This is a genomic window from Streptomyces sp. BK022, from assembly GCF_004217355.1.
GTDB classification, from domain to species: Bacteria; Actinomycetota; Actinomycetes; order Streptomycetales; family Streptomycetaceae; genus Streptomyces; species Streptomyces griseoluteus.
In genome coordinates, this window is record NZ_SHKU01000001.1 from 169,551 (window position 1) to 281,496 (window position 111,946).

Annotated in this window: 112 protein-coding genes, 2 tRNA genes and 2 pseudogenes (2 of these 116 only partly in view); 60 read left to right on the forward strand and 56 right to left on the reverse strand. The window is 71.6% G+C overall.

Going from position 1 to position 111,946, the window contains the following annotated elements; all coding sequences use genetic code 11:
* From EV284_RS00790 to EV284_RS00805, 4 genes are all read left to right on the forward strand, one after another.
* A protein-coding gene (locus tag EV284_RS00790; protein WP_130329238.1) for a thiolase family protein crosses the window boundary here: on the forward strand, window positions 1-729 show its 3' portion. The gene continues 459 nt to the left of window position 1, outside the view; the window shows 729 of its 1,188 coding nt (coding positions 460-1,188); its start codon lies off the left edge, out of view; the stop codon is at window positions 727-729.
* Window positions 730-803: 74 nt separating this feature from the next.
* Window positions 804-2,315 (forward strand): long-chain fatty acid--CoA ligase, encoded by a 1,512-nt coding sequence (locus EV284_RS00795; RefSeq protein ID WP_130329240.1) that lies wholly within the window; start codon window positions 804-806, stop codon window positions 2,313-2,315.
* A gap of 46 nt (window positions 2,316-2,361) precedes the next feature.
* Window positions 2,362-3,123 (forward strand): sulfite exporter TauE/SafE family protein, encoded by a 762-nt coding sequence (locus EV284_RS00800; protein WP_130329242.1) that lies wholly within the window; start codon window positions 2,362-2,364, stop codon window positions 3,121-3,123.
* A 21-nt stretch (window positions 3,124-3,144) separates the two neighbouring features.
* Window positions 3,145-3,918, forward strand: coding sequence for a cobalt-precorrin-6A reductase (locus tag EV284_RS00805; protein ID WP_130329244.1), 774 nt, complete (start codon window positions 3,145-3,147; stop codon window positions 3,916-3,918).
* Here the strand turns inward: EV284_RS00805 and cobF are convergent.
* Window positions 3,875-4,648 carry a precorrin-6A synthase (deacetylating) gene (cobF, locus tag EV284_RS00810; protein WP_130329246.1) on the reverse strand — a complete coding sequence of 258 codons (774 nt, stop codon included), beginning with the start codon at window positions 4,646-4,648 and terminating at the stop codon, window positions 3,875-3,877. The two genes, EV284_RS00805 and cobF, sit on opposite strands and share 44 nt — an antisense overlap.
* Window positions 4,649-4,789: 141 nt before the next feature.
* Here cobF and EV284_RS00815 point away from each other — a divergent pair, with 141 nt between their 5' ends.
* On the forward strand, window positions 4,790-5,365 hold the full coding sequence (locus tag EV284_RS00815) for an ALF repeat-containing protein (RefSeq protein ID WP_130329248.1): 576 nt from the start codon (window positions 4,790-4,792) through the stop codon (window positions 5,363-5,365).
* 94 nt (window positions 5,366-5,459) lie between these two features.
* Window positions 5,460-6,341: an SDR family oxidoreductase gene (locus EV284_RS00820; RefSeq protein WP_130329249.1), complete on the forward strand. Its 882-nt coding sequence runs from the start codon at window positions 5,460-5,462 to the stop codon at window positions 6,339-6,341.
* 61 nt (window positions 6,342-6,402) lie between these two features.
* Here EV284_RS00820 and EV284_RS00825 read toward each other — a convergent pair whose 3' ends face one another.
* The 3 genes from EV284_RS00825 to EV284_RS00835 form a co-directional block, all read right to left on the reverse strand.
* On the reverse strand, window positions 6,403-7,578 hold the full coding sequence (locus EV284_RS00825; RefSeq protein WP_130329251.1) for a glutathione-independent formaldehyde dehydrogenase: 1,176 nt from the start codon (window positions 7,576-7,578) through the stop codon (window positions 6,403-6,405).
* Window positions 7,579-7,804: 226 nt separating this feature from the next.
* The gene (locus EV284_RS00830; RefSeq protein WP_242625591.1) at window positions 7,805-8,938 is read right to left on the reverse strand and encodes a hypothetical protein; all 1,134 of its coding nucleotides are present in this window, start codon (window positions 8,936-8,938) and stop codon (window positions 7,805-7,807) included.
* A gap of 160 nt (window positions 8,939-9,098) precedes the next feature.
* Complete coding sequence (locus EV284_RS00835) at window positions 9,099-9,614, reverse strand: DUF309 domain-containing protein (RefSeq protein WP_130329255.1); 516 nt, start codon at window positions 9,612-9,614, stop codon at window positions 9,099-9,101.
* A gap of 106 nt (window positions 9,615-9,720) precedes the next feature.
* Here EV284_RS00835 and EV284_RS00840 point away from each other — a divergent pair.
* A tRNA-Pro gene (locus EV284_RS00840) sits at window positions 9,721-9,794 on the forward strand.
* 187 nt (window positions 9,795-9,981) lie between these two features.
* Here EV284_RS00840 and EV284_RS00845 read toward each other — a convergent pair.
* From EV284_RS00845 to EV284_RS00905, 12 genes are all read right to left on the reverse strand, one after another.
* Window positions 9,982-10,617, reverse strand: coding sequence for a 2OG-Fe(II) oxygenase (locus tag EV284_RS00845; RefSeq protein ID WP_130329257.1), 636 nt, complete (start codon window positions 10,615-10,617; stop codon window positions 9,982-9,984).
* A 1-nt stretch (window position 10,618) separates the two neighbouring features.
* A complete protein-coding gene (locus EV284_RS00850; protein ID WP_130329259.1) occupies window positions 10,619-11,803 on the reverse strand; it encodes a hypothetical protein in 1,185 nt (394 codons plus the stop codon).
* Window positions 11,796-12,980, reverse strand: coding sequence for an insulinase family protein (locus tag EV284_RS00855; protein WP_165425418.1), 1,185 nt, complete (start codon window positions 12,978-12,980; stop codon window positions 11,796-11,798). Before EV284_RS00855 ends, EV284_RS00850 begins: the two co-directional genes overlap by 8 nt.
* Entirely contained in the window at window positions 12,977-13,720 is a 744-nt protein-coding gene (locus EV284_RS00860) for a SagB/ThcOx family dehydrogenase (protein WP_130329263.1), read from the reverse strand. The genes EV284_RS00855 and EV284_RS00860 overlap by 4 nt, the downstream gene beginning before the upstream one ends.
* A gap of 14 nt (window positions 13,721-13,734) precedes the next feature.
* Window positions 13,735-15,144, reverse strand: coding sequence for a YcaO-like family protein (locus EV284_RS00865; RefSeq protein ID WP_130329265.1), 1,410 nt, complete (start codon window positions 15,142-15,144; stop codon window positions 13,735-13,737).
* A complete protein-coding gene (locus tag EV284_RS00870) occupies window positions 15,141-16,043 on the reverse strand; it encodes a TOMM precursor leader peptide-binding protein (protein ID WP_130329267.1) in 903 nt (300 codons plus the stop codon). Before EV284_RS00870 ends, EV284_RS00865 begins: the two co-directional genes overlap by 4 nt.
* Complete coding sequence (locus EV284_RS00875; protein ID WP_130329269.1) at window positions 16,040-17,368, reverse strand: MmgE/PrpD family protein; 1,329 nt, start codon at window positions 17,366-17,368, stop codon at window positions 16,040-16,042. The genes EV284_RS00870 and EV284_RS00875 overlap by 4 nt, the downstream gene beginning before the upstream one ends.
* Window positions 17,369-17,482: 114 nt before the next feature.
* A complete protein-coding gene (locus tag EV284_RS00880) occupies window positions 17,483-18,757 on the reverse strand; it encodes an MFS transporter (protein ID WP_130329271.1) in 1,275 nt (424 codons plus the stop codon).
* Between the two features lie 82 nt (window positions 18,758-18,839).
* Window positions 18,840-19,067, reverse strand: coding sequence for a hypothetical protein (locus tag EV284_RS00885; RefSeq protein WP_130329273.1), 228 nt, complete (start codon window positions 19,065-19,067; stop codon window positions 18,840-18,842).
* 815 nt (window positions 19,068-19,882) lie between these two features.
* Complete coding sequence (locus EV284_RS00895) at window positions 19,883-20,551, reverse strand: Type 1 glutamine amidotransferase-like domain-containing protein (RefSeq protein ID WP_130329275.1); 669 nt, start codon at window positions 20,549-20,551, stop codon at window positions 19,883-19,885.
* 108 nt (window positions 20,552-20,659) lie between these two features.
* Window positions 20,660-21,034, reverse strand: coding sequence for a VOC family protein (locus EV284_RS00900; RefSeq protein ID WP_130329277.1), 375 nt, complete (start codon window positions 21,032-21,034; stop codon window positions 20,660-20,662).
* Window positions 21,035-21,102: 68 nt separating this feature from the next.
* Window positions 21,103-21,390, reverse strand: coding sequence for a DUF4190 domain-containing protein (locus EV284_RS00905; protein ID WP_130329279.1), 288 nt, complete (start codon window positions 21,388-21,390; stop codon window positions 21,103-21,105).
* Window positions 21,391-21,731: 341 nt separating this feature from the next.
* Here EV284_RS00905 and EV284_RS00910 point away from each other — a divergent pair, with 341 nt between their 5' ends.
* On the forward strand, window positions 21,732-23,438 hold the full coding sequence (locus tag EV284_RS00910) for a RecQ family ATP-dependent DNA helicase (RefSeq protein WP_130330929.1): 1,707 nt from the start codon (window positions 21,732-21,734) through the stop codon (window positions 23,436-23,438).
* 126 nt (window positions 23,439-23,564) lie between these two features.
* Here EV284_RS00910 and EV284_RS00915 read toward each other — a convergent pair whose 3' ends face one another.
* Window positions 23,565-24,125, reverse strand: coding sequence for a phosphatase PAP2 family protein (locus tag EV284_RS00915; protein WP_130329281.1), 561 nt, complete (start codon window positions 24,123-24,125; stop codon window positions 23,565-23,567).
* Complete coding sequence (locus tag EV284_RS00920) at window positions 24,118-25,476, reverse strand: diacylglycerol kinase family protein (protein WP_130329283.1); 1,359 nt, start codon at window positions 25,474-25,476, stop codon at window positions 24,118-24,120. The genes EV284_RS00915 and EV284_RS00920 overlap by 8 nt, the downstream gene beginning before the upstream one ends.
* Before the next feature lie 240 nt (window positions 25,477-25,716).
* Here EV284_RS00920 and EV284_RS00925 point away from each other — a divergent pair, with 240 nt between their 5' ends.
* From EV284_RS00925 to EV284_RS00980, 13 genes are all read left to right on the forward strand, one after another.
* Window positions 25,717-26,499, forward strand: coding sequence for a hypothetical protein (locus tag EV284_RS00925; RefSeq protein ID WP_242625592.1), 783 nt, complete (start codon window positions 25,717-25,719; stop codon window positions 26,497-26,499).
* Entirely contained in the window at window positions 26,486-27,100 is a 615-nt protein-coding gene (locus EV284_RS00930) for a Fic family protein (RefSeq protein ID WP_130329285.1), read from the forward strand. Before EV284_RS00925 ends, EV284_RS00930 begins: the two co-directional genes overlap by 14 nt.
* Window positions 27,101-27,176: 76 nt before the next feature.
* Entirely contained in the window at window positions 27,177-27,710 is a 534-nt protein-coding gene (locus tag EV284_RS00935) for a DUF3291 domain-containing protein (protein WP_130329287.1), read from the forward strand.
* A 137-nt stretch (window positions 27,711-27,847) separates the two neighbouring features.
* A complete protein-coding gene (locus EV284_RS00940) occupies window positions 27,848-28,273 on the forward strand; it encodes a GntR family transcriptional regulator (protein ID WP_130329289.1) in 426 nt (141 codons plus the stop codon).
* On the forward strand, window positions 28,248-29,153 hold the full coding sequence (locus EV284_RS00945; protein ID WP_130329291.1) for an ABC transporter ATP-binding protein: 906 nt from the start codon (window positions 28,248-28,250) through the stop codon (window positions 29,151-29,153). Before EV284_RS00940 ends, EV284_RS00945 begins: the two co-directional genes overlap by 26 nt.
* Window positions 29,150-30,055, forward strand: coding sequence for a hypothetical protein (locus EV284_RS32525; RefSeq protein ID WP_165425419.1), 906 nt, complete (start codon window positions 29,150-29,152; stop codon window positions 30,053-30,055). The genes EV284_RS00945 and EV284_RS32525 overlap by 4 nt, the downstream gene beginning before the upstream one ends.
* A 146-nt stretch (window positions 30,056-30,201) precedes the next feature.
* Entirely contained in the window at window positions 30,202-32,274 is a 2,073-nt protein-coding gene (locus EV284_RS00950) for a SpoIIE family protein phosphatase (RefSeq protein ID WP_165425420.1), read from the forward strand.
* 275 nt (window positions 32,275-32,549) lie between these two features.
* On the forward strand, window positions 32,550-33,755 hold the full coding sequence (locus EV284_RS00955) for a cytochrome P450 (protein ID WP_130329295.1): 1,206 nt from the start codon (window positions 32,550-32,552) through the stop codon (window positions 33,753-33,755).
* Between the two features lie 55 nt (window positions 33,756-33,810).
* On the forward strand, window positions 33,811-34,065 hold the full coding sequence (locus EV284_RS00960) for a DUF6332 family protein (RefSeq protein ID WP_130329297.1): 255 nt from the start codon (window positions 33,811-33,813) through the stop codon (window positions 34,063-34,065).
* A 133-nt stretch (window positions 34,066-34,198) separates the two neighbouring features.
* Complete coding sequence (locus tag EV284_RS00965) at window positions 34,199-34,558, forward strand: PRC-barrel domain containing protein (protein WP_130329299.1); 360 nt, start codon at window positions 34,199-34,201, stop codon at window positions 34,556-34,558.
* A gap of 178 nt (window positions 34,559-34,736) precedes the next feature.
* The gene (locus tag EV284_RS00970) at window positions 34,737-34,943 is read left to right on the forward strand and encodes a twin-arginine translocase TatA/TatE family subunit (RefSeq protein ID WP_130329301.1); all 207 of its coding nucleotides are present in this window, start codon (window positions 34,737-34,739) and stop codon (window positions 34,941-34,943) included.
* A gap of 54 nt (window positions 34,944-34,997) precedes the next feature.
* Window positions 34,998-35,384, forward strand: a complete 387-nt coding sequence (locus EV284_RS00975) for a BlaI/MecI/CopY family transcriptional regulator (protein WP_130329303.1) — start codon at window positions 34,998-35,000, stop codon at window positions 35,382-35,384.
* Window positions 35,385-35,391: 7 nt separating this feature from the next.
* Window positions 35,392-36,318, forward strand: a complete 927-nt coding sequence (locus EV284_RS00980) for a M56 family metallopeptidase (protein WP_130329305.1) — start codon at window positions 35,392-35,394, stop codon at window positions 36,316-36,318.
* A gap of 30 nt (window positions 36,319-36,348) precedes the next feature.
* Here EV284_RS00980 and EV284_RS00985 read toward each other — a convergent pair whose 3' ends face one another.
* Both EV284_RS00985 and EV284_RS00990 read right to left on the reverse strand, forming a co-directional pair.
* Window positions 36,349-36,804, reverse strand: coding sequence for a TerB family tellurite resistance protein (locus EV284_RS00985; RefSeq protein ID WP_130329307.1), 456 nt, complete (start codon window positions 36,802-36,804; stop codon window positions 36,349-36,351).
* 77 nt (window positions 36,805-36,881) lie between these two features.
* Window positions 36,882-37,823, reverse strand: a complete 942-nt coding sequence (locus EV284_RS00990; protein ID WP_130329309.1) for a sporulation protein — start codon at window positions 37,821-37,823, stop codon at window positions 36,882-36,884.
* Window positions 37,824-37,905: 82 nt separating this feature from the next.
* Between EV284_RS00990 and EV284_RS32530 the strand changes: the two genes are divergently transcribed.
* The 7 genes from EV284_RS32530 to EV284_RS01020 all read left to right on the forward strand — a co-directional run bounded on the left by EV284_RS32530 (window position 37,906) and on the right by EV284_RS01020 (window position 45,522).
* Window positions 37,906-38,070, forward strand: a complete 165-nt coding sequence (locus EV284_RS32530) for a hypothetical protein (protein ID WP_165425421.1) — start codon at window positions 37,906-37,908, stop codon at window positions 38,068-38,070.
* A gap of 165 nt (window positions 38,071-38,235) precedes the next feature.
* Window positions 38,236-40,023 carry an FAD-binding dehydrogenase gene (locus EV284_RS00995; protein WP_130329311.1) on the forward strand — a complete coding sequence of 596 codons (1,788 nt, stop codon included), beginning with the start codon at window positions 38,236-38,238 and terminating at the stop codon, window positions 40,021-40,023.
* A 278-nt stretch (window positions 40,024-40,301) separates the two neighbouring features.
* Window positions 40,302-41,699 (forward strand): amino acid permease, encoded by a 1,398-nt coding sequence (locus tag EV284_RS01000; protein WP_130329313.1) that lies wholly within the window; start codon window positions 40,302-40,304, stop codon window positions 41,697-41,699.
* Between the two features lie 305 nt (window positions 41,700-42,004).
* Entirely contained in the window at window positions 42,005-43,024 is a 1,020-nt protein-coding gene (locus EV284_RS01005; protein ID WP_130329315.1) for a sugar ABC transporter substrate-binding protein, read from the forward strand.
* Window positions 43,024-44,088: an ABC transporter permease gene (locus EV284_RS01010; protein WP_130329317.1), complete on the forward strand. Its 1,065-nt coding sequence runs from the start codon at window positions 43,024-43,026 to the stop codon at window positions 44,086-44,088. The genes EV284_RS01005 and EV284_RS01010 overlap by 1 nt, the downstream gene beginning before the upstream one ends.
* 5 nt (window positions 44,089-44,093) lie before the next feature.
* A complete protein-coding gene (locus EV284_RS01015) occupies window positions 44,094-44,909 on the forward strand; it encodes an ATP-binding cassette domain-containing protein (RefSeq protein ID WP_242625486.1) in 816 nt (271 codons plus the stop codon).
* Between the two features lie 58 nt (window positions 44,910-44,967).
* Window positions 44,968-45,522 carry an AAA family ATPase gene (locus tag EV284_RS01020; RefSeq protein ID WP_130329322.1) on the forward strand — a complete coding sequence of 185 codons (555 nt, stop codon included), beginning with the start codon at window positions 44,968-44,970 and terminating at the stop codon, window positions 45,520-45,522.
* Window positions 45,523-45,527: 5 nt separating this feature from the next.
* On the opposite strand, the gene EV284_RS01025 is transcribed toward EV284_RS01020, so the two are convergent.
* On the reverse strand, window positions 45,528-46,532 hold the full coding sequence (locus EV284_RS01025; RefSeq protein ID WP_130329324.1) for a Gfo/Idh/MocA family oxidoreductase: 1,005 nt from the start codon (window positions 46,530-46,532) through the stop codon (window positions 45,528-45,530).
* 43 nt (window positions 46,533-46,575) lie between these two features.
* On the reverse strand, window positions 46,576-47,736 hold the full coding sequence (locus EV284_RS01030; protein WP_130330933.1) for a Gfo/Idh/MocA family oxidoreductase: 1,161 nt from the start codon (window positions 47,734-47,736) through the stop codon (window positions 46,576-46,578).
* A gap of 140 nt (window positions 47,737-47,876) precedes the next feature.
* Between EV284_RS01030 and EV284_RS01035 the strand changes: the two genes are divergently transcribed.
* Both EV284_RS01035 and EV284_RS01040 read left to right on the forward strand, forming a co-directional pair.
* Window positions 47,877-48,395 carry a hypothetical protein gene (locus EV284_RS01035; RefSeq protein WP_130329325.1) on the forward strand — a complete coding sequence of 173 codons (519 nt, stop codon included), beginning with the start codon at window positions 47,877-47,879 and terminating at the stop codon, window positions 48,393-48,395.
* Window positions 48,396-48,463: 68 nt separating this feature from the next.
* Window positions 48,464-48,537 (forward strand) — tRNA-Pro (locus EV284_RS01040).
* Between the two features lie 634 nt (window positions 48,538-49,171).
* Here EV284_RS01040 and EV284_RS01050 read toward each other — a convergent pair.
* Window positions 49,172-49,492 (reverse strand): hypothetical protein, encoded by a 321-nt coding sequence (locus EV284_RS01050; protein WP_130329327.1) that lies wholly within the window; start codon window positions 49,490-49,492, stop codon window positions 49,172-49,174.
* Window positions 49,493-49,633: 141 nt separating this feature from the next.
* On the reverse strand, window positions 49,634-50,005 hold the full coding sequence (locus EV284_RS32900; protein WP_207228882.1) for a hypothetical protein: 372 nt from the start codon (window positions 50,003-50,005) through the stop codon (window positions 49,634-49,636).
* 1,027 nt (window positions 50,006-51,032) lie between these two features.
* Here EV284_RS32900 and EV284_RS33630 point away from each other — a divergent pair.
* Window positions 51,033-51,629, forward strand: coding sequence for a hypothetical protein (locus tag EV284_RS33630; RefSeq protein ID WP_165425412.1), 597 nt, complete (start codon window positions 51,033-51,035; stop codon window positions 51,627-51,629).
* A 25-nt stretch (window positions 51,630-51,654) separates the two neighbouring features.
* Here EV284_RS33630 and EV284_RS33635 read toward each other — a convergent pair whose 3' ends face one another.
* From EV284_RS33635 to EV284_RS01080, 5 genes and pseudogenes are all read right to left on the reverse strand, one after another.
* Entirely contained in the window at window positions 51,655-52,014 is a 360-nt protein-coding gene (locus EV284_RS33635) for a hypothetical protein (protein ID WP_347402162.1), read from the reverse strand.
* Window positions 51,924-52,171 (reverse strand): annotated as a pseudogene (locus EV284_RS01065) (winged helix-turn-helix domain-containing protein); the annotation flags it as partial. The pseudogene EV284_RS01065 and the gene EV284_RS33635, both read right to left, overlap by 91 nt.
* A gap of 97 nt (window positions 52,172-52,268) precedes the next feature.
* Window positions 52,269-53,177, reverse strand: coding sequence for a haloalkane dehalogenase (locus tag EV284_RS01070; protein WP_278045809.1), 909 nt, complete (start codon window positions 53,175-53,177; stop codon window positions 52,269-52,271).
* The gene (locus EV284_RS01075; RefSeq protein ID WP_130329331.1) at window positions 53,174-53,578 is read right to left on the reverse strand and encodes a pyridoxamine 5'-phosphate oxidase family protein; all 405 of its coding nucleotides are present in this window, start codon (window positions 53,576-53,578) and stop codon (window positions 53,174-53,176) included. The genes EV284_RS01070 and EV284_RS01075 overlap by 4 nt, the downstream gene beginning before the upstream one ends.
* The gene (locus EV284_RS01080) at window positions 53,575-54,267 is read right to left on the reverse strand and encodes an NAD(P)H-binding protein (RefSeq protein WP_130329333.1); all 693 of its coding nucleotides are present in this window, start codon (window positions 54,265-54,267) and stop codon (window positions 53,575-53,577) included. The genes EV284_RS01075 and EV284_RS01080 overlap by 4 nt, the downstream gene beginning before the upstream one ends.
* Before the next feature lie 76 nt (window positions 54,268-54,343).
* On the opposite strand from EV284_RS01080, the gene EV284_RS01085 reads away from it, so the two are divergent.
* The 11 genes from EV284_RS01085 (at window position 54,344) to EV284_RS01135 (ending at window position 64,258) form a co-directional block, all read left to right on the forward strand.
* Complete coding sequence (locus EV284_RS01085; RefSeq protein ID WP_130329335.1) at window positions 54,344-55,078, forward strand: TetR/AcrR family transcriptional regulator; 735 nt, start codon at window positions 54,344-54,346, stop codon at window positions 55,076-55,078.
* 717 nt (window positions 55,079-55,795) lie between these two features.
* Entirely contained in the window at window positions 55,796-56,245 is a 450-nt protein-coding gene (locus EV284_RS01095) for a hypothetical protein (RefSeq protein WP_130329336.1), read from the forward strand.
* Window positions 56,246-56,305: 60 nt separating this feature from the next.
* A complete protein-coding gene (locus tag EV284_RS01100) occupies window positions 56,306-57,520 on the forward strand; it encodes a helix-turn-helix domain-containing protein (protein ID WP_130329338.1) in 1,215 nt (404 codons plus the stop codon).
* Window positions 57,521-57,645: 125 nt separating this feature from the next.
* Window positions 57,646-58,062 carry an ATP-binding protein gene (locus EV284_RS01105; RefSeq protein WP_130329340.1) on the forward strand — a complete coding sequence of 139 codons (417 nt, stop codon included), beginning with the start codon at window positions 57,646-57,648 and terminating at the stop codon, window positions 58,060-58,062.
* Window positions 58,063-58,064: 2 nt separating this feature from the next.
* Window positions 58,065-58,220 carry a hypothetical protein gene (locus EV284_RS32540; RefSeq protein ID WP_165425422.1) on the forward strand — a complete coding sequence of 52 codons (156 nt, stop codon included), beginning with the start codon at window positions 58,065-58,067 and terminating at the stop codon, window positions 58,218-58,220.
* 499 nt (window positions 58,221-58,719) lie between these two features.
* A complete protein-coding gene (locus EV284_RS01110; protein WP_130329342.1) occupies window positions 58,720-58,923 on the forward strand; it encodes a hypothetical protein in 204 nt (67 codons plus the stop codon).
* 10 nt (window positions 58,924-58,933) lie between these two features.
* Complete coding sequence (locus tag EV284_RS01115; RefSeq protein ID WP_130329344.1) at window positions 58,934-60,376, forward strand: family 2B encapsulin nanocompartment shell protein; 1,443 nt, start codon at window positions 58,934-58,936, stop codon at window positions 60,374-60,376.
* A gap of 16 nt (window positions 60,377-60,392) precedes the next feature.
* Window positions 60,393-61,445, forward strand: coding sequence for a family 2 encapsulin nanocompartment cargo protein terpene cyclase (locus EV284_RS01120; protein WP_130329346.1), 1,053 nt, complete (start codon window positions 60,393-60,395; stop codon window positions 61,443-61,445).
* Window positions 61,446-61,512: 67 nt separating this feature from the next.
* Entirely contained in the window at window positions 61,513-62,391 is an 879-nt protein-coding gene (locus tag EV284_RS01125) for a geranyl diphosphate 2-C-methyltransferase (RefSeq protein ID WP_242625487.1), read from the forward strand.
* A 167-nt stretch (window positions 62,392-62,558) separates the two neighbouring features.
* Window positions 62,559-63,215, forward strand: coding sequence for a HEAT repeat domain-containing protein (locus tag EV284_RS01130; RefSeq protein WP_130329350.1), 657 nt, complete (start codon window positions 62,559-62,561; stop codon window positions 63,213-63,215).
* 11 nt (window positions 63,216-63,226) lie between these two features.
* Window positions 63,227-64,258 (forward strand): MerR family transcriptional regulator, encoded by a 1,032-nt coding sequence (locus tag EV284_RS01135; protein WP_130329352.1) that lies wholly within the window; start codon window positions 63,227-63,229, stop codon window positions 64,256-64,258.
* 21 nt (window positions 64,259-64,279) lie between these two features.
* Here the strand turns inward: EV284_RS01135 and EV284_RS01140 are convergent, their stop codons facing one another.
* From EV284_RS01140 to EV284_RS01150, 3 genes are all read right to left on the reverse strand, one after another.
* Window positions 64,280-65,200 (reverse strand): CDP-diacylglycerol diphosphatase, encoded by a 921-nt coding sequence (locus EV284_RS01140; RefSeq protein WP_242625488.1) that lies wholly within the window; start codon window positions 65,198-65,200, stop codon window positions 64,280-64,282.
* 190 nt (window positions 65,201-65,390) lie between these two features.
* Window positions 65,391-66,863: an AMP-binding protein gene (locus tag EV284_RS01145; protein WP_130329354.1), complete on the reverse strand. Its 1,473-nt coding sequence runs from the start codon at window positions 66,861-66,863 to the stop codon at window positions 65,391-65,393.
* A gap of 35 nt (window positions 66,864-66,898) precedes the next feature.
* Window positions 66,899-68,284, reverse strand: coding sequence for an MFS transporter (locus tag EV284_RS01150; protein ID WP_130329356.1), 1,386 nt, complete (start codon window positions 68,282-68,284; stop codon window positions 66,899-66,901).
* Window positions 68,285-68,475: 191 nt separating this feature from the next.
* Here EV284_RS01150 and EV284_RS01155 point away from each other — a divergent pair, with 191 nt between their 5' ends.
* A complete protein-coding gene (locus EV284_RS01155) occupies window positions 68,476-70,284 on the forward strand; it encodes a GAF domain-containing protein (RefSeq protein ID WP_130329358.1) in 1,809 nt (602 codons plus the stop codon).
* Window position 70,285: 1 nt separating this feature from the next.
* On the opposite strand, the gene EV284_RS01160 is transcribed toward EV284_RS01155, so the two are convergent.
* Window positions 70,286-71,101, reverse strand: a complete 816-nt coding sequence (locus tag EV284_RS01160; protein WP_130329360.1) for a hypothetical protein — start codon at window positions 71,099-71,101, stop codon at window positions 70,286-70,288.
* Between the two features lie 197 nt (window positions 71,102-71,298).
* Between EV284_RS01160 and EV284_RS01165 the strand changes: the two genes are divergently transcribed.
* The gene (locus EV284_RS01165) at window positions 71,299-72,543 is read left to right on the forward strand and encodes an MFS transporter (RefSeq protein ID WP_130329362.1); all 1,245 of its coding nucleotides are present in this window, start codon (window positions 71,299-71,301) and stop codon (window positions 72,541-72,543) included.
* Between the two features lie 49 nt (window positions 72,544-72,592).
* Here EV284_RS01165 and EV284_RS32545 read toward each other — a convergent pair whose 3' ends face one another.
* The 9 genes from EV284_RS32545 to ltnD all read right to left on the reverse strand — a co-directional run bounded on the left by EV284_RS32545 (window position 72,593) and on the right by ltnD (window position 81,170).
* Window positions 72,593-72,736, reverse strand: a complete 144-nt coding sequence (locus tag EV284_RS32545) for a hypothetical protein (protein ID WP_165425423.1) — start codon at window positions 72,734-72,736, stop codon at window positions 72,593-72,595.
* Window positions 72,737-72,867: 131 nt separating this feature from the next.
* Window positions 72,868-74,190, reverse strand: coding sequence for an aldehyde dehydrogenase family protein (locus EV284_RS01170; protein WP_130329364.1), 1,323 nt, complete (start codon window positions 74,188-74,190; stop codon window positions 72,868-72,870).
* A gap of 159 nt (window positions 74,191-74,349) precedes the next feature.
* Window positions 74,350-75,102, reverse strand: coding sequence for a FadR/GntR family transcriptional regulator (locus EV284_RS01175; RefSeq protein WP_130329366.1), 753 nt, complete (start codon window positions 75,100-75,102; stop codon window positions 74,350-74,352).
* 10 nt (window positions 75,103-75,112) lie between these two features.
* Window positions 75,113-76,159 (reverse strand): D-erythronate dehydrogenase, encoded by a 1,047-nt coding sequence (gene denD, locus EV284_RS01180; protein WP_130329368.1) that lies wholly within the window; start codon window positions 76,157-76,159, stop codon window positions 75,113-75,115.
* On the reverse strand, window positions 76,156-76,938 hold the full coding sequence (gene otnI, locus EV284_RS01185) for a 2-oxo-tetronate isomerase (protein WP_130329370.1): 783 nt from the start codon (window positions 76,936-76,938) through the stop codon (window positions 76,156-76,158). The genes denD and otnI overlap by 4 nt, the downstream gene beginning before the upstream one ends.
* A 32-nt stretch (window positions 76,939-76,970) precedes the next feature.
* Window positions 76,971-78,275, reverse strand: coding sequence for an MFS transporter (locus EV284_RS01190; protein WP_130329372.1), 1,305 nt, complete (start codon window positions 78,273-78,275; stop codon window positions 76,971-76,973).
* 51 nt (window positions 78,276-78,326) lie between these two features.
* Window positions 78,327-78,989, reverse strand: coding sequence for an aldolase (locus tag EV284_RS01195; RefSeq protein WP_130329374.1), 663 nt, complete (start codon window positions 78,987-78,989; stop codon window positions 78,327-78,329).
* Window positions 78,986-80,263 carry a 3-oxo-tetronate kinase gene (gene otnK / locus EV284_RS01200; RefSeq protein WP_130329376.1) on the reverse strand — a complete coding sequence of 426 codons (1,278 nt, stop codon included), beginning with the start codon at window positions 80,261-80,263 and terminating at the stop codon, window positions 78,986-78,988. Before otnK ends, EV284_RS01195 begins: the two co-directional genes overlap by 4 nt.
* 1 nt (window position 80,264) lies before the next feature.
* The gene (ltnD, locus tag EV284_RS01205; RefSeq protein WP_130329378.1) at window positions 80,265-81,170 is read right to left on the reverse strand and encodes an L-threonate dehydrogenase; all 906 of its coding nucleotides are present in this window, start codon (window positions 81,168-81,170) and stop codon (window positions 80,265-80,267) included.
* A 239-nt stretch (window positions 81,171-81,409) separates the two neighbouring features.
* Between ltnD and EV284_RS01210 the strand changes: the two genes are divergently transcribed.
* Genes EV284_RS01210 through EV284_RS01220 form a run of 3 tightly spaced genes read left to right on the forward strand, consistent with a single transcriptional unit; the run spans window position 81,410 to window position 85,235 of the window.
* Window positions 81,410-82,603 (forward strand): phospholipase D-like domain-containing protein, encoded by a 1,194-nt coding sequence (locus tag EV284_RS01210; RefSeq protein ID WP_130330937.1) that lies wholly within the window; start codon window positions 81,410-81,412, stop codon window positions 82,601-82,603.
* Window positions 82,604-82,653: 50 nt separating this feature from the next.
* Window positions 82,654-83,040 (forward strand): STAS domain-containing protein, encoded by a 387-nt coding sequence (locus EV284_RS01215; protein WP_242625489.1) that lies wholly within the window; start codon window positions 82,654-82,656, stop codon window positions 83,038-83,040.
* A complete protein-coding gene (locus EV284_RS01220; protein ID WP_130329383.1) occupies window positions 83,037-85,235 on the forward strand; it encodes a SpoIIE family protein phosphatase in 2,199 nt (732 codons plus the stop codon). The genes EV284_RS01215 and EV284_RS01220 overlap by 4 nt, the downstream gene beginning before the upstream one ends.
* Here the strand turns inward: EV284_RS01220 and EV284_RS01225 are convergent, their stop codons facing one another.
* The 3 genes from EV284_RS01225 to EV284_RS01235 all read right to left on the reverse strand — a co-directional run bounded on the left by EV284_RS01225 (window position 85,236) and on the right by EV284_RS01235 (window position 88,746).
* Window positions 85,236-86,657, reverse strand: a complete 1,422-nt coding sequence (locus tag EV284_RS01225; RefSeq protein WP_242625490.1) for an MFS transporter — start codon at window positions 86,655-86,657, stop codon at window positions 85,236-85,238.
* Complete coding sequence (locus tag EV284_RS01230; RefSeq protein WP_130329385.1) at window positions 86,654-87,109, reverse strand: MarR family transcriptional regulator; 456 nt, start codon at window positions 87,107-87,109, stop codon at window positions 86,654-86,656. Before EV284_RS01230 ends, EV284_RS01225 begins: the two co-directional genes overlap by 4 nt.
* 98 nt (window positions 87,110-87,207) lie before the next feature.
* Window positions 87,208-88,746: an AMP-binding protein gene (locus EV284_RS01235; protein WP_130329387.1), complete on the reverse strand. Its 1,539-nt coding sequence runs from the start codon at window positions 88,744-88,746 to the stop codon at window positions 87,208-87,210.
* A gap of 536 nt (window positions 88,747-89,282) precedes the next feature.
* Here EV284_RS01235 and EV284_RS01245 point away from each other — a divergent pair.
* Window positions 89,283-89,822: pseudogene (locus EV284_RS01245) on the forward strand (YciI family protein); the annotation flags it as partial.
* 377 nt (window positions 89,823-90,199) lie between these two features.
* Here EV284_RS01245 and EV284_RS01250 read toward each other — a convergent pair.
* Together EV284_RS01250 and EV284_RS01255 are read right to left on the reverse strand one after the other, a co-directional pair.
* Window positions 90,200-90,886, reverse strand: coding sequence for a response regulator transcription factor (locus EV284_RS01250; RefSeq protein WP_130330941.1), 687 nt, complete (start codon window positions 90,884-90,886; stop codon window positions 90,200-90,202).
* Window positions 90,883-92,100 (reverse strand): sensor histidine kinase, encoded by a 1,218-nt coding sequence (locus EV284_RS01255; protein ID WP_130329389.1) that lies wholly within the window; start codon window positions 92,098-92,100, stop codon window positions 90,883-90,885. The genes EV284_RS01250 and EV284_RS01255 overlap by 4 nt, the downstream gene beginning before the upstream one ends.
* A 178-nt stretch (window positions 92,101-92,278) precedes the next feature.
* Between EV284_RS01255 and EV284_RS01260 the strand changes: the two genes are divergently transcribed.
* The gene (locus EV284_RS01260) at window positions 92,279-92,719 is read left to right on the forward strand and encodes a hypothetical protein (protein ID WP_242625491.1); all 441 of its coding nucleotides are present in this window, start codon (window positions 92,279-92,281) and stop codon (window positions 92,717-92,719) included.
* Here the strand turns inward: EV284_RS01260 and EV284_RS01265 are convergent.
* Window positions 92,643-93,158: a DinB family protein gene (locus EV284_RS01265; RefSeq protein ID WP_130329391.1), complete on the reverse strand. Its 516-nt coding sequence runs from the start codon at window positions 93,156-93,158 to the stop codon at window positions 92,643-92,645. The genes EV284_RS01260 and EV284_RS01265 overlap by 77 nt on opposite strands.
* 83 nt (window positions 93,159-93,241) lie before the next feature.
* On the opposite strand from EV284_RS01265, the gene EV284_RS01270 reads away from it, so the two are divergent.
* On the forward strand, window positions 93,242-93,922 hold the full coding sequence (locus tag EV284_RS01270; RefSeq protein WP_130329393.1) for a Clp protease N-terminal domain-containing protein: 681 nt from the start codon (window positions 93,242-93,244) through the stop codon (window positions 93,920-93,922).
* 3 nt (window positions 93,923-93,925) lie between these two features.
* Here the strand turns inward: EV284_RS01270 and EV284_RS01275 are convergent, their stop codons facing one another.
* Entirely contained in the window at window positions 93,926-94,759 is an 834-nt protein-coding gene (locus tag EV284_RS01275; RefSeq protein ID WP_130329395.1) for an alpha/beta hydrolase, read from the reverse strand.
* Between the two features lie 111 nt (window positions 94,760-94,870).
* On the opposite strand from EV284_RS01275, the gene EV284_RS33485 reads away from it, so the two are divergent.
* A complete protein-coding gene (locus tag EV284_RS33485) occupies window positions 94,871-94,993 on the forward strand; it encodes a putative leader peptide (RefSeq protein WP_278045800.1) in 123 nt (40 codons plus the stop codon).
* Window positions 94,994-95,107: 114 nt separating this feature from the next.
* Window positions 95,108-95,977 (forward strand): glutathione S-transferase C-terminal domain-containing protein, encoded by an 870-nt coding sequence (locus tag EV284_RS01280; protein WP_130329397.1) that lies wholly within the window; start codon window positions 95,108-95,110, stop codon window positions 95,975-95,977.
* 23 nt (window positions 95,978-96,000) lie between these two features.
* On the opposite strand, the gene EV284_RS01285 is transcribed toward EV284_RS01280, so the two are convergent.
* From EV284_RS01285 to EV284_RS01305, 5 genes are all read right to left on the reverse strand, one after another.
* Window positions 96,001-96,789: an N-formylglutamate amidohydrolase gene (locus EV284_RS01285; RefSeq protein ID WP_130329399.1), complete on the reverse strand. Its 789-nt coding sequence runs from the start codon at window positions 96,787-96,789 to the stop codon at window positions 96,001-96,003.
* A gap of 15 nt (window positions 96,790-96,804) precedes the next feature.
* A complete protein-coding gene (locus EV284_RS01290; protein ID WP_130329401.1) occupies window positions 96,805-97,944 on the reverse strand; it encodes a homoserine O-acetyltransferase in 1,140 nt (379 codons plus the stop codon).
* Between the two features lie 5 nt (window positions 97,945-97,949).
* Complete coding sequence (locus EV284_RS01295; protein ID WP_130329403.1) at window positions 97,950-99,314, reverse strand: bifunctional o-acetylhomoserine/o-acetylserine sulfhydrylase; 1,365 nt, start codon at window positions 99,312-99,314, stop codon at window positions 97,950-97,952.
* A 201-nt stretch (window positions 99,315-99,515) separates the two neighbouring features.
* Complete coding sequence (locus EV284_RS01300) at window positions 99,516-101,735, reverse strand: NADP-dependent isocitrate dehydrogenase (protein WP_130329405.1); 2,220 nt, start codon at window positions 101,733-101,735, stop codon at window positions 99,516-99,518.
* Between the two features lie 89 nt (window positions 101,736-101,824).
* Window positions 101,825-102,304, reverse strand: coding sequence for a DUF4186 domain-containing protein (locus EV284_RS01305; RefSeq protein WP_130329407.1), 480 nt, complete (start codon window positions 102,302-102,304; stop codon window positions 101,825-101,827).
* 75 nt (window positions 102,305-102,379) lie between these two features.
* Between EV284_RS01305 and EV284_RS01310 the strand changes: the two genes are divergently transcribed.
* Window positions 102,380-103,036 carry an HD domain-containing protein gene (locus EV284_RS01310; RefSeq protein ID WP_130329409.1) on the forward strand — a complete coding sequence of 219 codons (657 nt, stop codon included), beginning with the start codon at window positions 102,380-102,382 and terminating at the stop codon, window positions 103,034-103,036.
* 38 nt (window positions 103,037-103,074) lie between these two features.
* On the opposite strand, the gene EV284_RS01315 is transcribed toward EV284_RS01310, so the two are convergent.
* Window positions 103,075-104,172, reverse strand: a complete 1,098-nt coding sequence (locus tag EV284_RS01315) for a mechanosensitive ion channel family protein (protein ID WP_130329411.1) — start codon at window positions 104,170-104,172, stop codon at window positions 103,075-103,077.
* 255 nt (window positions 104,173-104,427) lie between these two features.
* On the opposite strand from EV284_RS01315, the gene EV284_RS32550 reads away from it, so the two are divergent.
* Window positions 104,428-104,751 (forward strand): hypothetical protein, encoded by a 324-nt coding sequence (locus EV284_RS32550; RefSeq protein ID WP_242625492.1) that lies wholly within the window; start codon window positions 104,428-104,430, stop codon window positions 104,749-104,751.
* 12 nt (window positions 104,752-104,763) lie between these two features.
* Complete coding sequence (locus EV284_RS32910; RefSeq protein WP_130329415.1) at window positions 104,764-105,105, forward strand: hypothetical protein; 342 nt, start codon at window positions 104,764-104,766, stop codon at window positions 105,103-105,105.
* 40 nt (window positions 105,106-105,145) lie between these two features.
* Here the strand turns inward: EV284_RS32910 and EV284_RS01330 are convergent, their stop codons facing one another.
* Window positions 105,146-105,910 (reverse strand): crotonase/enoyl-CoA hydratase family protein, encoded by a 765-nt coding sequence (locus tag EV284_RS01330; RefSeq protein WP_130329417.1) that lies wholly within the window; start codon window positions 105,908-105,910, stop codon window positions 105,146-105,148.
* A gap of 98 nt (window positions 105,911-106,008) precedes the next feature.
* Between EV284_RS01330 and EV284_RS01335 the strand changes: the two genes are divergently transcribed.
* From EV284_RS01335 to EV284_RS01355, 5 genes are all read left to right on the forward strand, one after another.
* On the forward strand, window positions 106,009-107,895 hold the full coding sequence (locus EV284_RS01335; protein ID WP_130329419.1) for an ABC transporter ATP-binding protein: 1,887 nt from the start codon (window positions 106,009-106,011) through the stop codon (window positions 107,893-107,895).
* Window positions 107,896-107,993: 98 nt separating this feature from the next.
* Window positions 107,994-108,815, forward strand: coding sequence for a LytTR family DNA-binding domain-containing protein (locus EV284_RS01340; RefSeq protein WP_207228886.1), 822 nt, complete (start codon window positions 107,994-107,996; stop codon window positions 108,813-108,815).
* 114 nt (window positions 108,816-108,929) lie between these two features.
* On the forward strand, window positions 108,930-109,262 hold the full coding sequence (locus EV284_RS01345; RefSeq protein ID WP_130329421.1) for a hypothetical protein: 333 nt from the start codon (window positions 108,930-108,932) through the stop codon (window positions 109,260-109,262).
* Window positions 109,259-110,947: a cation acetate symporter gene (locus EV284_RS01350; RefSeq protein ID WP_130329423.1), complete on the forward strand. Its 1,689-nt coding sequence runs from the start codon at window positions 109,259-109,261 to the stop codon at window positions 110,945-110,947. The genes EV284_RS01345 and EV284_RS01350 overlap by 4 nt, the downstream gene beginning before the upstream one ends.
* A gap of 10 nt (window positions 110,948-110,957) precedes the next feature.
* Window positions 110,958-111,946 carry the 5' portion of a histidine kinase gene (locus EV284_RS01355; protein ID WP_207228931.1) on the forward strand. It continues 208 nt past the right edge of the window, so only the first 989 of its 1,197 coding nucleotides appear in the window; it begins with the start codon at window positions 110,958-110,960; its stop codon lies off the right edge, out of view.

Sequence of the window (111,946 nt, forward strand, 5' to 3'; positions counted from 1 at the left end):
ATGAAGGACCTGCACGGCGTCCTGGCCATGGGCGAGACCGCCGAGGAGGTTGCCCAGCGGTACGGCATCTCCCGCGAACGACAGGACGAGTTCGCCCTGCGCAGCCACCAACTCGCGGCCACCGCACGGAAGAACGGCCACTTCGACGCCGAACTCCTGCCCGTGGAGCGCCCGGACGGAGTCACCGTCGACCGCGACGAATGCGTACGCGAGGACACCTCCCTGGAGAAGCTCGCCCGCCTCAAGCCGGTCTTCCGCGAGGACGGCACCGTCACCGCGGGCAACGCCTCCCCCATGAACGACGGCGCCGCCGGACTCCTCCTGGTCAGCGAGGACGCGCTCGAGGAGCTCGGTCTCGAATCCCTCGGCCGGTACGTCGCCGGCGCCTCCGCCGGCGTCCACCCCGACGTGATGGGCATCGGCCCGGTACCTGCCACCCGCAAGGCGCTCGCCCGCGTCGGCTGGAGCGTCGAGGACCTTCAAGAGGCCGAGTTCAACGAGGCGTTCGCCGCCCAGGCACTCGCCTCGGTCGACCAACTGGGCATCGATCCCGGCCTGGTGAACCCCACCGGCGGCGCCATCGCGCTGGGCCACCCCCTCGGCTGCTCCGGCGCCCGCATCCTCACCACCCTGCTGCACCGCATGCGCCGCACCGGCGCCGGACGCGGCCTCGCCACCATGTGCGTCGGCGTCGGGCAGGGCAGCGCGGTCCTGGTGGAGCGCCCCTGAACCACCCCGACGGACCTTCCCGGCAAGGGAGTTCCGCAGCACGAGTCGCACCGCAGGAAACGGAGCCGCACCTCATGGCAACCCTGTCCGTCGCCGCCATCCTGGCCGAGAACGCCCGACGCCGCCCCGACCGGACGGCCCTCGTCGAGGGCGACCTGCGCCTCACCTTCGCCGAAGCCTGGCGGCGCTCCCTCGCCCAGGCCGGCGCGCTCACCGGCCTCGGCGTACGGCCGGGTGACCGGGTCGCCCTGATGGCCCCCAACACCGCCGAGTTCCCGCTCGCCTACTACGCGGCCATGGCGGTGGGCGGTGTCGTCGTCCCCGTCCACCTGCTGCTCTCGGCCACCGAGGTCGAGCACGTCCTCAGGGACAGCGGTGCCACCCTGCTGCTCGCCCACCCCGCCCAGGAGACCACCGCACGCGCGGCCGCCGAGCCCCTCGGCATCCGCGTGGTCCTGCTCGGCGAGGAACTGGAGAAGCTCGCGGTCGACGCCGAGCCGCCGCACTCCTACGTCACCCGGTCCGCCGACGACCCGGCCGTCGTCTTCTACACCAGCGGTACCACGGGCGTCCCGAAGGGGGCCGTGCTCAGTCACTTCAACATCGTGATGAACGCGACCGTCAACGCCTTCGACGCCAACGACATCCGCCCCGACGACATCGCCCTCGGCGCGCTCCCGCTCTTCCACGCCTTCGGACAGACGGTCTCCCTCAACTCCACCTGGCGCGCGGGCGCGACGCTCGTCCTGCTGCCCCGCTTCGACGCCGCCCGCGCGATCGAGATCATGGTCGCCGAGCGCGTCAACACCTTCCACGGCGTCCCCACCATGTTCGTCTCCCTCGCCGCCGTCGCGGCCGACGCCGCCGCCCTGCCCGAGCTGCGGCTGTGCATCTCCGGCGGCGCCTCGCTGCCGGTGGCCGTGCTGGAGAGGTTCGAGTCGGCGTTCGGCGCCCGGATCTACGAGGGATACGGCCTCTCGGAGACCTCCCCGGCCGCCACCGTCAACCAGCCCGTCTTCGGCACCCGCGCCGGCACCATCGGCCACCCGCTGTGGGGCGTGGACGCCGAGATCGCCCGGGCGGACGTCGAGGACCGGGTCGAACTCCTCGGCCCCGGCGAGCTGGGCGAGGTCGTCATCCGGGGCCACAACGTCTTCTCCGGCTACCTCGGCCGCCCGGAGGCCACCGCCGAGGCGCTGGTCGACGGCTGGTTCCGCACCGGCGACCTCGGCACCAGGGACGAGGACGGGTTCCTGCGGATCGTCGACCGCAAGAAGGACGTCATCATCCGCGGCGGCTACAACGTCTACCCCCGCGAGGTCGAGGAGGTGCTCGCCCGGCACCCGGAGGTCGCCCAGGTCGCCGTCATCGGGCTCCCCGACGAACTGCACGGTGAGGAGATCTGCGCGGTCGTCGTCCCCGCGCCGGGCACCGCGCCCGACGCCGCGGCGATCACCGCGTGGTCCAGGGAGCGCCTCGGCAAGCACAAGTACCCCCGCCGGGTGGAGTTCACGGACGTCCTCCCGCTCGGCCCCAGCATGAAGGTGCTCAAGCGGGAACTGCGTACGCGGTACACCGCCCGCTGAGCCCCCGGCGCCCGGCCGGACACGTGCACATAGCATCGGTCTCCGCATGAACACGATGACGCTCTGGCACATATCCGGCTGGGAGTTCGCCGCCCTCGCCCTCGCCGCCCTCCTGGTCGGCTTCTCCAAGACCGCGGTCAGCGGGGCCAACACGGTCAGCCTCGCCGTCTTCGCGGCCGTCCTGCCCGCCCGCGCCTCCACCGGCGTCCTCCTCCCGCTCCTCATCGCGGGCGACACCCTCGCCGTCCTCACCTACCGGCGCCACGCCCACTGGCCGACCCTCTGGCGGCTGTTCCCCGCCGTCGCCGCGGGAGTGGTGGCGGGCACCCTGTTCCTCGCCCGCGTCGGCGACGGGACCGTACGGATCTCCATCGGCGCGATCCTGCTGATGATGACCGGCATCACCCTGTGGCGACGGCGTCAGGAGGCGACGGAGGACGTCAGCACCCGGACCGGCCGGGTGACGGCGGGGGCGTACGGCGTGACGGGCGGCTTCACCACGATGGTCGCCAACGCGGGCGGACCGGTGATGTCGATGTATCTCCTCTCCGCGGGCTTCCGCAAGATGGGCTTCCTCGGGACCTCCGCCTTCTTCTTCCTCATCGTCAACGTCGCCAAGATCCCCTTCAGTGCCGCCCTCGGCCTGATCGACGGCAACTCGCTGCTGCTGGACGCGGCCCTGCTGGTCTTCGTCGTGCCCGGCGCGTTCCTCGGGCGGTGGGCCGTCCACAAGATCAACCAGCGGCTCTTCGACCGCATCGTCATCGCGGCGACCGTCGTCGGGGCGGTCGAACTCCTGCTGACCTGACCGGATGCGTACGCTCACCCCATGCCCGCGCACGTCCTGATCCTCGGCGGCACCACCGAGTCCCGCCGCCTCGCCACCGCCCTCGCCGCCCGCCCCGGGCTCCGGGTCACCTCCTCGCTCGCCGGGCGCGTGAGCCGGCCGGGGGCGGTCGACGGCGAGGTGCGGGTCGGCGGGTTCGGGGGAGCGGCGGGGCTGGCCGACTGGCTGCGCGCCCACCGGGTGACCGCGCTGGTGGACGCCACCCATCCCTTCGCGGAGCGCATCACGGCGAACGCGGCGGAGGCGGCACGCGCGGCCGGAGTCCCGCACGCGGTCCTGCGCCGCCTCGGCTGGAACCTCGACGACGACTGGTTCCCGGTGGCGTCCCTGGAGGAGGCGGCGCGGCTCCTGCCCCGCCTGGGGCGACGGGTGTTCCTCAGCACGGGTCGGCTCGGACTGGCCGCGTTCGCGCACGTGACGGCTGTCCAGTTCGTGGTCCGCTCGGTGGAACCGCCGGAGCCGCCGCTGCCCCCGCAGTGCGAACTGGTCCTCGCCAAAGGCCCGTTCAGCCTCTCCGACGAGCTCGGCCTGCTCCGCGCGCACCGCATCGACGTCCTGGTGACGAAGGACAGCGGGGGAGCGGCGACGGCACCGAAACTGGCCGCCGCCCGCTCGCTCTCGCTGCCGGTGGTCGTCGTACGCCGGCCTGAACTCCCCTTCGGAGTACGGACGTTGCCGGACGTCGAGGATGTACTGGGGTGGCTGGCCGGGGTCATTCCCCCCGAGGGTGCCTGCGCAGCAGATACGTGTCCATGATCCAGCCCTTGCGCTCCCGCGCCTCCGCCCGCACCCGCTCGATCTCCGGACCGGCCTCCGCGAGCGGACCGGAGACCAGGATCTCGTCCGGGGTGCCGATGTACGCGCCCCAGTAGATGTCGATGTCCTCCCCGGTGTACTCCCGGAACGCCTGGTGGGCGTCGAGCATCACCACCACGTCGTCCACGCCCTCCGGGAGCCCCTCCGCCAGCCGCCTCCCGGTGGTGATCTGCACCGGCCGCGCCACCCGGTTCAGGCCGGTCCGGTGCCGGGCGACCAGCGCGGAGACACTGCTGATACCGGGCACCACGTCGTAGGTGAACTGCACCGCGCCCCCCGCCAGCACCTCCTGGAGGATGCCGAGCGTGCTGTCGTACAGCGAGGGGTCGCCCCACACCAGGAACGCGCCCGTGCCGTCCTCCGTGACCTCCTCCGCGATGAGCCGCTCGTAGATCCCCGCACGGGCGGTCCGCCAGTCCCCGACGGCCGGCGAGTAGGCCGCACCGCCGGCCTTCCGGTCCCGCTCCGGGTCCCTGGCCGCCACCACCCGGTACGACCCCTCGGGCAGATGCGCGTCCAGGATGTCCTGGCGCAGCCGCGTCAGATCACTCTTCACCTCGCCCTTGTCGAGCAGGAAGAACACGTCGGTGCCGCGCATCGCCTTGACCGCCTGCAACGTGAGCTGGTCGGGGTCGCCCGCACCGATACCGATGACATGAATCTTTCGCACCCGCCGAGTCTGCCGCACGGGGTAGAGGGGGCCGGATACGGGGGCGGCCGGCGACCGGAACCGGGAGGCCCACCCGGGCGTGGTAATGATCACGGCGGGATCGACAGCGAGCTACCGCCCACTTGATGACGGAGGCTCAGCATGACGAGAACGACCCGTGCGGCACTGCTCCTCGCGGCCACGGCCCTCACCCCGGCCCTCCTCCTCTCCACCCCCGCGTCCGCCGCCGTCGCGGCCACGACGGCCTCGGTCACGGCGTCCACGCCGGTGGACCAGATGTCCGACGACGACGTCCGGGTCGCCATCTCGCGCATACTCGCGGACCCGGCGAGCGGCGAGGCGGTCCTCCGCGAGGCCAACGAGGCGCTGGACGGCACGATCGCGGACCAGCGGGCGTTCCTGGAGACCGGTTACCGGCTGGCGCAGGCCGAGGACGACCGGGTGGCCATCACTCGCATCCTCGCGGACCCCACGAGCGGGAAGGCGGTGATCCGGGAGGCGAGCAAGGCGCTCGACGGGACGATGGACGACCAGCGGGCGTTCCTGGAGACCGGTTACCGGCTGGCGCAGGGCGAGGACGACCGGGTGGCCGCCCTCCGCATCCTCGCCGACCCCAAGTCCAGTCCGGCCCTCCGCGCCGCCGCTTCCGCCGCCCTGGACGGCACGCTGGAGGAGCTGCGGTACTTCATCGCCGTGGGGCAGTACCAGGTGCACTAGCGCCCCGGCAGGGAGTCGCTTCGTGTCGCAGGTGGGTACTCGGCCCTTCCGGTGAGCCCGGACGTGCCGGGTTCCGAGGACGGAGGCAGCCGCCATGTACGACAGCCCCCTCGCAGGCCGTACCGTCGTCGTGACCGGGGCCGCGCGCGGCCTGGGCGCGGCCCTGGCCCACGCGTTCGCCGAGCGCGGTGCGCGGCTCGCGCTGCTCGGTCTGGAGGGGCCGCGACTGGAGGGGGTGGCGGCATCCCTCCCACCGCCGGTGATCGCCGTGGAGGTCGACATCACCGACTTCGGTGCCCTGGAGCGCGCGGCGGCGGAGGTACGGGAGCGCCTGGGCCGTCCGTCCGTCGTCGTGGCCAACGCGGGGATCGCCGAGGGCGGCCCCTTCGCGGGGTCCACCCCCGAGTCCTGGCGGCGGGTGATCGACGTCAACCTGGTCGGCAGCGCCCTGACCGCGCGGGCGTTCCTCGCCGATCTGCTGGTCACCTCCGGCTACTTCCTCCAGGTGGCGTCGCTCGCCGCGTTCGGCACCTCGCCGATGATGAGCGCCTACTGCGCGTCCAAGGCGGGCGTCGAGTCGTTCGCCCGCTCCCTCCAGGCCGAGGTCGCCCACGAGTCCGTCGGCGTGGGCATCGCCTACATCAACTGGACCGACACCGACATGACCCGGGACGCCGACCACTACCCCGTCCTCCGCGAACTGCGCGCCCACATGCCGGCCCCGGCCCGCAGGGTGTACCCGGCGGAGGTGGTCGCGGAACGCCTGGTCAGCGCGGTGGAGCACCGGCGGACGTCGGTGTACGTACCGGCCTGGCTGCGGCTCGCCCAGTGGGGGCGCGCGGTCCTTCCGCCGGTCGTGCGGCACGTCTCCCGCCGGACGCTGCCCCGCTTGCAGGCCGAGCGGGCGCTGCCGCCCACGGGGTTGCTGGGGGCGGGGGGAGCGGCGGACGAGGAACGGCGGGAAGGACGGGCCTGAGGAGACGGGCCGCGGTCGGGAAGGCGGTCGTGTCCGCAGCCCGCCGCGGTCCGCGGGTCCCTCAGCCCCGGTGGCCGTTCCCCCGTCCGTCCGGATGCAGGACGACCTTGGTCCAGCCGTCGTCACGGGCGTCGAAGTGCTCGTAGCCCGTGGGGGCCTGGTCCAGGCCGAGTTCGTGGCTGACGACGAAGCTCGGCTTCGCCTTCCCGCCGGCGATCAGGTCGCGCAGCGCCCGGTTGTACCTCTTGACCGGCGCCTGCCCGGTGCCGACGTGCTGGCCCTTGAACCACATCATGCCGAAGTCGATCGGCACCTTGCCGTGCGCCTCCAGCTCGTTCTGGGCCTGCTCGCCGCCGGGGTCCTCGGGCAGGAACACGCCCACCACGCCGATGTCGCCCGTGAACCTGACCGAGTCGATCAGCCCGTTGAGCGTGAGGCTGGCGTCCTCGTGTCCCTGGGCGTCATGGGCCTGGTAGCCGACGCACTCACAGCCGTTGTCGGCGCCCAGACCGAGAGTGGCGTCCTTGACGACCTCCGCCGGGTCCTGCTCGGCGGTGTTGACCGGGATGGCCCCGATCTCCTCCGCCTTGTGCAGCCGGTCGGGCTGGTGGTCGACCACCCAGACGCGCCCGGCGCCCTTGAGGAGGGCGGAGTAGGCCGCCATCAGCCCGACGGGACCGGCCCCGAAGACGATGGTCTGGTCGCCCGGTTTGACGTGGGCCATCTCGGTGGCGTGATAGCCGGTGGGGAAGATGTCCGCGAGCATCACGTAGTCGGTCTGCCGCTCGGCCGCGTCCTCGCCGAGGCGCAGGGCGTTGAAGTCGCCGTAGGGCACGCGCAGCAGCTCCGCCTGGCCGCCCTGGTAGGGGCCCATGTCGGCGAATCCGTAGGCGGCTCCGGCGAGAGCCGGTTCCGGCTGCATGGTCAGGCAGTAGTTGGTGAGCCCGCGCTCGCACTGCTTGCAGAAGCCGCAGGCGATGTTGAAGGGCAGCACCACGTACTCGCCGACCTGGACCTTGCGCACCGCCGGGCCGACCTCCACGACCTGGCCCATGTTCTCGTGTCCGAAGGTGCGACCGGGCTCGAACGAGGTGCGGCCCTCGTACATGTGGAGGTCCGAACCGCAGATGTTGGTGGTGGTGATCTTGACGATGATGTCGCAGGGGTGTTCGATCTTCGCGTCCGGTACGTCCTTCACCGCTACCGTGCGCGGTCCTTCATATACCGCTGCTTTCATGATGACTTCTCTCGGCCGCGGCTCGGCCGCGGCACGTCGATGCCGGCCGTCCACCCGGATCGGGTGGAGCGGCGGTGCCGCCGCGGTGCCGTCGCAGGGGGCTTCGGCATCCCGGGCGGCGTGCCGTCCGGGTCCCCGTCGGCCTCCGGCGCGAAACAGCCACTCACCGCCCGATCAGCGAGACGTCCGGGCCTTCCGACCCGCCGGCCGCCGACGGATCTCCGCCTCAAGTCTCCGACCGGTCCCGGTCGTCGTCGTCCTCCTGGAGCATGTCCCGACGCTCCTGTTCGCGCTTGGAGAAGGCGGCTGCCCGGATCGCCTCGTCGCTCTCCAGGCCCGACCCCAGCGCGCCGCCCACCGTGGCGACCGAAGCGACGAACCAGGCCAACGTCCAGTAGTCGGTGGTGTGCAGCTGGTTCTGGGTCGTGGTGGCGAAGACCTTGTCGTTGAGGATGAACAGCGCCCAGACCAAGCTGACGGCCAGCAACCCGACATAACACACGATCACCCCGATGCCCACGGTCAAGACGGTCGAGGTGTTGTAGAGGCTCGTCCTCCTCTTCTCCTCCGGCAGCGCGTTCGCTGGTCGATGCCACAGCTGCGCGTCCACGATCAGCCAGCCGATCATGATGGCGACGGACCCGACCGTGGAGATCACGAGGCGGGGGGTGCTCAGGGCTTGCGACAGGCTCCAGACGGTGGAGTTCACGGTGGCCACGGCCCCGGTGGCGAGTGCGGCCGCCAGGGCCTTGGACAGACCCGGCACCAGGCGCCACGGCCGGTTGGCGCGGACCATGCCGACGAGCACTCTCAGGTAGCCGCGCGGCCCGCCGACGACGTACCGGAGATCCGCGGCCTCGTCCTCGTCGACCGGGCCGGGGTGGATGGGGGCGAAACGGCTGACGAAGTGTCCCAGCGGCCGGCTCTGCGGATGCCCATCGGTTCCGGGGGTCTGCGGGGCGGCCAGGGTGAGGACCACTTGTTCGACGGCCCGTGCCGCTCTGGTCTGCAGGCGCAGGCCGCCCAGCGTGGGCAGGGAGAGCAGCGCGAGGCCGTGTTCGTGGCTGAGTTCCACGACGAGTTTGCGCCCGTGGACGTGGAGCGGAAGGTCGGTGATGGCCACGACGATGTCCCAGTCCTCCGTCCTGGCACGGTCCATGATCCGGCGCACCAGGGTGGGCGGGTCCTCCGTCCCCGCGGTGAAGGGCTCGCTGACCACGCGGAACTCGAACCGCCGTCCGTCGCCCGCTTTTTTGGCGAGGGGGTCGGGGAGGGTCCGGGCCAGGCGCCGCGCGATCTCCGTCGGCGCGTCGGGGTCCGCCAGGAGAGCCACGACCGTAACGTCCTCGGACGACACCAGCGTGACTCCTTCTCAGTCGGCTGCCCCGCGATCGCGGGTGCCCCACAGCATGCCCCCGGGGCCACCTGGGCACCACGTGACACGCGGGCCCCGCCCGCGGCGCGCCGGGCGGCCGGGTCGCGAGGGCGCCGGGTGCTTCCCGCCGGGCCGGCCGCGCGCGTCAGCCCCGCCGCAGACGGGGTCCCTCGGCGCCGGCGTCGACGGGGGCGGAGGCCGCCTCCACCCGCCCGGCGAGGTCCACGGCCCAGGTCGCGAGGCCGGGCAGGTCGAGGTCGTAGGGGTGGGGCTGGTTCTGGCCGGACCAGGCCGTCACCGCCGCGGCGCCCCGGCGCAGGAGGCGGGGGCCGCCCGTGATGTTGCCGCGGGCGGAGTGGGTGAGGCCCACGGCGATCTGGGCGAGGCCGCGCCACAGCTCGCGCTCGGTGTCGGGGCCGGACTTCCAGGCGTCCTCGAACACCTCGTGCGCGTGGAACGGCTTCCCCTCGTCCAGCAGCGCCTGTGCCTCCGCGACCGTCTCGTCGGGGCTCCGTACGACCCCCTCGGGCTGCCGCTCGACCCCGGCGGACCCGTAGGGCAACGGCCGCCCCAGCCCGTCGCGGGGGCGGGCGTTCCGGGCCCGCCCGTCGGTGTCCCGGTCGCGTCCGCCGCTGTCTCCGCCCGTCTCCGCGTCTGTCATGCGGCCGATTCTGCCCCGTCCCACCGACAACCCGCTTCGGAGGAGTCCCGTACGTGGGGTAAAGTGCTGTTCGCGCGATCACGCGGGTCACCGCGAGTGAGCGCATCGGGACGTGGCGCAGCTTGGTAGCGCACTTGACTGGGGGTCAAGGGGTCGCAGGTTCAAATCCTGTCGTCCCGACTTTACGAAGTCGCAGGTGAGGGCCGGTTACGGAGAAATCCGCAACCGGCCCTCGATCGTTCTTGGGGACCAGTGGGGGACGAGTGCCCTTGACCGGGGTCAGCGGGTCACGACGATCGGGCCCGGCAGCGAGCGCGCGCACGGCGCCTCTCCGGCAACCGGCCCTGACCAGCCGCCATGGTCGGTGTCAGCGCAGTGAGCGCTGGTACTGAAGGTCCTCGGTGGTGAAGGAGAAGATCAGGCAGTAGCGCAGCCCGCCGCGGAGTGCTCCGACCGCGTGGAACGACGACTCGCTCATCGCCATGCCTGCGGCCGTGTTGTGCAACGGGGGGTACTGGACGGCCGGCGAGGTGGACTCCTGGCTGTCGAACAGGCCAAGGATGCCGCCGTCGGCCTCTTCCCAGGACCGGTTGAAGTACGCGATCAGACGATGCGTGAAGAAGTACTTGTGACCGGTGTCCGGATTGAAGTCGGAGTGCACGGCGGTACCGTCGCCCGGCACGTACCGGTTGGCGAGCAGGAAGTGGTCGGGGCGGAAGCGAACCTTGAAGGACGACTCCATCAGCTCGCGGACACGGGAGAGCTTGTCCTCGGTCAGGACGGCCGCCAGGTCCTCCGGGAGGCTGTCGGCGGCGAAGTGGTGGACGTCGGACTTGTAGTGCTGCTCGCTCTTGCTCGTCCAGCCGTCGAATCGTTCCAGCCACCCGAGCACGGCTTCGGCGTCTTCGGAGCCGAACAGGTCTGTGACGGTCAGGTGCGGGAACGGGGCGGTTCGTACGTCGATCTTCATGGTGTCCGTGAGCGGCGTGGCGGGGTTCGGCATGTCATCCTCCGTGGTGACTGAAGGCGTTCTCAAGCGCCTCGCTGGTGTTGTCGGGTCCCATGACGAGCACAGCGCGTCGGGCGAGCAGGCGTTCTGCCGCGGCGTCGACCTCGTGCGGAGACGTGTCCGCGACAGTCATGTAGTGGTCGCGCAAAGATTCCGGGCCGGATCCGTGGGGCGGGTGTCCGACGAGCAGGTTCGCCAGGGCGCGGGGTTCGCACAGGGCGCGTTCCAGCTTTCCGGCCAGGTGGCTCTTGGCCCGGTCGAGGCGGTCCTCGTCGCACCGGCGGGGGCGGCTGGTGGCGAGTGCGACTGTTCTGGTCAGGAGCCGGAAGTGCTGCGGAGCGACCGGCAGCCATGTCCACAGGTGTGGCAGTCCGGCGCGGCGGTGGACGACCATGTCGGGTGCGTAGGCTATGCCCAGCCGTTCCCTGAGGATTTCCACGAGGTCAGCCGCATGACTGCCGCCGACCACCGTGGCGGCCAGTTCCTCGGCCGCCGGTGCGCCGGAGAGTGGGCACACGATGCCCACCGCGGACACGTCGTGCGTATGCCGGCCCTCGTGAGGTCCGCTGGGCGAATCCGGAGCGTTCACGGCGGGGGAGACGGACGGGGTGTGGGAGGCCGCCCAGGTCGGTATGTCCGCGCGGTGGTCCACGGGACCGACGACCACCAGATGGGCACGCCCCCAGTCCGGACGGGTGTGGTCCTCAGCCGGCGTCCTGTCGGGTCCCGCCGGGAGGAGCCTCAGCGCCTGTCGACGAGCGACGTCCTCGATGGATTCGTCGGGAGACCCCGACGCGACCGGCTCTCCCGGTGGCAGTGGTACAGCCATGTCGGGCATCAGTTCCGGGAGGCGGGCCAGCGCCGTGAGAAAGGCCAGGGAACGCTCGGGTGCCACGTAGGCGCTGACGCTCAGGCCACCGATGGCATCCACCGCTTTCACGCGCGCACCGTGGCGGAAGGGAGCGGCCAGGAGTTCCCGCAGGCGTGCGTTCACGGGACGGGTGTGGCCGGCCGCGGGCCATGCGGGACGCGTCCAGGGCAGGAAGAGCCGGATCTCCACCGTTGTTCCGGACATCGGCACGACGTGGTTGCCCGGTGTGCGGCGGGTGTCGTGGCCGAGTTGTGCGGCCGTCCGATGTGCCGCGGCGCGCAGGGCGGCGGCACCGGGGGACTCACTCATGGGGGAGCACCACCCAGCCCGCTTCCAGGACGAGCGCGGCAGCCTCGGCCACGTCCGCGGCGCTGACCGATGTCAGTTCGTCGCAGCGTGCCTGGGTGAAGGCGGGGTCGTCGTGCAACAGGGTGTCCACAGCCCGCCGCACGGTGTACTCGACGGGGTCGGCCTCCGGCCTGCGCAGGGTGAGCAGTCTGCTCGCCGCCCAGCCTTCCACCGTCGCGGCGGCGGGCGGGGTCCGGACAAGGCCGGACAGCAGGTCCCGTACGGCTGTGCGCAGACGGTCAGGGCTGCCCGGTGCTTCCACCGTGACGTACCAGGGATCGGACATCTGGCAGGGCTCGTCGAACATGCCCCAGTAGGCGGTGGCTCCGAGAGTGGGGGCGAGGATGTCGTTCATGGCCTCGACCAGGACGAGCAGAGCGGTGAACTGCTTGTGGACCGAGGGACCGGACAACGCCCAGGCGAGGGCGCTGCCCGTCGGGTGTGAAGGCACGGCCGGAGACGGCATGCGGTGGGTCCTCGCCGCCCCCCGGCCGGGCCTCGCCTCCATCCGCGGGGGTGCGAAGGACTCCTCCACCACCGCTACGGCCTCACGCTCTTCGAAGGGACCGCGCAGCCACAGCACCGGACGTGCTTGCTCGTAGGCCGACCGGTAGAACGCGGCAACGGTCGCGGGTGTGGGCGCGGGTGCCAGGGCAGGCGCCGCGTATCCGTCGTGTGCGTGGGCCGGGTCGGTGAACAGGGCGCGGGGGACATCGACCCACGGATAGGTCCCGCGCGGGTTGCCGAGGAGCTTCTCCTGGACCTCTGCGGCCACCACGGCCTGCTGGTTGGCGATGACGTCGGCCGAGGCGAGGGTGCCGTGGAACCGGTCGCCCTCCAGACGGAGGATCTCCTGCCAGTGCGTGGCGCGGGCGCCGCCGAAGTGCACGGTGAAGTCCGGGCGCGTGCGGGCGTTCGCGATGCCGCCGGCCGCCTCCACGCGCCGGAAGTAGTCGAGTTTGGGATGGGCGTCGGTGCCCTGGAACAGCAGGTGCTCGCACAGATGCGCCAGCCCGTGCTCGCCGGGGCCCTCGCTACGGAACCCGACCGGCCAGGCAGAGGCCCAGGTGAACTGGGGGCCCGGGGCCCGTTCGACGTGGACGGACAGGCCCCAGGGCGCAGTTGGGGCAGGTATCACGAGACGACCGCGCTGTAGAGAACGTACTCCTCGGTGGGACCGAGCCCGAGGTACCGGTGCATGCGGTCGTCGGCGAACCCGCCTATGGGTGTCACCGCCGATCCGAGGTCGGTGCCCACCAGAAGCAGGTTGTGCATCAGGTGTCCGGCCTCGATCAGGGAGAAGCGGTAGGCGCGGTCGCCGTACTTGACGGCGGACCGGGACAGTTCGGCGCTGAGCAGAACGACGCAGCGGGCGTCGGCGATCCAGTCGTGCCCGAAGACCCGGCGCAGTCGGTCCCGCTGGGGGCCGGCGGCCAGCTGCTCCAGAGCGTGATCGAGGGGCCGGTAGTGGTAGAGCCCGCTGGCGACGCCCTCGCAGCGGCTGACGGCTACATACACTTCGACCGGGAAGCGGGCCCCCGCGGAGGGGTATACGCGGCGCGAGCCGTGGTCGACGGCGGTCGGCTTGATCCGGGTCGATTCGCGCAGCAGCACCGACAGTGTGTCCAGTGCGAGTGGTTCAGCGACATTGGCCCGGTCGGAGGAGCGCTGGACGAGAGCCTCGGACAGCGAGAGCTGGGATTCCCACGGCACGTCGGGCAAGGGCAGCAGCGGCATGCGGGGGTAGGTCTTGAACACGATGTCCAGCCAGGCGCGGGGCCAGTGCGCCACGGAGGTCCAGTTCTCGCTCTCCATGTACCGGCCCTCGGTGGAGCTGGCGGCGTGAAAGTCGGGATAGGCGAAGGAGTGTGTCGACACGGGGAACCTCACAACTACAGGAAGGGGTGCGGGACGTCGTTGAGTTCCGGTGTTTCCTGCCCGTGGCGGGCACCGAGGGAGAGCAGCCTGCGCGTGAAGATCCGCAGTGGTTCGGCCAGATGCATCGGTTGCAGTTCGGGTACGACGGCCTTCATCACCGAGACACCCAGTTCGCGCACGTCGTCCGTGGTCACGTCCACCAGCACGATGTCTCCGACACGGTCGAGCAACTCCTCGACCAGCCCGCGCATGGAACCGGCACGGTCGGCGAAGGCGCCCGGATCGGCCGGGGCGCCCGCGTCTTCCAGGTAGCTCAACCGGGACGACCGGCCCGGCTGCATCCAGTAGTAGGTGCGCTCCTCCAGACAGTTGATGTCGAAGCCGGTGTGCAGATGCTGTTCGGCGTACTGACGGGCGTGGTCCAGCCGGTCGCGCAGTCCGCGCCGGAAGCAGATCGCCTCGAGCACGGCGCCGACCATGGCGTCGGACAGGGACAAGGACGCCTTGGAACCGACTGTCATCTCCGGGCCCACTCCGGAGCGATCGAGGACCTGGGCGACCACGACATGCACGGGCAGGTCGGTGGGTACACGGAAGAGACGTATCTCCAGGTGGTGCCGGCGGGCGTCGCGGAGCAGCTCAAGCAGGCGGTCATCATTGACGGCGCCGGCGTCCAGGGCGTCGGGCACCAGGTTCAGATAGTGCATCAGCATGACGGCATCGCGTTCGACAGCTTCGAGCAGTCCGCGCCGTGCGGCCGCGGCCGGCGCGAGACCCGCGGCCGCCCCCGTGGTCAGCGGATCTCGCAGATAGCCTTCGTCCTCGGAGACGTAGTACGGCAGAAACACCGTCTGCGCCGGCACGAGGACGACGGCTCCGGTCGCCACGGACGTGCCCCGGACCCAGGCGCGCTCGGTGCCGTCGACCCGACGCCGCTCGTTCTCGGTCGCGGTCCGTGCGCACAGGAAGCGTGAGGGGGCGACGGCCTGCGCGCCCTGGGCGGTCAGCGCCTCATGGCTGCCGCGCAGGAGGTGCTCCTCGCGGTAGACGGACAGGCTGTACCGCTCGAACGCTTCGAACAGTGCGCCGACCGTGGTCGTACCGGCGTCGAAGCCGCGCCCGCCTTCGGCGGCGCGCTTGGTGTAGCCGCTGGAGGACAGACGATGGGTCGGCACGACCTCGGCGCGGTGGAGCAGGGTGGCCGGTTCGTCGTTGTAGTAGTCGCGCTCCTCGGCGAGGAGCCGCACGATGCCGACGTCAGAACTGACAGCGGTGGTGAAGCGGGGCAGCAGGGCGCGGGCGTCCGGCTCGCCGCCGTCGACGAGACGGTCGAAGCTGAGACGCGGTGCCGTGTCGTGGCGGGAGCCCGGCATCGTGCCGCGGGTGTCTTCGGGCGCCGCCCATCCGGGTGCGGAGAGTGTCATCGGCTGTGCGTACCTTCCCGGACGACTTCCTCGGTCAGCGCGCAGGCCCTGCAGGACGGCACCGGGAAGACAGCGTGGACGTCACCGGAGAAGGTGGCCTCGTCGAGCACCGAGACCTTGCTGACCAGAGCGGGCCCGAAGGCGCCGTGGCGCAGGCGGGAGATCTCACGGGCCAGCAGCGCGGTGGCCATGTGCAGTCCGGTGCTGTTCGCCCCGGGCTTACCGGCCGAGCCGGGGATACGGGGCCGCGACCGGGTGATCCATTGCGGGGTCGCGGCGTCGTCCTCCATGGTGCGCCGGGTCCAGTAGCACTCGAAGCAGGCCGAGCCGCCGGGAATCACGGTGGGGCCGAGGGTGACAGTTCCGGCGCCGAGCATCGCGGTGAGGAAGGGCGAGCCCGAGCGCAGGGCGTCCCGGTTCGCCTCCCGGAACAGTCCGATCTCGGTGGCGTCGGCGACAACGACCACGGCCCGGCTGCCGGGGGCCGCGACCTCACCGGGGACCCAGTCGACGATCTCGGGGGTGGGATCTTCCCCGTCGGCCTGCTCGGAGAGCAGACCGGTGAGGAGCGACGCCGCGCGCGGCAGTCCCGCCACGGAGATCCGCTCCAGCGGCCGGCTGAGCGGGGCGGGTTCGGCCGGGTCCGTGAACACGCCGCGTCGGGTCAGCTCGGCAAGGAAGTCCGTAGCCTCCTCACGGTCGACGCCGCGCTCGGCCAACAGGGCCACGAGTTCGCCGGAGTCGGCGCCACCGTCGATGACGCGGTGCCAGACCACGCCCAGAAGGTCACCCCACAGGCCGCGCAGGGCAAAGCCGGAGCGAGTGGTGCTGCGGTAGACGACGACCTCTTTCCCGTCGTCGAAGAGGGCCGCGTCCGCGGCGATTTCGAAGGTGCTCATCGGTTTTCCGCTCCCCACGCCAGGAGGCGGCCCAGACCAGGGCCGTCCAGTTGTCCGAACCCACGAAGTCCGGTGATGATGCCGTCGGCTGTGGCACTGTCCGCCCTGGGCAGGCTGCCCGCCAGTTTCGCCCGGGCCCGTGTCCAGTCCGTCGTCGGGGGCACCACCTCGTAGACGACGGTGAGGCTCTCCTCACTACCGTCGCGGCGCCTCACCCGCACGAAGCCGGGAAGGGTGTCCCCGAGCGGTCCGAGCTCACCGGGAACCTCCTCGACGGTCACGTCGTAGGCCTGGTGTGCCAGTACGGCGTCAGCCACAGCGGCCTCGGTGAAGAGAGCGGGTGTGACGGCGCCGCGTGTCAGCAGGCCGGCCACCGCGTACGGGAGGGAGAAACGGGCTTCCTCCACTGTGCGCGGCCGCTGGTACTTGCTCGCCGTGGCCACGTACTCGGGTACCCCCAGCGTCACGCCCAGCGCGTCACGCAAGAAGCCGTTCCCTCGGAGCGACTCCAGGTGGTCCAGGGGTGCGTCGAAGTAGCCACACAGCGGGTACTTCTTGTAATGGGTCGGCAGGACGTCCAGAGCCCAGGGATCGCCGAACCCATGGACAGGCAAGGAGAGCTTCTCCTGGAGCAGCGCTTCCAGCGGCGCGTACCAGGCGTCGACTCGTTCGCTCTCGCGCAGGGACGCCGCGCGCAGGCCCGCTTCCAAGCCTCCCCGGCTTGCGGCCGCGACCTGATGAGCCTTGCCGACCGTGCCGTGCGCGCACGCGTAGCCGGACTGCGAGGTGAGGGCCAGGAACATGGCCGTGCTCAGAGCCGGCGGGCCGAGGCCGAGAGAACCCGCGACCGCGGCGGCAGTGGCCGGCGCACCGAGGACCGGTGTCGCGTGGAAGCCACGCTTGCGCAGCTGATCACCCACGGACTCACCCAGGGTCACCATGGTCTCCAGGCCGGCCAGGTAACCCCTGATCACCTGCTGTGCGGTGACCAGTCCGCACTCCAGCAGCGCGAGGAGCGCGGGCAGCAGAACCGCTCCCGGGTGCCCGACGGCCATGTAGTGGATGCAGTCGAACTCGCTCGCGTGCGTGGCGTGGGCGTTGTCGTAACAGGCGGTGGAAGGGGAGAGGAGACCTCCCGTCGTCCAAGAAGTCGCCTGGTCTCCCTCACGGACGACCGGCCTCAGCGGGACGGCCGGCAAGGGCTGCGCGGACCAGGCACTCGCGAGGGTGTCGACCAGAGTGAAGGTGAACTCCTCCACATGACAGGGTGCCGGGGGCCGGGACATGGCGCCGGCCACGCCCTCGGGCAACTCGTTCCAGTTCATCTCAGGCTTTCTCCGCACGGACGGCGGACGAAGGCGGGCCACAGGGCCGCGAGGGACAACGGCGGTGGGCCGACAGCTGTCAGCAAGGCGGCGCTGGGGGCAGACGGTTCGGAATCAGCGCTTGATCGGTTCTGGAGAAGGCTGTTCTGTATGCGGACGGGGGCGGTCGCCGGCCGACGTAGTGGCCGTGACCACCAGAGATCCCCCGAGCAACAGCGACGTCAGCAGCACTCCGGTGGTGGGCGAGCAGAAGGAGACGGCGAATCCGGCAAGCGTCGGGCCCAGGGCCTGCCCGAGTTGCATGACCGTGTTGTTGAGCCCGAACACCGTGCCACGCGTCTCGGCCGACTCCCGCCGCGCCAGGGCGACCGTGAGCAAGGTGAAAACCTCGCACAACACCACGCAGTACAACGCGTATGCCGCGAGCACCGTCCACGTCGTGCGGGCGGCGAACAGCAGCACGCTGGCGGCCGCTCCACCCGTGAACACACCGAGAAGAAGGACACGCGTACCCAGCCGGTCCGTCAGCCGTCCCCAGCCGTAGGCGGTGAGGAGCGACGCCACACCCCCGACCGAGAAGGCCAGACCAGCCAGCCGACGTCCGGAGGCACCGCCGACCTCGGCGAGCTGGAGCGGCAGCAACACCTGCACAACGGCCGCGGCCATGCTGGTGAGCAGCACCACCGCCAGGACGGGGCGCAGACCCGACGTGCCGCGCGCACCGAGGCTGCGCAACGGTTGGAGCCACAGATGCCGGTCCCACAGCGGTGGTCGCTCCGCACCGGGCGCCCCGCGTTCACGGGGTACGAAGAGGGCGAGCAGGAAGCACAGCGCCATGAGCGCGGCGGCCACCGCATAGACCAGGACGAAGGAGTCGCCGGTCGTCAGCAAAGTACCGACGGCCGGACCGAGCAGGGCTCCCGCATTGCGGGCCACCGACAGCAGACTCATGGTGCGCCCGAGACGTTCCTCGGGGACATGACGGCTCAACAGGGCTGTCGCGGCGGGGATGAACCCGGAGGCGAGGCCCGCCAGGACGCGCAGCGCGAAGAGACTACTGGGTGTGACGGCCAGCGGGGTGAGTGCGTACACCACGGTCACCGCGGCCGCCGCGCGAAGCATCATCGCGCGCTGGCCGAACCGGTCCGCGAGCGCGCCCCAGAAGGGGTTGACGATCGCGCTGACCAGAAACGTCACGCCCACGATGGGCCCCAGCCAGGCTCCGACATGCCCGTGCCCCAGGTGCGCGACGTAGAGCGGCAGAATCGGGAAGTTCAGATAGAAGGCCGCCGAAGACAGGAAGGTGGCGAAGGTGACTGCCAGGACTGCCGGTCTGCTCCATGGCGTCGACCCGCCGGCACTGGGCTCTGTCACGTGATGCTCCTTCATGCTCCCCGGACGCGCGTACCCTGGTCAACGTGGTGGCGGCGCGATGCGAGCGCGCCGCCACCACATCTCAGGACCGCGAGGGTCAGAGGGCGGTACGGCCGTTGTCGGACGAGGCGTTGATGAGCGCGCGGCCGTTGTCGGACGAGGCGTTGATGAGCGCGCGGCCGTTGTCGGACGAGGCGTTGATGAGCGCGCGGCCGTTGTCGGACGAGGCGTTGATCAGGGCGCGGCCGTTGTCGGACGACGCGTTGATCAGCTCGGCGGTCTCAGCGGTGCGCTCGGTACCGAACTCGGCGAATTCGAAAGACATGTTCGATCCTCTCGTGGTGACTCTCTGTGCAGCCGAAGGTGGCTTGCGGCGTGATCGTGGCATCACGCCGACGAGGCGATCAATAGGGGAACGCTTTCCGGTCAGGCGTCCAAAATCCCTCCCTTGACACCCACGGGCCTGCTCGTTCAACAAGACGTTGATCCACGGGAAAGTAAAGAGCTCAGTATCGATGGGCCATACATTCAAGATCCCGCAAAAGCCCGACCTTGACCCTGAGGTAATGGAATGTCACTCCAGGTGATCTCGCTGGCGATCATTCACTCTCCGCCATCATCGCCCTGTGTTGTGACTTGAATCACTCGTGAAAATTGCTCGGGCGAATGACGATGCATGTCCGGAGCCGTCGCCCGGGCTCCCGGCTACCAGCCGATCGCCGGAAGCGGGTTGAGCGTGCGGGGCGGCCGGAGGCGCTCGAGCGGAACGCGGCAGTCGCGGGCCGGCGCGGCGTCGATCGCTGGGGCCTCGTCGAACGGCAGCGCCGTCCCCTGGCCGCTCACCGAGTACGGGTGAGGGCCGGTCGCGGAGGCAGGCCGAGGGCCTCTCGCCCAGGGTTCCCCGGTGCTGCGGACCTCGGGCAGGTCAGATCGGCGCGAGGGTGGACGGTCCGGTGGTTCGTTTGCAGGAGCTGACCGGCGAAGGGCACGTCTCGCTTCTCCGGGAATCGTCAGCCCAGGGCCAGTTCGCGCAGCGTGCGGACGCCCTGCTTCCCCCATCGGGCACGATCATCGTGGTCCGGTCGGTGTCCGCCGCCACCCGCGGGACATCACGTCGGACCTTCTGGGCCGGTGACCCGGTCACGGATGGAACCGCCACCGGCCCTCCGAGACGACGTCCACCTTGTCGCCGCGCACCCGGACCGCCGTGTCGTCGTCGATGAAGTGGATCGGGAAGTCCGCCCGCGCGACGATGCGATCGGCCCAGGCGTCGTCGCGTTCCGGGAAGTCCGGTGAGTACAGATGGGGCTTCAGGTACGAGTCGAGCAGGCCGAAGGGCGGGGTCACGGTGGACGCGCCGAGCAGGCGGAGGTCCGCCGTGTCCCCGATGACGTCGGCGGAGTGCTCGGTGAGATGCCGGCTGAGGATCATCGAGCCGGCGCTCAGCCCCACGTAGACCCGGTCGGCAAGGGCTTTCAGGAAGCCGTCGGCCAGGCCGTTGCCGGTGATGCTGCGGGCGAGGTGGTAGTGGTTGCCGCCGCCGACGTAGATGACGTCGGCGCGCAGCAGCCGGTCGAGCACCAGTTGCCGGGGCAGGCCGTTCAGCTCCAGGATGTCGAACTCCCGCCAGCCGAGACCGTGTACGCGGGTCATGTCGGCGAGGAGCCAGCCGTGGTCGCCGGACTCGGCCATGGACGCGGTGGGGACGTATACGAGGTTCGCCGAGCCGAACGGCCTGCCCAGCATGTCCCGCAGGGCGTCCTTCAGGGACTCGTTGCGCAGGCCGGCCGACGTCAGCAGAAGATTCATCGGCCGAGCCAATCACGGGTGCCGGCCGTGGGCAACGCCGTGCGGTACGGGTCGGCAGGCCCGGCGGAGTCCGGAGCCGACGGCGCGGGGACGAGTCGTGCGCGTCGCTCAGGCACCGGGGAGGAAGAGGCAGAACAGATGGCCGTGCGGATCGCGCAGCACGCGGACGTCGTTCTGCGGCTGGTGTTCCTCCACCGTCGCACCCAGGGCGCACGCACGCTCGGTCTCGGCGGCGAGATCGTCCACCTGGATGTCGAGGTGGGCCTGCATCTGCTGCTCGCCGGGGCCGGACGGCCAGGCCGGCGCGCGGTGGTCCTTCTCCAGCTGGAAGCTGAGACCGGGGCGTTCATGCTCCGGAGCCTTGAGCCGGACCCAGTCGGGCTCACGGTCGACCTCGTCCCAGCCCAACAGGGCGCGATAGAAATCGGCCAGCGCGGGGGGATCGGGGGTGCCGAGCACGAAGGCCGCGAGCAGTGTCGTCATGGTTCATCACTGCCCGCAGCCCATGGTCGTACGCGTCTGTCGTACGCGCCCGGAATTCGATTTCGGCGTCAGTTTCCGACGTACCAGTGGAATCCGCCGGTGTTCGCCGCCACGATCATGAGAATGGCGAAGACCACGAGGTCGACGATGCCGAGAACGACCGCCGCCTTCGCCATTCCCCGACCGCCCCGTGCGCCCGGCTGCCGTGTGGCGACCATGCCGAGGATGATCGCCAGGGGGCCGAGAACGACATTGAGGAAGAAAAAGCCGACAATGCCGCACACCAGGCCCGCGATAGCGAGACCGTTGGCCCGCGAACCGGATCGAGCGGTCGGCTGGCCACCGTAACTGGTCATGAGAACTCCCGTTCCATGAAAGGGGGAATGCCGTTACTTTGTGTCTCTGGGCTCCGGGTGCCCAGGGGGAGTTGCGGCATTCCCCAGGAATCCCGGGGTTAAGCGGAACCCCGGATTCACGACTCTCGTGCCGAAAGCGGGATCTTGGTCCCTTCCCTCGCTGCCCCGCGCCGAGCTTCGGAGGCACTCGCGTCGTTCCTCGTGCAACCTCGGGGTGTCGCGCCTGCCCGAGGTCCGATTCCGGGGCCAGGGCGCTACTCCGGCCACCCCGGGGTACCGGGTGCTCACCCAGGCGCCGATTCCGGTGATCTGAGCAAGGCCCGGAACACAGGGGGAGCATGATGACTACCGCCTCGGCGAAGCGGCTGCGGAAGAGCGCGGCGGACGTGTTCGGATGGGAGGAGCTGCGGCCGGAGCAACTCCTGGCGATGGAAGCGGTGATGGAGCGGCGGGACACGCTGGTCGTGATGCCCACGGGAGCCGGGAAGTCGGCCGTCTACCAGGTGCCGGGGCTGCTGCTGCCGGGGCCGACCGTCGTGGTGTCGCCGCTCGTCGCGCTCCAACGGGATCAGGTACGCGGGCTGCTGAACCGGGAGGGCGCGGAGGCGGCCGCCGTGAACTCCTCCCAGAGCGGCAGCGAGAACGCGGCGGTCTGGGACCGGATCAGCGAGGGTGACGTCGACTTCCTCTTCCTGGCGCCCGAGCAGCTCGCCAAGGACGAGGTGGTGGAGCAGCTCGCCGCCGCCGAGCCCGCGCTGTTCGTCGTGGACGAGGCCCAGTGCGTGTCGTCCTGGGGGCACGACTTCCGCCCCGACTACCTGCGGCTCGGCCAGGTCATCGACCGGCTCGGCCGGCCTCCCGTACTGGCCCTGACCGCGAGCGCCGCCGCACCCGTACGGGCCGACATCGTCAGTCAGCTCGGCATGCGGGACGTGCGCGAGGTGGTCACCGGCTTCGACCGGCCCAACATCCACCTGGAGGTCATCCCCTTCCAGGACGCCACCGCCAAGAAGCGAGCCGTCGTCGAACGCGCCGCCGCGGAGGCCAAGCCCGGCCTCGTGTACGCCGGTACGCGCCGGGAGGCCGAGGAGTACGCCGAGGAACTGAGCCTGCTCGGGCTGGACGCGGCCGCGTACCACGCGGGGCTGCCCGCGCGGGAGCGGGGCGAGGTGCACGACCGGTTCATGGCGGGCGAACTGGACGTGGTCGTGGCGACCTCCGCCTTCGGGATGGGCATCGACAAGCCCGACGTCCGTTTCGTGCTGCACGCCTCCGTCCCCGGCTCCCTGGACGCCTACTACCAGGAGATCGGCCGCGCCGGACGCGACGGCGAGAAGGCCCGCGCGATACTCGCGTACCGGCCCCAAGACCTCGGCATGCAGCGCTTCTTCGCAGCCGGGCGGCCGGACCCGGACACCGTCACCCAGGTCGTGAGCACGCTGGAGGAACACGACGGGCCCGTCCCGCCGACCGAGCTGCGCGAGCAGACCAACCTGACGTCGAGCCGCCTCACAGCCGTGGTCAACCTCCTGGAGCAGGTCGACGCCGTGCACACCACCGAGGACGGCGAACTGGAGGCGACCGGTACGGCCGGACCGGCCGACGCCGCCCAGCAGGCGATCGAACTGGGCGACGCCCATCAGCAGTTGGAGCGTTCCCGTGTCGACATGATGCGGGGCTACGCGGAGGCCACCGGCTGCCGGCGGCGCTTCTTGCTGGGCTACTTCGGACAGGGAGGCGAGCAGGACGAGTCCTGCGGCGCCTGTGACCGGTGTGAGGCGGCGGAACTGGCGGAGGAGGGCGGCGCGGAGTGCGGACCCGCCGTGCTCGCCGGCACGGGCGGGCCGATACCCGAGTCGACATCTCCGGCGCCCGCCGGGGACCCGCATCCCTTCCCGCCCGGCACTCTCGTACGGCACGAGCAGTGGGGGCAGGGGTCGGTCATGAGCGAGGAGAACGAGCGGCTGACGGTGCTGTTCGAGACGGTGGGGTACCGGACGTTGTCGCTCGAGGTGATCAACAGGAACCAGCTGCTGACCGTGTGCTGAGGGGGTGGGGGCGCACATGTGGGTTCCGGACATGTGCGTCCCCCACGTGTGGGCCCCGGACATGTGCCGTCCCCACACGTGGCTTCCCCACAGGTGGGAGGCGCACATGTGGGCCGACCCCGCCCCTCAGCCCAGCTTCCGCACCACGGCCAGTGACACCGCCGCCGCCGCGAACCCCAGCACCGCGCCCGCCGCGACATCCCCCGGATAGTGCACCCCGGTGTGGACGCGGGAGTACCCGACGGCGACCGCCAGGGACCCCAAGGGGACCGCGGCCGGAGGCAGGACGACGCCCACGGCAGTGGCGAAGGCGGTGGCCGAGGCCGTGTGCCCGGAGGGGAAGGACGCCGACTCGGGCATGCGCACGTGCCGGGCCACCGCCACCTGCGCCTGCTCCCGGTCGGGCCGGTGGCGGCGCACCATCCGCTTGCCGAGCAGGTTCGCCGCCGCCGATGCCAGCGTGACCGAAACGACCCCGGCCAGTGCCGCCCGGCGCGGCCGGCCCGGCAGCAGGGCGAGCCCCGCCGCGACGCCGAACGAGATCTTCGAGTGGTCGGCCGCGTGCGACAGCAGCCGCAGTGCCCGGTCCAGCGCGGGCGTCGGCGTGGCGGCCACGGCGGCGTACAGCGCGCCGTCGACCGCGCGGAGGTCACCGAGGACGGCGGAGGCGATGTCGCGGTCAGCCATGGTTCTCTCCTGGTGCCGTGCGCTCGGCGGGGCCGAACGCGAGGTCGAGCAGTTTCCGCCAGTCGACGGGCGGCGCGGGCGGCGGCACGCCGGGACGGTCGCGCGGCAGCAGCACCCGCAGGGCGCGTGGCCGTACCACGCAGGTGACGGGAGTGCGCAGCCACAGCGCCTCGCCGTCCACCGCCACCGGGATCTGCTCCTCCCCGGCCGTCACCTCGACCCGGTGCGCGGTCGTCACGGTGAGCCCCGGCGCCTGCGTACCCCGTACGGCCAGGTCCGCCGCCTGGGCCGCGTTCTCCACCCTGATCCCGATCACGCCCAGCTCACCGGTGTCGAGCCGCGGCCGGCGCCCGCCGCCGCTCAGCTCGTCGGGGGAGACGTACGGGTTGTTGCTGATCAGCAGCGCCTGCTGTTCGACGAGGCGGTCGCCGTCCACGTTCGCGGCGAGCCGTCGTACGCCTTCCCTGGCCAGCAGGTCCGGCATCAGGTTCAGGGCGGTGCCGGTCTTGTTGTCGCGGTACTCGGGGCTCTGCACGATGTCCGCGTAGACGCCGAAGGACACCGTGTTGACGAAGGGGCGGCCGGAGACGTCGCCGAGGTCGACACGGATCTCCTCACCGTCGGCCAGGGCGTCGAGGCAGCGGGCCGGGTCGGTGCGGTCGAGGCCGAGGTCCATCGCGAAGTGGTTGCGGGTGCCCGCGGAGATCACGAGGAACGGCAGGCGGTGCTCGGCGGCGACCGCCGCGACCAGCGCCTGCGTACCGTCGCCGCCCGCCACCCCCAGCAGATCGGCCCCCTTGGCCACGGCTTCCTCGGCCAGCTTGGTCACGTCGGCGGGTTGCGAGGGGTCCAGCAGGATCACTCGCGCGCCCAGATCCTCCGCCCGTCTCACCAGGTCGAAGCGGCCGACCTTGCCGTCGCCGGACTTCGGGTTCATGATCAGCACCGGATGTCTCGGCCGGCGCGCTCGGCTGGGCCGCTGGGTCCGGTGCGGTCGTGCCCTGCGCAGCGCCGCACGGCCGGTGAAGCCCGCGACCGACCAGCACGCGGCGGAGATGAGCGCGACCAGCCAGAGGCCGCTCCGCGTGATGAACACCAGGAAGCCGACCGGGGCGGCGACGGCGACGAGCGCGCCCAGCAGCCGCACCACGCCTCGCCGGGCCACGAACCACCAGACGCCGGCGGCGAAGAGCACCAGCCCGACCACCGCCGCGAGGGCCACGAACAGCCCGCCTCCGCCGACCGCGAGCAGCAGCACCACCACGCCGCCGATCGCAGTCACCACGGCGCACCGCGCGAGCAGCCGGGCGACCAGCCCCGCCCGGAACCGCACCGCTCGTGCCCCACCCATGACGTCCTCCCAGTGGATCTCGGCCCGCCCCGCACCCCCAGCCTGACGCAGCGCCGCGGCCGGGAGGTGCCCCGGTCGGCCGTATGGGCCCACGGGGTCATCCAAAGGTTGCCAAACACCGCGGTCGGGGATTCGAGAGGGGCATCAGCAAGGGGGCGACCCCGCCGCTCCCGGGCGCCTTTGTGCGGATAACTGTTCGCCATCTCGCCAGCCCTGACCGAGACTGGGGCGTTGACCACCGTGCGCAGAGAAAGCGGCCCGACGCTGACGTACAACCGGGACACCCTGCCCTTCCCCGACAACCTGGTACCGCGCCCCACGAGTATGCGGCACTGGGCCGACGTCGACCCGGCGCGCCATCCGTTCGCCTGGGACGGCGACGAGGAGGCGCGACTCCGCGCGCTGGTGATGGAGTGGGTGCCACCCGTGCTCTCCGGGATGGCGGGGCACTGGCAGGCGGAATACTGGTGCGCGGACCAGATCGACGCCATCGTCCGGGACCGCTACGGGAATTGGGCTCAGGGGTGGAACTGGTGCCATCGGCACGGCGGGCCCGTCGGCAGCTGGGTTTGCGGGACCAGCTCGGTGACGACCCCGGACGAGACCGCGACCGGTGTCGTGGGCGCGCTGCTGGAGTGGCGCCGCTGGCTGGAAGCGCTGGCCCGGCGGTTCGTGGAGCTGGCTCCGCCGCCGGACGCCTCGCCCGAGGAGAGCAGTTGGCACCTGGAGCGGGCGAGTGTCCGGCTGGTGACCATGGCACTGGACTCAGGCGCGGAGGGCGGTTGGCACGCGCTGGCCGCGCGAAGCCTGGGCTGGTTCCTCACCTCCACGGGCATGGACTGGGCCGAGGCCGACCAAGCGGTGGAACGGGCGATCGGGGGCCGGTTCGAGAGCTGGGTCGATCCCGGACGGGCGGTGATCGAATCCGTCGGCGAGGACCTGGCCGTCGACCTGACCGGCCATGCGCCCTATCGGGATCACCGGGAGCGGGAGGGGCTGGAGAACCTCCATGACCGGGGCTGACAGCCTGGCGGTGTGGCTGCGGGTGCGGGGGGAGGCGGCTTGGCATCGAGCGCCGCGCCTGGCGGCGCGGTCTCCCGTGGCCGACGGCTTCCGGGCGTGGTGTGAAGGCCCGGTCCGGCTGCGGGATTCCGGCCGGGCGGAGCGTCTGCTGGCCGCGTACGCCCTGGCGCGGGCCGATGCCGCGCGGGGTGCTCCGCTCGACTTCGGGCTGCTGTCGGGTTGGCAGCGTGCGGTTCTGGGCGGGGAGGCGCCGTTCCGCTCGGGGGACGCCTACGCGAAGGGCGGCCGTGAGCGTTACGCGCTGACCGTGCGCACCGAGGCCGATTTCGCCGCTTGCCTGCGCGAGGCGACCTCTTCGGATCTCCCGCTGTCGGGGCGTGCGGCTCGGGCCTACCTCGATGTGGCGTTCTTCCATCCCTTCGTGGACGGCAACGCCCGCGCGGCCCTGCTGGCCTTGGTGCACGTCCTGGCCCGCGAGGGTGTCGTCCTCCCGGAGGTGGGGCCGCTGCAGGTCACCCGGTACGCGGACGACGCCGAGGGGGCGGCGGATCTGGCGACGCTGGTCGGGGTGCTGAACCGGCGCCGTCAGGAAGCCACTTGAACAGGAGAAACGCAACTTCGACAGGGCTCGCGGCGGCCATTACCTTCACCCTGGTCCTCGGTCAAGGGAGACCCGCATGCCCCAGACAGCCCTGTACACGTTCGGCGTCCTGAAGGCGCCTCTCGCCGACGCCACCCCGCTCACGCGCGAGTTCTACGAGACAGGCGCGGCCGTGTACCGGGAGATCAGCCGGCGCCCCGGATACCTCGCGCATGCCGAACCGGCGGACGGTGAGCAGGGCGAGCTGTTCGGGGCCGACTGGGGCGCGTGGGGGGACTTCGCCGTCCCGGGCTGGTACGACAAGGGCCGTACGGCTGAGAGCACCGCCCTCGCTGCCACCCTCTCCCTCTGGACCGGCCTGCGCCCCGCCTTCGATGCCGTTTACACCGGTCTGCACCGCCAGGCGTTGGGCAGGCGTGACGACTGGTTCGACAGGTCAGGGCACCCCAATCACGTCCTCTGGTGGGTCTCCGACGGCGTGACACCCACCTGGCGGGACGGGGTCTCGCGACTGGAACACCTCCGGGACCACGGGCCCACGCCGCGCGCCTTCACCTTCTCTCGGGCGTTCACCCCGGACAAAGCCCCGGTCGTGGTGTCGCGACGGTGAGGTCCGGGTCCGGCGCGCCGAGGTGGCCGAACAGCTCGGGCGGCTCGCCGGTGATCCCCCACCGGGGGCGCCTTGACGTGTCCGGAACCCTCAATGCATCATTCCATTAGTTCATTGGTTGAAAGCGGGGTTCATTCGTGGCGTTCGCCTTCCGGATCGACCGGTCCAGTGGGGTACCCAGCTACGTCCAGATCGTCCAGCAGGTCCAACAGGCCCTTCGGCTGGGCCAGTTGGAACCCGGTGACCGTCTGCCGACCGCCCGTGCGGTCGTGGAGGCGACCGCGCTCAACCCCAACACCGTGCTCAAGGCGTACCGCGAGCTGGAGTCCCAGGGCCTGGTCGAGACCCGGCGCAGGCACGGGACGTTCATCACCGGCACGCTCGGCTCGTCCTCCGGCGACTCGCCCTGGCGGGCGGAACTGGCGGACGTGGCGGCGCGGGCCCGTACGGCGGGCCTGGAGCGCGAGGACCTCGCCGCGCTGTTCACCGCCGTCCTCGAAGACCTCTACCCGTCGAAGCACTCATCGAAGGAACCCGATGTCGTTCCCCACCAGCAGTCCTGAAGCGGCGCTCGCCGCGGACGGCGTCACCAGGAGATACCGGCGCAGCGGTCCGGACGCGCTCGGCGGCTGCACCTTCGCCGTCCCCGCCGGGGTCGTGTGCGCGCTCGTCGGACCGAACGGCGCCGGCAAGTCCACTTTGCTGGAGCTGGCTGCCGGGCTCCAGCGGCCCGCCTCCGGCACCCTGGAGGTCTTCGGCCGGCCCACGCGCGTCGGCAATCCGCGGGTCGCCTACCTGGCGCAGGACCGGCCCCTGTTCCCCCGGTTCACCGTCGCCGAGACGCTGCGCCTGGGCGCGCGGCTCAACGAGGGCCACTGGGACGCGGGGCTGGCCGGGCGGTTCGCCGACCCCTCCCGCTTCGGCAAGGGCGACCGTGTCGGCAGCCTGTCCGGCGGCGAGCGCACCCGGATCGCCCTGGCCCTCGCCCTCGGCAAGCGGGCCGATCTGCTGCTGCTCGACGAGCCCATGGCGGACCTGGACGTCCTCGCCCGCCAGGAACTGATGGGCCTGCTCATGGCGCACGTCGCCGACACCGGCGCGACGGTAGTCATGTCGTCGCACATCCTGTCCGAGCTGACCGACGTCTGCGATCATCTGCTGCTCCTCGACGCGGGTACCACCCGGCTGTGCGGCGACATGGACGAACTGACCGGCGCCCATGCCGTGGTGGCCTTCGCCGGGGGTGCCGAGCAGCTCGCCGGTCATGCCGTAGTCGAGTCCCGCCCCGCCGGGCGCGGCACCACCGCCCTGATCCGCCGCGCGGGTCCGCTCCCCGCCGACTGGGAGGTGCGGCCGCCCTCCGTGGAGGAGCTGGTGCTCGCGCACCTCACCGGATCGTCCCTTCCCGCCTCCATATCGCCTCGCAAGGACACCGCCGCATGAGCGCCGCCACAGCCGCCGCCCCGACGACTCCCCGGCCCGGCCGTCTCCGGCCCCTGGCGGGGATCGCCCTGCGCCAGTACTGGGTCCCCGGCGTGATCCTCCTGCTGCCGGCCCTGCTCATCGGCGTCCGGACCGTGTACCACTACTACGGCTGGGCCGACGCCGTCGCGCTGCGGAACCACGTCGGCAGCCAGGCGTACCACTTCGGGCGCTACGCGGCTGACGCCCATGTGATGACGGCGAAACTCATGGATGACGGCGCCATGCTCGCCTTCCAGCCGGCCCTGCTCGCCGCGCTGCTCACCGGTGTGCTGACCGCACGTGAATGGGAGAGCCGGCGTGTGGTCCTCGCCCTCACCCAGACGGTGACCCCCCGGCGCTGGTTCGGTGTCCGCTGGGCGACGCTGGCGGGGATCGTCGTGCTGCTGACCATCCCGCTGGTGGCGCTGTACCGGATGAGCGCCGTGCACGCCCTCGACCTCGACCTGCTCACCTACGGTGCCGAGCGGCAGAACGCGTACTACACGATCGGCCCGGTCACCGTCGCGTACGTCCTCCTCGGCGTCGCGGCCGGCGCGCTGACCGGCACGTACCTGCGCCGCGTGTGGCCGACCCTCATCGCCGCCCCGCTGCTGACCTGGCTGGTGGCCGCCGTGCTCGTCCGGTCCCGCGCGATGCTGCTGCTCGACCTCCCGGTCCTCTCCAAGGTGCACGGATTCCACCCCGGTGGCGTGTTCGGCCTGATGTTCTTCGACGCCCTGCCCCAGGACGCCTACCTCACCAACGCCCTCACCCCCGGCGACTACTGGCCGTACCAGCTCGCCTCCAGCGCCCTGGTCCTCGTGGCAGCGGCCCTGCTGACCCTGACCGCCTTCCGCGTCATCCGGCGCCGCACGGCCTGACCCCGACATGGTTCCGCCCCGGCGAAGGTAATCGCCGGGGCGGGGTGTCGAACCCACCCAGTGGCTCAGGCCGCGGCAGACCCGCTCTCCGCACCCCCCGGAATGCGTCCCGCCAGCGTGTTGCGCATGCTGGTTGGGGAGGTGCCATGGAAGGCGACGCCCGACGCGAGCGGACCCTTGAGACCTGCCCGCAGGCCATGCGCGTGGCCTGTGAGGCGCTGGCGGCCTCGCCGCTCGCGGTCCTCGTCCTCGACGACGAACTGCGGGTCACCGAGTGCAACGAGGCCGCGCACCACCTGCTGGCCGGCACCGACCCGACCGGCAAGGTGATCACCGACGTACTCCCGCTGCGCGATCCCGCGACCGAGACGGCCGACGCGCGCGACGTACGGACCAGCGGTGTGGCCTCGCTGAACCGGCTGATCCGCACCCGGAAGACTCCCCGGCAAGACCCCCGTACCCTCTGCCTCTCGCTCTTCCCGCTGCCGCCCGGAGAGGACGGTTCCGGGCTGCTCTGCACCATCGCGGACACCACCCCGGGGGAGGCGGACCCCGGCACCGACCCGCTGCGGCGGCTGGCGGCCATCCAGGGCGAGGTCGGAGAGACCCTCGACCACGACACCACCTGCGCCGAACTCGCCGAGGCGCTCGTTCCCGGCGCCGCCGACACCGTCGTCATCGCCCTCGCCGAGCACATGACCCAGGGCGAACCCCCGCCGCTGACCCGGGACCACCCCGAACCGCTGTGCCCGATCGCGTGCAGCGGTGCCCCCGAGGGCAGCCACGTGTGGCCCGCCGACCAGCGTCCCTTCGCCCCGCTCCTGGCCGCCCGCACTCCGCGCGCCGCCGACATCGAGGCCGACCCCGGCTGGCTGGACGCCGAACCCGCGCTGAAGCGCCTGCTGCGCGCGGCCGGGGCGCACGCGCTGCTCGCGGCACCGATCATGCGCGAGGGGACGGTGCTCGGTCTGCTTCTGCTCTACCGGGGCGAGACGCCGGCCCCGTTCTCCCGCGAGGACGTCGCCCTCGTGGAGAAGGTCTGCGCGCACACCGCGCGATGCCTGGACCACGCCAGCCGCTTCCACCGCGAGCACACCATCGCGCTCGCCATCCAGAACTCCCTGCTGCCGAGGCAGCCCCCGACCGGGGCCGCGCTCGACATCGCCGACCTGCGGCTGCCCGGCGAAGAGAGCGGGGGCGGCTGGTTCGACGTGATGCCGCTGTCGGGGGCGCGCACGGGGCTCGCCGTCGGCCAGGTCACCGGGTTCGGCGTACGGACCGCCACCACGATGGGCGAGCTGCGGACCGCCGGACGTTCCCTCGCCACGCTCGACCTCCAGCCGGGGGAGCTGCTGGCGCGGCTGAGCCGTACGACCGCCACGCTGGCCCGCGACCGGAGCGTGGCCCCGCTGGAGTCCGGGCGCCTGTGTGCCGGGTGCACCTACGCGGAGTGGGACCCGTTGTCGTGCGAGGTCACGGTCGCGCGGGCGGGCGGGCCCGAGGTCCTGCTCGTGCGTCCCGACGGCACGATCGACCCCATCACCACGCCCGAGGGGCCGTCCCTGGGCGGCCCGGCCGCGCCGATCCCGTCCGTCACAGCGGCCGTCCCGCCCGAGTCGCTGCTGATCCTGCACACCCCCGGCCTCACCGACGACCCGGCCGACGTACCCGGCCTCCTGCGCCGGGCCCTGGACCGGCTCCCCGACTCCGACGGCGTGGACCCGCGGGCTCTCTGCGACGAACTGTCCGACCTCCTCACCTCACGTCCGCGCGCGAGCGAGGCGCAGGTGCTCGTCTGCCGGGTCATGGCCTTCCCCCGTGACCGCGTCGCCACCCTCGCCCTGCCCGACGGCCCGCAGGCCGCGGAGGCGGCCCGCGCCTGCTGCGAGCAACACCTGCGGGAATGGGGGCTGGGCGAGGACATCCGCTTCAACGGCCAGCTGATCGTCAGTGAGTTCGCCGGCAACGCCGTCCGCCACGGCTCCCCGCCGGCCCGCCTCCGCCTCATCTTCGACCAGGCCCTGACGATCGAGGTCTCGGACACGGGCGGCAACGCGCCACTGCTGCGGCACGCGCAGGAAGGGGACGAGGGCGGGCGGGGGCTGTTCATCGTCTCGCAGCTCGCGGACCGGTGGGGGACCCGGTACGAGAGCGGGGGCGGGAAGACGATCTGGGCGGAGGTGGACACGCCGGAGAAGCGGGACGGGGGCGGGGGCTGACCCGCGGACACACCGGCATGCGGGCGGACACCGGCGCGAGCGGAGTCCCCGGGACCGAGAGGCCCCCCTCACGCACGGCGCGGGGCCGTCCGGCAGAACCTGGCACGTCAGCGTGGCGTGGCGGCTTCGGAGTTGCCCGGCACCCGGCCACACTCTGATCGCGCCTACTCTGCGTAATCAACGGTCCTCGGGTGACTGCGCGTGTCGCCCCTGGCCCCGTCACGCGGTGGGCGCCACCGTTTCCCCACCCGTTCCGAACTCGGAGGAGCCCCCTGGTGCCCAGCGACAATAGGGCCGTCGAGTGCCCGTTCGATTTCAGCGAGGCGCTTGAGTTCGACCCCGCGCTCGCCGACCTGATGCGGCGGGACACCCCTGCCCGCATCAGGCTTCCCTACGGCGACGCCGACGCCTGGCTCGTCACCGGGTTCGACGCCGTGAAGAGGGTGACCACGGACCCCCGGCTGAGCCGCGCGGGCATCATCCCCCACGACTACCCCCGGCTGACGCCGGAGCCCATCGTCTCGCCCGAGTCGATCAACGTCATGGACCCGCCGCACAGCAGCCGTGTCCGCCAACTGGCCTCGCAGGCGTTCACCCAGCAGCGCGCGGATGAGATGCGGCCCCGGATCGTCCGGCTCGCGGACAGCCTGCTGGACGCGATGGAGGAGCACGGGCCGCCGGCGGACGTGGTGGAGATGCTGGCCGACACGCTTCCCCAGCACACCGTCATGGACCTTCTCGGCGTCCCGCGCGAGGACTGGGCACCCCTGCAGGACACCGTGCGCCGGCTGCTGGCCGTCGGCGCCGGCACCAAGGAGGCCGCTGTGGCGGCCAAGGCCGACCTCACGTCGTACTTCGGTGAACTCGTCCAACAGCGGCGGAAGTCACCGGGCGAGGACCTCATCAGCCTGATGGCCGAGGCCCGGGACGGCGAGGACTGCCTCAGTGACCGGGAACTGGCGGTCACCGCCCTGACCCTGGCACTCAGCGGGCAGGACACGGCGACCTGCCAGATCAGCGACATCGTCTACCTGCTCCTCACCCGCCCCGAACTGGCCGACCACCTCAGGCACCGGCCCGGGGACCTGACCGACGTACTGAACGAGTTGCTGCGCTACATCCCGTTCCGCAACGGCGTCGGCATCCCCCGGCTGGCTCTCGAGGACCTGGAACTGGGCGGCGCCCAGATCCGGGCGGGCGACTTCGTCCACGTGTCGTACCTCGCGGCCAACCGCGATCCGGAGCGCTATCCGGACCCGGACGTCATCGACATCCACCGGCCCAGCCGTCCGCACATGACGTTCGGCTGGGGCGGACACCGCTGCATCGCCGTGCCCCTGGCGATGGCAGAACTCGAAGTGGCCATCGGGCGGCTCCTGGAGCGCTTCCCCGGACTGCGACTGGCCGTACCACCGGAGGAAGTGCGCTGGGACACCGAGACCATCCGGCGCTTTCCCCTGGAGCTGCCCGTGACCTGGTGAACCGGCCGTGGGCGGCGACCTTCGTCATGCGTGACCGTGATGCGACACTTCCGTCATGGACAAGGGGCGGGAGTCGCGGTGGGAGAAGGACGCGATGACGGTGGAGATCGGCTTTGCCGTGGTCTCTGCCGGTGTCCTTGCCGCGGTGGTCTTCGCCGCCGCTCTGGTCGTCACTCGCCTCTTCGGCCTCTCAGGCCAGGCGTCCGCGGGCGTGCTGACGGGAGGAGCCCTGGCCGGAGGGGCGGCCGGACTGTGGCGTCTGGTACATGTCCTGTACCGCTTCGACGTGGAGCGCCGTAGAGGCCGCTGACGCCGTGTTGCTCTCAGAGGCGGACCTCGGGTTTGTTCACCCTGAGGCCGGACATTCGCCCGTTGAGCCCCTGGTGGGAGAACGGATGTGGACCGCATCCACCTCCTGGGGCTGGAGTATGGAGGTGTCGTCTATGACCGCCGAGAACATCTGGAGCTACGGCCCGACCGCTGGGCACACGCCGGACGCCGATCTGAGCGGGTACAAGGTCGAGGCGCTCGACGGGCACATCGGCAAGGTGGACAAGCACTCGAACGACGTGGGGGAGCAGTACATCGTCGTGGACACCGGAGTGTGGATCTTCGGCAAGGAGGTGCTGCTCCCGGCCGGGACGATCACCGGGATCGACCACGAGGAGCGGACGCTGCACGTGGCGCGGACCAAGGAGCAGATCAAGGACGCGCCCGAGTTCGACAAGGACAAGCACCTCGGCGACCCGGCGTACCGGGACCAGATCAGCGGGCACTACGGCGGCCACGGCTCGGGGCACTGAGCGGGGCCTTCGTACGGAGGCGCGGGAGCAGGGCCCGGTGGTCCGGGGGAGCGGCCGCCGGGCCCTGGTGCCGTTCCCGGCGGGACACTGGACGAGACTTCTACAGCAATGTAGACAATGATGGTGAGCGGGACCGACCGGCCCCCGCCACCACCCCCGCTGGGAGGAACCGCCCCCGATGTTCGGCCTGAGTGAAGTCGCCCTGCTCCTCATCGTGTTGATCGTCCTCCTCGGCGTACGGAAGCTGCCCGGACTCGTCCGCTCGGCCGGCCAGGCCACCCGCATCTTCAAGAGCGAGGCCCGTGCCCTGCGCACCCAGGACGCCCCGCCCACCACGGGACCCGTCATCGAGGGCGCCGTCCTGCCCCGTGACGAACGGAGCTGAGGCGGCCCGGGGGCGGCCTACGATCTACCCGCGGCGGAAGGGGAAGGAGAGGGCGTGAACGACCAGCGGCGTACCCGGCGACGGGGACAGGGCGAGCTGGAGGGGCTGGTGCTCTCCGCCCTGCGCGAGGCCCGCGTGCCCGCGTCCGCCGGACGGGTGCAGGAGCACCTCGGCGGCGATCTCGCCTACACCACCGTCATCACCATCCTCACCCGCCTCCTGGCCAAGGGCGCCGTCACCCGGGAACGCGCGGGCCGCTCCTTCGTGTGGACCCCGGTCTCCGACCAGGCCGGCCTCGCCGCGCACCGGATGCGCAAGGTGCTGGACGGCGAGAGCGACCGCGAGGCGGTGCTGTCCCGCTTCGTCACCTCCCTCGAACCGGACGACGAGCGTCTCCTGCGGCACCTGCTGGGCGAGTCGGGCCCGGACGGAGAAGGCTGAGAGACCGATGGGCGTGTTCGTCCTGCTGCCGCTGGTGCTTCCCCTGACGGCGTGGCCGGTCGCCCGGCTTGCCGAACAGCGGCTGCACCCCCGCGCCGCGACATGGCTGCTGACCGTCACCGCCTGCGCGCTGGCCCTGTGCAGCACGCTCTGCCTGACCCTGCTCATGGTGGTCGGCACCGCCCAACTCCCCGGCAACCCGCTGCCGGACGCCTGGTCGGACGACGAGGTGCGGGAGGCCGTCCCGTACGACGAGGTGGCGGGCCAGGCCGCGATCCCCGCCCTGCTCGCCGTGCTCGCGGGCTGCTCGCGCGTGCTCTGGCGGCATCTGCGGGTACGGCGACGCGCCGAGCGGAGCCTCGCGGGTCTGCCCCGGCGCACGGTCGCCGTACTGCCCGACCCGGAGCCCTACGCGTACGCCCTGCCCGGCCGGGACGGGGGGCGGGTGGTGGTGTCGGCCGGCCTGCTGAACCGGCTGGCCGCCCGCGAGCGCCGGGCGCTGTTCGCGCACGAGAGAGCGCATCTCGCGGGCGCCCACCACCGGTTCCTGCTGCTGGTCCAACTGGCCGCGCGGGCCAATCCGTTCCTGCGTCCCCTGCGCACCGCCGTGTCGTACACCGTGGAGCGGTGGGCTGACGAGGAGGCGGCCGGGGTGGTGCGCAGCCGGCAGGCGGTGGCCCGCGCCATCGGCAGGGCGGCGCTGGTCTCGCGGCCGCACGCCGTCCTGGCCGGGTTCGCGGCGCCGGGACCCGTACCGCGCCGGGTGGCCGCGCTGTTGGGCCCCGCCCCCGTCGTACACGTCTGGCCCTCGCTGTTCACCGCCGTGGGAGTGGCCGCCTGGACAGCCGCGGCCGGGACGATGATCTCGGCGCTGTCCTCGGCCAATTCGGCGGTGACGCTCTTCCTCGTGCTGAAGGCGGCCACCCCGTTGTAGAGGTGGCCGCCCCGGAGCCCCGGACGCGTCTCAGAGGTCGAACTCGTGCGGCGGCAGGTCGAGGGCGAAGCACGCCTCGCGGACCACCGCCTGCTCGCCCTTGTCGAAGTCGCCGTCCGCGCCGCCGATCACGATGCCGATCTGGATGACGGCACGCGCCTCGGCGGGCTTCTTCTTCGCCTTGGCGATCTCCTGGAGGACGCTGACCTTGCCGAAGTCGTAGTCGGCGGTCAGCTTGCCGAGGTTGTCCTCGAACCGGCGCTGGAGGTCCATCGCGTCGAAGTTCTGCAGCACCTCGTTGCCGGCGATGAGTTGGGCGACCCGGCGCCGCTCGGACGGGTCCACCGTGCCGTCGGCCGCCGCCACCAGCGCGCACATCGCCATCGACGCGTCACGGAAGGCGCCGCTCTTGAGGTCGTTCTTCCGCGCCACCAACTGCGTCTGCATGGTGGCGGCGGAATCCTTGATGCGGTCCCACAGGGCCATGAGTACTCCAGATCTCGAATCGGAAGGAGCCGCGCCGCTGCCCGGCTCCCATGTGTCCTTCGCGGGGAAGGGGTTCCTCAGTCCTCTTCTTCGTCGTCCTCGAAGAAGTCACCCACCTCGTCCACGACTTCGGCCGCGACCATGCCGCCGACCACGCCGACGGCCAGCCCGGCCGCGCCCGCCGCGACGGCGGTGCCCATGCCCATGCCGGGACGTGAGCCGTGGTGCGGCTCGGCGTACACCGCTGCCGTACGACTTTCCAGCAGCTGCCGGAACCAGCCGTCGACCAGCGAGTTCCAGTCCACGCCGGTCACGTCGTGGGACACGGTGAACCGGCCGAGCGCGTCATGCCCGCCGCCCGGGAAAGCGCCCCGCTTGTCGGCCTCCACCACGACCTCCACGCCACCGGGGTGGGCGAGGAAGGTCAGCTCGAACTCGTTTGCCCCGTAGGCGTACTGCGGAGCCGGGGTCAGCTCGATCTCCTGGTAGAAGGGGAGTCGCTGACCCGTACCGCCGATACGCCCGTACTCCAGGTCGGCCGACCGGAAGCCGAAGCCCAGTTGGCCCAGCGCCTCCAGCACGGCCTCCTGAACCGGCAGCGGGCGTACGGCCAGGGGGTCGAGGTCGCCCTTGTCCCGCGACCCCGTGACGGCCAGCTCGGTCCGTACCCCCAGCACGATGCCGAGCGGCTGCCCGTACAGCTCGGTGACCGGGGTCTCCCACGGCAGTGGCACGTCGAACCGCACCGCGCGCTGTTCGCCCTCGCCGAGCCGGAACCCGCCGCCCACGGTGAAGCGTTCGAAGACGGCCGAGCCCTCGCTCTCCCCGTCCTCGTGCTCCGCCTCCACCCGGGCGACCAGCTCCAGCGTGATGTGGTCGACGTCGACCGCGGCGGAACCGCCCGCGAGGCGGACCTCTCCCGACAGCGTGCCGCCGGGCAGCGCGGCACCGGGGTCCAGGACGGTGTCCACCGTGGGCCCTCCCACACCGAGCGAGCCGAGCAGCCTCTTGAACACCATGCGGCGTCCACTCCCTTTCCTGCTTCTACACGTGTGTAGAAGCATAGGCGGGGTCGGAGCCCCGGTCCACCAACGAGCCGGAGTGGCGCCGACGTTCCAGCGATCCGGCGGATCAGGCCCGGCCTCGCCGACGATCCCCGGCGCCGCCGAGGGTGCGCTCGGCCGGGTGCCCGCCGGCGGACCGGGCGCCGCACCGCTGCCGGGCATCCACGATCTGTACGCCTCCGACCCGTCCATGAGGCTGTAACTCGCCTACGAGACAACAGAGTTGGAGCACAACTCTGGTCGCCCCGCACCCCCTGGGCTACCGTCGGTAACACCTGCCGACGGCGACCGTCAGCACATCCCCCCTGCCTCGGCAGCCTTCGTCCGTCACCCCGCACCGCCGGTACCCCTTTGACGAAAGGCAGCCATGGACCACCCCATCGCTCCCGCAGGGATCACCCGTCGCCGCGCCCTCACCGTCACCGGTGGGATGCTCGCCGGGGCGGCACTGGCCGGCCATGCCTTCCCGGCCTTCGCCGGGGAGTCGCAGGACGCGGACGCCATCGTCGTCGGGCACGGCCTCGCCGGGCTGGTCGCCACCGCCGAACTGGCCGCCGCCGGACGGAAGGTGCTGCTGCTGGACCAGGAACCGGAGGCGAGTCTCGGCGGGCAGGCGTTCTGGTCGTTCGGCGGCCTGTTCTTCGTCAACTCCGAGGAACAGCGGCTGATGGGCGTCAAGGACACCCATGACCTCGCCTGGCAGGACTGGCTGGGCAGCGCCGGGTTCGACCGGGGCGTGGCCGACCCGGCGGGTCAGGACCACTGGGCGTACAAGTGGGCCGAGGCGTACGTCGACTTCGCGTCCGGGGAGAAGCGGTCCTGGCTCGCCGGGCTGGGTGTGCAGTGGTTCCCGATCGTCGGCTGGGCCGAGCGCGGCGGGGGCCTCGCGGACGGGCACGGCAACTCGGTACCGCGCTTCCATGTCACCTGGGGCACCGGTCCGGCCGTGGTCGAGCCGTTCGAGAAGAAGGTGCGGGCGGCGGTGGCGGCCGGGAAGGCCGCCTTCAGATTCCGGCACCGCGTCGACGGCATCGTCACCACGGGCGGCGCCGTGACCGGCGTACGGGGTGCCGTCCTCGAACCCAGCACCGCCGCCCGCGGCAAGCCCAGCTCCCGTACGGTGATCGGCGAGTTCGAGCTGCGCGCGCCGGTCGTGGTCGTCACCTCCGGCGGCATCGGCGCCAACCACGACCTCGTACGCCAGAACTGGCCCGCGCGGCTCGGCACACCGCCCAAGAACATGGTCACCGGAGTGCCCGCGCACGTCGACGGACGCATGCTCGCCATCACCGAGCGGGCGGGCGGCCGCATCGTCAACCCGGACCGGATGTGGCACTACACCGAGGGCCTGCGCAACTACGACCCGATCTGGCCCGGCCATGGCATCCGCATCCTGCCCGGACCGTCCTCCATGTGGTTCGACGCCACCGGCAAACGCTTCGGTACCCCCGACATCCCCGGTTACGACACCCTGCACACCCTCGGCTCGATCACCGCGTCCGGCTACGACTACTCGTGGTTCGTGACCACACAGAAGATCATCGCCAAGGAGTTCGCGCTCTCCGGCTCGGAGCAGAACCCGGACCTCACCGACAAGAACGTCTGGCAGCTGCTGTCCCGGATCTGGCAGACGCCCGAGCCGATCGAGAAGTTCAAGAAGAACGGCGCCGACTTCGTGGTCGCCTCGTCGCTGTCCGAGCTGGTGGCCGGGATGAACAAGCTGACCGGCGACAACCTGATCGACCTGGCCCGGCTGAAGGGGCAGATCGAGGCACGCGACCGGGAGATGGACAACCCCTACACCAAGGACGCGCAGGTCATGGGCATTCGCAACGCCCTCTCCTACATCGGGGACTCGCTCAGCCGGACCGCCCCCGCGCACAAGATCCTCGACCCGTCGGCAGGCCCGCTGATCGCCGTACGGCTCAACGTGCTCACCCGCAAGACCCTCGGCGGGCTCCAGACGGACCTGACCGGGCGCGTGCTCGGCGCCTCCGGGGAACCGGTGCCGGGGCTGTACGCGGCCGGGGAGGTCGCGGGCTTCGGCGGCGGCGGAGTGCACGGTTACCGCTCGCTGGAGGGCACCTTCCTCGGCGGCTGCCTCTTCTCCGGACGCCAGGCGGGCCGGGCAGCGGCCGCGGCGACGGCGACCTGAGCAGGGGGTCGGGGCAGGCCTGCTGCGGGCTGCGGGGGTCACCGGTATGGGTGAACATCTGTCGGTGTCAAGCCCCCGTAAGCGCGGTTTTTTCGTGATCGCAGGGACGGGACGGGACAAGAAGCGGTGATTTGGCGGCGACTCGGGGCATCACCGACCATTGGGTCTGGCCCGGTGCCCCGGGAAGGCCGTTCACCTGGCCTTTTCTCGTGAGCCAGGTCACCGCCCGTCCCCCCTCTGTGCCGGTCACGGCCAGTTCCGCGAGAGGTGAACCCCCCATGCAGGTCACCGGGACCGCTCCGCCGCCGGCTCCGGCGACGGGCCCGCTCGGCGCCCCGGCCGAGGAACCGGGCGGCAGCGCGACCAAGCACGCCCGCCGCTTCGGGCTGCCCGTCGCGACCGCCCTGGTCATGGGCAACATCATCGGCGGAGGCATCTTCCTGCTCCCCGCCTCCGTCGCCCCCTACGGCACGGTCAGCCTGGTCGCCCTCGGCATCCTCACGGTCGGCGCCATCACGCTCGCCCTGGTCTTCGGCCGGCTCGCCCAGCGCGACCCGCGCACCGGCGGGCCGTACGTCTACGCACGCGAGGCGTTCGGTGACTTCGCCGGTTTCCTCGCGGCCTGGGCCTACTGGATCACCACCTGGGTGTCCAACGCCGCGCTCGCCGTCGCCGCCGTGGGCTACCTCGACGTACTGGTCCCGGTCAGCCACCACCGCTGGACCGCGTGCCTCGCGGCCCTGGTCATCCAGTGGCTCCCCGCCCTCGCCAACTTCGCCGGCACCCGCTGGGTGGGCGCGGTGCAGCTTGTCTCCACGGTGCTGAAGTTCGTACCGCTGCTGCTCGTGGCGGTCGGCGGGCTGTTCTTCTTCGACCCGGACAAGCTGGGCCCGTTCAACGCGGGCGGGGGCAGCCCGATCGGCGCGGTCTCCGCGTCCGCCGCCCTGCTGCTGTACTCCTACCTCGGCGTGGAGTCCGCCGCCGTCAGCGCGGGCGAGGTCCGCGACGCCCGTCGCAACGTCGGCCGGGCCACCGTGATCGGCACCGCGGGCGCCGCGCTCGTCTACCTGCTCGGCACGGTCTCCGTCTTCGGCACCGTCGCCCACGACAGCCTGGTCAAGTCGACCGCGCCCTTCTCCGACGCCGTGAACGCCATGTTCGGCGGCACCTGGGGCGGCTGGGCCGTGGCGCTGGCCGCGCTGGTCTCCATGACCGGCTGCCTCAACGGCTGGACCCTGCTCAGCGCCCAGACCCCGTACGCCGCCGCGCGCGACGGGCTCTTCCCGGCCGCCTTCACCCGGCGCCGGCGCGGGGTGCCGACCGTGGGCGTCGGCGTGACGGTCGTCCTCTCCTCGCTGCTGACCGTCTACAACTTCATGGCGGGCTCGGCCCACGTCTTCGAGGTCCTGGTGCTGGTCACCACCTTCACCGCGACCGTGCCGTACCTGCTGGCCACGGCCGCGCAGCTCCACCACCTCGCCTCCGGCCGCCGTGACGAGGTCGACGGCCGGCGGCTGGTGCGCGACGCGGTGATCGCCGCCGTCGCCGCGGGCTTCTCCATCTGGCTGGTCGCGGGCGCGGGATACGCGGCGGTCTACCAGGGGGTGCTGTTCCTCTTCGTGGGCATCCTGGTCTACGCCGTGATGGCCGGACGGCGGCGCCGCGCCGAAGGCTGATCCACCCCAGGCCCGGCGGCCACTCCCTCGAAGGGGGCCGCCGGGCCTCGGCGTACCCGCCACCCGCACCAGGCCGAGCGCAGGCGTCCGAAGTGGCCGCGGCCGGACCGGCACCGGCGGCCCGTGTCCCCGGTGAACTCGCCGCTCTCACCGGCTGACCGGGGAAATACCCCTTTGTGCCGACGCCCGGACCGGCCCCGGCCGTCATGTCTGGACAAACCATTGACACCGGGCCCGGCAGGGACTTGTATCCCGTCCCGACGCAACAGCGCTCACCCTCCCCAGCACAGTGAGGTGCAGGACAGATGGACCGCTCTTCTCGCTCGCGCTCGCGCCGACTGGCCCCCGTCGCCGCGGTGGCCGTCGCCGCGGCCCTCACCCTCGCCGGCTGCTCCAGCGACTCCGGCGGGAAGAAGGCGGCCGAGGGCGGGTCGGGCGCACCGGCCGGCAAGGCCGCCACTCCCCGGATGACGGTCGCCCTGGTCACCCACCAGGCGCCCGGCGACACCTTCTGGGACATCGTCCGCAAGGGCGCCGAGGCCGCCGCCGCCAAGGACAACATCAAGCTGATCTACTCCCACGACCCCAGTGCGGGCGTCCAGGCCAACCTGGTGCAGAACGCCGTCGACCAGAAAGTGGACGGCATCGCGCTCACCCTGGCCAAGCCCGGCGCGATGAAGGACGTCATCGCCAAGGCGAACCTGGCGAAGATACCCGTGGTCGGCCTCAACTCCGGGCTCAGCGACTGGAAGAAGCTCGGACTGCTCCAGTTCTTCGGGCAGGACGAGAGTGTCGCGGGCGAGGCGCTCGGCAAGAAGCTGAACGAGGTCGGCGCCAAGAGGATCGTCTGTGTGATCCACGAGCAGGGCAACGTCGGTCTCACCCAGCGCTGCGACGGGGTGAAGAAGACCTTCTCCGGCAAGACCGAGACGCTGTACGTCAACGGCACCGACCGGCCCTCCGTGCAGTCCACCATCACCGCCAAGCTGAAGCAGGACAGCTCCCTCGACCATGTCGTCACCCTCGGCGCCCCCTTCGCGCTGACCGCCGTGCAGTCCGTCGCCGACGCGGGCGGCAAGGCCAAGGTCGCCACCTTCGACCTCGACAAGAACCTCACCGGCGCCGTCAAGAAGGGCACCATCGAGTTCGCCGTCGACCAGCAGCCCTACCTCCAGGGCTACTTGGCTGTGGACTCGCTGTGGCTGTACAAGAACAACGGCAACTACAGCGGCGGCGGCGAGCAGCCGGTGCTCACCGGTCCGGCCTTCGTGGACAAGTCCAACGTGGACCGGGTCGCCGAGTTCGCGGCGAAGGGCACCCGCTGATGAGTACCGCCGAGCAGACGGCGCCGGCCTCCGGTCCGCCACAGGTGTCCGGCCCTCCGCCGAGCCCCGGGCGCCCGCTCGCGCTGCGTCTGCTGGCCCGGCCCGAAGTGGGCGTGTTCCTCGGCGCGTTGGCCGTCATGGTCTTCTTTCTCGTCGCGGCGCCCTCGCTGCGCCAGGGCGACTCCATGGCCACCGTGCTGTACCAGTGCTCCACCATCGGGCTGATGGCGCTGCCGGTCGCCCTGCTGATGATCGGCGGGGAGTTCGACCTGTCCTCCGGTGTCGCCGTCATCACCTCCGCGCTCACCGCGAGCATGCTCAGCTACCAGCTGACGGTGAACGTGTGGACCGGCGTCCTCGTCTCCCTCGTCCTCTGCCTGGCCGTCGGCGCGTTCAACGGCTGGATGGTGGTGCGCACCGGGCTGCCCAGCTTCCTGGTCACCCTCGGCACCTTCCTGATCCTCCAGGGCGTCAACCTCGCCGTCACCAAACTGGTCACCGGCAATGTCGCCACCGACGACATCAGCGACATGGACGGCTTCGGCGAGGCCAAGGCGGTCTTCGCGTCCTCGGTCGACATCGGGGGCGTCCAGGTGAAGATCACGGTCTTCTACTGGCTGGCCTTCGCCGCGCTCGCCACCTGGGTGCTGCTGCGCACCAGATACGGCAACTGGATCTTCGCCGTCGGCGGCAGCAAGGAGAGTGCCCGCGCGGTCGGTGTCCGGGTCGACTTCACCAAGATCACGCTGTTCATGCTGGTGAGCTTCGGTGCGTGGTTCGTCGGGATGCACAACCTGTTCGCGTTCAACACCGTGCAGTCCGGCGAGGGCGTGGGCCAGGAACTGATCTACATCGCGGCCGCGGTGATCGGTGGCTGCCTGCTCACCGGCGGCTCGGGCTCCGCGATCGGGCCCGTCTTCGGCGCCTTCATGTTCGGCATGGTCAACCAGGGCATCGTCTTCGCGGGCTGGAACCCCGACTGGTTCAAGGCGTTCCTCGGCGTGATGCTGCTCGGCGCCGTCCTGATCAATCTGTGGGTCCAGCGCACGGCGACCCGGAGGTGAGTGAGATGACCGACCAAAGCACCGACCCGCTGGTGGAGTTGCGTGACGCGGGCAAGTCGTACGGGAACGTACGCGCCCTGCACGGCGTCGACCTGACCGTGCACGCGGGCCGGGTCACCTGTGTGCTCGGCGACAACGGCGCGGGCAAGTCCACCCTGATCAAGATCATTTCGGGCCTGCACCGGCACACCGAGGGCGAGTTCCTGGTGGACGGCGAGCCGGTGCGCTTCGACAGTCCGCGCGACGCCCTCGCCAAGGGCATCGCCGCCGTCTACCAGGACCTCGCCACCATCCCGCTGATGCCGGTCTGGCGGAACTTCTTCCTCGGCTCCGAACTCACCAAGGGGCCGTGGCCGTTGCGCCGGCTGGACATCGCCCGGATGAAGGAGACCGCCGACCGCGAACTCCGGGAGATGGGCATCGCCCTGGACGACCTGGAACAGCCCATCGGCACCCTCTCCGGCGGTCAGCGGCAGTGCGTGGCCATCGCGCGCGCCGTCCACTTCGGCGCCCGCGTGCTGATCCTGGACGAGCCGACCGCCGCGCTCGGCGTCAAGCAGTCCGGGGTGGTCCTCAAGTACATCGCCGCCGCCCGCGACCGAGGTCTCGGCGTCATCTTCATCACCCACAACCCCCACCACGCCTACCTGGTCGGCGACCACTTCAGCGTCCTGCGCCTCGGCACGCTCGAACTCAGCGCGGCACGGGGGGACATCACACTGGAGGACCTCACCGACCACATGGCGGGCGGCGCGGAACTCGACGCGCTCAAACACGAGTTGGCGCAGGTGCGAGGGGTGGACGTGGCGGAGCTGCCGTGATGTCGGCCTACGGGCGGACGAGTGCGTCGCGTACCCGCCGCCGGGGCAGACTGAGGGCATGCCATCGACGAGCGTCGGCACCGAGGAGACCCGCCTCGTCGTGGTCCGGGGCAACAGCGCCTCGGGCAAGTCCTCGATCGCGGCCGGGCTCCGCGAGCGGTTCGGCCGCAACCTCGCCATCGTCGGCCAGGACACCCTCCGCCGCGACGTACTCCGCGAGCACGACCGCCCCGGCGCCGCCAACATCGGCCTGATCGGCGTGACGGCCCGCTACGCGCTGGACGCCGGGTTCCACACGGTCGTCGAGGGCATCATGTACGCCGACCGCTACGGCACCATGCTGGCGGACCTCGTACGCGACCACCGGGGCGTGTCCCGCTGCTACTACCTGGACGTCCCGCTGACCGAGACCTTCGCCCGGCACGCCACGAAGGGCGACGCGGCCCTGTTGTCCCAGGTCACCGACGATCACCTGCGCGACTGGTACCGGGAACGCGACCTGCTCCCCGGCGGACTGGAGAGCGTCGTCGACGCGACCAGCGCCCTGGCGGACACGGTGACGCGGATCATGCGGGAGTCCGGGCTGGACCGGGTACGGCCCGTCGACCGCTGAGCCGCTCAGCCGGCGCGGACCTCCGCCAGGGTCACCGGCCGGTGCTCGCGCAGCGAAAGCGTGCACGCCTCCGCGATCCAGCCCGCCTCCAGCGCCTCCTCGACCGTGCAGGGGGAGGGCCGGGTGCCGGCCACCACCTCGGTGAAGGCGGTGAGTTCGGCGCGGTAGGCGTCGGTGAAGCGGTCCATGAAGAAGTCGTGCGGGGTGCCCGAGGGGAAGGTGACGCCGGGCTCCGCCGAGCGGAGCGGCAGCCGGTCGTCCAGACCCACCGCGAGGGAGTCCGCGAACCCGAGCAGCTCCATCCGCACGTCGTGACCCCGCGCGTTGTGGCGGGAGTTGGAGACCACCGCGAGCGTGCCGTCGTCGAGTGTGAGGACCGCGCTCGTGGTGTCGGCGTCACCCGCCTCGCCGATGTACGCGGCCCCCCGGTTGCCGCCCACCGCGTACACCTCGGTCACCTCGCGGCCGGTCACCCAGCGGATCATGTCGAAGTCGTGCACGGAGCAGTCGCGGAAGATGCCGCCGGACGCGGCGACGTACGCGGCGGGCGGCGGCGCCGGGTCCAGCGTGGTGGAGCGCACCGTGTGCAGTGTGCCCAGCTCGCCGGAGCGGACGGCGGCACGGGCGGCCATGAAGCCGGCGTCGAAACGGCGGTTGAAGCCGATCTGGATCGGCACCCCGCTCTCCCGCACGGCGTCCAGCACCGCCACCCCCTCCGCGATGGTGCGGGCCACCGGCTTCTCGCAGAACACCGGCACCCCCGCCGCGACCCCGGCCCGGATCAGCGCCGGGTGGGCGTCGGTGGCCGCCGCGATCACCAGGCCGTCCACCCCGGCCGCGAGCAGCGCCTCGGGGGAGTCCGCGACCTGGGCCCCGTACCGTTCGGCGGCCGCCTTCGCCGCGCCCGCGACCGGGTCGGCGACGACGAGGGAGGTGACGGCGTCCAGCGCGGACAGGGTCTCGGCGTGGAAGGCGCCGATGCGGCCGAGGCCGAGAATTCCGATACGCATGTGCTCGAGTGCTCCTCGCGTGTGCTGGGACAGGGGCCGCGCTTCAGCTCACCGGCAGGTCGACCCACCCCCGGCTCTCGGCGGACACCGCCATCGCGTCCAGCACACCGGCCGCGCGCACCGCGTCCGCGAGCGTGGCGCCGTACGGCTTGTCCTCCGCGACCGAGCGGAGGAAGCGGTACGCCTCGACGACCTTGAGGTCGTCGTACCCCATCGCGTTGGCCGCGCCGGGCTGGAACGCGGCGAACTCGCCGTCGCCCGGGCCGACGTACACCGTGCTCACCGGCTGGTCCTGGTACGACCCGCCCCGGCCGACGCGGAGTTCGTTCATCCGGCGGAAGTCCCAGGACACCGCGCCCTCGGTGCCGTGCACCTCGAAGCCGTAGTTGTTCTGCTCGCCGACCGACACCCGGCACGCCTCCAGCACGCCACGGGCGCCCGAGGCGAAGCGCAGCAGACAGCTCACGTAGTCCTCGTTCTCCACCGGGCCCCGCTCGCCCCCCGCCGCGAGGGTGTGCCCGGCGGTCGCGCCGGTGGGCCGCGAGCGCTCCGGGACGAACACCGCCGTGTCGGCGGCCAGCGACGCGATGTCCCCGAGCAGGAAGTACGCGAGGTCGGCCCCGTGCGAGGCCAGGTCGCCCAGCACTCCGCTGCCGCCCCGACTCCGCTCGTACCGCCAGGTCAGGGCGCCGTCAGGGTGCGCGGCGTAGTCGCTGAGCAGCCGGACGCGGGCGTGGGTGATCCGGCCGAGCCCGCCGGAGGCGATCAGCTCGCGGGCGGACTCCACGGCGGGCGCGTTGCGGTAGTTGAACCCGACCGCGGCCTGGACACCGGCCGCGGCGACCGCGTCCGCGACCGCGCGGGCGTCCGCGCCGCTCAGCCCGACCGGCTTCTCGATCCAGAGGTGCTTGCCCGCCTCCGCCATCGTGACGCCGATCTCGCGGTGCAGGAAGTTGGGCGCCGTGACGCTGACGGCGCGCACGCGGGGGTCGGCGGCGACCTCGCGCCAGTCGCGGGTGGCGGTGGCGAAGCCGTACTGCGCGGCCGCCTCCTGCGCGAGACCCGGCACCTCCTCCGCGACCGTCACCAGCTCGGGGCGCAGGGGGAGGCGGGGGTAGTGGTGCGGGAGGCGGGCGTACGCCCGGGTGTGCACCCGGCCCATCCAGCCGAAACCGACTACGGCGACACCCAGCGCATCCACGATGACAGCCCTTCCCGGGACCGGACCCACATCTGCCGGGCCCACCTTTGTGCGGACAAATACCGGGTGTCAACCCCGGTGCGTGGCCCCGACCGGTGCACACCGGCGTGCGGGGGAGCGGGGAGCGGGTGATCGTGGGAGGCATGGCTGCTGACCCGACGGCCGAGACCGGCGCACCACGGCCGCGGCGCGACACCCGCGAGTCCGTCCTGTTCGGCGGGGTGTACGGCGCCGTCCTGGCCAGCTCTCTGGTCGCCGCGCTCACCCAGCACGGGCACAGCTCGGCTGCCAGCCGGCGCTACGACGCGCTGTGGGTGCTGGTCACCGCGTTCGCCTCCGCCTTCGCCCACGGATACGCCCACCACATCGCCGAACGCGGCCCCCGGCGCCGGGGCGAGGTGCTGCGCGCCCTCCGCGACGAGTGGCCGCTCGTCGCGGCCGTCCTGCCGACCGTGTTCCTGCTGGCCGGGGCGGGGTGGGGGTGGTGGCCGCCCGGGGAGGTGGAGTACCCCGCCCTCTACCTGAACATCGGCATCCTCTTCACCCTCGGCGTCCTCACCGCCCGCTGGGCCTCCCGCCGCTGGCCCTCCGCCCTCCTCATCGGCCTCGCCGACGCCCTCCTCGGCTTTGTCGTGGTCATCGCCAACGCCCTCATCAAGTGACCGGGCACCGGTGCGGGTGCGGTAGGGTTGACCTGCGTGATCACGCGGAACACTCCGCCGGATCACCTCGGGACGTGGCGCAGCTTGGTAGCGCACTTGACTGGGGGTCAAGGGGTCGCAGGTTCAAATCCTGTCGTCCCGACTGGAGACAGTCGCAGATCAGGGGCTGGTTTCGGAGAAATCCGAAATCGGCCCCTGATCCTTTTTGGGGACCGGTTGGGGACCAACTGGAGGTCCGACATCCTTGACCGTGTCAACGGGTCATGACGACGGGGCCCGGCAGCGCGCGTGGTGCGCGCAGCGCGCTGAAGTGGGCGGAGAGCGCCGCCCCGGCCGCCGTGATCTTGCGGACGTCCAGATGTTCGTAGCCGAGCTTGGTGACCGGGTGTGGTCTGACGGCGCACGGTCCAGATCCACTGGGCGGCGTCGACGCCTCCGACGCGGCAGCCGGAGATCTCGCCGATCCACGCGGCGGTGGACGCCGCGAGGATGACCACGTCTCCCCCGTCGCGGTACTCGTCGTGGGAGGCGGCCACGAGGACCGACGCGCAGACGCCGGTCGCCGCCGCGAGGTACTGACGCAGAGGGACGGCCGCCCCGAAGCCCGCGTTGGGCCGCGACCTCTTCAATGGGTTCCCTATAAGAACGGGCCCCTCAGTCGGCCTCCCACCACCATCACCCTGACGGGCCGAAGTCGGTATGGCAATCATTGAGCGGAGGAATTGCCAACCTTCCGTCGCGAGCTGTGAGCCTGTCGCCGGCCATCGCCCTGTCAATCAATCGAGGCATTCGGCGCTCAGGAGTTCGAGGTATTCCGAACTTTCCAGCTTCGATAACGTGTGATCGGCCGGAGAGGTGACATACACGAGTGTCGAACAGTCCGGGAAGTCGGGTTCAGCGAGGTAACCCTCGTCGTCTCGCCAGTTGGCTTCGACGGTGATCTTCTCGAACCCTGAGGCCCGCGCGATGTAGTACCTACCCCCCTTAAAGTCGCTCTGACGGGCTTCAAAGGAGACTTCCAAGGAAAGCGACAGGGCATCGCATGTCTCTCGTAGCCCCATTTGGCCAGAACCGAACAGATAGTAGCGATGCCCCACGGCTCTTCTCCGTTACTTTCTAGGTACGATCATGCTCGGCGCGCGACCGACTGCGCTTTCTATGGAATCGTAGACCATGAAGTGAACGTCTCGGCCGGCTTTTTGCGAAAGCTTTTCAGCGAGTCCAGCCAGGCGCATTTTTTAGAAGGCTTCCACCAGCGGGGAGGTCGTTCCCTGCGGGCTGGATGATCCGTCAGAGCTGTTCAGGAAGATCCACGCGTAGTACTTCTTGCCGTCCTGGAGAGGGCCGCCCAGAGCGTTGCTGGCCCACCAGAAGCACTCGTCGGTGGGGTAGGAGTTGCTCGACCACCAGTCGTAGCACCACACCCCGGTAGGCGACGTGTCGCCGACGGGGTCGCCCGTCGACTTCTTGATCTCCTGCTGGATGACGAAGTTGCCCGCCTCGTCCAGGACGTAGAACCACATCCCGCTGTAGGTCGAGCCACGCTTGGGCAGCTTCACATGCCCGCCGATGGACAGCAGACCCGGAGAGGCCGTTGCCCAGGACGACACCCAGGTCGGGTTCTCCGGCGCGGCCGCTACGCCGGGACGAACGGCACTGGGTGACTGAGCGGCGGGACCGCGTGTGGCCTCGTGGCCATTGGGTCGGACTGGCTTGCCGGTCGGCTTCCTGCCCGGTGCCTTCATGTAGTCACTGGCGGCCGATGTGCCTAGCCGGTCTCTGGTGATCTGTTTGCGTCGTTCGGCCAGTGTCATGGCCTTGGGAGGCGTGGGTATGTCTCCAGCGGTACGAGCCCTGGGCTGAGGCACAGTCGTCGAGGACCGAGAGAGGGGACGATCCGGGAGCGCAGCCCAGGACGGGGTGACACCTGCCGCTGCCAATAAGGCCAGGGCCAGGACAGCTATGACAAATCTTCGCGCGTGTGCGCGCATGATGATCACCTGATGTGCCGGAGTGAAGAATGGACTCCGTGATGCTTGATCAATGCGGCCTGGGGATCAATGGGACGTGGAAAACAAGACCGAAACGCGCGGGGTTCGAAGGCCTCCTCGCCGCTCTTTACCTGGTCGCCCACTCGCAATGATCGCGGCGTCCATTCAGCTTGGCGTGATAGCACCCTCACGGCGCAGGGGGCTTCATTGAACGCTTTCTATACGACGAGTGAATGACGAGTAGCGCCCTTATGGCATGAGTGGACCGGGCGGCGGTGGACCGATTCCGCGGCTACTGAGCTTGAACTCGTGATGTCGGCCGGGGCATCGGGTGGATTGCTCGTCGTCTGTTGGAGGTGATCGGTAACCTCCCGACAGGACTTCACACAGACCGAGGACGGGGAGCATGGGAGCGAAGACCGCAGTGCTGGCCTATGCAGACGATGCGATTGCCAACCTGCTCCAAGACGTATCAACGAGTGAGATCGACGGGGCTATGGCACTGGTTGCTCGGGTTCGCCCCGGTCACCGCGTAGACGCGGACGACGAAGAGGCTTAGGAACTGGCGGACGCGCTCTACCCGCCCGAGGGGACCGTCTGTGCGCTGTCGGCGTCGGGCCTTGACCTGGTCTGCGACCAGGAGGTCATGCCCGACCGGCCCTCGGAACTTCCGCAGCACCTGGTCGCGGCCAGCCGGGGCCGACGCCTCTATCTCCACGCTATGCACAGCGTCGTCGACTGGCTGGCCTTCGCAGTCTGGGACGACGGCAAACTCGTACGCTCACTGAGCCTGTCCCCGGACAGTGGCGTCATCGAGGACATCGGCGAACGGCTCCCGTTCGAGCTGCCGTACTGGGAGGGCCGGCACCCGGTGGAGCCCTTTCCGCCCTTCGAGGACGAGGAGCCATACCCGCTGCCGTTCCATCCGCTGGAGCTGGGCGAGCGAGCGCTGCTGGAGTTCTTCGGCTTCTACGTCGAAGGCTTCTCGGACGAGGAGGACGCCCCCGAGCCGGTGGTGGACATCTGGAGCGTTGAGCTGCATGGCCTTCCGCGTGACGACGACGTCGCAGGACGAGGCCGCGGACTGAGCAAGGCACTCCTGGAAGCTCAACCCAGTGGCGCCCCGACGGCCGTCAGCCACCGTCAGCCGGTACTGGAGCGTCTTCAGTCGGCGCTTCACCGCCCGGGTGATCTCCGCGAGGTTGGCCGCGGCGAGGTTGCCGATGTCGCGCTTGACCAGTGACCAGATCCCTTCGGTGGGATTGAGATCATGGGGCATAGGCAGGCAACTGGAACACCGTGAGCCACTCGGAGTTCGCTTCGATGAGCTCGCGTAGGGGTTTCGTCAGGTGCAGCCGGACGTTGTCCCAGATCAGCACACTTGGCCCACCGAGCTGGATGCGGGCCCGGATGATCAAGTCCCGGAGGTCGCGCCAGCCGAAGCCCTTCGGCTGGTCTTTGCGCCAGGACCCCCGGCCGCGCACCTTCACGACCGGCGTGCAGCCCCGACGCCCCCAGGTCCTCGCTCGCGGCGGAGTCAGCGACTGCCCGGCCTCGTCTTCGAAGACCAGCCAAGCCTCGCGCTCAGCCGCGATGGTCTTACCCGCGGCCAGGTCTCCTTCTTCCACACCTCCACAGCCGCATCATCGCGCTCGACCGCCCGCCCGCAGGCTGCTGCCAGCTCCAACCGTGCCGCTTCAGCAGCCGCCAGGTGCCCTCGACCGTGTAGGAGACACGGAACAGCCGGCCGATCAGAGTCTTGATCCGTGCCAGCGTCCACCGCTGGTGCACACCGAAGGGGTTGTGGCGCACGTAGCGGGTTGCCGGGGTCGGGCAGGCGGTCGCGGGCGGCACGGATCCGCACCGCCGTGATCGAGGACGCCTACGGGCGTGCCACCCCGTGACGGTCGGCCCAGTCGTTGATCGCCGAGGCCAGCTCCTCGGGGCGGTCCTCCGAGGAGTGGTGGCCGGCCAGGCCGTGGCGGGAGACCTCCAGGCACGCGATGTTCTCCTCGCACCAGGCCACGGTCCGCTGGTCGGTCATCGAGCCCGGTCCCGGCTCGAACGCGGCGAGCAGTTTGGGGACCTCGGGGCTGGCGGCCAGCCAGGCGTCGTACCGCTCGATGCGGGCCACGACGTCGGCGGGCTCGGCGTCCAGCGGCATCATGCGCGTCCACGCCAGTACCGGGCGGCGGCTGTGCGGGGTCGGGAAGGGGTGGCGGTAGACCTCCATGTCGGCAGGGTCGAGCGGGGTGGCGAGTGTGTCCGGGAGCCCCTCGATGAACAGCGACTTCTCCAGGATCATCTCCTCGCCCACCCCGGGGGTGCGCAGGAGAGCAAACAACTTCCGCCCGGCTTCCGGGAATTCGTCACCGACCAGCGGCTTGATGATGGTCTCCGTGAAGGCGAGGCCGCGGACGGTGCCCGGGAGGCGGGCGGCGCGGTCGAAGGCGAGCGCGCCGCCCCAGTCATGGCCGACGAGGACGGCGTCGGTGAGGCCGAGGGCGTCGAACCACGCGTCGAGGTAACGGGCGTGGTCGTCGAAGGCGTAGGCGAGGTCGGGCTTGCCGGAGTCACCCATGCCGATGAGGTCGGGGGCCAGAAGGCGGCGGCCGGGCGCGGCCACCCCAGGCAGGACGTTCCGCCACAGGTGGGAGGAGGTGGGGTTGCCGTGAAGGAAGACGAAGGGCAGCCCGTCCGGGTCGCCGGACTCGCGGTACTGGAGGGTGGAATCGAGGACGGGGAGGGTGGGCATGGCGGTGTCACTCCGCTTTCGATACCGGTGATTCAGAGGTTGAGGTCCAGGACGCGGTCGACGGCGATCTCGACGACGACCAGGTCCCGCGGGGCGGGCGGCTCCGCGCGGTAGCGGACGGTATAGCGGCGGACCGCCTCGGCCAGGTGAGCTGGGGCGTGGGTGACGGCGGGCCGGCCCTCGAGCGTGATCCAGCGGAAGCCGTCCGCCTGGCAGAGCGCTGCACGGGCCGCCGGCCCGGCCGCCTCCACGTTCCGGGTCTTGCGGGCCCCCGCCCGGGTGGTCACCCGGACCAGGCCGGCGGCCGCGTCGAAGGTGAAGCGGACGGGGGTGACGTGCGGAGTGCCGTCGGGACGGAGGGTGGTGAGGGTGGCCGTGTGCGGGAGAGTGAGGAACGCTCGTGCGCCGGGCGAAAGTTGGAACGTGGGGCGGCTCACTTCTTCTTCACGCCCTCGTTCCAGATCAGCTTGGCGATGTTCGGCTTCACGGCCGTGGTGACGACGCCCATGGCCGTACGGACGTACCGCCGCTCCGTCATTTCGCGCAGCATGCTCGCGGCGAGGTCGGCACGGGCGGTGAAGACGCCGTCGGCGCTGGTCTCGGCGGTGTGGTAGTCCGTGACGACGGGGTGCTCGAACAGGCCCGAAGGCCGGACCAAGGTCCAGTCGAGGCCCGTCCGACGGATCACGGCCTCCATACGACGCATGTCCTCGTGGAGGGTACGGCCGAGACGTCGGTTCACCAGTGGGTCGAGCACATGGTTGAAGAAATGCGCGCCGGTAGGGCGCCAGTTCGGGTCGGCGATGCTGGAGCTGACGGCGAGCAGCCGCTTGATGCCGTGGCGGGCCATGGCCCCGGTGATGACGGTGGCGCTCGCGGAGTACGTGGTGACGGTCCCCTTGCTGAAGCGCGCGCCCAGCGCGGAGAGGACGGCGTCCGTGCCGTCGATCGCGGCGTCGACAGCCGCCGGGTCGGTGGCGTCGGCGACGGCCACGGAAAGGCCGGCCCGCGCGGACAGGGAGCCGGGTCTGCGGGTCACGGCGACGACCTCGTGGCCGGCGGCCAGGGCCTGTTCGATGAGGCGGCGGCCGGTCGGTCCGTTGGCGCCGAAGACTGCGATACGCACGGTGTCGGGTCATCCCTTCGTGTGGTGGCGGGAACGCCCTTGACTGTGCTGCTCACTCCACGCAGGCTCAACGCTGATGAATAACGCCGTCCCTGCCCCCGCCCGCACCCGGGGCCGCCCCCGCGGCAACCCGCCGACCCGTGAGTCGATCGTCTCGGCGGCCCGTTCGCTGTTCCTGGAGCACGGCTACCGGAGCACCACCCTGCGTGCGGTGGCGGGGGCCGTCGGAGTCGACCCGGCGCTGATCGTGTACCACTTCGGCTCGAAAAAGGGCCTGTTCGCGGACGTGATGCAGTTCCAGTGCGCCAATGCGCTGGCGAGGGACGAGGTCCTCGGCGGCGATCCGGCCACCCTCCCCGACCGCCTGATCGACGCGGTGACCGACCTCTGGGAGGACGCCGACTTCCAGCAGCTCACCATCCAGGGCGACGAAGCCACCGAGGTGATCCGCGAATACCTGGAACGCGAGCTGCTGGCCCGGCTTGTTGAATTTCTCGGCGGCCGGGACGCCACCGCCCGCGCCACGGCCGTGGTGACGATCCTCGGCGGCCTCATCTACACCCGCTACCTCAACCCCCTCCCCACCCCCGCCGCCCTCACCCCGTCCGAGATCCGTCACAGCCTGACCCCGGCGCTGCGCGCGGTACTGGCCCCGAGGCTACGCGCCGCGGCGCCCGCCACTGCCGGCCGACGGGGCAGGCCGACCCCGGGCGGAGGCGCCGTCCACCGGGGCGGCTTCACAGGCCGAAACAGCTATGTCACCGCCGAGAAGCAACAGGCCAACAAGGAAGCAGGGGCAGAGAACCACTGAGCCAGGCTCTGGTCACCGCCCTCTCCCAGAGCAGATCCGGCGAGTTGGCCCAGCCCGGCAGGCACGGATCTTCCGCTGCGGTGGTCAGCGAATTCGGCACTCGGTGATCACCGGGAGCCGTGCCTGCGCGGCTATCTGCCGATCCATCACCATGGCGACCGAGTTGGCATATCAGGCCCATGTCGCCGTCTGGCGGCGGACCTATGACCGCGAGTGGGGACCAGTTGGGGATCGCACGGAGAGGCCCTTCGGGTCCTCTCTTGATCGTTTCCAGAGGCGCCGTCTCACGATTTCTCCCAAACGCTATTGATCAAGGTCAGCCGAGCAGTTCGGCCAGCTGCTCCGAGCCCGAGACTGCGGGTCGCGGTGCACGTAGGTCCGCTTCGTGAATCCGAGATCCGAGTGACCGGCCCGAGCGGAGACCAGCGTGTCCGGCACTCCGTTGTTCGCCATCCACGACAGGCAGGCGTGACGCGCGTCGTACCACCGCACCTTCCGTACGCCCGTGGTGGCCGTCAGCTTGTGCGCCTCGCACCGGAGGTGATGGCCGGTCCCCTACGGGGCATGGCCGCCGAGGGGCGGCCGGAACTTCCGGCGGCCTGAATACCAGGAAGTCGCAGCCCGTGTGAGCTGCGGTTTCCTGTCGTGTAGACGGTCAGCCGGCCTGCTACCACCAATCCACAGTCCAACGTCGCGCGCCCTGGTTACCATCCCCCGATGGAATGGTGGAAAACGATCGCGCCACTGGTCGGTGTTGTCCTGGGAATTCTCGGCACGCTGGTCGGGCAGAAGTTGTCCGACTCACGCACCCTCCGGCGTGACCGGCTGCTCGCACAGGAAGAAGCGAAGATCCGTCTGGCCGCAGAGCGGGCGACTCTCCAGCGGGAAGCGATCATGGAGATACAGCACGCGCTCGAAGGCAGCATGGCCGCCAACCAGCTGCCGCCCGGGGCCAGGATGAGTGAGCAGTTCCGGACAGCGGCTACGGAATCCGCGCTGCATCTCCGTGCCCACATCGCCCGGCTTGAAGACCGCGAGCTTGCCGCCAGTGTGCTGGAGTGGCTGGAGCCGCACCGGAATGCGGCGGCAGCACGGGCGGCGCTCGATGCACTTCAGGACCGGCTGAGCCGCCATCTCCGAGGGCTCTACGCGGACGGCCCTGCTTAGCGCGCGAACGGTGGCATCATCAGCGCCCTGTCCCGCGCACGGCGGGCGTACCGTGGCAGCGTGGCAAACGAAGACCTGGGGAAGACTCTGCGCCGCCTGCGCCGTCTGGCCTCCCTCACACAAGAAGAGCTGGCCGAGCGCTCCGGCGTATCCGTTGACGTGATCCGTCAGCTCGAACAGGGACGGAAGCATTCGGCGCGTCTGCCCACGCTGCACGCCCTGGCGAATGGTCTCGGTGTGGAGTTGACCACGCTTCTCGGGGACCCGCCTGCCGTGTCCACTTCCGGGGAGAACGACGGTCCCCGCTTCGTGGCGGTGCGCCGTGCCATCATGCCCGCGCTCTGGGGACCGGCGCCCGAGCCGCCTGGGCCCGACTTCTCCATGAACAGCCTGCGTGAGGCGATCGCGGACGGCTGGACGCACTACCACTCTGCCGATTTCGACACGGTGATGAAGGCGCTGCCAGACCTGATCTCGGATGCGCGCTCCGCCACCGCATCCGGCAGCGACGCCGCGCGCAAGACCGGTTTCGCCGCTCTGGGGAAGGCACTTCAGCTCGCCGGGCACGTAGCCGTTCGGATGGGTAAGACGGACCTCGCTCTGATCAGCCTCGAACGCGCCATAGACGCTGCCGGACAGTCTTCCGATCCGCTGCTACTGCCAATGATCGTCAACTCCACAGCGTGGACGTACCAGCGGCAAGGCCGTCTGGAAGACGCGTTGGGCATCGCCCTACGGGCCGCCGACGACATGGCGAACGCGGGTCATACGGATACGGCCGACGGCCTGAAGGTATGGGGTGCGCTGACCATGAGCGCCGCCACATCCGCCGCGCGCAGCGGCGACTACGAGCGCGCTGCCGCGATGATGGAGACGGCCGAGAAGGAAGCCGCCCGCGTCGCGAAGTTGCCGGACGGCGGAGACAACCGCATGGTCAGCGTCTTCAGTCCGTCGTCGGTCCGCATCGAACGCGTCCGGCTCGCAGTGCAGTACGGGCACCCGCAAGACGCCCTGGCTATGGCAAAGGGAATGCGGCTCAGCAAGGACACGCCTCCGTCGTGGCGTACCTGGCTGCTGCTGGACGTGGCCCGAGCGCACACGGACACTGGGGATGCGGCCGGAGCGGTGAAGACCCTGGAGTCCCTGCGTCGTGTGGCGCCGACGTGGATGCAGCACCACACCTTGGCCGTGGCGATCGTGCGCGACCTGTGGGCGCTCCCCAATCACCCTCCCGGCCTGCGATCCTTGGCGGAGTTCCTGGGGATCTGCGAATAGCGTGGCGAAAGTGGGACGTTGCGCCCCTGTCAGCGTTCCAGGCATGTCGCTTGCATGAGCGGACAGCGCCCCGGCGGCCGTGTGACCGGCCCCGGGGCTGGCCGATCTGAAGGAAGCAGACCGACATGCCGCAACCTACAACCCGGGCCCGCCACACCGGCCACCCCGGGTACAGCGAGACCCTGCCGAGGCAGCCCGAGAGCGCAGCCACCGCGCGGCGCCTGCTTCGTGCCGCGTGTGCCGTCTGGGGGCTGGAGGCATTGGTCGAGGACGGGGTGCTGATCGTCTCCGAGTTGGTGGCCAACGCCGTGCAGCACGCCAGGCGGGAGTCCATCCGGGTTGTCATCGACCGCCCCGACGCCGCGTGGGTGCGTGTCGGCGTCGCGGATCTCTCCCGGGCGCGGCCGGTGCGGCAAGAAGCCGACGACAACAACGAGGGCGGGCGTGGTCTGCGTCTCGTGGCGGCGCTGGCCGCCGACTGGGGCACCGACGAGCGGCGCTGGGGCAAGATCGTGTGGGCAGACCTGAAGGGGCGCGGGTGATCATGGGAGAGGCCCCCGGCCGCAGCGTGGCGCGCGCCCATCTGTCGCAGTTGATCGAGCTGTTCGGTACGGACGGATGCCTGCGGATCAGTACCGCCCCTGCTGAACCCGGGCCGCCCGCCGTCGGCGGAGAGGCCGAAGACCACGAGCAGAACTGACCGCCCCAAGGCGCGGCGAAGCCCCGGCTCGGTGAACTTCACCGAGCCGGGGCTGCGTCGTCTCACAGAGGTCTCACGAACTGAACCGACTAACCTGGAATTTGTGGCGCCGACCTGGACGTTTCCGCCCTTCCTGGATCTCACGGACCCCCCTGGACTGTGTTTCGTTCACTGGGGGTCTGGGGGTCTGGGGGTCTGGGGGGGTGCAGGTTCAAATCCTGTCGTCCCGACTTTACGAAGTCGCTGGTGAGGGCCGGTTACGGAGAAATCCGCAACCGGCCCCCGGCCGCTGTCGGCGGACCAGTTGGGGACCGAGTCTTGACCCGGCTCAGCGGGTCGTGACGCTCGGGCCGGCAGGGAGCAGACGCAGTGTCGCCGGCGAGCCCGCGCGCTCGCCCTTGCCGATGGAGGTCCCCCGCCAGGATGCCCCCTGCGCGCTCCGAGGCGGAGGACCGGCGCGTGATCACCAGCGCTCCCCCGAGTGCTTCCATCAGCAGGTTTGCGCAACGCGAAGATCGAATCCGCCCCCTTCGCGCTGTATCCGTGGATCACGCGCGCTGGTTCGCTTGGCGCAGCACACCGGTATCCGGAGGTGTCCGGAGCACCACCGGCCGATCCGTTCACCGTCGCCGCAGCGTTCTCCGGCGCCGCCGTCCGCAACCGTCCGCCACTGCCGTTCGCCGCCACCTGCTCACCTCTGTGATGGGAGGACAGTGTCCACACCGGACATCGCCACCGCTTCCGCCGTCGACGGGCCCGAACCCGGCCCCCCGGCCGACAGGCCGGCCACCAGCCTGGGCACCCGGGCGGCCCGCCAGCTCGCCACCACCACCAAGTCGCGGCCGCAGATGCAGGGCATCTCCTCCCGGTGGCTGCTGAGGTCGCTGCCGTGGGTGGACGTGCGAGGCGGTACCTACCGGGTCAACCGGCGCCTCCAACTGCGCACCGGCCGAGGGCGCGTGCACTTCGAGCAGAACGGCGCGGACGACATCCGGGTCGTCCCGCAGACGCTGACCGAGCTGCCGGTCCTGCGCGGTTACCCGGACCTCGACGTACTGCGGGAGCTGGCCTCCCGATTCCGGCCGCAGGAGGTCCGGCCCGGGCAGGTGCTGTTCGAGGCCGGGCAGCCGGTCACCGAGGCGTACCTGGTGGTGCACGGCCGCTTCACGCGGTACACGGCGGGCAGGTACGGGGAGGAGGAGATCCTCGGGGTCGTCACCGACGGCGGGCAGCTGGGGGACGAGGCGGTCGGGCAGTCCGAACCGCTGTGGCCGGCCTCGGTCCGGGCGGAGACCGCCGGCGTCGTCCTGGTGCTGCCCTGGGCGGCCGTGCGGGAGCTGACCGACCGGGTGCCGTCCCTCGACACCCATCTGCGGGAGTACGCCGAGCGCCAGGCCAGGCCCATGAACCGCAAGGGCGAGGCCGAAGTACCCCTTCAGGCGGGCCACGTGGGCGAGGAGACGCTGCGAGGCGGCTTCGTGGACTACGAACTCGCGCCCCGTGAATACGAGTTGTCGCTCACCCAGACCGTACTGCGGGTCCACACCCGCGTCGCCGACCTCTACAACGAGCCGATGGACCAGACCGCGGAGCAGTTGCGGCTGACCGTGGAGGAGATCCGCGAACGGCAGGAGTGGGAGCTGGTCAACAACCGTGAGTTCGGGCTGCTCCACAACATCGACTACGGCCAGCGGATCAGCACCCACAGTGGTGCGCCGACGCCGGACGACCTGGACGAGCTGCTGACGATGCGCCGCAGCACCAAGGTGTTCCTCGCGCATCCGAAGGCGATCGCGGCGTTCTTCCGGCAGTGCAACCGGCGCGGCCTGGTGCCGGGCACCGCGAACATCGACGGGCGCGAGGTGCCGGCCTGGCGCGGTGTGCCCCTCCTCCCGTGCGGCAAGATCCCCGTCACCGAGGACCACACCAGCAGCATCATCGCGCTGCGCACCGGCGAGGCCAGTCAAGGGGTCATCGGCCTGTACCAGACCGGCATCCCCGAGGAGTACCAGCCGGGTCTGAACGTGCGCTTCATGGGGATCGACCGCGCCGCGATCGTCAACTACCTCGTCACGGCCTACTACTCGCTGGCCATCCTGGTCCCCGACGCGGCGGGAGTCCTGGAGAACGTACAGATCGGCCGGACGGCCGAGTGACGGTCTGGAGCACGCCATGAGCACATCCACCGACTCCTACGCGCTGCCCGGCCCGCCCGACATCGCCCGGAGCCTGCGCCGGGAGCGGCGCACAGGGGTGATCCCCGGACTGCACCACCGCCCGGCCGCACCCGCCGACCCGGCCAAGGCGGCCGAGATCGACCGCCGGCTGGAGACCTGGGCACGCGGCCTGGACCTGTTCCCCGAAGCCTGGCAGGGAGACTTCTCGGGCTTCCAGTTCGGGCGGGCCGTCGCGCTCCAGCATCCGGGCGCCCTGGACCTGGAACGGCTGACGGTCGCGGGGAAGCTACTGCTCGCGGAGAACGTCGTCGACTCCTGCTACTGCGAGGAGGACGAGGGGCGCGGCGGCGCGCGGCGCGGGCTCGGAGCCCGGCTGATCATGGCCCAGTCGGCGATCGACCCCTACCACGGCGTCCCGGAACTGGAGGAGGAGTGGCGCGCGGGCATGCGGGCCGACGGCCCCCTGCGCTCGTACCACTTCGCCCTCGCCGACTACGCCGGCTTCGCCACCCCCAGCCAGACGGGCCGGTTCGTGCACGACATCGCCCGGCTGCACATGGGCTATCTGGCGGAGGCCGCCTGGGCCGAGACCCGGTACGTGCCACGGGTCTGGGAGTACCTCGTGATGCGGCAGTTCAACAACTTCCGCCCCTGTCTGTCGATCGTCGACGCGGTGGACGGCTACGAACTGCCCGAGCAGGTATACGCCCGTCCCGAGATCCAGCGGGTCACCGCCCTGGCCTGCAACGCCACGACGATCGTCAACGACCTGTACTCCTTCACCAAGGAGCTGGCCAGCGACCCCGACCACCTCAACCTGCCGCAGGTGGTCGCGGCCAACGACCGGCGCGGACTGAAGGCCGCCTATCTGAGGTCCGTCGAGATCCACAACCGGATCATGGCGGCCTTCGAGGAGGAGTCCGCGCTCCTCTCCGCCGGCTCGCCCCTCGTGGAGCGCTACCTCCAGGGGCTCGCCGCCTGGGTGTCCGGCAACCACGAGTGGCATGCCACCAACACCCATCGCTACCACCTGCCGGACTACTGGTGACGGCCCCTCACGGGCAACCGTCACCGCTGTCCCTGAACACCGTCACCCGTGCCACAAGGAGTCACCCTTGACGACCGTCCCCGCCCCGACCGCACCGGCCGTCGCCGTGCCGACGCAGTCCACGTACCAGCACCGCGTCGCGGAGTACTGGAACGCCGAGGAGAACCCGGTCAACCTCGAACTCGGAAAGGTGGACGACCTCTACCACCACCACTACGGCATCGGTGCCGCCGACCGGTCGGTCCTGGACGAGCCCGACCCGGGCCGGCGCAGGGAGCGGATCACCGCCGAACTGCACCGCCTGGAGCACGCCCAGGCCGAGCTGCTCGCCGCGCACCTCGGGCCGCTCTCCCCGGCCGACCGGGTCTTCGACGCGGGCTGCGGGCGCGGCGGCGGCAGCGTCACGGCGCATCTGCGCTACGGCTGCCACGCCGACGGCGTCACCATCTCCGCCAAGCAGTGCGACTTCGCCAACGAGCAGGCCCGCGCCCGGGGCATCGACGACACGGTGCGCTACCACCACCGCAACATGCTCGACACCGGCTTCGAGACGGGCGCCTACGCGGCGTCGTGGAACAACGAGTCCACGATGTACGTCGAGCTGGACCTGCTCTTCGCCGAGCACGCCCGGCTGCTGCGCCGCGGCGGACGGTACGTGACGATCACCGGCTGCTACAACAACGCCTACGGGCAGGCCTCGCGGGAGGTGTCGCTGATCAACGCGCACTACATCTGCGACATCCATCCGCGCTCGGAGTACTTCAAGGCGATGGCCCGCAACCGCCTCGTGCCGGTCCACGTCGAGGACCTCACCGCGGCGACCGTCCCCTACTGGGAACTGCGCAAGGAGGCGGACCACCTGGTCACGGGGATCGAGGACGCCTTCCTGGACGCCTACCGCAACGGCAGCTTCCAGTACCTGCTCATCGTGGCCGACCGGGTCTGACCCGGACGGTCCGGCACGGGGGCGGCGACCAGCGGGGCGCCGCCCCCCGCCGTCGTGCGGCTCCAGCTCCGCGTGTGCCGAGCCGTGCGCTGCCCGGAGCGCGCCCGACTTGACCCTGACACAGTGGCAAGGTTTCCACTGGGGTGCTGGAGGTGGTCCCCATCGACATGACCGCTCAGCACACTCGTTTGGGCAAGGCCATGGGTGCCGAAGACACTTCGGTTCGGCTTCAGGCAGCCATGGCGGTCGGTTCGCGCGCCGATCCCGTCTTCCTGGACGCTCTCGTCGAGCGCTGCGCCGTCGAGCCCGACTTCTTCGTGCGGGACATGCTGTCCTGGGCCCTGACGCGTCTTCCCCCGGACGTCACCCTGCCCCGGCTCCGCGAGGAGCTGGGCTCCTGGTGCGGGCAGGCCCGTAGCCAGGCGTTGCACACGCTCTCCAAGATCGACGACAAGAGCACATGGGGCTGGATCACCCGTGACCTCCTGCGTGACGACGACGAGGTCGCGCGGACCGCGTGGCGTGCGGCCGTCGTGCTCGTGCCCGAGGGGGAGGAGCGGGGCTTGGCCGACGAGCTGGTCCGGCAGCTCGGGCGCGGTGACCGGGACGTGCGGTTGAGCCTGAGCCGGGCCCTGGTCGACCTCGGCGAGGAGAGCCGGCCCGCGCTGGAGCGGGCCGCCCGGCATCCCGAACCCGGGGTGGCGGCGCACGCGCGGGCCACCGAGTTGTTGCGGCGGGACCCGGAGGCCGGTTTCGACGCGGCGGTCGAGGAGGCGAGGCGTACGGTCGTGCTCGGTCCGAAGCACGGGGCGGCTCAGGCATAGGAGGGCGTACGTTGCTCATCGGAGAGGTGGCCCGGCGGTCCGGGGTGAGTGCGCGGATGCTGCGGCACTACGACGACCTGGGGCTGGTGCGGCCGACCGGGCGGACCGTCGGCGGGTATCGCGCGTACTCGGCCGACGACGTCCGCAGGATCTTCCATGTCGAGAGCCTGCGCTCCCTCGGGCTGTCGCTCAAGCAGATCAGGCGCGCGCTGGAGGACCCGGCGTTCACACCGTCCGCCCTGGTCGGCGACCTCATCCGGTGGGCGGAGGACCGCCTGGCGCGCGAGCGGGAGCTGCTCGAACGGCTTCGGGTGATCGACGCCTCGGCCCCCGCGGGCTGGCAGGACGTCTTCCGCGTCGTCGAACTCATGCGGGAACTCGACTCCTCCAGTGCCGCCCGCAGACAGCAGGCCGTCCTCACCCGGCCGGAGGGCGTGCCGGTGCCGGCGGAGCTACTGGCCGGGGCCGTGCTGACCGAGTCGGACCCGCATGTCGCGGGCGCGCTGCGCTGGGCCCTGGCCCGGACCGGAGACGACGGCGTGACGGCGCTGGCGGCCGCAGCGCGTTCCGGGGACGTGGAGGTCCGGCGGCGCGCGGTACTGGCGATCGCGGGGATGGCGGAGGTGCCGGAGGCGATCCCGGTGCTCACGGACCGGCTGGAGGACCCCGACGCCCACGTCCGCGGACAGGCCGCCCTCGCGCTCGGCACACAGGGAGTGGCGGCGGCCGTACCCGCGCTCGTCCGCATGGTGGTGGACGGCACCAACGACGTGGACGCGGCCGAGGCGCTGGGAATCCTCTCCCGGGACCCCGCCTCCGCGACCCGGATCACCACGCTCCTGGCCGACCGGCTGGCCGACCCCACCGCCGGCCCCGCGACCCGAATCCGTCTGATCCAGGCGCTCGTCGAGCTGGAGGGAACCGCCCCCCTGGAGATCCTGCGCCGGCTCGCCCGCGACGAGGACCGCACAGTCGCCCTCGTCGCGTCGGCCCTGGCGGGCGTCGTGGAGGAGCGGGCCCGCGAGGTGCTGGACGACCCGTGATGGTCGCCCAGCACATGTGTGTCAGCTATACACGAGCAGGTAGTCGCATGTGCTCGTGCCGTCATGGATCGACGTGTCGCTGTTGAGGACGTAGAAGGCACCGGCGAACCCGGTGGCGGTGATCTTCGGGACCACGATGATCGTCTGGTCGGCCATGTTCAGCGAGCCGGGGCGGACGACGTTGGTGTAGAGCAGGTTGAAGAGGTTGTCCCGGAGGTTGGGAAGCCGGAGGACGCGGTACACGCGGTCGCCCGCCGAGCCCGTGACGGCGGCCTGGTTGGCCGGGTTCGCCCACTGCGCGGGGGATGTGGCCATACGGCCCTGTGACTCGAGTTCCTGCAGGCGCCGCTGCGTGCTCGCCCGGACGCCGGCCATGTGGATGTGGAGCTGGTCGAAGCGCCGGGCGTTCTGCGAGTTGATGCCCAGGCCGATGTTCGGGTACTGCACGGGGACATCGCCGCCGCTGCGGGCGTTCTCCCACGCCTCGTGCCAGTAGTTGGGCGGGCCGCTGGTCACGAGGAACGGGCATTCGATGCCCGTGACACGGCACGTCGGCAGCAGGAGGTAGTTGTGCGTGGTCTCCGGCTTTCCGTGCAGCACGACGTAGTTCGCGGTCATCTTCAGGCAGTCCGGCTTGGTCTGCGGCGGCGGGGGGACGATCCCGCTGGTGCAGTACTGGACGTCGTGCCACAGCGGGTCGTTGTCCGTGGGCCGGCCGCAGACGCTCTGGAGGCTGGCGGGCGGGCACGAGCCGGTGCCGCCCGGGGGAGGCGTGGTGGGGCACGAGTCGGGGCCCGGACCAGCGTCGGCACCGCTCGCCGCCGCGGCGGTACCGCCGCCCATCGCGACCGCGCCCGTCAGGACCGTCGCGGCGCCCAGCGCACCGGAGAGCGCCACGAATTGACGCCGCGGGACTTCCTTCGCGTTCTGCTGGTCATTCATCTCTGATCTCCGATGGAAGCACCGACGGGGTTCTCCGCAGAGTAAGTGCCGGAAATCGATCTGCGGTGATTCCACCCGTCGGCCGAATGAGTGAGCGTCCGCAACGACCACCGGGCGCGGCACCCGGAGCGCCCCGGCCAGCCGCGGGACCTGGACGCCGGCCCGGTTTCGCCCACTCCCACCGCTTCGACTACTCCAGACGCTCCGCACGCAAGGCCGAGCGCCTGAGTTTGCCGGCCGCGCTGCGCAGCGGTTCCGTCACCAACTCGACCGACCTGGGCCGCTTGTGGGGCGACAGCCGGGTGGCCAGGAAGTCGTTGATCTCCTCGGGGGTGGTGGTACGCCCCTCCTCGATCTGCACGATGGCGTGGACGCGGTTGCCCCGGTCCGGGTCCGGCAGGCCGATGACCGCGCTGGACAGGACGTGCGGGTGCTCGGTGAGAGCGCCCTCGATCTCGGCGGGGTAGACGTTCACCCCGCCGACCAGGAGCATGTCGGACCGGCGGTCGTGGAGGTACAGATAGCCGTCCGCGTCGAATTCGCCGATGTCGCCGAGGGTCGACCAGCCGTGGGTCTCCTGGACCTCGGCTCCCAGGTATCGGAAGGCGGGCGGCTTGCCGTCCGCGACCCGCATGAAGATCTCACCGGCAACTCCGGGCTCGGTGACCGGTGTGCCGTCCAGCCCCACGATCTTGATCTCGCCCCAGGCGGGACGGCCCACCGAGCCCCGGTGCGCCAGCCACTCCGTGCCGGAGATCGTGCAGCCGGCCTGGGCCTCGGTGCCCGCGTACAGCTCCCAGATCCGGTCCGCGCCCAGCCAGTCGATCCACGCCTGCTTGGTCGCGGGCGGGCAGGGTTCGGCGCAGTGCCAGACCGAGACGAGGGAGGACAGGTCGTAGCGGGCGCGGACCGGTTCAGGGAGGGCCAGGATGCGGCGCATCATGGTCGGCACCAGATACACCCACGTGATCGCGTGCCGTTCGACCTCGGACAGCACCCGCTCGGCGTCGAACCGCTCCAGGAGCGTGACCGTGCCGCCGTTGAACAGCGTCGTCATGGCCGTGGAGAAGGGGGCGTTGTGGTGGACGGGGGCGGTGACGAGGGACCGCTCGCCGGGACGCAGTCCCCAGGCCTCCATGTCGAAGGGGTTGAACGCCCCCTCCGCCCCCGACAGGATGATCTTCGGCCGGCCGGTCGATCCGCCCGAGGTGGGCGCCTTCCACGACGGGCCGATCACGGTGGTCAGCTCGGTGGCCGGCTCGCCCTCACCGGCGCCCAGCCGGCGCAACTCGGCCACGGTTGTGGACCGGCCGGACGCACCCTCCTGGAGACCGATCACGACCGGCGGCTCGGACAGGGCGAGGATCGCCCGCTCCTCGGCCGGTGCCAGCCTGGTCGACAACGGCTGGGGCACCGCGCCTATTCTCAGGCAGGCGAAGGCCGCCACGACGACGTCCAGGCCGTTCGGCAGCATGAGGGGGACGATGTGTCCGGGTGTGACGCCGGAGAGTCTCAGGCCGCGCGCGACGGCGTCGCTCGCCCGGTACAGCTCCTCCCAGGTCAGTTCCGCGTCGCCGGCGCGGACCGCTGCGGAGTCGCGGCGTTCGGCCGCGTAGGCGGCGGGGATGTCGCCGAGCGGGAACCCCGGTTGGGGGGTGAACATGGCTCTTACTCCTCGTCGTTGGGGAATCCGGCCGGTCAGGAGTAGAGCTGCGATCCGGGCAGCGCCTCGGGGTCGCGGCGCACCTCGGCCGGGTTCGTCTCGGGCAGGAACCACGCGGCGGCGAAGGTGATCAGGCCCATCAGGGCGATGTACACGGCGACCAGCGTGGTCGACCCGGTCTTCGCGATGACGGTGGTCATCAGGATCGGCGTGCCGCCGCTGACCACGATCGCGGAGAGCTGGTAGGCCAGAGAGGCGCTGGAGTAGCGGACGTGGGGCGCGAACAGCTCGCCGAGGAAGGCCGCCATCGGGCCGTACGTGAGTCCCTGGAAGAGGAAGCCGACCGTGATCGCGACGAACACCAGCGGCGCCGAGGCCGTATTCACCAGGGCGAAGTAGGGGAACGCCCATGCGGCCACGCCGAGTCCGCCGACCAGGATCAGCCTGCGGCGGCCGAAGCGGTCGGAGAGGTGGCCCGCGCAGGGGAGTATCCCGGCCATCAGGGCCGAGCTGAACAGGGTGACCGTGAGCAGGGAGTCGCGGTCCATGTGCAGGGTCGTCGTGCCGTAACTGAGCAGGCCGGTGATGCTCACGTAGAAGAGGCTGTTGGTGGCGGACAGGGTGCCGCAACCGAGCAGGATCGTGCGCCAGTTGCGGCGTACGGCCTCGGTCAGCGGGGCCCGGACCACGCTCGCCTCCGGCCTGCGGGCGGCGGCCTCCTTGAGTTCGCGGAAGTCCGGGGTGTCCTCGACCTTGTTCTGGATGTGCAGGACGACCGGGAACATCACCGCGCTGAGCAGGAACGGGATGCGCCAGCCCCAGTCGAGGAACGCGTCGCCCGAGACGAGCGAGCCGGTCGTGGTGAAGACGAGGTTCACGATGATGACCGCGACCGGGACGCTCGTCTGGCCGAACGTACCGGCGAAACCACGCCGTTTGGGGTGCGCCGACTCCGTGAGCAGCAGCGCGATGCCGCCCCACTGGCCGCCCGCCGCCGCGCCCTGGACGAAGCGGAGCAGCACCAGCAGCACTGGTGCGAGCGCCCCCACGCTCGCCGCGCTCGGCAGACAGCCGATGAGGAACGTCGCGGTGGCCATGCCGATCAGACACGCCACGACCGTGGGCTTGCGGCCGTGCTTGTCACCGAAGTGACCGGCGAGCAGCCCGCCCAGCGGCCGGGCCACGAACCCCGCCCAGAAGGTGCTGAAGGAGAGCAGCGTGCCCATGAACGCGGACGAGTGCGGGAAGAACACGTGCGGGAAGACCAGTGCCGCCGCCGTGCCGTAGAGGAAGAAGTCGTACCACTCGATCGAGCTGCCGGTCAGCCCGGCCGCCAGCAGCCTCCAGTTGGCACGGCGTACGGGCGCGGTGACGGGATCGGAGCCGTTGCCCTGGACGTGGGCCTGCGCGGATGAGGCCATGGGAGGCATCCCTCCGGTTCTGGTCAGGGGTATGTGCGGGGACGCCCGCCGGCCGGTCGGGACATGTGCCACAGCTCTGTGTGGGGTGAGAGTAGAGCTGAGCAAGCGCTTTGGGAGATGGGGAGTCGCTACACTCCTCGCACCTCAGAGGTGGGCGAATCCACCACCTAGCGTCTCGGTGAAGGCGAGCGATGGCACACAGCGATTCCGAGCCGGCGGGCGCGGGCGGTCAGGGTGAACTCGCCGCCTACCGGCTGCGCCGCGAACGCGAGTTGAGCAGCCTGTACGCGACGGTCCGCTCGCTGACCGTGCTGGGCGAGGTGGACCAGGTGCTGCTGTCGATCGTCCGGGAGGCCCACGAACTGATCGGCAGCGACTTCGTCTACCTCTCGCTCCGCGACACGGCCGGCGCTCTCGTCCTCAGCGCGTCGGCCGGCACCATCTCGTCCGAGTTCTCCTCCGCGCGCATGCCCGCCGGGGCCGGGCTCGGCGGCTGGGTGATCGAGACCAGGGCCCCCGTCTGGGTCAGCGACTACCGCCACGCCGACGGCTTCCACCGCGATCCCGTGTTCGACCGCCTCGTCTCCGACGAGGGGCTGGTGGCACTGCTCGGCGTCCCCCTCCTGGTCGGCGAGCGTGTGATCGGCGTCCTCTTCGCCGCCGACCGCACCGAGCGCCCCTACGAGAAGGACGAGGTCGCCCTCCTCAGCGCCTTCGCCGATCATGCCGCGACAGCGCTCAACAACGCCCGGCTGTACGACGAGAGCCGAGTGGCGCTCCAGCGGCTCCAGGACGCCTACCGCGTCATCGAGGGCCAGGTCGCCACGATGGAGCGGGCCGCCGCCGTGCACGAGGCGCTGACCCACGTGGTGCTGACCGGGGGCGGACCGGGTGACATCGCGCAGTCGCTGGTCGACCACCTGGAGGGCGTGATCACCATCCGGGACCGGGACGACGAGGTGGTGGCCACGCGCTCTCCCGGGGTGGTGACCGCGGGGGAGGACCCCGGCCTGGAAGCGGAGTTGCTGGCGCGGGCGCGCCGGACCGGCCGGTGCGTCCACGGCGAGGGAAGCGACGGTACGGTCCTCAGCGTGGCCGCCATCCAGGCCGGGGGCAGCCACCTCGGCTCGCTGTCGCTGAGACGGCGCGCGGCCACCGAGTCGGCGGACGTCCGGATGCTGGAGCGCTCGGCCCAGATCACCGGCCTGCTCGCGCTCCTGCGGGACGCCCGCGTGGAGGCCGAGGAGCGGGTACGGGGCGAACTGCTCATGGAGTTGCTGTCCCACCCGCCGCTTCAGCCCGTCCATCCGGCGCTGCGCGACCGCGCGCTCGCCCGGGGCGTCGACGTCGACCGGCTGGACACCCTGGTCGCGGCCGACTGCCACGACCGGTCCACCGCCGACGTCGTGCGCGAACTGCACGCCCTCTCAGCGGAGTTCTCCGGCCTCGCGGGTGAATTCCTGGGCCGCGCGACGATGCTGCTCCGCGCCGAAGACGCGGAGACTGCGGTACGGACGCTGCACCAACGGCTGCGCCGCAGGCTCGGTACCCCGGTGCTCGTGGTCGCCGACCGGATCACCGGGCACGACCGCGCGCACTCCTACACGCTGGCCGTCCGCTGCCTCGACGTCATGCGCAGCCTCGGTGAGACCGACCGGGGAGCCACGACACGGCGGTACGCGATGTACGGGCTCGTCTTCGACCCGCGGCGCGCACAGGAGCTGGAGGGATTCGTCACCGACTCCCTCGGCCCCCTCCTCGACTACGACCGGCGCCGCGCGACCGACCTCGTCAGCACGGTCGCCGCCTACTTCGCCCACTCCGGAAACCTCAGCCGGACCGCCCACGCCCTCCATGTGCACACCAACACCCTCCTGAAGCGCCTGGACCGCATCGCGGCTCTCCTCGGTGACGACTGGCGCTCGGCGGACTCCGCGCTGAGACTCCACCTCGCGGTACGGCTGCACCAGTTGCGGGCGGTACTGGACGGGCCGGGGTAGGTCAGGGCGTCGCGGTTCCGTCGCGGTCGCGCAGGGCCAGCAGGGTCCAGCCGTGGCCGGACGGGTCGAGCGGCCTGGTCGCGGCGGTGAAGAGTTCCGCCGCCCGGCGGTAGGAGAGACGGCCACGTCCGGTCACCGGGCAGCGGTCGGCCGGGGGTGTGGTCGCGGGAGCCCGGCGGGCGGTGACGAAGACCGGGCCCGCCGTGCGGCCGGCGAGGAGGAGGGGGAGCAGCCGGGCTGTGCCCTCGCCCCAGGCAAGGCGGGCCGACGCGCCGGGTCTGGTACGGCGGGCCGGGAGGTCCAGGTGGTCGATGTCGAGGGCGAGCACGTGCTCCACGGGAGCTCCTGACTCATGCAGGAAGTACCAGAAGGCCAGCTCTCTGAGGGGTGCGCGCAGGGCCAGTGCGGCTCGGGCGCGGTCCGGGGGCCGGGGCGAGGCCGCCGGAAGTGGCTGGGCCAGGTCGCGGGCCGGGTCCGTGGTGATCCAGCTCTGGGCCAGCCACCAGGCGATGGCTGCGCGGAAGCAGGCCAACTCGCGGACGAGAGTGGTCGGGCGTGCCGTGGTGGAGCGGTCCGCAAGTGCTCGGCGCAGGCGTTCCTGAGTCCCCGGGTCGTCGAGCACCGAGAGGGGGACGGACGGGGGATGGGCACCTCTGCGGGCGCGGCCGGTGGGGGTGCGCCGCCCCACCAGGGGCCAGGCCCAGCCGAGCAGGGAGATGCGGTAGACGCGGCGGGACGCGGGGCCGAGGCCCGCTTTCGCCAGGTAGCGGTCGACGGCGGCGCTGTACTCGACCGGGGTCGCCTGGTCCTCGCTCATGGTGCCCCCCGCAGTAAATGAGATTTCCGGACGCATTCCTGGGTTTCGGGGGCTGACCTTACCATCAGGCGTGTTGCAGTAAACCTGCTCCATTTACTGCGCCGAATTGCTTCAATGAGAGCCGTTTATAAAAGGACGGTGTTTATTCGAGGAAAACCCTTGCGGTGAATTGCTCGGCGCAGGCAGGGTGCGGATTCATGACACTCGGTACTCACCGGCTGCGTGTGCTGCGGCATGCCCGGTTCCGGCGCTTTCTGCTGGGGCAGACCACGTCGCTCCTCGGCTCGGGCATGAACACGATCGCCACGACTTTCGCCGTGCTGCGGCTTCCCGGCGGTGGGGTCGACGCCGTCGGCGGGGTGATGGCGGCCCGGATTCTCGCCGTGCTGGTCGTGCTCCTGCTCGGCGGCGTGTTCACCGACCGGTGGGGAGCCCGTACGGTCATGCTGGCCGCGGATGCGCTCCGGTTCGGCTCGCAGGCCGCGCTGGCACTGCTCTTGCTCACCGGCGGCGCGCGCGTCTGGGAGGTCGTCGTGCTGGCGGTGCTCCTCGGGATGGGCGAGGGAGGGTTCATGCCGGGGCTGTCGGCACTGGTTCCCGGTCTTGTCCCACCGGAGGAACTCGCATCTGCCAACGCCCTGTTGGGGATGGCTCGACCGGTGACCTCGATCCTGGGACCGGGGCTCGCCGGGCTGCTCGTCGCCGCCTTCGACCCGGGAACAGTGGTGGCGCTCGACGCGGTGAGTTACGGCATGAGTGTCGTGGCGCTGGCGGGGTTGCCGGTGACGCGGGTTCCGGGTTCCGGGCGTGGTGTGCTGAGTGAACTCGGTCGCGGTTGGCGCGAGTTCACCTCACGTACCTGGCTGTGGGTCACGACTCTCCACATCGGCCTCTTCAACTTCTTTCTCTGGGCGCCGTTCCTGGTGCTCGGGCCGTCCATCGCCGAGCAGCGGCTCGGCGGGGCGCGGGCGTGGGGACTGGTGCTGGCGTCGGAGGGCATCGGGGCGATCCTCGGCGGGTTGCTGCTGCTCGGCCGGAACCCCCGGCGGGGGCTGACCTGGTCCGTGGCGGCGTCCGTCGGGTGGGCCGCCCCTGTGGCCGCGTTGGCCATGAGGTTGCCGCTCGCCTGTGTGGCGGTCGCCGCCTTCGTCGCGGGGATCGGCGCGGCCGTCTGCACCACCCTCGCCGCCACCGTCATTCAGCGGGATGTTCCGGCGGAGGTGCGGGGGCGTATCGGCGCGTTCGACAGTCTGGGTGCCTTCGCCCTGGGACCGCTCGGGCTGGCGCTCGCCGGGCCGGTGTCGGGAGTCGTGGGCGCGGAGCGGCTGCTGGCGTTCGGGGTGTTGTGGCAGGTGACGGCGGTGGGGGCGGTGCTGGCGGTGCCGTCGGTGCACAGGCACGAGGCAACTCCGCTGGAGGACAAGCGCGTCGCTGTCCACTGACCGCCGCCGGCCGCCCGCCGACGGCGTGCCTGCATACCGGACCGCACGGTCACGGGCAGGAGCTGGAGCTCTGGCCGACGACGTGGGCGTCCGCGTCGTCCGACGCCTTCACACCGGCGGCCGACGTGCCCCGGCGGTCGTAGGTCTCGTGGCATTCACGGGCGGTGTCGGCGTGATCGCGGCTCTGTGACATTGCCGTCCGGCGGCGTGAGGGAGGGAATTTGTCGGCCAACGGGGGTGCGTGACATGGCCGCCGCCGCACCCCGCCGCCCTCGCCCGCAACAGCGGGGGCGAGGACGGCGTGGAGGCGGGGCGGCGGTGGCGCTAGGCCAGCGGCTTGCTCAGTACCGCCTTGCGGTGGCTGAAGGTGTCCAGGGAGTAGCGGCCGTGGTAGCTGCCCATGCCGCTCTCGCCGACGCCGCCGAAGGGGAGGTCGGAGACGGTGAGGTGGGCCAGGGGGAGGCCGTGGCCGAGGCCGCCGGAGGAGGTCTCCGCGGCGATGCGCTCGCGGGTGGTGTCGGAGTCGGTGAAGACGTAGAGCGCGAGGGGCTTGTCGCGGTCGTTGATGAAGTCCACCGCCGCGTCCAGGTCCGGCACGGTGACGATCGGGAGGATGGGCCCGAAGATCTCCTCCCGCATCACCGGTGCGTCCGGCGCCACATCGGCCAGCACGGTCGGCGCGATGTACTTGTCCGTACGGTCGCTGTCCCCGCCGACCGCCACCCGGCCGGAGTCGAGCAGGCCGGAAAGCCGGTCGAAGTGGCGCTCGTTGACGATGCGGCCGTACTCCGGGGAGGCCGCCGGGTCGGCGCCGTAGATGCCCTCGACCGCGCGGACGAGCGCCGCCTCCAGGGCGGGGGCGGTCTCCGGGTCGGTGAGGACGTAGTCGGGGGCGACGCAGGTCTGCCCGGCGTTGAGGAACTTGCCGCGCGCCAGCCGGTCGGCGACCACGTCGAGGTCGGTGTCCCGGTCGACGAACGCCGGTGACTTGCCGCCGAGTTCGAGGGTGACCGGGGTGAGGTGCTCGGCCGCCGCCCGCATGACGACACGGCCCACCGTGCCGTTGCCGGTGTAGAAGATGTGGTCGAAGCGCTGGGCCAGCAGGGCCGTCGTCTCCGGGATGCCGCCCTCGACCACGGCCACCGCGTCGGTGTCGAGGTAGGCCGGGATCAGCTCGGCCAGCGCCGCCGAGGTCGCCGGGGCCAGCTCGCTCGGCTTCGCCACGACCGCGTTGCCCGACGCCAGGGCGCCGACCACGGGGGCGAGGAGGAGCTGGGCCGGGTAGTTCCAGGGAGCGATGACGAGGACGACACCGAGCGGGTCGTACTGCGTCCACGCCGTCGCGTCGTCACCGAGGTAGGCGGGGACCGGCGCCGGCTCGGGGCGCAGCCACTCCGCCAGGTGCTCCAGGGTGTGGTCGATCTCGCGGACCGTGAAGTCGATCTCCGTGCGGTAGGCCTCGGTGGTGCTCTTGCCCAGGTCCGCGTGGAGGGCGGCGGCGAGGTCGTCCCCGTGCTCGGTCAGCATCGCGCGCAGCCGGCGCAGCTGCTCCGTACGCCACTCGACGGACTTGGTCCGCCCGGTACGGAACGTGTCGCGCAGCCGGGCCACGGTGTCGGCGGCCTGCTCGGTGGGGGAGTGGTTCACGGGTGCCTCGCATCCTCGACGATCAGATGTAAACACCAACCTTTCAGAGGCTGGAGTAAATTCCATGGATTGCCCGGAATGACGTAGATCACGGCGCGCCCGGGTCGGTCGAGTCCGAGCGCTCGCTCCGCACAGGCCGCTGCCTTCCGGCCCTGGCTGTCAGGTGTCCGTGCCCAGCCGCACGTCCAGCCCGTCGGTCGCCGTCCAGAAGTGTTCGTCCGCGTCCTGGAGGCGGGACGCGGCGTGGCGGAGGTGGAGGCGGGCGGCGGCCTGGGCGGCCTCCGGGTCGTGGGACTCGATGGCGGCCAGGATGGCGTGGTGCTCCAGGCGGACCGCCTCGATGAAGTCGGTGCGGCGGGCCTCGTTGGCGCGGGTGACGCGGATACCGTCGCGGGCGACCTCGCCGAGGTAGCGGACCGTCTGGACGAGGACCGGGTTGCCGGTGGACTCGGCGATGGTGCGGTGGAAGGCGAGGTCCTCGTCCACGCCGTCGCCGTCGGCGGCGACCGCCGTGTCCAGCGCGGCCAGCGCGAGGCGCATCCGGGCGATGTCGTCCGGCGTGGCACGGGTCGCGGCCAGGGCCGCCGCCTCGCCCTCCAGGGCCGCGCGGACCTCGACGATCTGGAGCACCTTCGACTTGGTGCCCGGGGACTCGCCCTCCAGGTCGAGCGGCCGGGTGCGCCGGGGCAGGACGAAGACTCCGAGGCCCTGGCGCGGCTCGACCAGGCCCGCGTTGCGCAGCCGGGACACCGCCTCGCGGACGACCGTACGGCTCACGCCGAGCTGCTTCACCAGCGCGACCTCGGTCGGCAGTTTGTCGCCCTCGGCGAGCCGCCCGGACTCGATCTCCTCCGCGAGGATCGCGGCGACCCGGTCCGCGAGCCGTATCGGACCGCTCACCTTGGAAAACATGCTTTTCAGTCTATCGACCGGCGCTCCGCGGCCCCGCCCCCAGCGCGGTGACGGCGGTCACCGCGTCGGCGTGGTCGGCCAGGTACTCCCGGACGACCGACTCGAAGTCCGGGTCGGCGGCCAGCCCGAGCGTGGCGGCGCGGGCGTTGTCGAAGTCGGCCGGCCAGGACCCCACGATGGCCTCCACGGCGGGCTCGGGCGCGACGGTCACCAGGTCCGCCACGGCGTCTCCGGCCACCCGGCGAAGAGTCCGGAGCATGTCCGAGACCGAGACCGTCAGCGCGGGCAGGTTGACCGGGAGCCGGCCGTCGAGCTGACCGGGGCCCTCGCCGCGCTCCAGCTCGGCGATCCGGAGGATGCCCGTGACCGTGCGCCGGGGCGAGGCCAGTGCCACCCGCAGACCGGGGTCGACGGGACAGACGGCCGGCAGCCCGGCCAGCGGCTCCCGGACGACCCCGGACAGGAACCCGGAGGCGGCGGCGTTCGGCTTGCCCGGCCGCACCGACACGGTCATCAGCCGGGCCACCCGCCCGTCCACGAACCCCCGGCGCGTGTACTCCGCGACGAGCTGCTCGCAGACGAACTTCTGCGCCCCGTAGCTGGACCGGGGTGTCGGGAGCGTGGCCTCGCTGACCACCTCCGGCAGCGGCAGCGCCGGGTCCGAGCCGTACACCGCGACACTGCTGGAGAAGAGCAGCCGTACGACCGGGCCCCCGGCGGCCGCCTGGGCGCGGGCGGCTTCGAGCAGGGCGCGGGTGGTGTCCACGTTGGCGGCCATGCCGAGGTCGAAGTCGGCCTCGCACTCGGCCGACACGGCGGACGCCAGATGGATCACCGCGTCCACCGGCTCGGCGAACAACTCGCCCAGCCGGGCGGTGAGATCACCCCGGACGACCTCCACCAGCGGGTCGGTGGCGAGCGGGGAGGCGTCCGGTACGAACAGGTCGGCCAGCACCAGCCGTTCCACGGGCGCACCGGCGAACGTCTGTGTCTCCAGAAGCCGTTCGGCCACCTGGCGGCCCAGGAAGCCGAAGCCACCGGTGATGACGATCCTCATGCGTGTGCTCCTCGGTAGTCGCGCAGCCAGCCGAGCCCCTCGCTCGTCCCGGCACGGGGGCGGTACTCGCAGCCGGTCCACCCCTCGAAGGCCAACTCGTCGATCACATCGAAGAGATGGCCGATGTTCAGTTCGCCGGCGTCGGGCTCCCGCCGGTCGGGCACGCCCGCGATCTGGAGGTGCCCGACCCGGCCGGTCGGCAGGTCCCGGCGCAGGACCGTGGTGAGGTCGCCCTCGGTGATCTGGCAGTGATAGAGGTCCAGCTGGACCTTGACGTTGTCGACGCCCAACTCCCGTATGACAGCGTGCGCTTCGGCCTGCCGGTTCAGGAAGTAGCCCGGCATGTCGCGGTGGTTGATCGGCTCGATCAGGAGGTCCACCCCCGACGCTGCCGCGCGCTCGGCGGCCCAGGCGAGGTTGCCGAGGTAGGTGTCGCGTGCCGCCCCGGACGGCATCAGGCCGGCCATCACATGCACCCGCGGACAGTCCAGCGCCGCCGCGTACCGAAGCGCCCGCTCGATCCCGGCCCGTGTCTCCGCCGCCCTGCCGGGCAGCGCGGCCGTACCGCGCTCACCCGCGTCCCAGTCGCCGGGCGGTGCGTTGAACAGCACCTGCCGCAGGCCGTGTTCGTCCAGCAGGCGGCGAAGCTCGGCGGGGTCGTACGCGTAGGGGAAGAGGTACTCGACGGCCTCGAAGCCGTCCGCGGCGGCCGCGGCGAAGCGGGCCGGGAAGGGGTGCTCGGTGTACATCATGGACAGGTTCGCTGCGAACCTCGGCATGGTCACTCCCATGACGCCGGTGGAGGCGCCGGTCAGCGGTTGACGACGTCCTTCTTGGTGGTGAGTACGGCGGCGGCGCCCACGACGAGACTGAACGCCAGCACGTACATCGGTATGGCCGCCGAACCGGTGCCGTCCTTCAGCGCGCCGATCATGTACGGGCTGACGAAACCGGCCAGATTGCCGACCGAGTTGATCAGGGCGAGCCCGGCCGCGGCCGCCGTACCGCCCAGGAAGGCGGTGGGCAGCGACCAGAACAGCGGGGCGCAGGTCAGCACGCCGGCCGCCGCGAAGGACAGCGCGATCAGGGACAGCGCGGTGGAGCCCGACCAGGAGGCGGCCAGGGTGAAGCCGACCGCGCCCATGAGGCTCGGGACCACCAGGTGCCAGCGGCGCTCCCGGCGCCGGTCGGCCGAGCGGCCGAACAGGTTCATCGCGACCAGCGCGGCCAGGAATGGCACCGAACTGAGCACGCCGATCGCCAGGTTGCCCTTGATGCCGGTCGACTCCACGAAGGTCGGCATCCAGAACGTCAGCGCGTACTGGCCCATCACGAAGCAGAAGTAGATCAGGCTCATCAGCCACACCTTGGGGTCGCGGAAGCCGTCCCACACCTTGCCGTGGACGGTCCGGTGCGCGGCGTCCTCGGTGAGCGCCCGCTCCACGACGGCCTTCTCCTCGTCGCTGAGCCACTTGGCGTCCCGTACCCCGTTGTCCAGGTAGAAGAGCGTGGCCACACCGACCGCGAGGGCCGGCAGCGCCTCCAGCGCGAACATCCACTGCCATCCCTGCCAACCGCCCGTGCCGTGGAAGGTGTCCAGAATCCAGCCGGAGAGCGGGTTGCCGAAGATGCCCGCCACCGGGATCGCCGACATGAACATCGCGATGACACGGGCCCGGCGGTGGGACGGGAACCAGTAGGTGCAGTACAGGATGACACCGGGGTAGAACCCGGCCTCGGCCGCGCCGAGGAGGAAGCGGAGCACATAGAACGTCGCCTCGTCGGTGACGAGGACGAACGCCGCCGAGACCACGCCCCAACTGATCATGATCCGGGCTATCCAGGTGCGGGCGCCGACCCGCTGGAGCAGCAGGTTCGACGGCACCTCGAAGAGGAAGTACCCGATGAAGAACAGCCCGGCGCCCAGGCCGTACGACGCCTCGCTGAATCCGAGGTCGGCGGACATCTGGAGCTTGGCGAAGCCCACGTTGACGCGGTCGAGGTAGGAGACGACGTAAGCGAGGACGAGGAAGGGGACGATGCGCCGGACGACCTTGCGGAAGACGGCGTTCTCGCGGTTGAGGCCGGCTTCGGCGGCGACCGTGGGGAGGGACATGGCGAATCCTTTGAGCGGCTCAGGGGGATTCTCGGGACGGGGGACAGCGGTTCACCAACGGGCGCCGAACACGGCGCGTAGTTCGGCGAGTTCGGGCTCGTCAAGCGGTGCGGGCCTGCGCTCGGTGAGCAGCCACAGGCGTGCCGTCTCCTCGAGTTCCTCGAGGACGGCCAGTGCGGAGGCCGCGTCGGGCCCCCAGACGACCGGGCCCAGCCGGTCGAGCAGCACGGCCCGGATCGGCGTACCGCGCGCGGCGCGTTCGGCGATGCGGGCGGTCACCAGGTCGGCCACGCGCGGGTCGCCCGGCCGGTGGTAGGGGACGAGCGGGACGTGCCCGACCTTCATCACGTAGTACGGGGTGATCGGCGGGAGCACGTCGTCCGGGCGCCACACCCCGGCCAGGGTCAGCCCGACCAGGTGCGTGGAGTGGGTGTGGACGATGAAGCGGGCGGTGGGATCGGCGGCGTGGATGCGGCGGTGCAGAGTGAGGGTCTTGCTGGCACGGTCGCCCGCGAGCTGCTCGCCGTCGGCGTCGACGAGGGCCAGCCGGCCGGGGTCGAGGAAGCCCAGGGCCGCGTCGGTCGGGGTGATCAGGTGGGAGTCGCCGACCCGGGCGCTGATGTTGCCCGCGCTGGCGTGGGCGTAACCCCGCGCGAACAGGCTCGTGCCCACCCGGACGATCTCGCGCCGGGCCTCCTCCACCGGGTCGGTCATGCCGGCCCCAGCAGGTCGAAGGCGGTGGTGAAGAAGTCGGGGCCGCCGAAGTTGCCTGATTTCAGGGCGAGATGGAGTGGCGTCCCGTCTGGCGCAGTCGCCGCGCACCACGGCACGCCGGGGTCGATCTGCGGACCGATGCGGAGCCCGGTGACGCCGAGGGCCCGCACGACCGCCCCCGAGGTCTCGCCCCCGGCGACGACGAGTTGCCGCACCCCGCGCGCCACGAGCCCCCGCGCGACCTCGGCCAGGGTCCGCTCCACCAGCTCCCCGGCCTGGGCGGCACCGAGCCTGCTCTGCACCCCGCGCACGGCTTCGGGGGCCTCGGTGGAGTAGACCAGCACGGGTCCGTCGGCGAGGTGCGCCTCGGCGAAGGCCAGCGCCGACCCGGTCACGTCCTCACCCGCCGCGACACGGAGGGGGTCGACGCTGAAGGCGGGGCGTCCGGTGTCGAGGAAGGCGCGGACCTGGCCGTTGGTGGCCGTGGAGACCGAGCCGGAGACGATGGCCCGGTGACCGGAGGCGGGGGGCAGCAGGGCCGTCTCCGTGGAGGGCCGCAGGCCCCAGTTGGCCGGCAGCCCGATGGCCAGCCCCGAGCCGGCCGTCACCAGCGGCAGATCCCGCACGGCCTCGCCCAGCCGCACCAGGTCGTCGTTGGACACCGCGTCCACGACCGCGAACGCGAAGCCCCGCGCGCGGAGTTCGGCGATGCGGGCCCGCACGGCGTCCGCGCCGCCGGCGAGGACCGTGTGGTCGATGAGCCCGACAGGCCGCGTGGTCTGCGCGCCCAGCACCTCGACCAGGTTGGAGTCGGTCATCGGCGTCAGCGGATGGTCCCGCATGCCGCTCTCGCTCAACAGCACGTCACCGACGAAGAGATGGCCCTTGAAGACGGTGCGCCCGTTGTCCGGGAACGCCGGGGTGGCCACCGTGAAGTCCGTGTCCAGCGCGTCCATCAGCGCCTCGGCGACCGGCCCGATGTTCCCGGCCGGGGTGGAGTCGAAGGTCGAGCAGTACTTGAAGTAGACCTGCTCGGCCCCCGCCTCCCGCAGCCACGCCAGCGCGCGCAGCGAGGCGTCCACGGCCTCCGCGACGGGCGTGGTACGGGACTTGAGCGCGATCACCACAGCGTCCGCTTCTCCGGCGAGGCCGTGCGCGCCGTCCTCGGGGACGTCGATGAGCTGGACCACGCGCATCCCCGCGCGCACCAGGTTGTTCGCCAGGTCCGTGGCACCGGTGAAGTCGTCGGCGATGGCGCCGAGCCGGATTCCCATGTCAGCCATCCTCCGGCTTCGGCAGGTCGATCCCGGGGAAGATCTTGATCACCGCGCTGTCGTCCTCGCCGCCCAGGCCCGAGGCGGCCGCCTGGAGGAACATCTGGTGGGCCGTGGCGGCCAGGGGCAGCGGGAAGCGCTCCGGGCGGGCGGAGTCGAGCACGATCCCGAGGTCCTTGACGAAGATGTCGACGGCCGACAGGGGCGCGTAGTCACCGGCCAGCACATGGGCCATGCGGTTCTCGAACATCCAGGAATTGCCCGCGCTGTGGGTGATCACCTCGTACAGCGTCCCGGCCGGGACGCCGGCCTTGATGCCCAGCGCCATCGCCTCTGCGGCAGCGGCGATGTGGACACCCGCGAGCAACTGGTTGACCACCTTGACCTTGGAGGCGAGCCCGGCCTCGTCACCCAGCCGGTGCACGGTCGCGCTCATCGCCTCCAGCACCGGCCCGGCGAGCGCGTAGGCCTCCGGCGCGCCCGAGGTGATCATGGTCAGCTCACCGGCCGCCGCGCGCACGGCACCGCCGGAGACCGGGGCGTCCAGATACAGGAGGCCCGACTCGGCCAGGCGGGAGCCCAGTTCGGCGGACCAGGCGGGGTCGACCGTGGAGCACATCACGAACACGGCCCCCCGTCGCAACCGTCCGGCGGCACCCTCCGCGGCGAACAGCACCTGCTCGGTCTGGGCGGAGTCGACGACCACGCCGACCAGGACGTCCACGGTGGCGGCGAGTTCACCGGGGGAGGGGAAGGCGGTGCCGCCCTCGCGGGCGAAGTCGGCGGCCACTTCGGGCCGCAGGTCGTGGACCCCGACGTCGTAGCCCGCCGTCCGCAGGCTGCGGGCCATCCCGAGGCCCATGGCCCCGAGCCCCACCACGCCCACACGGGGCCTCTGGTCCTTCACGCGCAACATCCTTGTCTCGCAGTGGCCGCCCGAACGTCTTCAGCGGCGTCGGTGGACAGGTCATATGATGACCTGATGATGCCGATCAACGCACTGTGATGCCGGTCACATGTGGGGTGGTTCACCGGCGCGGATGATGGGCCGAGTGCCGGGCATGAGGGTCCTCGGGGGTCCATCGGCCGCCCCGACCCGATCCGCCCCCGGCAACAACTGGAGAACTCGCTGTGACCCTCGACGGCATTCCGGTAGCTCTCGCACCCGGCGAGGCCCTCGACGCCGACGCCCGCAAGCAGCGCCTGCGCCGCCGCCTGGAGCGGCTGATAGGCGTGGCCGCCACAGAGGGAAACGAGCTGCTCCCGCTGCGCAACGGCAGTGCCATCTTCCCCGCCATGCTCGAGGCCATCGGCTCGGCCAGGCACACGATCGACATGATGACCTTCGTGTACTGGCGCGGCCAGATCGCCCACGACTTCGCCGCCGCACTCGCCGACCGGGCGCGTGCGGGCGTGCGGGTGCGGCTGCTGCTCGACGGGTTCGGCGCCAAGCGGATAGAGAGGGGGCTGCTGGACCTCATGGACGAGGCCGGGGTCCAGGTCGCCTGGTTCCGCAAGCCCGTCTGGCTCTCGCCCTTCAAGCAGAACCACCGCTGCCACCGCAAGGCCCTGATCGTGGACGAGCACACCGCCTTCACCGGCGGCGTCGGCATCGCGGAGGAGTGGTGCGGCGACGCCCGCAACCCCGGCGAGTGGCGCGACACCCACGTCCAGGTGCGCGGTCCGGCGGTCGACGGGATCGCCGCCGCCTTCGCCCAGAACTGGGCCGAGTGCCACGACGAACTCTTCGACGACCGCGACCGCTTCACCGGGCACAAGCAGATCGGCAGCTCGATCGTCCAGGTCGTGCGCGGCTCGGCCAGTATCGGCTGGCAGGACATGCAGACCCTGATCCGGGTCATGCTCACCTCGGCGGAGGAACGCTTCCGCCTGGCCACGGCCTACTTCGCCCCCGACGACTACTTCATCGACCTGCTGTGCCGCACCGCCCGCCGGGGCGTCAAGGTGGAGATCCTGCTGCCCGGTCCGTACACCGACCAACGGGCCTGCCAGCTCGCCGGCCAGCACCACTACACCAAGCTGCTGCGGGCGGGCGTCGACATCCGCCAGTACCAGCCGACGATGATGCACGCCAAGATCATCACCGTGGACTCGGTGGCGGCCCTGATCGGCTCCACCAACTTCAACCGCCGCTCCATGGACCACGACGAGGAGGTCATGCTCGCCGTGCTGGACGAGGAGTTCACCGCGTCCCTCGACCGCGACTACGACGCCGACCTCGAGCAGAGCGTCGCCATCGACCTGTCCAGATGGCGGCGAAGAGCCGCTTACCAGCGGCTGAAGGAAGCCGCGGTCACACCCGTGAGACGCTTTTTGTGACGAAAGGCAGGCGGCGGTAGCCGAGTGGAAGGCAGCTGAGGGTGTTCTCGGTGGATGTGAGGCAGCACGCGCTGGGCGTGCTGTTCGTGCTGTGCGGTGAACTGGACTTCGACAGCGTGGTGCAGCTGCACGAGGCTGCCGACGGCGAACTGGACGGATCGACGGGGACGCTGCCGGTCGTGGTCGACTGCGCCGCCCTGACCTTCTGCGACTCCTCCGGGATCAGCGCCCTGCTGCGGCTCTACCAGCGGCTCACCGCGGAGCAGCGGGCCCTGCGGCTGGCGGCCGTACCCGCCTCGGTGTCACGTCTGTTCAGCCTGACAGGTTTGGACCAGCTCTTCTCCGTGCACAAGGACGCTGCCGAGGCGCTTGCCGCGGGCTCGGGCGGACGTGGCGTCGTCTCGGCGGTCCAACAGAACGAGGAGCGGAGCGCATGACGCGCGTACCAGGGCTGGACCAGCCCGAGACCGGCCGGCCGGGAGGCGGGCTGGACGACGATCTGCGCGCGCTCTTCGGGCAGTCGTCGGCCGTCTTCGCCTCACTCGCGGGACCGGCCCACATGCTGGAGTCCGCGAATCCGGCGTTCTTCGCCGCGATCGGCGGCGCCGAGCGCGCCCGCACCGGCCTGCCGCTCGCGGAACTGATGCCGGAACTCGTCGAACAGGGCTTCATCGGCCTGCTGGACCGGGTCTACCGCACCGGCCGGTCCGTCACGGGCCGCGACCGCCGGATCGTGCTCGGCTCCGGCGCCGACGCCCGCGAGACCTTCTTCGACTTCACCTACGAGCCCCGGCTCGACGCAGGCGGCAACGTCACCGGCGTCCGCGTGATCGGCGTCGAGACCACGCAGGTCAGACAGGCCCAGCGGCTCACGGCCGAGCAAGCCGCCCTGCTGGAGCAGATCGCCCGTCAGGCCCCGCTGGCCGACGTGCTGCACGGCATGGCGCGGGTCATCGAGGACCTGGCGCCCGAGGAGGTGCTGGTGTCGGTGCTGCTCGCCGACGCCGACGGCCGCCACCTGCGCCACGGCGCCGCGCCCAGCCTGCCGGACTTCTACAACCAGGCCATCGACGGCATCGCCGCCGGTGAGGGCGTGGGCTCCTGCGGTACCGCCGCCCACCGCCGGCAGAGCGTGATCGTCTCCGACATCGCCACGCACGCGTACTGGGACGACTTCCGGGACCTGGCCGAGAAGGCCGGGCTCGCCTCCTGCTGGTCCACCCCGGTGCTGGCCCGCGACGGATCGCTGCTCGGCACCTTCGCCATGTACCACCGCACGCCCCGCTCGCCGCATGACTACGACCTCGCCCTCGCCCGGATCTTCGCGGGCACCGCGGCCCTGGCCATCGAACGCCACCAGGCCGAGCAGGCCCGGCAGGCCGCCGAGGCCCGCGAGCGGGCCGCCCGTGCCGACCTCGCCTTCCTGCTGGACGCCAGCACCTCGCTCGCCGCCGATCTGGACGCCACCCAGACCCTCCAGCGCCTCGCCGAGGCATGCGTCCCGACCCTGGCCCCGCTCTGCGCGGTCGACATCGTGGAGTCCGGCCGCGTACGCCGCATCGCGACCGCCGCGCCGGACACCGAGCGCGCGGCCCTGCTGGCCTCCCACATCCCGGTCTACGACGCCGCCGACGACGCGGTGGCCCGGGTCCTGGCCTCCGGGGTCAGCGAGGTCGCCCGCCGCACGCCCACCGGGCCCGGCCCCTGGCACGACCTGGGCGTCACCGGCTACCTGTGCGTCCCGCTGCTCGACCGGGGCCACGCCTTCGGCACCATGACCCTGCTCAGCTTCGGTGACCACACCTTCGACGGGCACACCGTCGCGCTGGCCGAGGAACTCGCCCGCCGGGCCTCCTTGGCCGCCCGCAACGCCCGCCAGTACAGCCACCGGGTCACCCTCGCCCGCGACCTCCAGGCCGGACTGCTGCTGCCCGGCGTCCCGGACGTGCCCGGCGCCGACGTGGCCACGTACTACCACCCCGCCGGCGAGGGACTCGACATCGGCGGCGACTTCTACGACGTCTTCCCGCTGCGGGACGGCCGGTGGGCCTTCATGCTCGGTGACGTGTGCGGCCGCGGTGCCACCGCCGCGACCACCACCGCGCTGGTACGGCACACCGCCCGCGCCGTCGCCCCGCTGCTGCCCGGCCCCCAGGCCGTGGTCGAGGCGGTCAACCGCGCCCTGTGCGACCGTCCCGGCAGCCACGGCACCGGCTTCGTCACGCTCGTCTACGGGCAGTTCACCCCGACCCCGGCGGGTCTGGACATCGAGCTGATCCGGGCCGGGCACACCGCGCCCCTCGTCATCGACGCGGGGCACACCGTGCGCGCCGTGGACGCCTCGGGGCTCCTCCTGGGCGTCGCCCCCGACCCGCACGTCAGTCCGCGTCGGCTGCTGCTGCGCCCGCACGAGAGCCTGTTGCTCTACACCGACGGCCTCACCGAGGCCCGCGCCCTTGACGGTGAGCAGTTCGGCGACGTACGCGTGGCCCAGGCCCTCGCCGGCTCGCCCCGCCCACCCGCCGCCGGCCGTCTGATCGACTCGCTGACCGACGCCGTACGCGTCTTCACCGGCGGCCACGACATCGACGACGACCAGGCGGTGCTCGTCCTCACCGCCACCGGCGAGTAGTCAGGACAGGCGGGCGATCTCGCCCCGGCCGGCCCCGAGTCCGCGCAGGGAGCGGTCGGCGACGGTCACGGCGAGGAAGAGCGCGCTGACGGCGAGCACCAGCCAGGAGAGGTGGTGCAGTCCGCCGGTGTCGGCCCGCTGCCCGAAGAGGGCACCGCTCGCGGCGGAGGCGACGATCGCGCCGAGGTAGCCGAAGGTGCGCAGCAGCCCGGCGGAGGAGCCCATGCGCTCGGGGTCGGCCTGGTGGAAGACGGAGTTCTGCAGGGCCAGGCTGTTCAGGCCCTGCGGCACACCGAGCACGAACACGACGGCCAGCAGCATCCAGACCGGGCTCGCGTCGGTCAGCGTCAGCAGCAGCGCGCAGGCGGCGAGTTGCCCGGCCGCGCCCACCAGGAGCTTGGCCCGGATCGCCGGCCTGCGCCCGGTGAGCGTCGAGACGATCAACGCGGTGACGAACAGCGGAAGTTGGACCAGTCCCGCCTGCGAGGCCGACAGCCCCCGGCCTTCCTGAAGCCACTGGGTGTACCCGTACAGGAAGGCGTAGCTGACGATGTACGCGAGCAGGGCGCGGGCGTAGGTGGCCAGCAGGGGGAGGTTGCCGCTCAGGACGCGCAGGTCGATGAAGGGCTGCGCGGTCCGCAGCTCCCGCCGGGCGAAGGCCGCCGCCGCGACCGCGGTCAGCACCGGCAGGTACCAGTGGGCGGTGCCGGGCTCCATGAGGAAGAGGAGCAGGCAGACCAGGGCCGCGGCGAAGAGGCCCATCCCGGGCAGGTCCAGCGCGGCCAGCGGGTGCCGGTCCCCGGGGCGGGGCGCGGGCGGGGTGACGGGGAGGCGGCGTGCGCCGAGGTACAGGCCGGCCAGGGCGAGCGGGATGTTGACGGCGAGGGTGGTGCGCCAGCCCCCGACACCGATCAGCAGTCCGCCGAGGCTGGGGCCGATCACGGCGACGGTCTGGGTGGTGACGGCGAGCGCGGTGAGCACGCCGGTCGGACTCTCCTGGCCGGTGCGCCGGGCCTCACTGCGGATCAGGTACATGGCGGCCGGATAGCCGGAACAGGTGCCGAAGCCGAGCAGCACGCGGGCGGCGATGAGCACCCCGAGGTTCGGGGCGAGCATCCCCACGACACCCGCGACACCGGTGAGCGCGGTGCCCGCCAGGAACAGACGGCGCGGCCCGAACAGGTCGATCAGCCGTCCCACCACCGGCTGGCCGATGGAGGTGGCCAGGTACAGGGCGGAGACCAGCCACGCGGTCTGCGCGGGAGGCGCCCCGAAGGCGGCGCCGATCGGCACCAGGGAGACCGACAGGACGGAGGAGTTGACCGGGTTGAGTACGGAGCCCAGCATCATCGGGGCCAGCAGGCGCCGGTCGAAGCCGTCGCTCCGCTTCGCCCGGCCGGGCAGCAGTGAGCGCAGGATCACGAGCGGACGACCCGGTCCAGTATGGCCGCCGCCTCCAGCAGGGTCCGGCGCTCGGACTCCGTGCACTGGTCCTCCAGAGCCCGGGTCAGCCAGCCCTCCCCGGCCCGCCTGCGGTCCTCCAGGAAGGCGTGCCCGCCGTCGGTGACGAACACCAGCTGGCGCCGCCCGTCGGAGGGGTCCTGCCGCCGGGACACCAGCGCGCGCTCCTCCAGTACGGACACGGTCGCGGCCACCGACTGGTGCCGCACCCGCTCGGCGGCGGCCAGGTCACTGACCGACGCCTCCCCGTCCTTGTCCAGCCGGCTCAGCACGGACGTCTGCGACGGCGTCAGGTCTCCGGGGTCGTAGCTCTCCCGCATCCGCCGCCGGAGCCGGCTGAACACCACGCGGAACTCGTGCGCGGCGCGTACGGCGGATTCGGACACACCGGTGGTGTCAGCGATCTCGGTCATATGTACAGGCTAACCTGCGCAGTTCGGACTGTGCAATATGCCGTCTCCCGGGTCGGGGGCCGCCCTCAGGTGTGGCGGACGGCCCCTCGGAGGTGCCGTCAGAGCGTCGCGCGGCGGCGCAGCTCCTTCTTGTCCGGCTTGCCGACGTCCGTCAGGGGCAGCTCGGACGGGAAGGTGATCCGGGCCGGCTCGTACATCGCGCCGCGCTCCGCCCGTACCAGCGCGCGCAGGTCGCCGGCGGTCGTGGTGGCGCCGGGAGCGAGGAGTACGGCGGCGTGGACGCGCTCCATGCGGTCCTCGTCCCGGACGCCGAAGACCGCGCTCTGGAGGACGTCGGGGTGGGTGTTGAGCAGGTCCTCCAGCTCGGTGGTGTACACATGGCCGCCGACCACGACGATCATGTCCTTGAGGCGGTCGACCACGGTGAGGTAGCCCGCGTCGTCGCGGAAGCCGACGTCACCGGTGTGCAGCCAGCCGTCCCGCAGCACCTCGGCGGTGAGCCGCGGCTGCTTCCAGTAGCCCTGCATGACCATGCCGGAGCGGACGCAGATCTCGCCGTGCTCGCCGTCGGGGAGGACGTTGCCGTCCGCGTCCCGGATCTCCACGTCGACGCCCGGCAGGATCTTCCCGGCGGTACGCAGCAGCGCGGGGTCGTCCGGGTCGTGGTCCTTCGGGGGCAGCACGCTGATGAGCCCGCCCTCGTTCTGCCCGTACCCCTGCATCAGCACCGGACCGAGGCGGCGTACGGCGTCGGCGATACGGGCGGGGGAGGACTGGCAGCCGCCGTAGAGGACCTGGCGCAGGCCCGAGGTGTCGGTGTGCGCCATGTCGGGGTGGTCGAGCAACTGGTAGAGCAGCGGCGGCAGGAGCCACATGTGGGTGATGCGCTCCCGCTCGAGGGTACGGAGCACCTCACCCGGCTCGAAGTCGTCCAGCAGGACGACTGTGCCGCCGGTCTCCAGCACCGCGTCCGCGAGCATCCCGGCCGCGTGGGCGATGGTGGTGGCGACCAACTGCCGGTGCTCGCCGGTCTCTTCCCCGGTGACCGGGCGCGCTGCGCGGGTCTCCCGGACCTGGCGGAAGGTGGTGCAGATGCCCTTGGGGTGGCCGGTGGTGCCGCCGGTGTGGCGGATGCCGCAGATGTCGTCCGGCTCGGCCCGGCTCGGGAACGGCTCGGCGGACTGCGTGGCGGCCAGCGCCAGCAGGTCCTCCGCGTCGCCGTAAGAGCCGAGCGTCAGAACCGACTTGACCGGTACCGAGGCGGTGATCTCCGCGGCCCGGTCGGCCAGCCGCGGGTCGACCACGAGGGCCCGCGTCTCCACGTCGGCGACGATCGCGGACTGCACCTCGGCGGAGAGCTTGCTGTACAGGTGGTTGACCTGAGCGCCGATCAGGTTCGCGGCGTAGCGCACGGCTATCGCCTCGGGCAGGTTGCCGCTGAGCAGGGTGACGGTCTGGCCGCGCTCGATCCCCTGGGCCTGCATGGCCCATGCCATCCGGTGCACCAGGTCGTGGAACTCCCCTGCGTGCAAACGGTGTTCCCCGTGTACGAGAGCCTCGCGTCCGGGGTTCTCCCGCAGGGCGTCGAGGATGTCCTCCACGGGATTGCGGAAGCGTGGGGCTGCGACGTCGGGCATGGGGGGTCCTCCTGGGCCTGGGCGCACGGGGGCCCGGCCGGTTGTTGCTGTTGTTGCCGTGGGGGGACGGGAAGGTTCCCGAATAAGGTTGCCTAGACCAACCAAGTCGACTGTAGGACGCCGGTGGGGAGCGCGCCAACTTCGCGGCCGCGAACGTCGACAATCGGCCGATTCGGCTAGCTGAATCGGCCAATCTCGACCCCGTACACCCCCGCTGACCAGCGACGACAGCGGTCCGGGGCAGGGGTGTTCAGCCCGCCGTCAGCACGGAGACCAGGCTTGCCACCGGCACGGTGTCGCACACGAACGCGATGACCGGGTTTGCCGACACCGTGCGCCGCGTCGGCCTGGAAGGTGACCGCGAGGGACACGGCCACGCAGACCCAGGCGACGGCGACGAGGGCGCTCGCCGAGGCCCGGTGTCGTCCGAAGGGCCCGCCCGGAGCCCACGGTGGAGCCGCGACCGTCGAACATGCGGGCGGGGCAGCCGCCATATCCCTCTGCGCGGGCGCCCCGGGATCGGCAGACTGCCCGGTATGGAGTTCTTCTGCTATCACCGTGACCGGTCCGACTCGCTGGCGCTCCGGAGGGAGTTGGGCGAACGGCACTGGTCCTACATGGACGGGTACGCCGCGGAGATGATCGCCCGGGGGCCGACGTTCGCGGGTGAGGTGCCCAGCGGCAGCGTGCACATCGTCGACCTGCCCGACGCGGCTGCGGCCCGCGCGTTCGCTTTCGACGAGCCCGGCTACCAGGCGGGCGTGTACCGGGACGTCCTGCTGCGTCGCTGGCGCAACCTGCTGGGACGCACGATGTGGGACTTCCCCGGCGGTCGGGCCGGCGGCGACCGCTTCCTGGTCCTCGGGCTGGGCCCGGCCCAGCCCGCCGACCTCACCGTCCCACCCGACCAGGACGAACTCATCGCCTACGGCCCTCTGCTGTCCGACGACGGAAACACCTGGCTGGGGACGGCGGCCCTGCTGCGAGCGCCGGACGCGGAGACGGCACGCGCCGTCCTGGGCCCGGGCCGGTACGCGGAGACCGAGGTGCACAGTTGGCAGTTCGGCGGTCGGCCGGAAGACCCCGGTCCCGGCGTGCTCCGGCGTCCCTCTTGGACGACGACCCCGATGGCTCCGGTGATCCTGTTCGACGACGACTGCCACATGTACGTCTTGAGGGATCAGGCGTTCGCCGAATCCTGGTGGGAGATGCCCGACGAGTTCACCCACGGCTTCGACGCGCTGGCCAGGCCCCTCCTCATGGCGGGCGAACCCCATCAGGTCCGGTTGACCCTGGCCGGTGACGAGCCGGACGAGGGGGAACTGCGCCGCCTGGTCGCCCACCACTACCGACGTCACGTCCGAGGGCGGACGCCGCCGCAGGCCGCCGCGCTGTCGGACTTCGTGGCGGCACTGCCACGAGAGTGACGCGGCTGCCGTAACGGTGGCGCGGGTCACCCGTCGTCGGACCGCCGCCCGCCCACTCCCAGGAAGTGCAGCACCGCCAGTACCCGGCGGTGGTCGGCGTCGGCTCGGGGGAGGTCCAGTTTCATCAGGATGTTGTTGATGTGTTTGGCGACGGCGCTTTCGCTGATGACGAGTTGGGTGGCGATGCCCGCGTTGGAGCGGCCTTCGGCCATGAGGCTGAGGACTTCGCGTTCGCGGGGGGTGAGGCGGGCCAGGGGGGTGTCGGTGCGGCGGATGAGGAGTTGGGCCACCACCTGGGGGTCCAGGGCGGTGCCGCCGTTCGCCACCCGGCGGAGGGCTTCGACGAACTCCTCGACGTCGGCCACCCGTTGCTTGAGGAGGTAGCCGACGCCACTGGTGTTGGCGGCGAGGAGGTCGGTGGCGTAGCGCTCCTCGACGTACTGGGAGAGGAGGAGCAGGGCCGTCGAGGGGTGGGTGCGGCGGATGGCCAGTGCGGCACGTACTCCCTCGTCCTGGAAATCGGGCGGCATACGGACGTCCACCAGCGCGAGGTCGGGACGGTGTTCCGCCACCGCGGCCAGCAGCCCCGGGCCGTCGCCCACTTCGGCGGCCACCTCGAAGCCGGCCATCTCCACGACCTTGACCAGGCCCATCCGCAACAGGACGGAGTCCTCCGCGATCACCGCGCGTCGCACCGTCGGCTCCTCGTTCATCGTGCCGGGCACGGCAGCTCCACACTCATCAGGGTCGGTCCCCCCAGGGGACTGCTCAGCCGGAATGTTCCGTCGACGGACCGCACCCGCTGGGCGAGACCGGTGAGGCCGGTCCCGCCGGCGGGGTCGGCGCCGCCCAGGCCGTCGTCCGTGACCACCACCCGCAGTATCCCGCCCAGCAGAGTGAGCGTCACCTCCGATCGGGTCGCCTCCCGTGCGTGCTTGGCGACGTTCGTCAGCGCCTCGGAGACGACGAAGTAGGCGACCGCCTCCACCGCCGGTACCGGCCGTCGTGGCAGGTCCACCCGTAGCCGTACGGGCAGCGGAGCGCGAGCCGCGAGACCCGACAGGGCGGCGTCCAGGCCGAGTTCGTCCAGCACGGCGGGGTGCAGCCCGCGTACGAGGATGTTCAGCTCCTCGATCGCCTCCTTCGCCTCCCGGTGCGCGGTGTCGATGACCTCGCGCGCCTCCGGTGACAGATCCACCAGCGTGGCCTTGGCCAGACCCAGATTCAGCGCGAGGGAGACGAGGCGTTGCTGCGCGCCGTCATGCAAGTCCCGTTCGATGCGCCGCCGTTCCGCGTCCGCGGCGTCCACCACCCCGGCCCGGCTCTCGGTGAGGTCCGCGACCCGCCGCGCCAGGTCCTCTTCCCTGTCGCGCCCCAGCCAGGAGGGACCCACATGGGTCTCCAGGCGGACCAGGGCGGCGGCCAGGGTGGGCACGGTGGCCAGTGCGCCCAGACCCGCCGCGCAGAGGTAGGCGGCCTGGGTGGAGAGGCCGAGGTGTTCGATCCGCCACTGCCACGGCAACGCGTAGACCCACACCGGGGTAAGTGCCGCGGCCGCCCCGGCCACCAGCAGCCCCACCACCAGCGCTTCGAGTCCGCCCAGCAGCGCCCCGGCCAGGCAGTGGTAGCCGAACTGACGCCCTGGCCGCCGCACCCCCGGACGGGGAATGCCGAGTCCGAGGAACCGGCGGAAGCGCCAGCACTGCGCCACGGTCAGAGCCGGTACGCAGCACACCGTCACGACCAACGCGCCCCCGAGCATGACCGGCGCGCCGGTGTCCCCTCCTTCCACGCACTCCCAGGCGAGGCCGAAGTCCATGAAGAGCAGGAACCCCATGAGGAGGTGAAGCGGTGCCCCCAGGGCGAGGAAGGAGGCGTCGCGCGTCAGGCGCGTCAGCGCTCGCCGCGGCCAGGGCGGGATCTTCATGGGGCCAACGGTAGGCCCCGGCCTCGGCGTGACTCCATGCACCTGTCATCCGTGACGGAGGTGCATCTAGTGCCACCCCAGGACGGACAGTGACGTTACTGACTCCAGGGAGCGGAAACCGGAGGGTTGATCACGAGCCCGACGGCCGGGTTCCCGACTCTGGAAGTGGACTCCCGACATGGCCCCCATCTCCCATGCCCCCACGAGTGGTTCCGGCCACGGCCGCGTACTCGTGGCCGCCGGTCTCGCCCTGCTGCCCTGGCTCGGCTACCTCGCCGGCACCCTGCCCGCCGCCGAGGCGGCGGCCTGGGTCGCCCTCGACGCGCTGGAGGCCGGCGCCCTGCTCACCGCCGGGAGTCGCCTGCTGCACCGCGACCCCCGCCACCGCGCCCCCGCTGCCGCGGCGGCGGTACTCCTCCTCGCCGACGCCTGCGTCGACGTCGCCACCTCTTTACCCGGCCCGGAGCGGGCCCTCGCCGTAGCCATGGCGGTGGTCGCGGAACTTCCCCTCGCAGCCCTGTGCGCGGCGCTGGCCGCACGTCCTACACACCGGTCCGCCCGTCGAGCAGTTCGCGTACGACGTCCAGGTGACCGTTGTGCCGGGACGTTTCCTCGATGAGGTGGAGGAGGACCCAGCGGAGGTCGACGTGGTCGCCGTTGCTGATGGGGCGCTTGGCCGGGGTGTCCAGGTCGTGGGTGGAGACGAGATCGCGGTAACGGGCGCTCTGGGACTCGTAGTCGGCGAGGAGCCGGGGGAGGGGTATGCCGACCGCCGTGCGCATCTCGGGGTCGGGGTCGTCGTCGGTGGCCCCGGCGAGGGGGCCCGCGGGGTCCTCGCCCAGGAACATGACCTCGAACCAGTGGTGTTCGACCCAGCGCAGATGGCTGATCAGACCGCACAGGGTCATCAGGGGGGAGCCAGGGAGCGGGGCCCGGCGGGCGTCCTCGGGCGAGACGCCCTCGCACTTGGCTCGCGCGGTGTCGCGGGCGTAGTCGAGGAACGTGGTCAGTTGCGTGCGCTCGTCCCAGGCGGGTGGCGTGTCGGTCTGTCGAGTCATTCCGGAACCGTAAGCGGGATACTCGCTCCGCCGCACGTCAATTTCTTCTTGACGCTCACTCATCGTCAACTTAGTCTTGACGCATGAGTCCACTCGACATCAATCTCGCCGATCTGATCGCCCGACTCGACGAAGAACTCCCCGACGCCGGCGACCTCGCGCACGTCAGCGAAGCGCGGCTGCGGGCGCAGACCCTGTCCGATCTCGGGGACCAGCTCATCGACCACTACGTGAGCAAGGCCAAGCGGTCCGGGGCCTCCTGGACCGAGATCGGGGATGCCATCGGGGTGTCCAAGCAGGCGGCGCAGCAGCGGCACGCGCCGACACCGTTCGAGCGGTTCACCCACCTCAACCGGCACGGCATCGTGCTGGCGCAGGAGGCCGCGCGGACGCACAGGCACGACTCGATCGGCACCGAACACCTGCTGCTCGGCCTGCTGGGGGAACCGGAGGGCCGGGCGTACGAGACGCTGGTGGCGCGGGCCGGGTCGGAGCAGCGGGTGCGGGACGCGGTCGCGGCGGTGCTGCCGCCGGCCGGGGCGAAGGCGCTGCGGGGGCACATCGCCTTCCGCGAGGAGAGCAAGGCGGCCATCGAGCGGGCGCGGGACGCGGCGGCCGAGCTGGGTCACGACTGGGTCGGCACCGAGCACATGCTGCTGGGCCTGATCCGCGTCGAGGGCAGCCCGGCCGCCCGCATCCTGCGTGAACTCGGTTTCACCGCCGAGGAGTTGCGGGATGCGGTCGCCGCTCGGGGCGAGCGCTAGGCGTCACACGTTCCAGAACGACGTCAACGCCTCGATCACCGCTTCGGGTTCGTACACGTTCGGCGAATGGCCGCCGCCCGCGATCTCCGTGTAGCGGGCGTCCAGCTGCCGGGCCATCGCGGCCGCTTCACGCTCCGGCCAGGTCTCCTCCGGAGTGCCGAAGACGACCGACAGGGGAATGCCGCAGCCGCGCAGCGCCTCGGTGCGGTCCGGCTCGGTGATCATCTGCTCGGCGGCCAGACGCAGGGCCTCCGGGGCGTTGCGGGCCCAGCGGTCCGAGAGGAAGGCAAGCACCTCCTCGGAGACCCCGCCGGCCTCCGGGCGGAGGAACGGCCACAGGTCCGGGACCGGAGTCGTGCGCAGGGCGTCCAGCAGGAGGCGCAGACGTTCCCGCGTCGGCTCCGACACGGCCGCCGGGCCGAAGTTCAGCAGGGTCAGTGACGCCCAGGTAACGTCAGAAGAAGGAGCGTTCAGCACGGCCAGGCGCGACACCAGGCCTCCGTACGAGTGCCCCACCAGATGCACAGGGCCCAGCACCTCTGCCAGCGCGGTCAGGTCCGACGCCAGATCCTTCGGCGCGTACGACGGAGCCTTCGACGCCGGGCCCGTCTCGTACTGGCCCCGCTGGTCGATGGCGACGACCCGGTAGCCCGCCTCGGCCAGGCCGGGCAGCAGCGGCAGGAAGTCCTCCTTGCTGCCGTTGAAACCCGGCACCAGCAGGGCCGTACCCCGCGGGGCCGGGGGAGCGGCCGTGAAGGCGGCGAAGGTTCCCCGGCCGGTGTCCAGGCGCACGCTCCGGACGCTGTCGGGGCGGGCGATCGAGAGGATCTGGCTCATGGAGGTGATGGTACGTAAGGCCCCGTCCCAGGGGTGGACCCCCTCTTGACGCGGCGTCCGGCGCGGGCCGACACTCCAAGCCGGGGAAGTCCAGCGAACAGGTGGGGACGCATGACGCGCCTGGAGACGGTGACCGGCCGCAGCGGCCGCACGCCGTTGCGCGCCCCCCTCCTCACCTCCCGCCTGCACATCGACCTGCTGCGCGTGTGCAGCGCCATCGGATCGCGCCTCTGAGCCGGGCCCCAGCCCGCCCACACGCCGTCCTCGCAACTCCTCGCCCGACGTCAGCCGCCGCTGTTCCCGCAGGCGCGCGCCCGCGCGCGCCCTCGCCCCTGGGGAGACGTACGCATGCCCATCACCGCGCCGACCGCCCTTCCGACCGTCCGGCACAGCTCCGCCTTCCGGGGGCGGCTCGGCCAGGACCCCCGCAGTGGCCACTACGCCGTGCCGCACCGCTACCGGCTCCACCTCTCCACCGCCGACCCCGACGGACTGCGCCTCGCCATCGGCCACAGCCTGCTCGGTCTCGACACGAGCTGTCCGGTCACCCTGCTCCCCGCCGTCCCCGACGGCCCGGACGGCAGCCACACCGCACTCCGCCCGCTCTACGAGGCCAGCGCGCACCGCTACTCCGGCCCGGCGCCCGCCCCCGTGCTCAGCGACGCCTGGTCCGGACGGATCGTCAGCACCCACGCGCCCGACATCCTGCGCGACCTGGACCTCTTCCCGCGCGCCGGTGGCGACCCGCTGCGGCCGTGCGGCTGGGAGTCCACCATCGACGCCGTGGAACGGCTCTGCGCCGAGGGCATCGAACAGGCCGCGCAGCGGGCGGGCAGCGCCGACGAGGACCCGGCGGGCCGCGCCGCCGCGCTGGAGGTGCTGCTCGACACCCTGTCCCGGCTGGAGCGCTGGCTGACCGGCGAGGAGTACCTGGCCGGCGGCCGGCTCACCGCCGCCGACATCGACCTCTGGGTCTCCCTGGTACAGCTCGACACCGTGCACCGCTGCCACCTCGACGCCTCCGCCGTGCACCGGATCACCGGCTTCACCGCCCTGTGGTCCTACGCCCGCCGCCTCGCCGCCCACCCCGCCTTCGGCACCCACCTCGACCTGGACGGCATCGCCCGCCGCCACCACGGCCACTGCCAGGGCCTCGAAGCGGCGGGGGCCGCCGTGCAGATCCTCGACTGGGCGGCCCACGCCAACCGGAGGAAGTAGGGGATGCCTTCCCGGGACACCCCCTAACGCACCGCGTCCACCAGAACGGCCAGCGCGGCCGCCAGTTGGTCCAGGCCCGGTCCGGGCGGCCCGCCGGGCTCGGTCATGTACGTGTCCCGGCGGATCTCCACCATCAGCGCGCTCACCCGCCGCTCCCGGCCGTAGTGGGCGAGGGGCACGTACGTCCCGCTGAACGGACTGTCCAGCCCCGTCTTCCCGTACGGCGAGAACGCCGACCGCGCCGCGGCCGTCAGCCCCGGCGGGGTGTGGAAGGCGTCCGTGCCCAGGCACACCGCCGGGCGCGGCCCCTCGCCGTGCAGTTCGTACGGCAGCGGGCGGGACGGGTAGGAGTGGACGTCGATCACCACCGCCCGCCCGGTCGCGGCCAGCCGGTCCGACACCGCCTCGGTGATCGCGCGGGCGTACGGCTCGAAGTACCGCTCGATCAGCGGCCCCTGGTCGGTGTCCTCGGCCCGCAGGGGTTCCCGGTGCGTGGTGCGGGTGTACACCGCGCCCATGCCCACCGCGCGCATCTCCTCCCGCTCGTCCGGGAACCGCTCCGGGTCCACCACCAGCCGGGACAGCCGGTTCACGAACCGCCACGGCCGAAGCCCCGCGAACTCTGCCGCGCGAAGAGCGAGTTCGGCGGTGTGCGCATCCGTGATGTGGTCCAACTCCCGCTCCAGGGCAGCGTCGTCGAGCAGCAGCCCCGCCCGCACCTGTGCCGGGACCGCCCGCGCGGAATGCGGTACGTGCAGCAGCACCGGCGATGCCGGGTCACCCGGCAGCAGCTCGAACGAGGGCTCGGACACATCGGCTCCCAGGGATCAGCGCAGCAACTCGGCCACCAGTCTGCCAACCTGCTCCGTCTCGATCAGGAACCCGTCGTGCCCGTACGGCGACTCCACCACCCGCACCCCGTCCGCCGAGGGGATCAGCGCGGCCAACTCCCGCTGCTGGGACAGCGGATAGAGCCGGTCGGAGTCCACCCCGGCCACCAGGGCCGGCGCCCGCACCCGGGCCAGCGCCGAGCGCGTACCGCCCCTGCCGCGCCCCACGTCGTGCGCGTTCATCGCCTCGGTCAGCACCACGTAACTCCCCGCGTCGAAGCGCCGGACGAGCTTCTCGGCATGGTGGTCCAGGTACGAGCCCACCTGGTAGCGGCCCCCGTGCCACGGGTCCTCCGCGCCCTGCGCAGCCCGGCCGAACCGGGTCTGGAGTTCCGCCTCCGCACGGTAGGTCACGTGGGCCAGCCGGCGGGCCAGGCCGAGTCCGTCCACCGGGCCGCGCGCGGCGCGGTGGTAGTCGCCGCCCCGCCAGTGCGGGTCGGTGCGGATGGCCCGCAACTGGATGTCCGCCCAGGCGATCTGCTCGGCGCTCGCGGAGGCGGCCGTGGCCAGCAGCAGGAGCGCGCCGACCCGGTCCGGGTACGACACCGCCCACTCCACCGCGCGCATCCCGCCCATCGAGCCGCCGACGACCAGCGCCCACCGCTCGATACCGAGGGCGTCCGCGAGCCCCGCCTCCGCCGCCACCTGGTCCCGCTGGGTCAGGAACGGGAACGCCCCGCCCCAGGCCCGGCCGGTGCCCGGCCGGGGAGAGGCCGGGCCGGTACTGCCCTGACAGCCGCCGAGCACGTTCGGCGCGACCACGAACCAGCGGTCGGTGTCCAGCGCCCGGCCCGGACCGACCAGCGCGTCCCACCAGCCGGGCGTGGGATGCCCCGGGCCGGCCGGGCCGGCCACATGGCTGTCGCCGGTCAGCGCGTGCAGTACCAGCAGCGCGTTGGACCGGTCCGGCGCCAGCCGCCCCCAGGTCTCGAACGCCAGCCGCGCGCCCGGCAGTTCACCGCCCGCCTCCAGCGGCAGCGGCGTACCGGCCGGGTGCCACCGGCGGCGCCCGGCCGGGTCCCCGTCCCGCCAGGCGCCGGTGACCGGCGGGAGCGGGGCGGGGCGGGCGCGCGGCACGGTGCTCAGGAGGCGCCCTTGGCCGCGCGGAACCCGGCCTCCAGGTCCGCCTTCAGATCGGCCAGGCTCTCGATGCCCACCGACAGCCGGACCAGACCCGGCGCGGTACCGGTCGCCCTCAACTGCTCCTCGTCGAGCTGGCTGTGGGTGGTGGACGCGGGGTGGATGATCAGGCTGCGCACGTCACCGATGTTGGCGAGGTGGCTGAACAGCTCCACCGCGTCCACGAACCGCTTGCCCGCCTCCACCCCGTCGCGCAGCTCGAAGGAGACGACGGCGCCGGAGCCGCGCGGGAGGTACTTCCGTCCGGCCTCGTACCACGGGCTCGACTCCAGGCCCGGATAGTGGACGGCGGCCACCTCGTCGCGGCCCTGAAGCCACTCGGCCAGGGCCAGCGCGTTGGCGGAGTGCCGCTCCAGGCGCAGGCTCAGCGTCTCCACCCCCTGGAGCAGCAGGAACGCCGAGTGCGGCGAGAGCGCCGGGCCCAGGTCGCGCAGCAGCTGCACCCGCAGCTTGACCGCGAAGGCGCCCGGACCCAGCGCCGGCCAGTACCGCAGGCCGTGGTAGCTCGGGTCGGGCTCGGAGAAGTCGGGGAAGCGCTCGGGGTGGGCGCCGAAGTCGAAGGTGCCGCCGTCCACCACCACACCGGCGATGGCGGTGCCGTGCCCGCCGAGGAACTTGGTCGCGGAGTGCACCACGATGTCCGCGCCGTGCTCGATGGGCCGCAGCAGATAGGGGGTCGGCACCGTGTTGTCCACGATCAGCGGCACGCCCGCGTCGTGCGCCACGTCCGCGACCGCCCGTACGTCGAGCACGTTGCCGCGCGGGTTGCCCAGGGTCTCCGCGAACAGCGCCTTGGTGTTCGGCCGGAGCGCGGCCCGCCAGGCGTCCACGTCGTCCGGGTCGTCCACGAAGGACACCTCGATGCCCAGCCTCGGCAGGGTGTGCCGGAACAGGTTGTACGTGCCGCCGTACAGCGAGGCGCTGGAGACGATGTGGTCGCCCGCGCCCGCCAGGGTCAGCAGGGCGAGCGTCTCGGCGGCCTGCCCGGAGGCCAGCGCGACGGCGGCGACCCCGCCCTCCAGCGCGGCGATCCGCTGCTCGAACACGTCCTGCGTCGGATTGTGGATGCGGGTGTAGATGTTGCCGGGCTCGGCGAGCGAGAACAGGTCCGCGGCGTGCTGGGTGTCCTTGAAGACGAAGGACGTGGTCTGGTAGATCGGCGTGGCGCGCGCCCCGGTCGCCGGGTCGGGCACCGCGCCGGCGTGGATCTGGCGGGTCTCGAAGGACCAGGCCGAGGTGTCGGGTCCGGCGGGCGGTTCGTCCGGGGTGTGGCCTGCGGTGACCGAGTCGATGGGCTGGCTGCTCATGGTGCTCCTCGTGCGGTGCGGGCGCGGGTTCGGGCACGAGACAAGCACGGCCGGACAGCTCCGGACAGCCCGGCACGAACCCCGACACGAGGACTTCATGTACGCCACATCCCCGCAACACGGCCGCAGCACAGCGCGGTGACGACCGTGCCCCGGCCGGAGGAGTCCGGCCGGGGCACGCGCGTACCGCTACCGCGGACGTCAGCTCAGCGAGCCGAGCGCCGCGTTCCAGGTGGCCGACGGGCGCATGACCGCGTCCGCCTTGGCCTTCTCCGGCTGGTAGTAGCCGCCGATGTCGACCGGGGAGCCCTGCACCGCGAGCAGCTCCTCCACGATCTTCTGCTCGTCGGCCGCGAGGGCCTCGGCGAACGGGGCGAACGCCTTCGCGAGGTCGGCGTCGTCGGTCTGCCTGGCCAGCTCCTGCGCCCAGTACAGGGAGAGGAAGAAGTGGCTGCCGCGGTTGTCGATGCCGCCGACGCGACGGGTCGGGGACTTGTCCTCGTTGAGGAAGGTCGCCGTGGCGCGGTCCAGGGTGTCGGCGAGGACCTTGGCGCGGGTGTTGCCGGTGGCCTCGGCGTACTGCTCGAAGGCGGGGACCAGGGCGAAGAACTCGCCGAGGGAGTCCCAGCGCAGGTAGTTCTCCTTGACGAGCTGCTGGACGTGCTTCGGGGCGGAGCCGCCGGCGCCGGTCTCGAACAGGCCGCCGCCCGCCATCAGCGGGACGACCGACAGCATCTTGGCGCTGGTGCCCAGCTCCAGGATCGGGAAGAGGTCGGTCAGGTAGTCGCGCAGCACGTTGCCGGTCACCGAGATGGTGTTCTCGCCGCGCCGGATGCGCTCCACCGACAGCTTGGCGGCCTCGACCGGCGGCAGGACGCGGATGTCCAGGCCCTCGGTGTCGTGCTCCGTGAGGTACTGGTTGACCTTGGCGATCAGGTTGGCGTCGTGCGCGCGGGTCTCGTCCAGCCAGAAGATCGCCGGGTCGCCGGTGGCGCGGGCGCGGGTGACGGCCAGCTTGACCCAGTCGCGGATCGGGTCGTCCTTGGTCTGGCAGGCGCGGAAGATGTCACCCTCGGCGACCGGCTGCTCGATGAGCACGTTGCCGTCGGCGTCGACCACGCGGACGGTGCCCGCGGCGGCGACCTCGAAGGTCTTGTCGTGCGAGCCGTACTCCTCGGCCTTCTGCGCCATCAGGCCGACGTTGGGGACCGTGCCCATGGTGGAGGGGTCGTAGGCGCCGTTGGCGCGGCAGTCCTCGATCACGGCCTGGTAGACACCGGCGTAGGAGGAGTCCGGGATCACCGCGAGGGTGTCGTGCTCCTCGCCGTCCGGGCCCCACATGTGGCCGGAGGTGCGGATCATCGCGGGCATGGAGGCGTCCACGATGACGTCCGAGGGGACATGCAGGTTGGAGATGCCCTTGTCGGAGTCGACCATGGCGAGCGCGGGGCCCTCGGCCAGCTCGGCGTCGAAGGACGCCTTGATCTCGGCACCCTCGGGCAGGCTCTCCAGGCCCTTGTAGATGCCGCCGAGGCCGTCGTTGGGGGACAGGCCGGCCGACTTCAGGGTCTGGCCGTACTTGGCGAACGTCTTCGGGAAGAAGGCGCGCACCACGTGGCCGAAGACGATCGGGTCGGAGACCTTCATCATCGTGGCCTTCAGGTGCACGGAGAACAGGACGCCCTCCTCCTTCGCGCGGGCGACCTGCGCGGCGAGGAACTGCTCCAGCTCGGCGACGTGCATGACCGAGGCGTCGACGACCTCGTCCTTGCGGACCGGTACGGACTCGCGCAGCACGGTGGTGGTGCCGTCCTCGGCGACCAGCTCGATACGGAGCGTGCCGTCCTCGGCGATCACCGTGGACTTCTCGGTGGAGCGGAAGTCGTTCTCACCCATGGTGGCCACGTTGGTCTTGGACTCGGAGGTCCAGGCGCCCATGCGGTGCGGGTGGGTCTTGGCGTAGTTCTTCACCGAGGCGGGGGCGCGGCGGTCGGAGTTGCCCTCACGCAGGACCGGGTTCACGGCGGAACCCTTGATCTTGTCGTAGCGGGCGCGGACCTCGCGCTCCTCGTCGGTCTTGGGGTCCTCGGGGTAGTCCGGCAGCGCGTAGCCCTTGGCCTGCAGCTCGGCGACGGCGGCCTTGAGCTGCGGGATGGACGCCGAGATGTTCGGCAGCTTGACGATGTTTGCGGCCGGCGTCTTGGCCAGGTCGCCCAGCTCGGCGAGCGCGTCCGGGATGCGCTGGTCCTCGTTCAGGTACTCCGGGAAGACGGCGATGATGCGCCCGGCCAGCGAGATGTCGCGGGTCTCCACGGGGACCCCGGCCTGCGCGGCGTACGCCTGGATCACCGGCAGGAACGAATGGGTCGCCAGGGCCGGCGCTTCGTCCGTGTAGGTGTAGATGATGGTCGAGTCAGTCACCGGGTGCTCCGCTCCACGTCTGCAACATTGCTCGACATCAAGATATCTCGTGACCGGGTCCGGTTCGACAGGGGTCCGGGCCTGACCGCTCAGCGCGCGCCGCCGGTCATCTCCCGCTCGATCCAGCGGCAGATCACCTGCACGACGTACAGGTGCTCGGCGCGGGTGAGGTCCCGGCCCTTGGGGATGCCGTGGCAGCGCAGCAGACAGGTCCGGCAGCAGGTCCCGGTGGCGTGCTGGGCGACGAAGACGGGGTGGCCCCGGTACGGCGTCTGCTTGCCGTCCTTGTACGGCCGGGCCGGGGCGAGCCGCCCGGCGATCAGGTCGTACGCGTGCCAGCGGATGGTGGCCGGGCCCTTCAGCTCGGCGGTGACCCGGTCGGGCCCGCGCAGGTGGAACTTGGCCCGGAACGGCTGCCGGGTGATCGAGTCCAGCCGGGCGTCGAGGGCCGCGGGGGAGGGCGGGGTGAAGGGCTCGGGGCCGGGGGCTGGTCCGGTCTCGGGGGTCGGTTCGGGTTCGGATGCCGGCTCGGGATCGGGTGTCGGCTCGGGGTGGCGGGGAGAAGTCATACCATTTCGAGCTTAGCCCGGTGGCGTGCGTACCGGGCCGGGCGTGCCGCGACGGGCCCGTGCCACGATGAGCCGGTGAGTGAAGAACCCCGGAAGCCGCTCGTGGACAAGACACCCCTGCCCGCCGGAATCGAGGAGCGGCTGCGGGCCCAGTTCACCTTCCTGGTGGAGGTGGATCAGCTCAAGACCGTGCTGCGCCAGTCGCCGCTCGCCTCGGCGGACCGCCGGGAGAACGACGCCGAGCACTCCTGGCACCTGGCCGTGATGGTCGCGGTCCTCGCCGAGCACTCCGACGAACCCATCGACGTGGGCCACACCGTCGAGCTGGTGCTGCTGCACGACCTGGTGGAGATCTACGCCGGTGACACCCCGCTGTACGACAGCGAGGGCGGCGCCGGCCAGCAGGAGCGGGAGGCGCTCGCGGCCGACGAGCTCTTCCGGCTGCTCCCCGACGACCAGGCCCGGCGGATGCGGGCGCTGTGGGACGAGTTCGAGGAGCGGGCCACCCCCGAGGCCCGGTTCGCCAAGGCGATGGACCGGCTGCAGCCGCTGCTGCTCAACTGGATGGCCCGTGGCGGCACCTGGCGCACCCCCGGCGTCACCGCCGACGACGTCCGGGCCCGCAAGGCGGTGATCGGGGACGCCTCCGCCTCCCTGTGGGCGGCCGGCCGGCACCTCATCGACGAGGGAGAGCGGCGGGGCTGGTCGCGCGGCACGGCGGATCAGGACTGAAAGGAAGTGGCGGCGCCGGGAGGGCGCCGCCACCGGGCTCACTGCTCGGACGGTGACGGTGACGGTGCCGTCACGTCCTCCGCCGTGCGCTGCTGCGGTATCAGCACCGACCCCTGCTGGAGCGCGACCGTGCGGGTCGGGGCCGGGATGCGGATGCCCTCCTCGCGGTAGCGGCGGTGCAGGCGCTTGATGAACTCGTGCTTGATCCGGAACTGGTCGCTGAACTCCCCGACGCCCAGGATGATCGTGAACCCGATCCGGGAGTCCCCGAAGGTGTGGAAGCGGATCGCGGCCTCGTGTTCGGGGACGGCGCCGGTGATCTCGGTCATCACCTCGTCGACCACCTCGCCGGTCACCCGCTCCACGTGCTCCAGGTCCGAGTCGTAGCTCACCCCCGCCTGCACCAGCACCGTCAGCTCCTGCTCGGGGCGGGTGAAGTTGGTCATGTTGGTCTTGGCGAGCTGGCCGTTGGGGATGACCACCAGGTTGTTGGAGAGCTGGCGCACGGTCGTCTGGCGCCAGTTGATGTCGACGACGTACCCCTCCTCGCCGCTGCTCAGCCGGATGTAGTCGCCGGGCTGCACGGTCTTGGAGGCGAGGATGTGGATGCCGGCGAACAGGTTGGCCAGCGTGTCCTGGAGCGCCAGCGCGACCGCCAGACCGCCCACGCCCAGTGCGGTGAGCAGCGGGGCGATCGAGATGCCGAGCGTCTGCAGGACCACCAGGAAGCCGATGGCCAGCACCAGGACACGGGTGATGTTGACGAAGATGGTCGCCGAGCCCGCCACGCCCGAGCGGGACTGGGTGACGCTCTGCACCAGGCCCGCGATCACCCGCGCCGCCGACAGTGTCACCACGAAGATCAGCCAGACCTGGAGGGACTGGTTGACGTGATGCTGCACGGTACGGGTCAGCGGCAGCACGGCCGCGCCCACCGCGATGCCGCCCGCTATCGCGGCCCACGGCACGACCGAACGCAGCGCGTCCACCATGACGTCGTCGCCGCTCCAGCGGGTGCGCTTGGCGTGCTTGGCCAGCCAGCGCAGCACCGTGCGCGACAGGAAGGCCAGCACCAGGCCGGCGGCCAGCGCGATACCGGCGAGGACCAGGTCGTCCAGGGTCGGCGTGCGGTTCACCGGGCGCCTCCGGTGGCCGGAACGGCGGTGTGCAGCCTGCTGTGAAGTCGCGTCACGTTGTCACCTGTTCGCTGTGCGGGGTGTGCGAACGTGCCCTCGGTGCGAAGGTCCGACGAAGGGCACGTGCCGTCATCCTGCCGCATGCGCGAGGTCCCGAAATGCAGTGCGGGACACTCGGTATGGAGTTGCCTTTTCCTGACATATCGTCATTTACACTTGCGCTCGTCACTCAGCGTGAGGATGAATATGAGAAGCGTGACTCAAGCGCTGCGCAGCCCGCGGCGTCCCTTCGTGCTCGGTGCCGCGTTGACCATCGCGCTCGTCGTGCAGTCGGCCGTCATCGTCGAACAGCACCTGCAGATCCAGGGGTTGCAGACACAGTCCGTCGACTTCCAGGAGGGCCTGGAGCCGGGACCTCCCGGTCCCTCCGGGCCGGCCGGCCCGACCGGTCCCGCCGGTCCCATCGGGCCGCCCGGAAAGGACGGCAAGGACGGCACGGACGGAAAGGACGGGCCGCCCGGAAAGGACGGCAAGGACGGGAAGGACGGCAAGGACGCCGTCGCCCCGCCGGCGAGCTAGGTGAGGATCGACGTGAGAAGCGTGAAAGAGGTGTTGCGCGGTTCGCCGCGCCGCATGGCGGCCGGGGCGGCGGTGACCGTCGTGCTGGCCGCGCAGGCGGTCCTGCTCGTCGCCCACCAACAGCAGCTCGACGCGATGCGGATGGAGCGCGTCAGTCTCGAGGACGGGGGCAGCGGCTCCCATCAGGGCCCGCCCGGTCCGCCCGGGCCCTCGGGCCCGTCCGGCGACCCCGGCCCCACCGGGCCCACGGGCCGGCCCGGGGAGGACGGCGAGGACGGCGACGACGGCCGCCGCGGCCCCTGGGGGCGACGGGGGCACGACGGCAGGGACGGACGGGTCATCACCTACAACTGAGGTCCGTGCCACCGGTGCCGGGCAGGGTCTTCCCGGGGGTTCACGCCTCGTCGAACGTCCCGTGCCGCCCCGCACCCCCGGCGAACCGTGCCGCCCCCTCCCTCGCCTCCGTCAATCGTGCCGCTCCGCGACGGAGTTCACGACGCATCGCCTCCTCCTCGGCCAGCCCCTCCTGGTCGAGCAGCGAGGCGCGGTCGGAGCGCAGGCAGTCCTGGGGGAAGCGCGCGATGGCCGCCGCGAGTTCCTCGGCCTCCGCGCGGGCGCGGCCCGGCGGGACGACACGGTCCGCGAGACCGATGGCGTGCGCCTCGGCGGCCGGGACCGGGCGGCCGGTGAGGATCATGTCCATGGCCCGGCCGGCGCCGATCAGGCGGGGCAGCCGTACGGTGCCGCCGTCGATCAGGGGAACGCCCCAGCGGCGGCAGAAGACGCCGAACACCGCGTCCTCCTCCGCCACCCGCAGGTCGCACCACAGGGCCAGTTCCAGGCCGCCCGCCACGGCGTGCCCGGCCACGGCCGCGACGACCGGCTTGGACAGCCCCATCCGGGTCGGACCCATCGGGCCGTCGCCGTCCGGCGCGACCCGGTTGCCGCGCCCGGTACCGATCGCCTTCAGGTCGGCGCCCGCGCAGAACGTACCGCCCTCGCCCCACAGCACCGCCACCCGCGCTTCGTCGTCCGCCTCGAACGCCCGGAAAGCCGCCGCCAGTCCGGCCGCCGTCGGGCCGTCGACCGCGTTGCGCGCCTCCGGGCGTGACAGGACGACCGTCGTCACATGACCCCGCGTCTCCACCCGAACCGCCACCGGGACTCCTCCTCGCCGAGCTGCTGGAGGGGCCACTGTGCCGCATCCGGCCCCCGAACGGTTGACCTCAAGCAAACTTGAGGTCCTACCGTGGACGCATGAGCATGGAAACCACCGCCTGGACGCAGCTGCACAGCGTGATGACCGCGCAGCAGCAGCGCCGGCCCCTCGCCCGCGCCACGCTGCGCCGCATCGCCGCCTTCGCCCGACCGCACCGCGCGGGCATCACCCGGTTCGTCCTGCTCGGCATCGTCACCGCCCTGCTCGCGGTCGCCACCCCGGTGCTCGCCGGACGCGTCGTCGACGCCATCGTGGCGGGCCACGACTCCGGCCGGGTGGTCCGGCTCTCGCTGCTCATCGCGGCGGTCGCGCTGGCCGAGGCCGGGCTCGGCATCCTGGTCCGGCGGCTGTCGGCGACCCTCGGGGAGGGGCTCATCCTCGACCTGCGCACCGCCGTCTTCGACCACGTCCAGCGGATGCCCGTCGCCTTCTTCACCCGCACCCGCACCGGCGCTTTGGTCAGCCGCCTCAACAACGACGTGATCGGTGCCCAGCGGGCCTTCGCCTCCACCCTGTCCGGCGTGGTCACCAACGTGGTCACGCTGCTGCTCACCCTCGCCGTCATGCTCACCCTGTCCTGGCAGATCACCCTCCTCGCCCTGGTCCTGCTGCCGGTGTTCGTGCTGCCCGCCCGCCGGATGGGCCGGCGCATGGCCCGGATGCAGCGCGAGGCGGCCGAGCTGAACGCGGCCATGGGCACCCGGATGACGGAACGCTTCTCCGCGCCCGGCGCCACCCTCGTCAAGCTGTTCGGCCGTCCCGAGGAGGAGTCGGCCCAGTTCGCCGCCCGCGCCGGACAGGTCCGCGACATCGGCGTGCGCACCGCCACCGCCCAGTCGGTGTTCATCACCGCCCTCACCCTGGTCTCCGCCCTCGCGCTCGCCCTCGTCTACGGCCTCGGCGGCTGGTTCGCGCTGCACGGCACCCTGGAGGCGGGCGCCGTCGTCTCGCTCGCCCTGCTGCTCACCCGGCTCTACGCCCCGCTCACCTCGCTCGCCGGGGCCAGGGTGGAGGTGATGAGCGCGCTGGTCAGCTTCGAGCGGGTCTTCGAGGTGCTGGACCTGGAGCCGCTCATCGCGGAGAAGCCCGGCGCGGTCGCGGTGCCGGACGGCCCGGTCGCCATCGAGTTCGACGACGTGCGCTTCGCCTACCCGGCCGCCGACCGGGTCTCCCTGGCCTCGCTGGAGGAGGTCGCCGCACTCGACGTACGCGGCGGAGCCGAGGTGCTGCACGGCGTCTCCTTCCGCGCCGCCCCCGGCGAGACCGTCGCCCTGGTCGGCTCCTCCGGCGCCGGGAAGTCCACCATCGCCCAGCTCCTGCCCCGGCTGTACGACGCCGACGGCGGAGCCGTACGGGTCGGCGGTGTCGACGTGCGCGACCTGAGCGCCGGCTCGCTGCGGGCCACGGTCGGCATGGTCACCCAGGACGGCCACCTCTTCCACGACACCGTCCGCGCCAACCTGCTCCTCGCCCGCCCCGACGCCGGCGACGACGACCTCTGGGAAGCGCTCGGCCGGGCCCGGCTGGACGAGGTCGTACGGTCCCTGCCGGACGGACTCGACACGGTCGTCGGCGAGCGCGGCTACCGGCTCTCCGGCGGGGAACGCCAGCGCATGACCATCGCCAGGCTGCTGCTGGCCCGCCAGCGCGTCGTCATCCTGGACGAGGCCACCGCCCACCTCGACAACACCTCCGAGGCGGCCGTGCAGGAGGCCCTCGCCGAGGCGCTCCACGACCGCACCGCGGTGGTCATCGCCCACCGGCTCTCCACCGTCCGCGCCGCCGACCAGATCCTCGTCGTGGAGGCCGGCCGGATCGCGGAACGCGGCACCCACGACCAGCTCCTCGCGGCCGGGGGCCGGTACGCCGAGCTGTACCGCACCCAGTTCGCCGGGAAGGACGACGAGACGGTGACGGCGGCCTGAGCCCGGCCCCGGTGAATCGCCGCGTCGCCGTGCTGGACGCCATCCGCGCGAGGGCCCACCATTCCTCCCACGGACACGGGAGGAAGGGACCGGCGCAGATGAGCGGGACGCGGCAGACCGAGGCACAAGGCGGCCGCGGCGAGGGCCTGTTGCGGGTCCTCGCCGTGGACGACGAGGAACCCGCGCTCTCGGAGCTGCTGTACCTCCTCGACCAGGACCCCCGGGTCGGGAGCGTGCTGCCCGCGCTGGAGGCGACCGAGGCGCTGCGTACGCTCGGCCGGGCCGTGGAGGGGGGCGCGGACGCGGTCGACGTGGTCTTCCTCGACATCAACATGCCCGGCCTCAACGGCCTCGAACTGGCCCGGCTGCTGGGCGGGTTCGCGGCACCGCCGCTCATCGTCTTCGTCACCGCGCACGAGGACTTCGCCGTCCGCGCCTTCGATCTCAAGGCCGTCGACTACCTCCTCAAGCCGCTGCGCGAGGAGCGGTTCGCGGAGGCCGTGCGCCGGGTGGCCGAGCTGACCCACGCGGGCCGGGGCCCCCGCGTCCAGCCGGCCGCGCCGCCCGGCGGGGGCCAGGTCCCGGTGGAACTGGGCGGGGTGACCCGGTTCGTGCCGATCGCCGACATCGCCTGCGCCGAGGCGCACGGCGACTACGCCCGGCTGCACACCCGGCGCGGCAGCCACCTCGTCCGTGTGCCGCTGTCCACCCTTGAGGAGCAGTGGCGCACGCACGGGTTCGTGCGCATCCACCGCAGCCATCTGGTCGCGCTCGACCGGATAGAGGAACTCCGGCTGGACGGGGGCAACCTGACCGTCCGGGTCGGTCACCGCGTCCTTCCCGTCAGCCGTCGCAACGCCCGTGAGCTGCGCGATCTGCTGGCCCGCCGCGCCACCGGCACCGCGGCCCGCGCCCGCTGAGAGCGGCGCGCCGTGGCGACCCTGTGCCGAACCCGCCGGGACCCTGTCTCGCCCCGGACGCGCTGCGTACACTCGCCGCAACAAGGTGATCACCGGGGTCTCGGGGGGTGCGTCATGGGTGCGGAGCAGACCCCGCGCCGGGAGGTGGTCACGGGCGCTCCCGCCGGCCGTACGCGGGCCGCCTACCCGGACTCCTTCGCACACGACGACCTCACGGTACGCAAACTGATGCGCCGTCAGGTGCGTGTCGGTCTTCTCGCCTGCTCCCTGCTCGCCCTGCCCCTGGGACTGTTCCCCGTGGTCTTCCGCCTCCTGCCGGACGGTGCCGTGGGCCGGGGTGCCGCCTGGCTGCTGCTGGGCGTCGCGCCGTACCCCGTGCTGCTCGCCGCCGGCGTCTGGTACGTCCGCCGTGCCGAGCGCAACGAGGGTGACGTGAGCGGGCGTTGAACCAGACCTACGGGATCGCCGGGGTGTCCGCCGTGGTGCTCGCCACGGCGCTCGTCGGCGCGCTCGGGCTGCGGATCTCCCGGACCACCTCCGACTTCTACGTGGCCTCCCGTACCGTCGCGCCCCGGCTCAACGCCTTCGCGGTCAGCGGTGAGTACCTGTCCGCCGCCTCCTTCCTCGGGATCGCCGGGCTGCTGCTGGCGCAGGGCGTCGACATGCTCTGGTTCCCGATCGGCTACACCGCCGGGTTCCTCGTGCTGCTGGCCTTCGTCGCCGCCCCGCTGCGCCGGTCCGGGGCCTACACGCTGCCCGACTTCGCCGAGGCCCGGCTGGAGTCGCGGGCGGTGCGGCGGATCGCCGGGGTACTCGTGGTGGGCGTGGGCTGGCTGTATCTGCTGCCCCAACTGCGGGGCGCCGGGCTGACCTTGCGACTGCTCACCGGTGCGCCCGGCTGGCTCGGCGGGCTGGTCGTCGCCGTCGTGGTGACCGCCGCCGTCGCCGCCGGGGGCATGCGCAGCATCACCTTCGTCCAGGCGTTCCAGTACTGGCTCAAACTCACCGCCCTGCTGGTGCCCGTCGTGTTCCTGCTCGCCGCCTGGCACGCCGACCGCGCCCCGCTGCCCGCCTGGGACGAGCGGCCCGTCTTCCACCGGTCCACCGAGGTCCGCGTCGAGGGCCCGGTGAACATCACCGTCCGGGAAGCCGTACGGGTCACCGCCACCGGCAGCGTCGACGGGCACCCGCTGCGCGGGGCCGCGCTCACCCTCACCGAGGGCCGCCACCACATAGGGGCGCACACCGACCTGCGTTTTCCCCTCGGCGCCCAAGTGCCGCTGCCCGACCGGGCGACCGGCTCCGCCTCGCTCGCCCCGAGCGGCACGGAACACGGCCTGTACGCCACCTACGGGCTGATCCTCGCCACCTTCCTCGGCACCATGGGCCTGCCCCACGTGGTCGTCCGCTTCTACACCAACCCCGACGGCCGCGCCGCCCGCCGCACCACCGTCATCGTGCTCGGCCTGCTCGGCGCGTTCTACCTGCTCATGCCGCTGTACGGCTCACTGGCCCGGCTGTACGCGCCCGACCTGCTGCTCACCGGTGACACCGACGCCGCCGTACTGGTCCTGCCGCAACGGCTGATCGGCGGGGCCGGCGGCGACCTCCTCGGCGCGCTGGTCGCGGGCGGCGCCTGCGCGGCCTTCCTCTCCACCGCCTCCGGACTCACCATGTCCGTCGCCGGGGTGCTCGCGCAGGACGTGCTCCCGGCGCTCGGCCTCAGGCACTTCCGGCTCGCCGTCGTCCCCGCCATCGCCGTGCCCACCGCCGCCGGGACCGTGGTCGGCGGGCTGCCCGTCGCCGACGCGGTCGGCCTGGCCTTCGCCGTCTCCGCCTCCTCCTTCTGCCCCCTGCTCGTCCTCGGTATCTGGTGGCGCGGCCTCACCCCGCCCGGCGCCATCGCCGGACTCCTCCTGGGCGGAGGTTCAGCCCTCACCGCCGTCACCACGACCATCACGGGCACCACCCGCCCCGGCTGGTCCCACACCCTGCTGGCCTGGCCCGCGGTCTGGTCCGTCCCGGTGGGCTTCACGGCGATGATCCTGGTCTCGCTTGCGACCCGGAACCGGGTCCCGGCGGGAACGGCGGCCACGATGGCGCGGCTGCATCTGCCGGAGGGGCGGGTGTGAGGTGGCCGACTTGAGCGTGCTCGGGGTGCTGCTGCTGGCTGTCGCGGGGCTCGCCTTGTTCGTGCTGGGGGCGGCGCTGGGGCATGTCGCGCTGCGGCGGCAGCAGGCGAACCCGGCGGGCCCCGGTACCCCCGTCGAGCAGGCCACCTTCCACACCCTGCACACCGCCTCGCTGGCCGCGCCCCCGCTGCGGGCCGGGCTCACCCCGGACACCGCCCGTAAGGCGGCCCGGCGACTGCGGCCGTTGCTCGGCAGCGGGGCGCTGGCACTCGCCGACGAGGAGGCCGTGCTCGCGTGGGACGGGGCGGGGGAGCACCACCGCGCGCAGGTCACCGAGCGGCTGGCCGCCGTGGTGCGGGCGGGGCGTACCCAGAGCGTGGAACTGGACTGCGCGCACGCCGACTGCGCCGTACGGCGGGGAGTGCTCGCGCCGCTGACCGTGGACGGCCGGGTCACCGGGGTGCTCGCGGCGTTCGGGGACGGGGAGTCCGGGGGACTGCGCCGGGCCGCCGAGGAGGTCGCCCGCTGGGTCTCCGTACAGCTCGAACTCGTCGATCTGGACCGGGCCCGCTCCAGTGTGATCGAGGCCGAGATCCGCGCCCTGCGCGCCCAGATCTCCCCCCACTTCATCTACAACTCGCTGGCCGGCATCGCCTCGTTCGTGCGCACCGACCCCGAGCGGGCCCGCGAACTCCTGCTGGAGTTCGCGGACTTCACCCGCTACTCGTTCCGCCGGGGTGGCGACTTCACCACGCTCGCCGAGGAGTTGCGCTCCATCGAGCAGTACCTCGAACTCGCCCGCGCCCGCTTCGGCAGCCGCCTCGAGGTCACGTTGCGGATCGCGCCCGAGGTGCTGCCGGTGACCCTGCCGTTCCTGTGCCTGCAACCGCTCGTGGAGAACGCGCTCAGACACGGCCTGGAGGAGTCGGCCGAGCGCGGCCGCATCACGATCATCGCCGAGGACGAGGGCACCGAGGCCCGCGTGGTCATCGAGGACAA

Excerpts from the sequence above, each read along its gene's own strand:
- EV284_RS01255 (WP_130329389.1), bottom strand. The coding sequence starts at position 92,100 with ATGAAGATCCCGCCCTGGCCGCGGCGAGCGCTGACGCGCCTGACGCGC.
- EV284_RS01280 (WP_130329397.1), top strand. The coding sequence starts at position 95,108 with ATGCCCATCACCGCGCCGACCGCCCTTCCGACCGTCCGGCACAGCTCC.
- EV284_RS01335 (WP_130329419.1), top strand. The coding sequence starts at position 106,009 with ATGAGCATGGAAACCACCGCCTGGACGCAGCTGCACAGCGTGATGACC.
- EV284_RS01025 (WP_130329324.1), bottom strand. The coding sequence starts at position 46,532 with ATGCGTATCGGAATTCTCGGCCTCGGCCGCATCGGCGCCTTCCACGCC.
- EV284_RS00905 (WP_130329279.1), bottom strand. The coding sequence starts at position 21,390 with ATGACCAGTTACGGTGGCCAGCCGACCGCTCGATCCGGTTCGCGGGCC.
- otnK (WP_130329376.1), bottom strand. The coding sequence starts at position 80,263 with ATGGGAATCCGGCTCGGCGCCATCGCCGACGACTTCACCGGTGCCACG.
- EV284_RS00930 (WP_130329285.1), top strand. The coding sequence starts at position 26,486 with ATGACCGGGGCTGACAGCCTGGCGGTGTGGCTGCGGGTGCGGGGGGAG.
- EV284_RS01145 (WP_130329354.1), bottom strand. The coding sequence starts at position 66,863 with ATGTTCACCCCCCAACCGGGGTTCCCGCTCGGCGACATCCCCGCCGCC.
- EV284_RS00945 (WP_130329291.1), top strand. The coding sequence starts at position 28,248 with ATGTCGTTCCCCACCAGCAGTCCTGAAGCGGCGCTCGCCGCGGACGGC.
- EV284_RS01220 (WP_130329383.1), top strand. The coding sequence starts at position 83,037 with ATGACGCGCGTACCAGGGCTGGACCAGCCCGAGACCGGCCGGCCGGGA.
- EV284_RS01265 (WP_130329391.1), bottom strand. The coding sequence starts at position 93,158 with ATGACTCGACAGACCGACACGCCACCCGCCTGGGACGAGCGCACGCAA.
- EV284_RS00900 (WP_130329277.1), bottom strand. The coding sequence starts at position 21,034 with ATGACGACACTGCTCGCGGCCTTCGTGCTCGGCACCCCCGATCCCCCC.
- EV284_RS32525 (WP_165425419.1), top strand. The coding sequence starts at position 29,150 with ATGAGCGCCGCCACAGCCGCCGCCCCGACGACTCCCCGGCCCGGCCGT.
- EV284_RS01165 (WP_130329362.1), top strand. The coding sequence starts at position 71,299 with ATGACACTCGGTACTCACCGGCTGCGTGTGCTGCGGCATGCCCGGTTC.
- EV284_RS00805 (WP_130329244.1), top strand. The coding sequence starts at position 3,145 with ATGCCCGCGCACGTCCTGATCCTCGGCGGCACCACCGAGTCCCGCCGC.
- EV284_RS33630 (WP_165425412.1), top strand. The coding sequence starts at position 51,033 with ATGCCCGACCGGCCCTCGGAACTTCCGCAGCACCTGGTCGCGGCCAGC.
- EV284_RS00865 (WP_130329265.1), bottom strand. The coding sequence starts at position 15,144 with ATGACACTCTCCGCACCCGGATGGGCGGCGCCCGAAGACACCCGCGGC.
- EV284_RS01190 (WP_130329372.1), bottom strand. The coding sequence starts at position 78,275 with ATGTCCCTCCCCACGGTCGCCGCCGAAGCCGGCCTCAACCGCGAGAAC.
- EV284_RS01345 (WP_130329421.1), top strand. The coding sequence starts at position 108,930 with ATGGGTGCGGAGCAGACCCCGCGCCGGGAGGTGGTCACGGGCGCTCCC.
- EV284_RS01005 (WP_130329315.1), top strand. The coding sequence starts at position 42,005 with ATGGACCGCTCTTCTCGCTCGCGCTCGCGCCGACTGGCCCCCGTCGCC.
- EV284_RS01260 (WP_242625491.1), top strand. The coding sequence starts at position 92,279 with ATGGCCCCCATCTCCCATGCCCCCACGAGTGGTTCCGGCCACGGCCGC.
- EV284_RS01275 (WP_130329395.1), bottom strand. The coding sequence starts at position 94,759 with ATGAGCCAGATCCTCTCGATCGCCCGCCCCGACAGCGTCCGGAGCGTG.
- EV284_RS00980 (WP_130329305.1), top strand. The coding sequence starts at position 35,392 with ATGGGCGTGTTCGTCCTGCTGCCGCTGGTGCTTCCCCTGACGGCGTGG.
- EV284_RS01020 (WP_130329322.1), top strand. The coding sequence starts at position 44,968 with ATGCCATCGACGAGCGTCGGCACCGAGGAGACCCGCCTCGTCGTGGTC.
- EV284_RS00920 (WP_130329283.1), bottom strand. The coding sequence starts at position 25,476 with ATGGGTGGGGCACGAGCGGTGCGGTTCCGGGCGGGGCTGGTCGCCCGG.
- EV284_RS01295 (WP_130329403.1), bottom strand. The coding sequence starts at position 99,314 with ATGAGCAGCCAGCCCATCGACTCGGTCACCGCAGGCCACACCCCGGAC.
- EV284_RS01150 (WP_130329356.1), bottom strand. The coding sequence starts at position 68,284 with ATGGCCTCATCCGCGCAGGCCCACGTCCAGGGCAACGGCTCCGATCCC.
- EV284_RS00960 (WP_130329297.1), top strand. The coding sequence starts at position 33,811 with ATGGACAAGGGGCGGGAGTCGCGGTGGGAGAAGGACGCGATGACGGTG.
- EV284_RS01235 (WP_130329387.1), bottom strand. The coding sequence starts at position 88,746 with ATGCCCGACGTCGCAGCCCCACGCTTCCGCAATCCCGTGGAGGACATC.
- EV284_RS00985 (WP_130329307.1), bottom strand. The coding sequence starts at position 36,804 with ATGGCCCTGTGGGACCGCATCAAGGATTCCGCCGCCACCATGCAGACG.
- EV284_RS01130 (WP_130329350.1), top strand. The coding sequence starts at position 62,559 with ATGACCGCTCAGCACACTCGTTTGGGCAAGGCCATGGGTGCCGAAGAC.
- EV284_RS01195 (WP_130329374.1), bottom strand. The coding sequence starts at position 78,989 with ATGACCGACCCGGTGGAGGAGGCCCGGCGCGAGATCGTCCGGGTGGGC.
- EV284_RS00880 (WP_130329271.1), bottom strand. The coding sequence starts at position 18,757 with ATGAAGGAGCATCACGTGACAGAGCCCAGTGCCGGCGGGTCGACGCCA.
- EV284_RS00850 (WP_130329259.1), bottom strand. The coding sequence starts at position 11,803 with ATGAGTGAGTCCCCCGGTGCCGCCGCCCTGCGCGCCGCGGCACATCGG.
- EV284_RS01305 (WP_130329407.1), bottom strand. The coding sequence starts at position 102,304 with ATGACTTCTCCCCGCCACCCCGAGCCGACACCCGATCCCGAGCCGGCA.
- EV284_RS00965 (WP_130329299.1), top strand. The coding sequence starts at position 34,199 with ATGACCGCCGAGAACATCTGGAGCTACGGCCCGACCGCTGGGCACACG.
- EV284_RS00895 (WP_130329275.1), bottom strand. The coding sequence starts at position 20,551 with ATGAATCTTCTGCTGACGTCGGCCGGCCTGCGCAACGAGTCCCTGAAG.
- EV284_RS00825 (WP_130329251.1), bottom strand. The coding sequence starts at position 7,578 with ATGAAAGCAGCGGTATATGAAGGACCGCGCACGGTAGCGGTGAAGGAC.
- EV284_RS01160 (WP_130329360.1), bottom strand. The coding sequence starts at position 71,101 with ATGAGCGAGGACCAGGCGACCCCGGTCGAGTACAGCGCCGCCGTCGAC.
- EV284_RS01105 (WP_130329340.1), top strand. The coding sequence starts at position 57,646 with ATGCCGCAACCTACAACCCGGGCCCGCCACACCGGCCACCCCGGGTAC.
- EV284_RS32545 (WP_165425423.1), bottom strand. The coding sequence starts at position 72,736 with ATGTCACAGAGCCGCGATCACGCCGACACCGCCCGTGAATGCCACGAG.
- denD (WP_130329368.1), bottom strand. The coding sequence starts at position 76,159 with ATGAGGATCGTCATCACCGGTGGCTTCGGCTTCCTGGGCCGCCAGGTG.
- EV284_RS01155 (WP_130329358.1), top strand. The coding sequence starts at position 68,476 with ATGGCACACAGCGATTCCGAGCCGGCGGGCGCGGGCGGTCAGGGTGAA.
- EV284_RS01250 (WP_130330941.1), bottom strand. The coding sequence starts at position 90,886 with ATGAACGAGGAGCCGACGGTGCGACGCGCGGTGATCGCGGAGGACTCC.
- EV284_RS33485 (WP_278045800.1), top strand. The coding sequence starts at position 94,871 with ATGACGCGCCTGGAGACGGTGACCGGCCGCAGCGGCCGCACGCCGTTG.
- EV284_RS01015 (WP_242625486.1), top strand. The coding sequence starts at position 44,094 with ATGACCGACCAAAGCACCGACCCGCTGGTGGAGTTGCGTGACGCGGGC.
- EV284_RS01340 (WP_207228886.1), top strand. The coding sequence starts at position 107,994 with ATGAGCGGGACGCGGCAGACCGAGGCACAAGGCGGCCGCGGCGAGGGC.
- EV284_RS00815 (WP_130329248.1), top strand. The coding sequence starts at position 4,790 with ATGACGAGAACGACCCGTGCGGCACTGCTCCTCGCGGCCACGGCCCTC.
- EV284_RS00845 (WP_130329257.1), bottom strand. The coding sequence starts at position 10,617 with ATGCCGAACCCCGCCACGCCGCTCACGGACACCATGAAGATCGACGTA.
- EV284_RS00820 (WP_130329249.1), top strand. The coding sequence starts at position 5,460 with ATGTACGACAGCCCCCTCGCAGGCCGTACCGTCGTCGTGACCGGGGCC.
- EV284_RS00870 (WP_130329267.1), bottom strand. The coding sequence starts at position 16,043 with ATGAGCACCTTCGAAATCGCCGCGGACGCGGCCCTCTTCGACGACGGG.
- EV284_RS00910 (WP_130330929.1), top strand. The coding sequence starts at position 21,732 with ATGACTACCGCCTCGGCGAAGCGGCTGCGGAAGAGCGCGGCGGACGTG.
- EV284_RS00875 (WP_130329269.1), bottom strand. The coding sequence starts at position 17,368 with ATGAACTGGAACGAGTTGCCCGAGGGCGTGGCCGGCGCCATGTCCCGG.
- EV284_RS01095 (WP_130329336.1), top strand. The coding sequence starts at position 55,796 with ATGGAATGGTGGAAAACGATCGCGCCACTGGTCGGTGTTGTCCTGGGA.
- EV284_RS00835 (WP_130329255.1), bottom strand. The coding sequence starts at position 9,614 with ATGACAGACGCGGAGACGGGCGGAGACAGCGGCGGACGCGACCGGGAC.
- EV284_RS00970 (WP_130329301.1), top strand. The coding sequence starts at position 34,737 with ATGTTCGGCCTGAGTGAAGTCGCCCTGCTCCTCATCGTGTTGATCGTC.
- EV284_RS01140 (WP_242625488.1), bottom strand. The coding sequence starts at position 65,200 with ATGAATGACCAGCAGAACGCGAAGGAAGTCCCGCGGCGTCAATTCGTG.
- EV284_RS00800 (WP_130329242.1), top strand. The coding sequence starts at position 2,362 with ATGAACACGATGACGCTCTGGCACATATCCGGCTGGGAGTTCGCCGCC.
- EV284_RS00950 (WP_165425420.1), top strand. The coding sequence starts at position 30,202 with ATGGAAGGCGACGCCCGACGCGAGCGGACCCTTGAGACCTGCCCGCAG.
- EV284_RS00990 (WP_130329309.1), bottom strand. The coding sequence starts at position 37,823 with ATGGTGTTCAAGAGGCTGCTCGGCTCGCTCGGTGTGGGAGGGCCCACG.
- EV284_RS00795 (WP_130329240.1), top strand. The coding sequence starts at position 804 with ATGGCAACCCTGTCCGTCGCCGCCATCCTGGCCGAGAACGCCCGACGC.
- EV284_RS00885 (WP_130329273.1), bottom strand. The coding sequence starts at position 19,067 with ATGTCTTTCGAATTCGCCGAGTTCGGTACCGAGCGCACCGCTGAGACC.
- EV284_RS01270 (WP_130329393.1), top strand. The coding sequence starts at position 93,242 with ATGAGTCCACTCGACATCAATCTCGCCGATCTGATCGCCCGACTCGAC.
- EV284_RS00935 (WP_130329287.1), top strand. The coding sequence starts at position 27,177 with ATGCCCCAGACAGCCCTGTACACGTTCGGCGTCCTGAAGGCGCCTCTC.
- EV284_RS01120 (WP_130329346.1), top strand. The coding sequence starts at position 60,393 with ATGAGCACATCCACCGACTCCTACGCGCTGCCCGGCCCGCCCGACATC.
- EV284_RS00915 (WP_130329281.1), bottom strand. The coding sequence starts at position 24,125 with ATGGCTGACCGCGACATCGCCTCCGCCGTCCTCGGTGACCTCCGCGCG.
- EV284_RS01230 (WP_130329385.1), bottom strand. The coding sequence starts at position 87,109 with ATGACCGAGATCGCTGACACCACCGGTGTGTCCGAATCCGCCGTACGC.
- EV284_RS01010 (WP_130329317.1), top strand. The coding sequence starts at position 43,024 with ATGAGTACCGCCGAGCAGACGGCGCCGGCCTCCGGTCCGCCACAGGTG.
- EV284_RS01000 (WP_130329313.1), top strand. The coding sequence starts at position 40,302 with ATGCAGGTCACCGGGACCGCTCCGCCGCCGGCTCCGGCGACGGGCCCG.
- otnI (WP_130329370.1), bottom strand. The coding sequence starts at position 76,938 with ATGCCGAGGTTCGCAGCGAACCTGTCCATGATGTACACCGAGCACCCC.
- EV284_RS00995 (WP_130329311.1), top strand. The coding sequence starts at position 38,236 with ATGGACCACCCCATCGCTCCCGCAGGGATCACCCGTCGCCGCGCCCTC.
- EV284_RS01035 (WP_130329325.1), top strand. The coding sequence starts at position 47,877 with ATGGCTGCTGACCCGACGGCCGAGACCGGCGCACCACGGCCGCGGCGC.
- EV284_RS32540 (WP_165425422.1), top strand. The coding sequence starts at position 58,065 with ATGGGAGAGGCCCCCGGCCGCAGCGTGGCGCGCGCCCATCTGTCGCAG.
- EV284_RS01175 (WP_130329366.1), bottom strand. The coding sequence starts at position 75,102 with ATGTTTTCCAAGGTGAGCGGTCCGATACGGCTCGCGGACCGGGTCGCC.
- EV284_RS01085 (WP_130329335.1), top strand. The coding sequence starts at position 54,344 with ATGAATAACGCCGTCCCTGCCCCCGCCCGCACCCGGGGCCGCCCCCGC.